General features: G+C 64.4%; 110 protein-coding genes, 2 tRNA genes, 1 pseudogene and 1 riboswitch (1 of these 114 only partly in view). Of the genes and pseudogenes, 64 read left to right on the top strand and 49 right to left on the bottom strand.

Going from position 1 to position 111,021, the window contains the following annotated elements:
* Together AAC014_RS03650 and AAC014_RS03645 are read left to right on the top strand one after the other, a co-directional pair.
* Positions 1-1,472: the 3' portion of an energy transducer TonB gene (locus AAC014_RS03650; protein WP_339704193.1), read on the top strand. Its footprint begins 427 nt before the window's first position; 1,472 of the gene's 1,899 nt are visible here — the last part of the coding sequence; its start codon lies beyond the left edge, outside the window; its stop codon occupies positions 1,470-1,472.
* A 194-nt stretch (positions 1,473-1,666) separates the two neighbouring features.
* A complete protein-coding gene (locus AAC014_RS03645) occupies positions 1,667-2,527 on the top strand; it encodes a LysR family transcriptional regulator (RefSeq protein WP_339704191.1) in 861 nt (286 codons plus the stop codon).
* 140 nt (positions 2,528-2,667) lie between these two features.
* On the opposite strand, the gene parE is transcribed toward AAC014_RS03645, so the two are convergent.
* Entirely contained in the window at positions 2,668-4,644 is a 1,977-nt protein-coding gene (gene parE / locus AAC014_RS03640; RefSeq protein WP_339704189.1) for a DNA topoisomerase IV subunit B, read from the bottom strand.
* 39 nt (positions 4,645-4,683) lie between these two features.
* Positions 4,684-5,238 carry a hypothetical protein gene (locus AAC014_RS03635; RefSeq protein ID WP_339704187.1) on the bottom strand — a complete coding sequence of 185 codons (555 nt, stop codon included), beginning with the start codon at positions 5,236-5,238 and terminating at the stop codon, positions 4,684-4,686.
* A 359-nt stretch (positions 5,239-5,597) separates the two neighbouring features.
* Here AAC014_RS03635 and AAC014_RS03630 point away from each other — a divergent pair, with 359 nt between their 5' ends.
* Positions 5,598-6,368: a TorF family putative porin gene (locus tag AAC014_RS03630; RefSeq protein ID WP_339704186.1), complete on the top strand. Its 771-nt coding sequence runs from the start codon at positions 5,598-5,600 to the stop codon at positions 6,366-6,368.
* A 650-nt stretch (positions 6,369-7,018) separates the two neighbouring features.
* On the opposite strand, the gene glnA is transcribed toward AAC014_RS03630, so the two are convergent.
* Together glnA and AAC014_RS03620 are read right to left on the bottom strand one after the other, a co-directional pair.
* Positions 7,019-8,431, bottom strand: a complete 1,413-nt coding sequence (gene glnA / locus AAC014_RS03625; protein WP_339704184.1) for a type I glutamate--ammonia ligase — start codon at positions 8,429-8,431, stop codon at positions 7,019-7,021.
* A gap of 52 nt (positions 8,432-8,483) precedes the next feature.
* Complete coding sequence (locus AAC014_RS03620) at positions 8,484-8,822, bottom strand: P-II family nitrogen regulator (RefSeq protein WP_339704182.1); 339 nt, start codon at positions 8,820-8,822, stop codon at positions 8,484-8,486.
* Between the two features lie 227 nt (positions 8,823-9,049).
* On the opposite strand from AAC014_RS03620, the gene AAC014_RS03615 reads away from it, so the two are divergent.
* Positions 9,050-9,126, top strand: a tRNA-His gene (locus AAC014_RS03615).
* 32 nt (positions 9,127-9,158) lie between these two features.
* Here the strand turns inward: AAC014_RS03615 and AAC014_RS03610 are convergent.
* From AAC014_RS03610 to AAC014_RS03600, 3 genes are all read right to left on the bottom strand, one after another.
* Positions 9,159-13,367: a translocation/assembly module TamB domain-containing protein gene (locus AAC014_RS03610; protein ID WP_339704180.1), complete on the bottom strand. Its 4,209-nt coding sequence runs from the start codon at positions 13,365-13,367 to the stop codon at positions 9,159-9,161.
* Complete coding sequence (locus AAC014_RS03605; RefSeq protein WP_339704178.1) at positions 13,367-15,358, bottom strand: BamA/TamA family outer membrane protein; 1,992 nt, start codon at positions 15,356-15,358, stop codon at positions 13,367-13,369. Before AAC014_RS03605 ends, AAC014_RS03610 begins: the two co-directional genes overlap by 1 nt.
* An 84-nt stretch (positions 15,359-15,442) precedes the next feature.
* Positions 15,443-15,652, bottom strand: a complete 210-nt coding sequence (locus AAC014_RS03600; protein ID WP_121048184.1) for a hypothetical protein — start codon at positions 15,650-15,652, stop codon at positions 15,443-15,445.
* A gap of 178 nt (positions 15,653-15,830) precedes the next feature.
* Between AAC014_RS03600 and AAC014_RS03595 the strand changes: the two genes are divergently transcribed.
* Positions 15,831-16,013 carry a hypothetical protein gene (locus tag AAC014_RS03595; protein WP_339704173.1) on the top strand — a complete coding sequence of 61 codons (183 nt, stop codon included), beginning with the start codon at positions 15,831-15,833 and terminating at the stop codon, positions 16,011-16,013.
* Between the two features lie 248 nt (positions 16,014-16,261).
* Positions 16,262-16,903, top strand: a complete 642-nt coding sequence (locus AAC014_RS03590; RefSeq protein WP_339704171.1) for a hypothetical protein — start codon at positions 16,262-16,264, stop codon at positions 16,901-16,903.
* 281 nt (positions 16,904-17,184) lie between these two features.
* On the opposite strand, the gene AAC014_RS03585 is transcribed toward AAC014_RS03590, so the two are convergent.
* The gene (locus tag AAC014_RS03585) at positions 17,185-17,769 is read right to left on the bottom strand and encodes a S24 family peptidase (RefSeq protein WP_339704169.1); all 585 of its coding nucleotides are present in this window, start codon (positions 17,767-17,769) and stop codon (positions 17,185-17,187) included.
* 168 nt (positions 17,770-17,937) lie between these two features.
* On the opposite strand from AAC014_RS03585, the gene AAC014_RS03580 reads away from it, so the two are divergent.
* Together AAC014_RS03580 and AAC014_RS03575 are read left to right on the top strand one after the other, a co-directional pair.
* Positions 17,938-18,114 (top strand): hypothetical protein, encoded by a 177-nt coding sequence (locus tag AAC014_RS03580; RefSeq protein WP_293778858.1) that lies wholly within the window; start codon positions 17,938-17,940, stop codon positions 18,112-18,114.
* 14 nt (positions 18,115-18,128) lie between these two features.
* A complete protein-coding gene (locus AAC014_RS03575; protein WP_339704166.1) occupies positions 18,129-18,440 on the top strand; it encodes a hypothetical protein in 312 nt (103 codons plus the stop codon).
* Here the strand turns inward: AAC014_RS03575 and AAC014_RS03570 are convergent.
* The gene (locus AAC014_RS03570) at positions 18,424-19,617 is read right to left on the bottom strand and encodes a TIGR04063 family PEP-CTERM/XrtA system glycosyltransferase (RefSeq protein ID WP_339704164.1); all 1,194 of its coding nucleotides are present in this window, start codon (positions 19,615-19,617) and stop codon (positions 18,424-18,426) included. The two genes, AAC014_RS03575 and AAC014_RS03570, sit on opposite strands and share 17 nt — an antisense overlap.
* Complete coding sequence (gene wecB, locus AAC014_RS03565; RefSeq protein ID WP_339704162.1) at positions 19,617-20,708, bottom strand: UDP-N-acetylglucosamine 2-epimerase (non-hydrolyzing); 1,092 nt, start codon at positions 20,706-20,708, stop codon at positions 19,617-19,619. The genes AAC014_RS03570 and wecB overlap by 1 nt, the downstream gene beginning before the upstream one ends.
* Positions 20,709-20,904: 196 nt before the next feature.
* On the opposite strand from wecB, the gene AAC014_RS03560 reads away from it, so the two are divergent.
* The 3 genes from AAC014_RS03560 (at position 20,905) to AAC014_RS03550 (ending at position 23,686) form a co-directional block, all read left to right on the top strand.
* A complete protein-coding gene (locus tag AAC014_RS03560) occupies positions 20,905-21,075 on the top strand; it encodes a hypothetical protein (RefSeq protein WP_339704160.1) in 171 nt (56 codons plus the stop codon).
* Positions 21,075-22,457 (top strand): putative O-glycosylation ligase, exosortase A system-associated, encoded by a 1,383-nt coding sequence (locus AAC014_RS03555; RefSeq protein ID WP_339704158.1) that lies wholly within the window; start codon positions 21,075-21,077, stop codon positions 22,455-22,457. Before AAC014_RS03560 ends, AAC014_RS03555 begins: the two co-directional genes overlap by 1 nt.
* An 86-nt stretch (positions 22,458-22,543) precedes the next feature.
* Positions 22,544-23,686, top strand: a complete 1,143-nt coding sequence (locus tag AAC014_RS03550) for a mechanosensitive ion channel domain-containing protein (protein ID WP_339704156.1) — start codon at positions 22,544-22,546, stop codon at positions 23,684-23,686.
* On the opposite strand, the gene AAC014_RS03545 is transcribed toward AAC014_RS03550, so the two are convergent.
* Positions 23,683-26,661, bottom strand: coding sequence for an L-glutamate gamma-semialdehyde dehydrogenase (locus AAC014_RS03545; protein WP_339704154.1), 2,979 nt, complete (start codon positions 26,659-26,661; stop codon positions 23,683-23,685). The two genes, AAC014_RS03550 and AAC014_RS03545, sit on opposite strands and share 4 nt — an antisense overlap.
* 127 nt (positions 26,662-26,788) lie before the next feature.
* On the opposite strand from AAC014_RS03545, the gene AAC014_RS03540 reads away from it, so the two are divergent.
* The 4 genes from AAC014_RS03540 to AAC014_RS03525 are packed head-to-tail and all read left to right on the top strand — an operon-like array spanning position 26,789 to position 29,288.
* Positions 26,789-27,244, top strand: a complete 456-nt coding sequence (locus AAC014_RS03540; protein WP_339704151.1) for an Lrp/AsnC ligand binding domain-containing protein — start codon at positions 26,789-26,791, stop codon at positions 27,242-27,244.
* 49 nt (positions 27,245-27,293) lie between these two features.
* A complete protein-coding gene (locus AAC014_RS03535; RefSeq protein WP_339704149.1) occupies positions 27,294-27,746 on the top strand; it encodes a MaoC family dehydratase in 453 nt (150 codons plus the stop codon).
* Positions 27,747-27,770: 24 nt separating this feature from the next.
* Positions 27,771-28,952: an acetyl-CoA C-acyltransferase gene (locus AAC014_RS03530; protein ID WP_339704147.1), complete on the top strand. Its 1,182-nt coding sequence runs from the start codon at positions 27,771-27,773 to the stop codon at positions 28,950-28,952.
* A gap of 42 nt (positions 28,953-28,994) precedes the next feature.
* Complete coding sequence (locus AAC014_RS03525; RefSeq protein ID WP_339704145.1) at positions 28,995-29,288, top strand: PilZ domain-containing protein; 294 nt, start codon at positions 28,995-28,997, stop codon at positions 29,286-29,288.
* Here the strand turns inward: AAC014_RS03525 and AAC014_RS03520 are convergent.
* From AAC014_RS03520 to AAC014_RS03500, 5 genes are all read right to left on the bottom strand, one after another.
* On the bottom strand, positions 29,285-30,232 hold the full coding sequence (locus tag AAC014_RS03520; protein WP_339704143.1) for a glucokinase: 948 nt from the start codon (positions 30,230-30,232) through the stop codon (positions 29,285-29,287). The genes AAC014_RS03525 and AAC014_RS03520 overlap by 4 nt on opposite strands.
* 7 nt (positions 30,233-30,239) lie before the next feature.
* Entirely contained in the window at positions 30,240-30,944 is a 705-nt protein-coding gene (locus tag AAC014_RS03515) for a 6-phosphogluconolactonase (protein ID WP_339704141.1), read from the bottom strand.
* 119 nt (positions 30,945-31,063) lie between these two features.
* Positions 31,064-32,983, bottom strand: coding sequence for an amidohydrolase family protein (locus AAC014_RS03510; protein ID WP_339704139.1), 1,920 nt, complete (start codon positions 32,981-32,983; stop codon positions 31,064-31,066).
* Positions 32,984-32,985: 2 nt separating this feature from the next.
* A complete protein-coding gene (locus AAC014_RS03505; RefSeq protein WP_339704137.1) occupies positions 32,986-34,161 on the bottom strand; it encodes a serine hydrolase domain-containing protein in 1,176 nt (391 codons plus the stop codon).
* 163 nt (positions 34,162-34,324) lie between these two features.
* A tRNA-Cys gene (locus AAC014_RS03500) sits at positions 34,325-34,398 on the bottom strand.
* 253 nt (positions 34,399-34,651) lie between these two features.
* On the opposite strand from AAC014_RS03500, the gene AAC014_RS03495 reads away from it, so the two are divergent.
* The 4 genes from AAC014_RS03495 to AAC014_RS03480 are packed head-to-tail and all read left to right on the top strand — an operon-like array spanning position 34,652 to position 39,971.
* Positions 34,652-35,314, top strand: coding sequence for a protein-L-isoaspartate O-methyltransferase (locus AAC014_RS03495; RefSeq protein WP_339704136.1), 663 nt, complete (start codon positions 34,652-34,654; stop codon positions 35,312-35,314).
* 10 nt (positions 35,315-35,324) lie between these two features.
* Positions 35,325-36,770 (top strand): TolC family outer membrane protein, encoded by a 1,446-nt coding sequence (locus tag AAC014_RS03490; RefSeq protein WP_339704134.1) that lies wholly within the window; start codon positions 35,325-35,327, stop codon positions 36,768-36,770.
* A gap of 40 nt (positions 36,771-36,810) precedes the next feature.
* On the top strand, positions 36,811-37,224 hold the full coding sequence (locus tag AAC014_RS03485) for a DUF2497 domain-containing protein (protein ID WP_339704132.1): 414 nt from the start codon (positions 36,811-36,813) through the stop codon (positions 37,222-37,224).
* Positions 37,225-37,271: 47 nt separating this feature from the next.
* Complete coding sequence (locus AAC014_RS03480) at positions 37,272-39,971, top strand: valine--tRNA ligase (protein ID WP_339704130.1); 2,700 nt, start codon at positions 37,272-37,274, stop codon at positions 39,969-39,971.
* 146 nt (positions 39,972-40,117) lie between these two features.
* Here the strand turns inward: AAC014_RS03480 and AAC014_RS03475 are convergent, their stop codons facing one another.
* Positions 40,118-40,924, bottom strand: coding sequence for a folate-binding protein (locus tag AAC014_RS03475; protein WP_339704128.1), 807 nt, complete (start codon positions 40,922-40,924; stop codon positions 40,118-40,120).
* Between the two features lie 54 nt (positions 40,925-40,978).
* On the opposite strand from AAC014_RS03475, the gene AAC014_RS03470 reads away from it, so the two are divergent.
* A complete protein-coding gene (locus AAC014_RS03470) occupies positions 40,979-42,307 on the top strand; it encodes a dihydroorotase (protein ID WP_339704126.1) in 1,329 nt (442 codons plus the stop codon).
* A gap of 19 nt (positions 42,308-42,326) precedes the next feature.
* Positions 42,327-43,919 (top strand): MFS transporter, encoded by a 1,593-nt coding sequence (locus AAC014_RS03465; protein WP_339704124.1) that lies wholly within the window; start codon positions 42,327-42,329, stop codon positions 43,917-43,919.
* Position 43,920: 1 nt separating this feature from the next.
* Here AAC014_RS03465 and AAC014_RS03460 read toward each other — a convergent pair whose 3' ends face one another.
* On the bottom strand, positions 43,921-44,796 hold the full coding sequence (locus AAC014_RS03460; protein WP_339704122.1) for a dienelactone hydrolase family protein: 876 nt from the start codon (positions 44,794-44,796) through the stop codon (positions 43,921-43,923).
* 457 nt (positions 44,797-45,253) lie between these two features.
* Here AAC014_RS03460 and AAC014_RS03455 point away from each other — a divergent pair, with 457 nt between their 5' ends.
* Entirely contained in the window at positions 45,254-45,421 is a 168-nt protein-coding gene (locus AAC014_RS03455) for a hypothetical protein (RefSeq protein WP_339704120.1), read from the top strand.
* A gap of 50 nt (positions 45,422-45,471) precedes the next feature.
* Complete coding sequence (locus AAC014_RS03450) at positions 45,472-45,846, top strand: hypothetical protein (RefSeq protein ID WP_339704118.1); 375 nt, start codon at positions 45,472-45,474, stop codon at positions 45,844-45,846.
* Here the strand turns inward: AAC014_RS03450 and AAC014_RS03445 are convergent, their stop codons facing one another.
* Together AAC014_RS03445 and AAC014_RS03440 are read right to left on the bottom strand one after the other, a co-directional pair.
* Positions 45,847-46,392: a hypothetical protein gene (locus AAC014_RS03445; RefSeq protein WP_339704117.1), complete on the bottom strand. Its 546-nt coding sequence runs from the start codon at positions 46,390-46,392 to the stop codon at positions 45,847-45,849.
* Positions 46,393-46,438: 46 nt separating this feature from the next.
* Positions 46,439-46,768 carry an antibiotic biosynthesis monooxygenase gene (locus AAC014_RS03440; protein ID WP_339704115.1) on the bottom strand — a complete coding sequence of 110 codons (330 nt, stop codon included), beginning with the start codon at positions 46,766-46,768 and terminating at the stop codon, positions 46,439-46,441.
* A 121-nt stretch (positions 46,769-46,889) separates the two neighbouring features.
* Here AAC014_RS03440 and AAC014_RS03435 point away from each other — a divergent pair, with 121 nt between their 5' ends.
* On the top strand, positions 46,890-47,456 hold the full coding sequence (locus tag AAC014_RS03435) for a peroxiredoxin (RefSeq protein WP_339704114.1): 567 nt from the start codon (positions 46,890-46,892) through the stop codon (positions 47,454-47,456).
* A gap of 3 nt (positions 47,457-47,459) precedes the next feature.
* Here AAC014_RS03435 and AAC014_RS03430 read toward each other — a convergent pair whose 3' ends face one another.
* Positions 47,460-47,813, bottom strand: coding sequence for a DUF1428 family protein (locus AAC014_RS03430; RefSeq protein ID WP_339705331.1), 354 nt, complete (start codon positions 47,811-47,813; stop codon positions 47,460-47,462).
* Between the two features lie 126 nt (positions 47,814-47,939).
* On the opposite strand from AAC014_RS03430, the gene AAC014_RS03425 reads away from it, so the two are divergent.
* Positions 47,940-48,230, top strand: coding sequence for an alkylphosphonate utilization protein (locus AAC014_RS03425; protein WP_339704112.1), 291 nt, complete (start codon positions 47,940-47,942; stop codon positions 48,228-48,230).
* Here the strand turns inward: AAC014_RS03425 and AAC014_RS03420 are convergent.
* Both AAC014_RS03420 and AAC014_RS03415 read right to left on the bottom strand, forming a co-directional pair.
* On the bottom strand, positions 48,227-48,967 hold the full coding sequence (locus tag AAC014_RS03420) for a DUF72 domain-containing protein (RefSeq protein ID WP_339704110.1): 741 nt from the start codon (positions 48,965-48,967) through the stop codon (positions 48,227-48,229). The two genes, AAC014_RS03425 and AAC014_RS03420, sit on opposite strands and share 4 nt — an antisense overlap.
* Before the next feature lie 4 nt (positions 48,968-48,971).
* Positions 48,972-49,544 carry a 2'-5' RNA ligase family protein gene (locus AAC014_RS03415; RefSeq protein ID WP_339704108.1) on the bottom strand — a complete coding sequence of 191 codons (573 nt, stop codon included), beginning with the start codon at positions 49,542-49,544 and terminating at the stop codon, positions 48,972-48,974.
* A gap of 190 nt (positions 49,545-49,734) precedes the next feature.
* On the opposite strand from AAC014_RS03415, the gene AAC014_RS03410 reads away from it, so the two are divergent.
* On the top strand, positions 49,735-49,857 hold the full coding sequence (locus AAC014_RS03410) for a hypothetical protein (RefSeq protein WP_293778774.1): 123 nt from the start codon (positions 49,735-49,737) through the stop codon (positions 49,855-49,857).
* Here the strand turns inward: AAC014_RS03410 and AAC014_RS03405 are convergent.
* From AAC014_RS03405 to AAC014_RS03370, 8 genes are all read right to left on the bottom strand, one after another.
* A complete protein-coding gene (locus tag AAC014_RS03405; RefSeq protein ID WP_339704105.1) occupies positions 49,847-50,329 on the bottom strand; it encodes a DNA-deoxyinosine glycosylase in 483 nt (160 codons plus the stop codon). The genes AAC014_RS03410 and AAC014_RS03405 overlap by 11 nt on opposite strands.
* Positions 50,330-50,606: 277 nt before the next feature.
* Positions 50,607-51,119: a 2'-5' RNA ligase family protein gene (locus AAC014_RS03400; RefSeq protein ID WP_339704103.1), complete on the bottom strand. Its 513-nt coding sequence runs from the start codon at positions 51,117-51,119 to the stop codon at positions 50,607-50,609.
* 292 nt (positions 51,120-51,411) lie between these two features.
* Positions 51,412-51,969: a hypothetical protein gene (locus tag AAC014_RS03395; RefSeq protein WP_339704101.1), complete on the bottom strand. Its 558-nt coding sequence runs from the start codon at positions 51,967-51,969 to the stop codon at positions 51,412-51,414.
* A 92-nt stretch (positions 51,970-52,061) separates the two neighbouring features.
* On the bottom strand, positions 52,062-52,478 hold the full coding sequence (locus AAC014_RS03390; RefSeq protein ID WP_339704099.1) for a DUF5343 domain-containing protein: 417 nt from the start codon (positions 52,476-52,478) through the stop codon (positions 52,062-52,064).
* Positions 52,479-52,598: 120 nt separating this feature from the next.
* The gene (thiC, locus tag AAC014_RS03385) at positions 52,599-54,458 is read right to left on the bottom strand and encodes a phosphomethylpyrimidine synthase ThiC (protein ID WP_339704097.1); all 1,860 of its coding nucleotides are present in this window, start codon (positions 54,456-54,458) and stop codon (positions 52,599-52,601) included.
* A 66-nt stretch (positions 54,459-54,524) separates the two neighbouring features.
* Positions 54,525-54,638: riboswitch (TPP riboswitch) on the bottom strand.
* Between the two features lie 35 nt (positions 54,639-54,673).
* Positions 54,674-56,191 (bottom strand): lipopolysaccharide biosynthesis protein, encoded by a 1,518-nt coding sequence (locus AAC014_RS03380; protein ID WP_339704095.1) that lies wholly within the window; start codon positions 56,189-56,191, stop codon positions 54,674-54,676.
* A 25-nt stretch (positions 56,192-56,216) separates the two neighbouring features.
* The gene (locus AAC014_RS03375) at positions 56,217-56,645 is read right to left on the bottom strand and encodes a DUF2141 domain-containing protein (RefSeq protein ID WP_339704093.1); all 429 of its coding nucleotides are present in this window, start codon (positions 56,643-56,645) and stop codon (positions 56,217-56,219) included.
* Positions 56,560-57,330, bottom strand: coding sequence for a sterol desaturase family protein (locus AAC014_RS03370; protein ID WP_339705328.1), 771 nt, complete (start codon positions 57,328-57,330; stop codon positions 56,560-56,562). The genes AAC014_RS03375 and AAC014_RS03370 overlap by 86 nt, the downstream gene beginning before the upstream one ends.
* Before the next feature lie 112 nt (positions 57,331-57,442).
* Here AAC014_RS03370 and crtY point away from each other — a divergent pair, with 112 nt between their 5' ends.
* The 3 genes from crtY to AAC014_RS03355 are packed head-to-tail and all read left to right on the top strand — an operon-like array spanning position 57,443 to position 61,036.
* Positions 57,443-58,591 carry a lycopene beta-cyclase CrtY gene (gene crtY / locus AAC014_RS03365; protein ID WP_339704091.1) on the top strand — a complete coding sequence of 383 codons (1,149 nt, stop codon included), beginning with the start codon at positions 57,443-57,445 and terminating at the stop codon, positions 58,589-58,591.
* Positions 58,592-58,599: 8 nt separating this feature from the next.
* Entirely contained in the window at positions 58,600-60,081 is a 1,482-nt protein-coding gene (locus AAC014_RS03360) for a phytoene desaturase (protein WP_339704089.1), read from the top strand.
* The gene (locus AAC014_RS03355; protein ID WP_339704087.1) at positions 60,074-61,036 is read left to right on the top strand and encodes a phytoene/squalene synthase family protein; all 963 of its coding nucleotides are present in this window, start codon (positions 60,074-60,076) and stop codon (positions 61,034-61,036) included. The genes AAC014_RS03360 and AAC014_RS03355 overlap by 8 nt, the downstream gene beginning before the upstream one ends.
* On the opposite strand, the gene AAC014_RS03350 is transcribed toward AAC014_RS03355, so the two are convergent.
* Positions 60,942-62,195, bottom strand: a complete 1,254-nt coding sequence (locus AAC014_RS03350; RefSeq protein ID WP_339704085.1) for a sulfotransferase — start codon at positions 62,193-62,195, stop codon at positions 60,942-60,944. The genes AAC014_RS03355 and AAC014_RS03350 overlap by 95 nt on opposite strands.
* Positions 62,192-62,689, bottom strand: a complete 498-nt coding sequence (locus AAC014_RS03345) for a sterol desaturase family protein (RefSeq protein WP_339704083.1) — start codon at positions 62,687-62,689, stop codon at positions 62,192-62,194. The genes AAC014_RS03350 and AAC014_RS03345 overlap by 4 nt, the downstream gene beginning before the upstream one ends.
* Positions 62,690-62,769: 80 nt before the next feature.
* Between AAC014_RS03345 and AAC014_RS03340 the strand changes: the two genes are divergently transcribed.
* The 3 genes from AAC014_RS03340 (at position 62,770) to AAC014_RS03330 (ending at position 64,368) form a co-directional block, all read left to right on the top strand.
* On the top strand, positions 62,770-63,090 hold the full coding sequence (locus tag AAC014_RS03340) for a hypothetical protein (RefSeq protein ID WP_339704081.1): 321 nt from the start codon (positions 62,770-62,772) through the stop codon (positions 63,088-63,090).
* Between the two features lie 2 nt (positions 63,091-63,092).
* The gene (locus AAC014_RS03335) at positions 63,093-63,440 is read left to right on the top strand and encodes a hypothetical protein (protein WP_339704080.1); all 348 of its coding nucleotides are present in this window, start codon (positions 63,093-63,095) and stop codon (positions 63,438-63,440) included.
* 301 nt (positions 63,441-63,741) lie between these two features.
* Positions 63,742-64,368: a hypothetical protein gene (locus tag AAC014_RS03330; RefSeq protein WP_339704078.1), complete on the top strand. Its 627-nt coding sequence runs from the start codon at positions 63,742-63,744 to the stop codon at positions 64,366-64,368.
* An 8-nt stretch (positions 64,369-64,376) separates the two neighbouring features.
* Here AAC014_RS03330 and AAC014_RS03325 read toward each other — a convergent pair whose 3' ends face one another.
* Positions 64,377-64,709 (bottom strand): nuclear transport factor 2 family protein, encoded by a 333-nt coding sequence (locus AAC014_RS03325; RefSeq protein ID WP_339704076.1) that lies wholly within the window; start codon positions 64,707-64,709, stop codon positions 64,377-64,379.
* A 106-nt stretch (positions 64,710-64,815) separates the two neighbouring features.
* On the opposite strand from AAC014_RS03325, the gene AAC014_RS03320 reads away from it, so the two are divergent.
* Positions 64,816-65,151 (top strand): helix-turn-helix domain-containing protein, encoded by a 336-nt coding sequence (locus tag AAC014_RS03320; protein WP_339704074.1) that lies wholly within the window; start codon positions 64,816-64,818, stop codon positions 65,149-65,151.
* 9 nt (positions 65,152-65,160) lie between these two features.
* On the opposite strand, the gene AAC014_RS03315 is transcribed toward AAC014_RS03320, so the two are convergent.
* The 3 genes from AAC014_RS03315 to AAC014_RS03305 form a co-directional block, all read right to left on the bottom strand.
* The gene (locus AAC014_RS03315) at positions 65,161-65,865 is read right to left on the bottom strand and encodes a class I SAM-dependent methyltransferase (protein WP_339704072.1); all 705 of its coding nucleotides are present in this window, start codon (positions 65,863-65,865) and stop codon (positions 65,161-65,163) included.
* Positions 65,855-66,319 carry an Rrf2 family transcriptional regulator gene (locus tag AAC014_RS03310; protein ID WP_339704070.1) on the bottom strand — a complete coding sequence of 155 codons (465 nt, stop codon included), beginning with the start codon at positions 66,317-66,319 and terminating at the stop codon, positions 65,855-65,857. The genes AAC014_RS03315 and AAC014_RS03310 overlap by 11 nt, the downstream gene beginning before the upstream one ends.
* A 72-nt stretch (positions 66,320-66,391) precedes the next feature.
* Positions 66,392-67,960 carry a lysine--tRNA ligase gene (locus tag AAC014_RS03305; protein WP_339704069.1) on the bottom strand — a complete coding sequence of 523 codons (1,569 nt, stop codon included), beginning with the start codon at positions 67,958-67,960 and terminating at the stop codon, positions 66,392-66,394.
* Positions 67,961-68,042: 82 nt separating this feature from the next.
* Between AAC014_RS03305 and AAC014_RS03300 the strand changes: the two genes are divergently transcribed.
* Entirely contained in the window at positions 68,043-70,796 is a 2,754-nt protein-coding gene (locus AAC014_RS03300; RefSeq protein WP_339704067.1) for an ATP-dependent DNA helicase, read from the top strand.
* Entirely contained in the window at positions 70,793-71,332 is a 540-nt protein-coding gene (locus tag AAC014_RS03295) for a histidine phosphatase family protein (RefSeq protein WP_339704065.1), read from the top strand. Before AAC014_RS03300 ends, AAC014_RS03295 begins: the two co-directional genes overlap by 4 nt.
* A gap of 1 nt (position 71,333) precedes the next feature.
* On the opposite strand, the gene AAC014_RS03290 is transcribed toward AAC014_RS03295, so the two are convergent.
* Entirely contained in the window at positions 71,334-72,407 is a 1,074-nt protein-coding gene (locus AAC014_RS03290) for a DUF2855 family protein (protein WP_339704063.1), read from the bottom strand.
* Between the two features lie 132 nt (positions 72,408-72,539).
* On the opposite strand from AAC014_RS03290, the gene AAC014_RS03285 reads away from it, so the two are divergent.
* Together AAC014_RS03285 and AAC014_RS03280 are read left to right on the top strand one after the other, a co-directional pair.
* The gene (locus tag AAC014_RS03285) at positions 72,540-72,983 is read left to right on the top strand and encodes an SRPBCC family protein (RefSeq protein WP_339704061.1); all 444 of its coding nucleotides are present in this window, start codon (positions 72,540-72,542) and stop codon (positions 72,981-72,983) included.
* Positions 72,967-73,287 (top strand): metalloregulator ArsR/SmtB family transcription factor, encoded by a 321-nt coding sequence (locus AAC014_RS03280; RefSeq protein WP_339704059.1) that lies wholly within the window; start codon positions 72,967-72,969, stop codon positions 73,285-73,287. The genes AAC014_RS03285 and AAC014_RS03280 overlap by 17 nt, the downstream gene beginning before the upstream one ends.
* A gap of 5 nt (positions 73,288-73,292) precedes the next feature.
* On the opposite strand, the gene AAC014_RS03275 is transcribed toward AAC014_RS03280, so the two are convergent.
* Both AAC014_RS03275 and uvrB read right to left on the bottom strand, forming a co-directional pair.
* On the bottom strand, positions 73,293-73,604 hold the full coding sequence (locus tag AAC014_RS03275) for a hypothetical protein (protein ID WP_339704057.1): 312 nt from the start codon (positions 73,602-73,604) through the stop codon (positions 73,293-73,295).
* 182 nt (positions 73,605-73,786) lie between these two features.
* Positions 73,787-75,976, bottom strand: a complete 2,190-nt coding sequence (uvrB, locus tag AAC014_RS03270; RefSeq protein WP_339704055.1) for an excinuclease ABC subunit UvrB — start codon at positions 75,974-75,976, stop codon at positions 73,787-73,789.
* 104 nt (positions 75,977-76,080) lie between these two features.
* On the opposite strand from uvrB, the gene AAC014_RS03265 reads away from it, so the two are divergent.
* The 7 genes from AAC014_RS03265 to AAC014_RS03235 all read left to right on the top strand — a co-directional run bounded on the left by AAC014_RS03265 (position 76,081) and on the right by AAC014_RS03235 (position 81,283).
* A complete protein-coding gene (locus tag AAC014_RS03265) occupies positions 76,081-76,557 on the top strand; it encodes a DUF3617 family protein (protein WP_339704053.1) in 477 nt (158 codons plus the stop codon).
* Positions 76,558-76,586: 29 nt separating this feature from the next.
* Positions 76,587-77,039, top strand: coding sequence for a DUF3617 family protein (locus AAC014_RS03260; protein WP_339704052.1), 453 nt, complete (start codon positions 76,587-76,589; stop codon positions 77,037-77,039).
* An 85-nt stretch (positions 77,040-77,124) separates the two neighbouring features.
* On the top strand, positions 77,125-77,517 hold the full coding sequence (locus AAC014_RS03255) for a VOC family protein (RefSeq protein ID WP_339704051.1): 393 nt from the start codon (positions 77,125-77,127) through the stop codon (positions 77,515-77,517).
* On the top strand, positions 77,514-78,833 hold the full coding sequence (locus AAC014_RS03250) for an amidohydrolase (protein ID WP_339704050.1): 1,320 nt from the start codon (positions 77,514-77,516) through the stop codon (positions 78,831-78,833). Before AAC014_RS03255 ends, AAC014_RS03250 begins: the two co-directional genes overlap by 4 nt.
* A 91-nt stretch (positions 78,834-78,924) precedes the next feature.
* Positions 78,925-79,377 (top strand): DUF3617 domain-containing protein, encoded by a 453-nt coding sequence (locus tag AAC014_RS03245; RefSeq protein WP_339704048.1) that lies wholly within the window; start codon positions 78,925-78,927, stop codon positions 79,375-79,377.
* Between the two features lie 76 nt (positions 79,378-79,453).
* Positions 79,454-80,758, top strand: coding sequence for a serine hydrolase (locus tag AAC014_RS03240; protein WP_339704046.1), 1,305 nt, complete (start codon positions 79,454-79,456; stop codon positions 80,756-80,758).
* Positions 80,759-80,785: 27 nt separating this feature from the next.
* On the top strand, positions 80,786-81,283 hold the full coding sequence (locus tag AAC014_RS03235) for a hypothetical protein (RefSeq protein ID WP_339704044.1): 498 nt from the start codon (positions 80,786-80,788) through the stop codon (positions 81,281-81,283).
* On the opposite strand, the gene AAC014_RS03230 is transcribed toward AAC014_RS03235, so the two are convergent.
* From AAC014_RS03230 to AAC014_RS03220, 3 genes are all read right to left on the bottom strand, one after another.
* Positions 81,280-82,479 (bottom strand): cation:proton antiporter, encoded by a 1,200-nt coding sequence (locus AAC014_RS03230; RefSeq protein ID WP_339704042.1) that lies wholly within the window; start codon positions 82,477-82,479, stop codon positions 81,280-81,282. The two genes, AAC014_RS03235 and AAC014_RS03230, sit on opposite strands and share 4 nt — an antisense overlap.
* Before the next feature lie 101 nt (positions 82,480-82,580).
* Positions 82,581-83,687, bottom strand: a complete 1,107-nt coding sequence (locus tag AAC014_RS03225) for an acyltransferase (protein WP_339704040.1) — start codon at positions 83,685-83,687, stop codon at positions 82,581-82,583.
* A gap of 126 nt (positions 83,688-83,813) precedes the next feature.
* Positions 83,814-85,334, bottom strand: a complete 1,521-nt coding sequence (locus AAC014_RS03220; protein ID WP_339704038.1) for a fumarate hydratase — start codon at positions 85,332-85,334, stop codon at positions 83,814-83,816.
* Positions 85,335-85,750: 416 nt separating this feature from the next.
* Here AAC014_RS03220 and AAC014_RS03215 point away from each other — a divergent pair, with 416 nt between their 5' ends.
* The 4 genes and pseudogenes from AAC014_RS03215 to AAC014_RS03200 form a co-directional block, all read left to right on the top strand.
* On the top strand, positions 85,751-87,622 hold the full coding sequence (locus tag AAC014_RS03215) for a ribonucleoside-diphosphate reductase subunit alpha (RefSeq protein WP_339704036.1): 1,872 nt from the start codon (positions 85,751-85,753) through the stop codon (positions 87,620-87,622).
* An 87-nt stretch (positions 87,623-87,709) separates the two neighbouring features.
* Positions 87,710-88,750 (top strand): ribonucleotide-diphosphate reductase subunit beta, encoded by a 1,041-nt coding sequence (locus AAC014_RS03210; protein ID WP_339704034.1) that lies wholly within the window; start codon positions 87,710-87,712, stop codon positions 88,748-88,750.
* A 244-nt stretch (positions 88,751-88,994) separates the two neighbouring features.
* The gene (locus AAC014_RS03205) at positions 88,995-89,171 is read left to right on the top strand and encodes a hypothetical protein (RefSeq protein WP_339704032.1); all 177 of its coding nucleotides are present in this window, start codon (positions 88,995-88,997) and stop codon (positions 89,169-89,171) included.
* A 59-nt stretch (positions 89,172-89,230) separates the two neighbouring features.
* A pseudogene (locus tag AAC014_RS03200) lies at positions 89,231-89,353 on the top strand (DUF2442 domain-containing protein); the annotation flags it as partial.
* Between the two features lie 140 nt (positions 89,354-89,493).
* On the opposite strand, the gene AAC014_RS03195 reads toward AAC014_RS03200, so the two are convergent.
* From AAC014_RS03195 to AAC014_RS03185, 3 genes are all read right to left on the bottom strand, one after another.
* Positions 89,494-89,832 (bottom strand): hypothetical protein, encoded by a 339-nt coding sequence (locus AAC014_RS03195; protein ID WP_339705366.1) that lies wholly within the window; start codon positions 89,830-89,832, stop codon positions 89,494-89,496.
* 300 nt (positions 89,833-90,132) lie between these two features.
* Entirely contained in the window at positions 90,133-90,402 is a 270-nt protein-coding gene (locus AAC014_RS03190; protein WP_339704030.1) for a DUF167 domain-containing protein, read from the bottom strand.
* A 2-nt stretch (positions 90,403-90,404) separates the two neighbouring features.
* Positions 90,405-90,746: a DMT family protein gene (locus AAC014_RS03185; RefSeq protein ID WP_339704028.1), complete on the bottom strand. Its 342-nt coding sequence runs from the start codon at positions 90,744-90,746 to the stop codon at positions 90,405-90,407.
* A 151-nt stretch (positions 90,747-90,897) separates the two neighbouring features.
* Here AAC014_RS03185 and AAC014_RS03180 point away from each other — a divergent pair, with 151 nt between their 5' ends.
* The 5 genes from AAC014_RS03180 to AAC014_RS03160 all read left to right on the top strand — a co-directional run bounded on the left by AAC014_RS03180 (position 90,898) and on the right by AAC014_RS03160 (position 97,379).
* Entirely contained in the window at positions 90,898-91,293 is a 396-nt protein-coding gene (locus tag AAC014_RS03180) for a glycine zipper 2TM domain-containing protein (RefSeq protein ID WP_339704026.1), read from the top strand.
* Between the two features lie 71 nt (positions 91,294-91,364).
* Positions 91,365-91,904: a hypothetical protein gene (locus tag AAC014_RS03175; RefSeq protein WP_339704024.1), complete on the top strand. Its 540-nt coding sequence runs from the start codon at positions 91,365-91,367 to the stop codon at positions 91,902-91,904.
* Positions 91,905-92,031: 127 nt separating this feature from the next.
* Complete coding sequence (locus AAC014_RS03170) at positions 92,032-92,277, top strand: hypothetical protein (protein WP_339704022.1); 246 nt, start codon at positions 92,032-92,034, stop codon at positions 92,275-92,277.
* A 163-nt stretch (positions 92,278-92,440) separates the two neighbouring features.
* Positions 92,441-95,350: a TonB-dependent receptor gene (locus tag AAC014_RS03165; RefSeq protein ID WP_339704020.1), complete on the top strand. Its 2,910-nt coding sequence runs from the start codon at positions 92,441-92,443 to the stop codon at positions 95,348-95,350.
* 28 nt (positions 95,351-95,378) lie between these two features.
* Positions 95,379-97,379, top strand: coding sequence for a S9 family peptidase (locus AAC014_RS03160; protein WP_339704018.1), 2,001 nt, complete (start codon positions 95,379-95,381; stop codon positions 97,377-97,379).
* Between the two features lies 1 nt (position 97,380).
* Here AAC014_RS03160 and AAC014_RS03155 read toward each other — a convergent pair whose 3' ends face one another.
* Positions 97,381-98,193, bottom strand: coding sequence for an alpha/beta hydrolase (locus AAC014_RS03155; RefSeq protein WP_339704016.1), 813 nt, complete (start codon positions 98,191-98,193; stop codon positions 97,381-97,383).
* A 125-nt stretch (positions 98,194-98,318) separates the two neighbouring features.
* Here AAC014_RS03155 and AAC014_RS03150 point away from each other — a divergent pair, with 125 nt between their 5' ends.
* From AAC014_RS03150 to AAC014_RS03100, 11 genes are read left to right on the top strand one after another with little or no spacing between them, the layout of a single operon-like run.
* Positions 98,319-100,610 (top strand): bifunctional salicylyl-CoA 5-hydroxylase/oxidoreductase, encoded by a 2,292-nt coding sequence (locus tag AAC014_RS03150; protein WP_339704014.1) that lies wholly within the window; start codon positions 98,319-98,321, stop codon positions 100,608-100,610.
* Entirely contained in the window at positions 100,607-101,353 is a 747-nt protein-coding gene (locus AAC014_RS03145) for an SDR family NAD(P)-dependent oxidoreductase (protein WP_339704012.1), read from the top strand. The genes AAC014_RS03150 and AAC014_RS03145 overlap by 4 nt, the downstream gene beginning before the upstream one ends.
* Positions 101,347-101,811 carry a MarR family transcriptional regulator gene (locus AAC014_RS03140; protein ID WP_339704010.1) on the top strand — a complete coding sequence of 155 codons (465 nt, stop codon included), beginning with the start codon at positions 101,347-101,349 and terminating at the stop codon, positions 101,809-101,811. Before AAC014_RS03145 ends, AAC014_RS03140 begins: the two co-directional genes overlap by 7 nt.
* A gap of 5 nt (positions 101,812-101,816) precedes the next feature.
* Entirely contained in the window at positions 101,817-102,620 is an 804-nt protein-coding gene (locus AAC014_RS03135) for an enoyl-CoA hydratase family protein (RefSeq protein ID WP_339705325.1), read from the top strand.
* Entirely contained in the window at positions 102,620-103,771 is a 1,152-nt protein-coding gene (locus AAC014_RS03130; RefSeq protein ID WP_339704008.1) for an acyl-CoA dehydrogenase family protein, read from the top strand. Before AAC014_RS03135 ends, AAC014_RS03130 begins: the two co-directional genes overlap by 1 nt.
* Complete coding sequence (locus AAC014_RS03125) at positions 103,768-105,384, top strand: AMP-binding protein (protein ID WP_339704006.1); 1,617 nt, start codon at positions 103,768-103,770, stop codon at positions 105,382-105,384. The genes AAC014_RS03130 and AAC014_RS03125 overlap by 4 nt, the downstream gene beginning before the upstream one ends.
* An 8-nt stretch (positions 105,385-105,392) precedes the next feature.
* Positions 105,393-106,586 carry a kynureninase gene (kynU, locus tag AAC014_RS03120; protein ID WP_339704004.1) on the top strand — a complete coding sequence of 398 codons (1,194 nt, stop codon included), beginning with the start codon at positions 105,393-105,395 and terminating at the stop codon, positions 106,584-106,586.
* Positions 106,583-107,428, top strand: coding sequence for a tryptophan 2,3-dioxygenase (kynA, locus tag AAC014_RS03115; RefSeq protein ID WP_339704002.1), 846 nt, complete (start codon positions 106,583-106,585; stop codon positions 107,426-107,428). Before kynU ends, kynA begins: the two co-directional genes overlap by 4 nt.
* A 12-nt stretch (positions 107,429-107,440) precedes the next feature.
* Positions 107,441-108,616 (top strand): acyl-CoA dehydrogenase, encoded by a 1,176-nt coding sequence (locus AAC014_RS03110; protein WP_339704000.1) that lies wholly within the window; start codon positions 107,441-107,443, stop codon positions 108,614-108,616.
* Positions 108,617-108,626: 10 nt separating this feature from the next.
* Positions 108,627-109,043 carry a thioesterase family protein gene (locus tag AAC014_RS03105; protein WP_339703998.1) on the top strand — a complete coding sequence of 139 codons (417 nt, stop codon included), beginning with the start codon at positions 108,627-108,629 and terminating at the stop codon, positions 109,041-109,043.
* Entirely contained in the window at positions 109,036-109,431 is a 396-nt protein-coding gene (locus tag AAC014_RS03100; RefSeq protein WP_339703996.1) for a RidA family protein, read from the top strand. The genes AAC014_RS03105 and AAC014_RS03100 overlap by 8 nt, the downstream gene beginning before the upstream one ends.
* A gap of 4 nt (positions 109,432-109,435) precedes the next feature.
* Here AAC014_RS03100 and AAC014_RS03095 read toward each other — a convergent pair whose 3' ends face one another.
* A complete protein-coding gene (locus tag AAC014_RS03095) occupies positions 109,436-110,302 on the bottom strand; it encodes a sigma-70 family RNA polymerase sigma factor (protein WP_339703994.1) in 867 nt (288 codons plus the stop codon).
* Positions 110,289-110,750: a carboxymuconolactone decarboxylase family protein gene (locus tag AAC014_RS03090; protein WP_339703992.1), complete on the bottom strand. Its 462-nt coding sequence runs from the start codon at positions 110,748-110,750 to the stop codon at positions 110,289-110,291. The genes AAC014_RS03095 and AAC014_RS03090 overlap by 14 nt, the downstream gene beginning before the upstream one ends.
* Between the last annotated feature and the right edge of the window lie 271 nt (positions 110,751-111,021).

The following is a 111,021-nucleotide window of genomic DNA, read 5'->3' as shown; positions in this document are numbered from 1 at the left end:
TGCTGTCAATTCCGCTCGCGCGACGCCTTGTCGATGCGATGATCGAAGATTTCAAACCGATGGAAGACAAAAAGCGCAGCGGCGAACTGCTCGGCGAACTCCAGTCCTTGCGCGGACGCATAGAGCTGAATGCCGGAAATCATGCCGAGGCGCTCGACTGGTTCAAGAAGGCGGCCAAAAGCGCGGGCGGCGTTGGCATGCGGGTTTCGCTCTCCGACGTCGCGATCAGGTCCGATCTCGCGGTGGCAAGTCATCTCACCGGCGATGACGACAAGGCTTTTTACTACATCGCGATGACAGGATTGGGGCGTATGGGCGGCAAAGGGCCGCAATTCCCGGACGGAAGAGCTTTGAAACTGCCGGATTGCTCTCCGGCGTTCGGTATCGGTCCCGAGGATCTCGTCGTGCTCGATATCGCGCTTGGTGAGGACGGCCGTGTCATCAGCGCCGCGCCCATCTATTCGACGAAGCCGGGCAAGATCGAGGCGGAGTTCGTGAAAGCGGCGCGGGCATGGCGTTGGTCTGCCGAGGAGATAGAGAAGACGGAACCGTTCTGGCGGTTTTCCATCCGCATCGCGACCCGCTGCACGTTCAATACCGACCGGCGCTGGATCGGTGCCGGCTTTCTGCGTGAGCTCATAAAGGAAGCGAACGCAAAGAAACCCTTGCAGGATATCTATAGCCGCGTGGGCACCGACGCACTTCGCGCCGAGCTTGCAAGGCGCGAGGCTGCCGATGGGCCGGATGCGATGAGTCTCGTCCCGGTTCTTGCAACGCTTGCCGAGGAGGACGAGGACGGCGTCTACATCGAGCGTGCGCGGCAGATCATGGAGGCGAACGGGATTTCTTCGCGAGCGCAGGCCATTCTGGGTGTGCTTGTAGCGCGTAGCCTGATGCAGCGCGGCGGCGAGGCGCTCCAGATGCAGCCCGACGCCGGGTGGCCCGCCGATATCGTCGACTGGTTCCGTGTCGAACAGGGCCTGCAGCTCGAAAAGCGCAAGCGCAGCGATCGGGCGATACCGCTTTACACGGCGGTGTTCGAACGCGGCAATGCGAAGACTGACACACTTGCCCAGTTTGCGGCGCTGCGGCTCGCCTCGATCGCCTTTGAACGAAAAGCGCAGGAGCGCGCGTCGGGCTACCTCGCGGCAACGGGGCTGCGACCCGATCAATGCGCCCTCGTGGATGCGAGCCCCATTCCGGCAAGCACCGGCGCCAGTTCGAGCGACTACCCGCACGAAGCGTTGAACTGGGGCTTCGAGGGCTACATGGTTTCGAACTATGACATAGGCACCGACGGGAAGACGAAATCGCCGCGTATCGTGTTCGCCTATCCGCCGTTCGTGTTCGAAGAGACGATGGATCGGATCATCAGCCGCTGGCGGTTCAAGCCGATCTACCGGGAGGGCGAACAGATCGGCTGCACCGGCGCGCGCCAGACGTTTCGATTCCGCATCCCCGGCAAGAGTTGATCGGCCCAAAAGAAAAAGGCCGCCGGATACGACCGGGCGGCCTTTCAAAAAAACAGTCGGCTGGACATCCAGCTAGGGGAGGTAAGGTGTGCCGCGAGGCACAGGCCCCGTTTAGCGTGCTTATGGTAAAATTCGGGTTAACCGTGATTTTTCGCGTTTGATCGCCCGGCGCGCGCCCTGTAATCGTCGCGGCCATGAAGCGGACCCTGCTCCCACTCAACGCGCTGCGTGTCTTCGATGCGGCGGCGCGGCATCTGTCGTTCACCAAGGCGGCGGATGAGCTTGCGGTGACGCCTGCCGCCGTCGGCCAGCAGATCCGCACGCTGGAAGACGTGCTCGGCACCGTGCTGTTCCGGCGCATGACGCGGAACCTCGAACTCACCGACGAGGCGGTGCGCAGCCTGCCCGCGCTGCGCGAAGGCTTCGCGAAGCTGGAAGAGGCCGTGGCGATCATGCAGGCGGGGCAGGGCGAGGAGCGGCTGACGATTGCGGCGCCGCGCGATTTCATCGGCAAATGGCTGGCGCCGCGGCTCGGCCTCATCAAGGCATCGACGACCGCGCGGCAGGTGACGATCCTGCCCACGGAAGGGCCAGTCGATTTCAACGCCGCCAATCTCGATGCCGCGATCTTCTTCGGCGCGATGCCCGCCGAGGAGGAACTGAGCGGCAAGCTGATCGCGCCGGGCACGGTCGTGCTGGTGGCGACGCCGGAGATCGCCGCGAACGTGAAGATCGTGTCGGAAGTCGCCGCGCAGCCGCTGATCGAGCACCCGTCCGCCGACTGGCGCGGCTGGTTCGAGGCGCACGGCGTTCACATGACGGACCGCAGCGCCAGCCTCGGAGTCGCCGACGCCGGGCTCGCCATCGACAGCGCCGTGGCGGGCTACGGGATTGCGCGCGTGCCGCGGGTGCTGGCCGAGGCGGACATCGCCGCCGGGAAGCTCGCTGTCGTCATGGAGCCGAAGGTCTCGGACGAGGCATACTGGCTGATCGCGCCGAGTGCGCAGTGGCGGCAGAAGAAGGTGCGCGATCTGGTGGCGGCGCTTTCCGACTAGGGTGTGCGGGGATTCAGTCCATGGCGGGCTGCAAACGGCGGCTTTCTGCGCTTCCGGTGCTCACGTACTGTAAGTACGCTGCGCGCCGGTTCTCGAAATCCACCATTTTCGCTCCGCCCTGAACTGAATTCCCACACACCCTAAACGTCGATGGCGTCTTCTGAAACGCCGGCGGCGCGTTCCTGGATGAAATTGAAGCGGTGCTCCGGGTTGCGGCCCATCAGGCGATCGACGAGATCGACGACGGGTGCGCGCTCCTCGTAAGTGTCAGGCAGCGTCACGCGAATGAGTGTGCGCTTTGCCGGGTCCATCGTGGTTTCACGAAGCTGCATGGGCGACATCTCGCCGAGGCCCTTGAAGCGGCCGATCTCCACCTTGCCACGCCCGGAGAAGTCGCCCGCGAGCAGCTCATCCTTGTGTGCGTCGTCGCGCGCGTAGGCGACCTTGCCGCCCTGCGCGAGGCGGTAGAGCGGCGGCTGTGCGAGGTAGAGGTGGCCGTTTTTCACGAGGCCCGACATCTCCTGGAAGAAGAAGGTCATCAGCAGCGTGGCGATGTGGGCGCCGTCCACGTCGGCGTCGGTCATGATGACGACGCGGTCGTAGCGGAGCGCATCGGGGTCGAAGCGGTCGCGCGTGCCGCAGCCGAGCGCCTGGATGAGATCGGCGATTTCCTGATTGGCGCCGATCTTGTCCCGGTTCGCCGAAGCGACGTTCAGGATCTTGCCGCGAATGGGCAGGATCGCCTGCGTCTTGCGGTCGCGCGCCTGCTTGGCCGAGCCGCCCGCCGAATCGCCTTCGACGATGAAAATCTCGGTGCCATCGGGTGCGTCCGCCGAACAATCGGTGAGCTTGCCGGGGAGGCGCAGGCGGCGGCCGCTCGTTGCGGTCTTGCGCTTGATCTCCTTTTCGGCGCGGCGCTTCAGCCGCTCGTCCATGCGTTCGAGCGCGAAGCCGAGAAGCGCGCGGCCGCGCTCCATGTTGTCGGAGAGGAAGTGGTCGAAATGGTCCTTGACCGCCGCTTCCACGAACCGTGCAGCTTCGGGGCTCGTCAGCCGGTCCTTGGTCTGGCTCTGGAACTGCGGCTCGCGGATGAACACGGAGAGCATGATCTCACCGCCCGAGAGAACATCCTCGGCGGTGAGGCCTTCGCCCTTCTTCTGGCCGATCAGCCCTGCGAAACCGCGTATGCCTTTTACGAGCGCCGTGCGCAGGCCGGCCTCGTGCGTGCCGCCCGCCGGGGTGGGAATCGTGTTGCAGTAGTAGCTCGCGGAGCCTTCGCCGTAGAGCGGCCAGGCGACCGCCCATTCCGCCGAACCCTGCGTGTCCGGGAATTCGGCGCGGCCTGCGAAGAACTCGTTCGTCGCGCAGGCGCGGTCGCCGAGCTGTTCGGCAAGGTGATCGGCAAGTCCGCCGGGGAACTGGAACACGGCGGTTGCGGGCGTGTCGTCGCTGATGAGTTCCGGGTCGCACGACCAGCGGATCTCGACGCCGCGGAAGAGATACGCCTTCGACCGCGCGAGGCGGTAAAGGCGGGCAGGGCGGAACGTCGCCTTGTCGCCGAAGATTTCGGGATCGGGGTGGAAGGCGATGGTGGTGCCCCGCCGGTTGGGGGCCGCGCCGACCTTTTCGAGTTTCGATGTGGTGTGACCACGCGAATAGCGCTGGCGGTAAAGCTCGCGGTTGCGCGCGACCTCGACAACGAGCTCGTCGGAGAGCGCGTTCACCACCGATATGCCGACGCCGTGGAGACCGCCCGAGGTGGCGTAGGCCTTGCTCGAGAACTTGCCGCCGGAGTGCAGCATCGTGAAGATCACCTCGAGCGCGGACTTGCCCGGATATTTGGGGTGCGCGTCGATCGGTATGCCGCGGCCGTTGTCGGAGACCGTCAGCGTGCCGTCCGACGCGAGCGAGACCTCGATGCGGTTCGCGTGGCCGGCGACCGCTTCGTCCATGCTGTTGTCGAGCACCTCGGCGGCGAGATGATGCAGCGCGCGCTCGTCCGTGCCGCCGATATACATGCCGGGGCGGCGGCGCACGGGCTCCAGCCCTTCGAGAACTTCGATCTGGTCGGCGGTATAGTCGGTCGGGTTGGCGGCGCCCGTGAAGAGATCACTCATAGCGGCCTTATAGGCAGCGCCGGGGCAGGGGTGAAGGGTTTAGCGCGGCCGCTTGAAAAGCGCTGAAATCGTGTCGTTGTCGAGACGCCGCTCGGCGGGGTGGATGATCGCGGACAGAGATTCGATACGCCTGCGCACCTGCTCCGCCAGCGCCGCGCGCGCGTGGTCTGCGGCCTCGCCCTCAAGCGGGCGCAGATCGGCAAGGCCGTTCAGGATGAACGCCGAAAGATCGCCGCTGAGACGGTCGAAGCGGCGGCGGACGGAGGCGGGGGAGAGCGCATAGGCTTCGATGACGAGTGCCGAGTCGCGCAGATGGCTTGCCTCGAAATGTTCAACGTAATCGCGCGGGAACCAGGCGTCGAGCTCGCGGCGGAGCGCGGCGTCGTGGCCGGCGACGTCGATGAGCATGAGCACTTCGTTGAATTGATTGAGAAAGTCGCTGGCAAGGCCGGTGTGCGGGTCTATGCCGGTAATGGCTTCGGCGGCGATGTCCGCGATGCGCGAGGCGAGGGCTTCGGTCATGTCGGGCGGAAGCGCGGCGACGTTCCGATAAGGCTCGCTCACTGTCCAACCGCCTGCGTCTGCGTCCATCATCCCTGTCTCTTAGGCGGCAGGCGTGAAAAACGCCTTAAACGTCAACACCGTCGCTTTTTTCACAGGAGATGAATTTTTGCGTTGCAACATGTCGTGCTGCGATGCAATATGATCATGCCTATATGGCAATCCTCCCCAAGGATTTGACTAGAGGGTCGGCGGTGACGCCGGCCCTTCTTTCTGTCTGGATTCAGACTGTTGCGTGAAAGCATCAGCTGCGTTGCAACTTTGTGACCACGGGGGCGAAACCGCTTGTGCGTCGCCGCAGCGTGGTCAACACTCTCCCTTGAAGCACGTGCTTCGGAACGACCCCTCCCAGGGCGAGCAGCGATCACAGCTGAAATGAAGGTGGAGGAATGATGAAAAAGGGAATTGGCAGCCGCGCGATCTCGACGACCGTGCTTGCGGCTGCAACGCTTGTCGGCAGCCTCGCAGTGGCGGCTCCGGCCTTCGCGCAGGACGCTGAAGCGACCAGCGATTGGGAAATCTCGGGCAACGCGGGCGTTTTCTCGCAGTACCGCTGGCGCGGTATTTCGCTTTCGGATGAAGAAGTGGCCTTCCAGGGCGGTATCGACGTCGCGCATTCGAGCGGCTTCTATGTCGGCACGTGGGGTTCGAGCCTCGCAGGCTATGGCACCTACGGCGGTGCGAACGCTGAAATCGACGTCTACGCGGGCTATGCCGGCGAAGCGGGCGGCTTCGGCTACGACATCGGCGCGATCTGGTATCTCTATCCGGGCACCAGCGGCACGGACGTGGTGGAAGTCACGGCCTCGCTGAGCAAGGAACTCGGTCCGGTCGGCGCCACGGTCGGCGTCGCCTACGCCCCGAAGCAGGATTCGCTCGGCAACGACGACAGCTTCTACCTGTATTCGGATTGGTCGGCCGCGATCCCGAACACGCCGGTCTCGCTGAATGCGCACGTCGGCTACACCGACGGTTCGCTTTCGATCGACCGCGGGTTCTCGACCGACGGCGACTATCTCGATTGGTCGCTCGGCGCGTCGGTCTCCTACGACAAGCTGACGCTCGGCGTCTCCTACGTCGATACGGACGTCAAGGGCGGTGACCCGTCGATCAACACGATCACGGACGCAGCCATCGTGGTCTCGCTAACCGCGGCGTTCTGATCCGATACTCTAATCGTCACGGGGAAAGCCCCGGAAGTCTCAGGACTTCCGGGGCTTTCTTTTTTGGGAAGACGCAGGTGCCGCTTTTTTTCGTCCCTCTATCGGCATAACGGCGAAGGCCGATATCCATGCAACCGTGGTTATGGGCCCCGGCCTTCGCCGGGTGACGGTGGGTTGCTGCCTCGCTTGCGGTTGATTGCTAGCGTATGCAAAATGCGGTCAGGGAGAGGCGTTTTGCGGTCCGGGCGAATAGCATTGGCATTGGGTGCGACAATAATTGTCGTTGCGGGCACGCTTTTGTTCACGGGCAGCGTTGTATTCTTCGATCCCAATCGCGAGGTCGTGTCCGCTCAGATCGTGGATGGTTTTGGAAGACGGCAAAATCTGATGAGTGTTGGTTTCGCCTATGTTGGATTGCCAAAATTCGAAGGCTCAGTGCAACTCAAATGCGCGCACGGTAAGACCGTTCGAATTGGCTACGTCACTCCGGGAGCGCCGACGTGGCAACGAATGGGGAAGAACGGCGAGTGTCTACCGCGACCAACCATATTTCCCGCTGAACGGCTCCCTGAGCCGCAAAACAACAGTACCCCAAAATGAAAAGGGGCCCGCGCTTTCGCGCGAGCCCCTGAACGGCCCAAATCCCCCGATCAGGCCGAATAGTACATGTCGAATTCGACGGGCGACGGCGCCATTTCCCAGCGCTGCACTTCGTGCATCTTCAGGTCGATGAAGCTGTCGATCATCTCGTCGGTGAATACACCGCCGCGCGTGAAGACCTTGCGGTTCTTGTCGAGGTTGACGAGCGCCTCGCGCAGCGAGCTGCACACGGTCGGAACCTTCTTCAGCTCCTTCGGCGGAAGGTCGTAGAGGTTCTTGTCCATCGGCTGGCCGGGGTGGATGCGGTTTTCGATACCGTCGAGGCCGGCCATCAGGATCGCGGCGTAGCAGAGGTACGGGTTCGCCGTGGCGTCCGGGAAGCGGAACTCGACGCGGCGGCTCTTCGGGCCCGTGCCGTAGGGAATACGGCAGGAGGCCGAACGGTTGCGGCTGGAATAGGCCAGCAGCACCGGCGCTTCGAAGCCCGGGACGAGGCGCTTGTAGCTGTTCGTCGAGGGGTTCGTGAACGCATTCAGCGCCTTGGCGTGCTTGATGACGCCGCCGATGAAGAACAGCGCGGTTTCCGAAAGACCGGCGTAACCGTCGCCCGAAAACAGCGGCTTGCCCTTCTTCCAGATCGAGATGTGCGTGTGCATTCCCGAGCCGTTGTCGTCCTTGATGGGCTTGGGCATAAATGTTGCCGTTTTGCCATAGGCGTGCGCGACGTTGTGCACGACATACTTGTAGATCTGCATCCGGTCGGCGGTCTGTACGAGCGTGCCGAAGGTGAGGCCAAGCTCGTGCTGCGCTGCAGCAACTTCGTGATGGTGCTTGTCCATGGGCAAGCCCATTTCGAGCATCACGGAGACCATTTCCGAACGCAGATCGTGGCACGGATCGACCGGCGCGACGGGGAAGTAGCCGCCCTTGGCGCGCGGACGGTGGCCCATGTTGCCTTCGTCGTACTCGCGACCGCTGTTGGTCGGCAGCTCGATGTCGTCGATCTTGTAGCCCGCGCCGGCGTAGCCGTTTTCGAAGCGCACGTCGTCGAAGACGAAGAATTCGGCTTCAGGACCGACATAGGCGGTGTCGCCGACGCCGCTGTTGCCGAGGAACGCTTCGGCGCGCTTGGCGACCGAGCGCGGATCGGAGCCGTAGAGCTCGCCCGTCGCCGGATCGACGACGTCGCAGAACACGATCAGCATCGGCGTCGCCGAGAACGGATCGACATAGACCGCGTCGAGGTCAGGCTTCAGGATCATGTCGGACTCGTTGATGGCCTTCCAGCCGTCGATCGACGAGCCGTCGAACATGATGCCGTCGGTCAGCATGTCTTCGTCGATCACGCCCGAGCACATCGCCATGTGGTGCCATTTGCCCCGGATGTCGGTGAAGCGGACATCGAGCCACTCGATCTCCTGGTCCTTGATCATCTTCAGAATGTCGGCTGGTTTGTTCGCCATTACTCGCCTTCCTTTTTTAACCCTGCTGCTGTGGTTGTGTTCGAATGATGCTTCAGATGGCTTCGCTGTCGCGCTCGCCGGTACGGATGCGGTAGGCCGACTCGATCGTCGACACGAAGATCTTGCCGTCGCCGATGCGGCCGGTTTTGGCGGCACCCGCAATGGCTTCCACGGTGCGCTCGACAATGCCGTCGTCGACGACGACCTCGAGCTTCACCTTGGGGAGAAAGTCCACGATATATTCGGCACCGCGATAAAGCTCGGTATGGCCCTTCTGGCGGCCAAAACCCTTGGCCTCGACAACGGTGATGCCCGACACGCCGACTTCGTGCAGCGCTTCCTTCACCTCATCAAGCTTGAAGGGCTTGATGATCGCCTCGATTTTTTTCACCTGGCTTTACCCCTTGAACGAATTCGATCTGCCCCGGATGGGGTATTGCCTTCGCGTAACGCATGATCCGTGCCAGATGCCGCAGCGCGGCAAAGCGCATTTTCAGGCCGTCTCCTGATCGAATGCTGCACGACTTCCGGGCATCTTGCCTAAAAATTCAGCAGGGGCATGTGCCTCGCTTGACGGCAGGCCGGGGCGCCCGTATGTGCGCATCCTCATCGCGCGTGGCGACCGTAGCTCAATTGGTTAGAGCGCCGGTTTGTGGTACCGGAGGTTGCGGGTTCAATCCCCGTCGGTCGCCCCAGTTTTCTTGCTTTTCGGCGCTTTTCAGAGATCTCAATAATCCTTCGACCAGCGCAGGTTGACGCTGGTGCCGCCGAGCGTCGCGACCGACGAGAGGATCGAGAGCGCGCGCGTCAGCTCCACTTCGAGCTGCGTCGCGGTGTAGCCCTGCGCGTCGGTGGCGACCTCCACGTAGACGCGGTCGGTGAGGTATTCGCCCGCCGCAACGGCGGTTTTCTGGCCGGTGAGCTGGTTCGCTTCCATGATACGCAGCCGATCGAGCCCGACAGCGCGGCGCACGGCGTTGATCGGGTTGATACCGCCGCCGCCGCCCTGCAGCGAGGCGACCGCGCCTGCAAGCTGGAGCGCTTCGGGTGCGGAGAGGTTCGAGATCGAGGTGCCGAAGAGCACGCGCGAGAGCACCTCGTCCTGCGGCAGCGCCGGGATCGACGAGAAGGCGATCTCGGGACGCTGACCGGTGCCGCGGATGGTGATCGTAGCGGTGAGGCCTTCGACGCGCGCCTCGGCGGCGATGTCCACCACCGGATCGGGCGGATAGGTGCCGGTGAAGCGCAGTTCGCCGCGTGTCAGCCGGAAGGTCTTGCCTGCGAACTCGTAGTCGCCGCGCACGAGTTCGGCGACACCGCCGATGCGCGGCGCGGTTGCCGACCCCTTGATATCGAGGTCCGCCGACCATTCCGAATCGAGGCCCATGCCGCGGACCATGATCTCGTTGTTGCCCTTTGCCTTCACGTCGAGCTGCCAGACGGTGGGCTCCGCCGCGCCTTCGGCGACGACGGGTTCCGCCCGCAGGAGCTCCGCGTTCTTTTCGCGCACGCGGAGCGTGGGAACCTCGACTTGCGCGGTCTGCCCGATATTGAAGCGGGCACGGTCGATATTCACGTTGCCCGAAATGATGGCGCCTTCGGGACTGTTGCTGATCCTCAAGGGTCCGCTTGCTGTCGCCCGTAAGTCGTCGCGATTGAGGATCAGTGCCGATTTCATCACCATCGCGATCTCGATGGGGAAACCACGCGCAAACGAAAGGTCGATGCCGCCGCTGCCGGAAATAGAGCCCGTACCCGCAGTTCCCGAAAACTCGGTGAGTTCGAGGCGCGAGCCCGTGAAACGGCCCGCGAGGCGAATATTGTCCACGACCGTGCCAGTGATCGCGCTTTCGATGCGTGATGCCCGCGACCGTACGATGCCGGTGAGCGAGGGGTCGCCAAGCTCGCCGTTGATCTCCAGCGCCACCGCGATGTTGCCGCGTACGCTGAGCGCGCCGACGCCGGTCAAGGGCCAGAGCATCTCGGCGGGGCCGCGCCAGCGGAGCTGGCCGGAGATCGGCGCCTTCATCAGGCGGTCGAGCCAGGGATCGTCGATACTGCCGGGGATTGAGAGCAGGCGCCCCTGCAGGATGCCGAGGCGCTGGCCGTTATCGAGGAAGGCGGCGCGCATCACCGCCTTGTTGGCCTCGAGCTGCGCGACGACGGCGAGATCGACGGGCTTCGAGAAAGCCTCGGTCGCGCGCGTGAAATCGGTGACGCGCAGCTTTGCCGTGCCGCGCGGGAGGCCGCCCGACGGGAAGATCATGTCGATGCGGCCGCTCGCAGTGCCTGTGAAGTTCATGCCCGGTAGCGCGAGCTGAAGCAGGCCGAGACCGGCGGCATTGAGATCGGTGGTGAGGCTGATCGTGTCGCCGAACGTTCCGCTGATCTTGGCCGAGCCCGACGGCAGGTTGAGTACGACGGACGCGAGGTGCCAGCCGTCTTCCGTGCGATCAAGACGCGCGGGGGCGGCGAGCGCGAACGCCTGGCGTGCGATCGTGCCCTGGCTGGTGATGATGATGCTTTCGGGATCGAAGCTCGCGGCAAGATCGAACGTGAAGGGGGCGCCGCGCTCGCCGGTGGCGATGAGCGCGGCGGTGCCTTCGCCCGCCTGCATTTCAAGCGTGCCCTTCAGCGTTTTCAGCAGCAGCGCCGACTGCTTCAGGCCTTCGATATCGAAGCGTCCCGAGATTTCGGCGCCGGCCTCCCGGAGCACGATGTTGCCGTCCACCCAGCCGCGCCGGATGGTGGTGCCGCCGCCGAAATCGAGCCGCGCAGCGCGCGCACCGAGATTGGCGTCGATGCGCTGTACGCCGTCTTCGGGCGACAGGCGGATCTTGCCCGAGATGCCGGCGCCGCGCACATCAAGCACGCCCGAGACCGCCGGGGCGCCATCGACGGCGCGGAGCGGGCCTGCCGCCGTGAGCCCGGCGATCTCGGCGGCTTCGATGTCGTAGACCGTCTGCGCGCCGGTAAGGATGCGGCCGTGCGCCCGCGCCGGGCCTGCGACCGTATCGGCAAGCGCCGTGAAGGCGTAATTCTCGCCCTGCGGCGTGAAGGTGGCGCGAATATCGCGAAGCTCGATGCCTGCTGCGTAGCTCTTGACGCGGATCCGCGCTTCGGGGCGCGTCACGAGGCCGCCGAGTTCCACGTCCATCGGGCCGTAGCGCTCCGAAACGGCGTTGCCGGTGAAGCGGATGCGTTGGTCCATCGCATAAGTGCCGCGCCCGGTGACGCGCATGTCGGGCGAGGTGAGCACGGCGTTCGTGAACGTGACGAGGCCGTCGGGCGTGCGGACGATATTGGCGACGACGCGCGGATTGCCCTGGAAGAGGAAGGCCAGCAGGCCGTTATCGAGCCGCGTCATCGCGGCGTCGGCCTTGCCGCTGATCCGCAGGCGATTGCCGGCGCGCGCATCGGGTTCGAACAGCAGCTTCGCCTTGATGTCCGCCATGCCGAGACCGGGGATGACATAGCGCGGCACCGAGCCGTCGGCGTTCACGCTGTAGCGGCCCGTGCGTGTTTCGATGTTGAGGTCGGCGGTCGCGGTCACGCGGTCACTCGAAATCTTGAGGCCCTTGCCGACGATGTTGGGGCCGTCGAGCGCAACGACGCCGGTGATGCGCGGGTTGGTGGCGAGCGCTTCGACGAGTTCGCCGAGCCCGGTGACGCGAAGCGCGCGCGCCTCTACCGGAACCGCGAGCTTGTCCTTCGGAAGCTCTCCCTTGCCCGTCACTTCGACACGGTCGAGACGCGTGGTGCCGATGGCGAGCCAGTTGGCGGACAGGCGATAATCGACGAGAGGGCGCGAGAGCGGGCCATCGAGCGTCATGGCAAGGCGCATGTCGTCCGCCGTCATCGTCGAGATCAGCGCCTTCGGCTGACGCACGGAAGCGCCGACGGAGACGGTGCGGAAACGGGATTCAGCGAGATCCACAGCGCCGTCCAGCTCAAGCCCTACCGACGGCGAGACGATCGAGGCGCGACCTTCGATGACGCGCTCGGCGATTGTCGCGGCGGCATCCACCTCGATCGAGGGCGAGCCGAATTTGCGGACGATGCCGCCGATGGCAAGGCCGGGGGAGGCGGTGCCCTTCAGCGCGAAACGGCCATCGTCGGCGCTGAGCGCGAGGTCCATGAGCGGGGCGTCGCCGAGCGTGCCGACGGCCGTGCCGCGCCACTTCTGCCAGCTGCCTTCGCCTTCGATCGTGGCGACGAGCGGCTGATCGAGGCCGAGGATGCCGCCGACGACGCCGCCTGCGGGCGCCACGAGGCGGCCTTCGATGTCGAACACCTTGTCGTCAGGACGGGCATCGACGCGGGCGACGAGCGCGTCGCCGCCGGTGCGTGAGGACGCGCGCAGTGCGGCGAGGAGGCGGCCGCTCGCGATGTCGGCGCCGCCGTTCGCGGAGATCTGGTGGCGCTTGCCGAGAACCGGGGGTTCGAGGGTCAGATTGCCGATCTCGAAGCGCCCGACATAGATGTCGTAGTTCGGGAGGATAGGCTTTTCCTCCCCGCTCGGGATCAGCTTGGGTATCTTGAGCAGCCGCGCCTCGGGCACGACAAGCTTCACGATATGGAGCCGGCGGCTGAACACTGCCTGCGGGCGCCAGTCGAGCTCGACGCGCGGGGCTTCGAGGAAGCGGCCTTGCGGATCCGACAGGGTGAGGCCGTGGACGACGGCGGCGCCGTAGAGCGAGCCGTCGATCCGGTCGATGCCGATGCGCAGCCCGGATTCGGGCGCAAGGCCCATGACGCGCGCGACGAGCCAGACGCGGCCCCTGTCCGTGTCGAGCACGGTCAGTGCGGCAGCGATGAGGAGCGCGAGGCCGACGGCAATGGCGGAGAGCCAGAGGAAACCGCGCATCGCATAGGTCCAGAACGGGCGGCTCAGCACCTCGTCCTCGATCTCTTCGATGATGCCGTCGCGTTCCATCAGAAGGCCTGCCCAATGGAGACGTAGACGGCGACGCGGGAGTCACCCTTCTGCCGATTGAGCGGGGTTGCGACGTCGATGCGGACGGGGCCGAAGTTCGTGTAGTAACGCGCCCCGATACCGGCGCCGAACTGCAGGTCGCGGAAGCGCGGGTAGGGGCGCGTATCGATCTGGCCCGCGTCGATGAAGGGCACGATACCGAAATTGCCGAAGCGGTAGCGCGCCTCGAGACTGAACTCCATCAGGCTGCGCCCGCCGAGCGGATCGCCGTCGGCATCCTGCGGCCCGACGTCCTGATAGCCATAACCGCGCACCGATCCGCCGCCGCCCGCATAGAAACGGCGCGATGGCGCAATGCGCGAGCGCGTGGCGCCGAAGATCGTGCCGACGCGCGCGCGTCCGGCGAAGACGAGCTTGTCCTCCATCATCGGCAGGTAGGCCGAACCATCCACCTGCGCGCGCGTGTAACCAAAGAACCCGTTCTGGAACGAGGCTTCCGGGCTGGCCCAGCCCGTGAGCCGGAACCCGCGTTTGGGATCGAGCAGGTCGTCGGTGCCATCATAACCGATCTGTATCGGCGCAGCGACGATGAGGAAGGTACGAAGCGGCGCGAATCCGGGTGCGATGCGCAGGCTGCGGTCGCGCTCTTCGGAGGCCTGCAGCTCGGCGCCAAACCGGTAGGTCCAGGCTTTCTGCCAGATGAGATTGGTTTCGCGCTCGATGAAGGCGCCGAGACCGAGCGTGCGCGCATAATAGGCCTCGCGGTCCTCGACGCTCGCCTCGACCCGCGCGGCGAGCGTGCGGTCGCGCTGCTTCCAGTTCGAACGGCGCAGATCGGCGGAAAGCCGCTGTTCCTGCGTGCCGAGCACGCCGCGGAACGTGACCTGCCCTTGCGGCCGAATGAGGTTCCGGTGCTGCCAGCTCGCCTCGACGCGGAAACCGTCGGTCGTGCTGTAACCGACCTGCCCGGCCAGCGTGCGCTGCGGGGCAGGGGTGAGCGCGACGACGAGATTCACGGGCGTCGTGCCGTCGGCCTGCGGCGGCTGGCGTTCCGGCGTGATGCTGACCGTGCTGACGAGACCCGTGGCGATGAGCGCACGGCGAAGGTCTTCGATCTCGCGCGTGTCGTAGGGGTCGCCCGGCTTGAAGCGGGCGAGGCGCCCGATGTGCTTGGCGCTGAACAGCGGGTCGCCATCGACGCGAATTTGGCCGAAGCGGGAATTGTCGCCGAGCTTCACATTCAGCGCGTAGGTCGCCGTGCGCGTATCGTGATCGACGACGATGTCCGGGTTTTCAACGTCCGCGAACGGAAAGCCGCTCTCGCCGAGGCCGAGGCGAAGCCGGTCCAGCGCCGCGTTGAAATCGTTGGCGACGAGCGGCTGCTTTTCCTGGAGCTTGAGTTTCTGCTCGATGAGTGCGCGCTCGGCCTCATCGTCCACGTTGATCTGGATTTCGCCGAGCGTATAGCGCGGCCCCGTATCGACCGCGGCGGTGACCTGAACGCGGCCGTCGCGCGCGGCGGGATCGACCTCGATCGCGATCTCCGGATCGTAATAGCCCTCTGCGCGGAGCAGGCGCATCAGCAGTTCGGTATCGGTGCGCGCGCGGCGCTGAAGCTCGGCGAGCGAAGGCACGGTTTTGCCGCGCCCCGCATAAAGCGCTGAAAGCGACTTGAAGGCGTCGGCGACCTTAAGCCGGCCGATCGGTCCCAATTCGAAATCATAGCGAATGTCGACGGGCGCTTCCTGCGCCTCCAGCGCGACGTCGGCGTCGGCGGCCTCTTCCGCGAAGAGGTCTTTCCATTCGCCTTCGATCTCGGGAAGCTCCGGGAGTGGAACGCGGGGGCTCGTTCTCTGCTCGTCAGCGTCAGCGCCAGTGTCGGGGGATGCTGTTTCGCCCGATGCGGGGGTGGCAGGCTGCTGCGCCGCCGCCGGCGACGACAGGAAGAGCGCAATAGCCGTGATACTGGTGCCGATCAGCGCTCGATACATTACACGGGTCTAGCCGAAGCCGGCCCCGCGCCGGTAGGGGAATCTTGCTGGCTTTCCGCCTCGGCCTATCGGCTCATCGACGGATCAGTGCACTTCGCCGACGACGTCCTCAAGCTGGAGCAGCATGATGGCACGCTCGACCTGCCGCCAGCGGCAGAAAAGGTTGAGATTGCCGGAATCGCGGTAGCGATCGGCGATGGTCGCGGCTTCGACGACAGCGTCGTCCCCGAACTTGGCGATCAGGCTCGAGGCATCCTCGAGCGAACCGCGATCATGTATGGCAAGCAATTGCATTGGAGATTACCCCCGCCTATCCTGTTCCTGCACCGTCTCCAGCAAGGCCGATGCCAGAAGCCAATCACCTGAATTCAAAAGGCTTTTATTGTTTCGCTGTCTGCATGGCATGTGCGGCCTGTTTCAGGACGGGACAGTTGGCGCAGAAATCGACCTGAAGGTATCGAAGGAATGAGAAATGCAGGCTGAACGGCCGGGGCAAAGCCAAAGCTCTCCCGCAGGGCTGTTCATCGCACTGGGGCTCTTTGCAGGCACGGGATTCGGCATCGCCTGGCATCAGGCCATGCTTGGGGCCGTCATCGGCATGGGTGCCGGAATTCTGCTTGCGGTTTTGTGGACGGTTTTCCGGCGAAAGCGCTGAGCTTTAGGGTGTGTGGGGATTGGCCCATACCGGGCCTGATTGTTCCACGGAGACAAGAGGCAGCTCACGGCGCGCCGAGCAGACGCGCACGCTCTGTTGGCAGGCGTCTCCGGGCATGGCGGTCTTTGCCGAGATCGAAACGGACACGCGCCGGATCATACAGTATTTTCTGTCGCCGATCGCAAAAGCGACCAGAGAGGCAGGGAGAGAACGGTGAGTTCAAATAATAACAAAATTTGGATCCGAAAATGCTATTAAAACTCTGGCCTATCGGTGGAATTTTTCTTTCCACATGCGGTGCTGAAAAGAAAAAAGAAATTCCTCAAATTCACGTTCTGCCAAGTGTGCCAAAACTGAAATCGTACCTTCCTGCCCATCCCGGGGATATGGATATTTTTCCAGAAAGTCATATATGTGAGCGTATTAGTATTGATCCTAGATTGGAATATTATTTAAAAACAAATAAAATAGAAAATGGCGCCGTTGTTGGCGCCGCTCTAAATAAGAAATTAAATCAATCTAGTATTGGTCATTTCATAGCAGGAACAAAAATAAGAAGATGGCATAGAGTGTCTAAACATTCCAAAGAATTTTATATAGATGAATTTAAAAAATATTGCTCAAAATACGAGGAAAAAACCTTGTATATTGATACCAATGTAAAATTGGATGAAAATAACACGCCATATAAAATTGAAGCATCTATACGTCAAAAAAATAAAGAATGGAAAAACGTGTATAGGCCAGGCACTGAAAGATTTATTGCTACAGAGGCGGATGAAACGGGTAAGTTAGTAGGAGAAAGGGGTGAAGTTACAGCAATAAAAAATGATGTATATAAAATTGGTTTAGATTTTTTATCATTCCTAAATCAAGATAAGGGACATTGAGAAATGTCGGGCCGCAATTCCATCGATATCTGATGGTTATCAATTGTCCGTAGGTGACGATTGGAATGGCGCCATATCATTTTCGTTTGTTTTTGGGAGCTTGTCGGCAAGATCGTGACCTTCCCTGGTAACAAGCGCGGCGAGGTCCATGCCACGCTCCACCGCGCTCACGGTCATTCTGGACTTCGTCGGACGCGTGCTCGCAATGTTACGGCAAAAGCGGTATCGTGTTTTCGAAATCCACCGTTTTCGTCTTGGCCTGAACCGAAACTCTATACATCCTACCGCAGTTCGCGGCCCACCCAGATCACGCGGCCCACGATATCGAGGCTTTTGGGCGGACAATCCTCCCAGTCGGGCCAGCCCGGGTTGTCGCTCTTGATGGCGATGCCCTGTGTCGCCGGGTTCCGCGTCAACCGCTTCACGACCATGTTGCCGCCGCTGCGCAGCGCATAGATGCCGTCGCGCAAGGTTGCAGCGCCATCGGCCGTGTCCACGAGCACGGGGTCGCCGTGTGAAAGCGTCGGATGCATCGCGTCGCCCGCGATGCGCAGCACCGAAAGTGCCTGCGGATTGCCGCTGCACAGCCCGGTGAGCCAGCGTGTCTGAAAGGCGAGCGCAGCCTCTGGCGCCTCTCCGGCAGAATCCAGACAGGGGATGAGCAGATAGTCTTCTGCCGCCGCGCCCTCGGCGGCGTGTGCGATGACGGCCCGACCGACGCGGGACTCAGGGCCGCCAAGCACGTGCTCCGGCACATCGAAATGGCGCGCGAGCGTGCGCCGATCATCCTCGTCGAGCTTGCGGGGCACGCCGCGCCGGATGAACTGCTGAATATAGGTGGGATTACGGCCAATGAGGCGCGACACCGACGCGTAGTCTTCTCCGCGGGTGTGAATCAGCGTGTCGAGTGTTCGGCGAACCGCGGCGGCGTTCAGGGCATGCCTCCCTCGGGAAAATAATGATCGTTTTTATCCTAGACTTGTAGGAAATCGCTTCATAGTTGTTTTTTTCCTACAGGAAATGGGAGAAAAGCAATGTCGCTGTTGTTTCAAATCGAACGTTGCCTGAAACGCACACGTCTGACGCCCACGCGCTTCGGGCGAAACGCTCTCGGCGATCCTCGGCTGGTGTTCGATCTCCGGCGCGGACGCGAGCCGCGACCCCGCACGATGGCGCGCATCGAGGCCTATATTCGTGGGCTCGGCGCCTGATGCCGTGCCCGCTCATGCGAACGGTGAGGGGCCGCCTGAAGGCCTGCACGGATGCGCTTCACGGCGCCGTTGAAACCTATGATGCGGTACCCTGGGCGAGCGCAACGTTCGAGGGGCAGCGCCATGCCTTCACGCTCCGCATCGACGGCGAGGCGGAGAGCGTGGACCGGGCGGCGTTGCGGGTGTGCGGCACGCTGCTGGGTGATGAGATCGACCTTCCCGGCGAACTCCTCGCCGATCTCGTGATCATCGGCGAGGACAGTCTGCGGCAGGGGACGACGCAGGCGCGGCGCCTGCATTTCGAAGCGCTTACCGTGCGCGACTGAGCAGGCGCTCGTAAACCGGCACGTAGGCCGCGACGCTGCGGTCCCAGTTGCGCTCGGCTGAAACCCAGGTTTTGGCGCGGGCGCGACGTTCGGGCCATGTGTCGCGGCTGGCAAGGACGCCGATCAGAGCATCCGCGGCGGCATCGGGATCGTCTGCCGCGAACAGCGTGCCGGTGACGCCGTCCTCGATCAGCTCGCGATGCCCGCCGACGTTTGAGGCGGCGACGAGCTTTTCCTGCGCCATCGCTTCGAGCGGCTTCAGCGGCGTCACCAGCTCGGTGAGCCGCATGGCCTTGCGCGGATAGGCGAGCACATCGACGAGGCTGTAATAGCGATCGACCTCGCTGTGCGGCACGCGGCCGACGAAGCGGATGCGGTCGCTTGCAGGCGATGCCGCCGCCGCAGCACGCAGCGAGGCTTCCATCGGGCCGCCGCCGACGAGCAGCAAATGCGCCTTCGGCCGCGCGGCAACCAGCCGGGGCATCGCCGCGATCAGGATGTCGAGGCCTTCGTAGTCGTAGAAGGAGCCGAGGAAGCCGATGACCTCCGCGTCTTCAAGGCCGAGTTCAGTCGCAAGTGCCGTGTCGCGGGGCAGCGGGTCGCCGAACTGGGCGAGATCGACCGCGTTCGGAATCTCGAACAGCTTCGCCTCGTCGATGCCGCGTGTGCGGAGGTCGCCAAGGAGGCCCTTGCAGATCGCGCCGACGGCATCGGCCTGGCGGCAGGCCCAGCTTTCGGCGGCGTGGGTCAGCCGGAATTTGAGGTCGCCCTCGCGCCCGGTGCCGTTGCCGACCGCGGCGTCTTCCCAGAAGGCGCGGATTTCGTAAACGAGCGGCAGGTTGTGGCGGCGGGAGGCGCCCCACGCCGCGGCGAAGGTGAGCACCGGCGAATGCGCGTGCAGCAGATCGGGCTTCTCGGCCTCGATCAGCGCATCGAGCCGCTTCGATGTCGCGGCGATCTCGCCGATGATCGGCAGACCCGAACGCCGGGAACGGTGAAAGGTAAGGCCATCAATGACCTCCGGGTCCGGCCCTTCGGCATAGTGGCGCGGCGTCGTCAGCATCAGCGGCTGCCAGCCGAGCCGACGCTGGCCTTCGATGAGCGCGCGCGAACGGAACGTGTAGCCGCTGTGCAGCGGCAGGGAATGATCGAGGATGTGAAGCGGCTTGATCGCCATCAGCGGCCGCGCCGCACCAGATCGGCGACGCAGCGCTCTGCCGTGCGGCCGTCCCAGAATTCCGGGCGCTTCGCTGTCCCCGGCGGGGCGGCAAGCGCGGCATCGAGCGCGCTGACAAGCGCGTCGGCCTTCACCAGACGGTTGGTGCCCTCGGCGACGGTGACCGGCCGTTCCGTATTGTCGCGGAGCGTGAGGCAGGGGATGCCGAGATAGGTGGTTTCCTCCTGAAGCCCGCCGCTGTCCGTGATTGCGATGCGCGCGTCTTTCAAGAGGCTCATGAACGGCTTGTAGGACTGCGGCTCGGCGAGGGTGATGTTGCCCTTGGCGAGCGTGTCCGACAGGCCGAACGCCTCCACCCGGCTCTTTGTGCGGGGGTGCATCGGGAACATCAGCGGGAGACGCTGCGAAGCCTCCACCAGCGCGTCGACGAGCGCCTTCAGCTGGGGCGCTTCATCGACGTTGGACGGGCGGTGCAGCGTGACGATGCCGTAGTTTCCGGGCGTGAGGCCGAAGCGGGCGGGGGCGTTCTCGGCGTCGAGCTTCGGCCGGATGCGTTCGAAGCTGTCCATCATGATGTTGCCGACGCGGGTGATGCGGCTTGCCGGTATGCCTTCGGCGCGCAGGTGTTCGTCGCCGTCGGGCGAGGGGGTCCACAACACGTCGGAGATCGCGTCCGTCACCAGCCGGTTGATCTCTTCGGGCATGGCGCGGTCGCCCGAACGCAGGCCCGCCTCGAGGTGGACGACCGGAATGTGGAGCTTGGCGCCGACCATCGCGCACGCCGCGGTCGAATTGACGTCGCCGACGACGACGAGCCAGTCCGGCTGTTCGTCCATCGCGATCTTCTCGTAGGCGATCATCACCTTGCCGGTCTGCTCGGCATGGCTGCCGGAGCCCACGCCGAGGTGATGATCGGGCGCCGGGAGATCGAGATCAGCGAAGATGTCGTCCGACATGTTCGCGTCGTAGTGCTGCCCGGTGTGGATCAGAACGGGTTCGAAATCATCGTGGGCGGCAAGCGCGTGCCAGAGCGGCGCCACCTTCATGAAGTTCGGGCGTGCCGCCGCGATCATGTGCACTCGCCTGGTCATGCGTCGTTCGTTTCCCTTTTCATGTCCGCGTCCTATTGCCAATGCGCCCGGCTTTCGCAAGGCCGGGTGCAAACATTCGGCAGGTATCATCCCAACGTGACGGCTTTGCCCTTGGGTGCACGAGATGTTAAGCGGAAGCCGTTAACAGCGCGATGACTGCGTGCGGCAAGGCACGCACGCTAGGGACAAGGCCCGGATGGTAGACAATTTCGCATTGCTGGTGTCGCAGCTGATGATGATCGTCGTGCTATGGCGTTGCTTCACGCTCCCGGCCGAAGACGGCAAGGAAGATGCGCAGAAGCCGACCTTCCGTGCCCACAATCGCAGCGCGGCCCGCGGGCGGAACGGGAACGCCCCGGTAGACTGATGCGCGACCTCGTTCTCATTTGCTTCATCGTCGGCTTCGTCGTCGCGTCGTTCCGGCGCCCCTATTTCATGGCGCTCGGCTACATCTGGGTCGACTTCCTGCAACCGCAGAAACTCACTTACTGGTTCCTCAGCGGCGCGCCGGTCGCACTCATCATGGCGATCGGGGCCGTCGCGTTCTACGTCTTCCTCGACGAGAAACAGCGCATCCGTCTCAGTCTTGTGCAGGTGCTGGTCATTCTTCTTGTTCTTTTGGCGACGGTTAACACCTTCGGTTGGGCCATCGTCACCGATCATGCCCGTGAAAAATGGGACTGGGTCTGGAAAGGGCTGCTGTTCTCGGTGTTCCTGCCCTGGGTGCTGACGACGCGGCGTCGCGTGGAAGCGGCGGCATTCATCATGATTCTCAGCACCGCCGCGATCACGATTTCGGGCGGCATCAAGACGCTCCTCGGCGGCGGCGGTTACGGGAATGTCTCGTTCCTCGTGCAGAGCAATACCGGGCTTTATGAAGGCAGCACGCTGGCAACGGTTGCGCTGTGTTTCATCCCGCTGACATTGTGGCTCTATCGCCGCAACACGATCATCAAGCGCAACCTGCTGACGCTGCTCGCGACGGCGGGCATCATCTTCTCGATGACGCTCGTCACGGTCGGCGCGGAGGCGCGCACCGGCCTTATCGCGGGTACGGCGCTGCTGCTCCTGCTATGGCTGACCAGCAGGAAGAAGCTCATTTTCGGGGCAGCGATTGCTGCGGCGGCAGCAATTGCCATTCCGCTCCTGCCGGCTTCGTTTACGGAGCGCATGTCGACCATCAAGACCTATGACGAGGACATGTCCGCCTCCACGCGTATCGCCGTATGGTTGTGGACAATCGATTTCGTGAAGGAGCATCCCTTCGGCGGCGGCTTCGGCGTCTATCGCATCAACCAGTTCGACGTGGACATGCAGCGCCGCGAGGGCGTGGCCGACAACATGGACACGCGCACCGTCACCATCAAGAAGGAGGCGCGCGCATTCCACAACAGCTTCTTCGAGGTGCTCGGCGAACTTGGTTATCTCGGTGCGGTGATCTATGTCTCGATCGTCGTCCTCGCGCTTCATGCCACGTGGAAGCTGAAGAATATCAGCACCGGCGACCCGGAGCGGGACATCTGGTTCCGCGACCTCGGCACGATGATGGCGATCTCGCTGATCGTCTACACCGTGGGTTCGATGTTCGTCAGTATCGCGTTCCAGCCCCCGTACTATGACCTTCTCGCGATCACGATCGCAGCGACGCACATCGCCCGCCGGGAGCGGCTTGGGAACAACGTCGATGAGAAGCTCGGCCCGCGGCGGCGCCCAGCCGGGATGGGGGCGACCGTGCCCGCAAAAGCCTGATCCGCGCCGGAAGGGCGGTTCCAAGGTGGCGCGCCTGCCTGTAGAAGCCGGTTGAACCACAAGCGGTCTCCGGCGTTGAAAAGCAGATGACAAAAAATCAGATACTCCCCGCGTCCGACTTCCAGAGCCTGAACGAGGCCTCCGCGTGGATCGCCGCAAACGGCACCGCACTCCTCATCTATGGCGCCGTGGCCGTCGGCATCTATCTTCTGCTCGTGGGTATCCGCGCCGTTGCGTGGCGCATCGTGGGCGCACCGGGTGCGCTGGAGCCGAACAGCTGGCGTGCGATCCTGGGCCAGGTGCTTCGGCGCACGCGCAGTTTCTTCCTCGCCGCCGTGGCCGTTCAGCTTGTGGTGGCAAGCGCCCCCGGACTCGCCGGCGCCCTGCCGGTCGTACAATTCCTCTTCACGGTGGCGGCGGTCTTGCAGGGTGCGATCTGGATACGCGAGTTCGCACTCGGTATTGTTGCGCGCCGCGCGGCGGGCGAAGACCCGCACAATTCGACGCTGGTCTCGGCGATGGGCGTCATCCGCGTTATCATCAATGTGGCGATCTTCGCGATCGCGGCGATCCTCATCCTGGACAATCTTGGCGTTAACGTCACAGCGCTTGTCGCGGGCCTCGGCATCGGCGGCATCGCCATCGGCCTTGCCGCGCAAGGCATCTTTTCAGACCTGTTCGCGGCGCTTTCGATCCTGTTCGACAAGCCGTTCGTGCGCGGCGACGTCATCACCGTGGACACGCTGACGGGTACGGTCGAGGCGATCGGGCTCAAGACCACGCGAATCCGTTCGCTTTCAGGTGAACTGGTTTCCGTGTCGAATGCCAAGCTGCTCGAAAACCGCATCCATAACTACGCGGTAATCCACCAACGCCGTGTCGTCATGCAGGTCGGCATTATTTACCAGACGCCTCCCGACATCATGGAAGCATTGCCCGATGAAGTGCGGAAGATTGCTGAAAGTGTTCCGCTGATCGCCTTCGACCGCGCGCATTTCTGGAATTTCGGGGCAAGCTCCATCGATATGGAGATCGTCTTCAATGTGACGGCTTCTGGAATGCAGGAGATGATGGCCGCACGCCAGGCGTTCATGCTCGGTGTCGTGCGCCGCTTCAGCGAGCTCGATGTGGACTTCGCCTATCCGACGCAGATGGGCTTCCTCGGCGGGCTGGACGGCAAGGTTGTCGATCCGCTCGCGATTCCGCGCGATCTGCAGCCCGCTCCCTAAAGCGTCACATCCTCGATGGAGAGCAGGCTGGCGTTGCCGCCTGCCGAGGTCGTGTCGATGCTGACCGTGCGCTCCACCGCGAAACGCGGCAGGTAGTGTGGCCCGCCCGCTTTCGGCCCGGTGCCCGACAGGCCTTCGCCGCCGAACGGCTGCGAGCCGACGATGGCGCCGATCATCGAGCGGTTGACGTAAAGATTGCCGACGCGCGCCGCCGCCACCGTGCGGTCGCAGCGACTGGCGATGCGGCTGTGGAGCCCCATGGTGAGGCCGTAGCCGCTGCGGTTGATGCGCGCGATCGTCTCGTCGAGCGTGCCGGTCTTCCACGTCGTGACGTGCAGGATCGGGCCGAACCATTCCTTCGTCAGATCCTCGATACGGTCGAGGCGGATCACGGTCGGCGCGATGAAGCGGCCTTCGGGCACTGCGACCGTATGCAGCCAGCGGTCTGTTGCCGACAGGCGGTAGTCTTCGAGCTTCCGGTATGCCGCATCATCGATCACCGGGCCGACATCGGTGCGCGGATCGGCGGGATCGCCGACGACGAGCGTGTCCATCGCGCCCTTCAGCATCTCAAGCGTGCGATCGAACACGTCTTCCTGCACGATAAGCAAACGCAGCGCCGAGCAGCGCTGGCCGGCGGAACGGAAGGCTGACGTCACGACGTCAGCGATCACCTGCTCGAGGAGCGCGGTCGAATCGACGATCATCGCGTTGAGGCCGCCGGTTTCGGCGATCAGTGGCACGATCGGGCGCGCGTCGTCTGCCACGAGGCTGCGCGCGATCGCCTTGGCCGTGCCGGTCGATCCGGTGAAGGCGACGCCCATCACGCGCGGATCGGCGGTGAGCGCGTTCCCTGGCTCGGCGCCGCCGATGACGAGCTTCAGCACATCCTTCGGTACGCCGGCCTCGTGGGCGAGCGCGACGGCGCGCAGCGCGATGCGCGGCGTCTGCGGCGCGGGCTTGGCGACGACGCTGTTTCCGGCGACGAGTGCCGCCGTGACCTGGCCGAGGAAGATCGCGAGCGGGAAGTTCCAAGGCGCTATACAGGCGAACACGCCGCGGCCTTCGAGGCGCAGCGTATTGCTCTCGCCCGTCGGCCCCGGCAGTTCGATCGGCGCGAACTCTGCGCGCGCCTGATTGGCGTAATAGCGGCAGAAGTCGGCGGCTTCGCGGACTTCGCCGATCGCGTCGCCTAGGGTCTTGCCTGCCTCATGGACGGCGAGTGCCATCAGATCGATGCGATGTTCTTCAAGCAGATCGGCGAGGCGATCGAGCGTGGCGGCGCGGGTTTCGACGGGGGTGCGCGACCAGCCTTCGAATGCAGCGTCGGCTGCGGCGATTGCGGCGTGCACTTCCGCGACGGTCGAATCGGCGGGAGGAGCGCCGATGTCGGCGCGGGCGGCGATGGCGGATGCGGTTTCTTCGAGGGTCATGGCGTCCTGCAAATCGATGCCTGCGCTGTTGCCGCGAACGGCACCGAACAGATCGGCGGGGAGGGGGATGGAGGGGTGGCGCGTGCCGCCGACGGCCGCGATCTTCTCGACCGGATCGGCGAGCAGCTCTTCCTCGGTGACGTTCGGGTCGGCGAGCTGATGCACGAAGCTGGAGTTGGCGCCGTTTTCAAGCAGGCGGCGCACGAGATAGGCGAGGAGGTCGCGGTGGCCGCCGACGGGCGCATAAATGCGGCAGTTGTAGCCGCCTTCGCGCACCAGCGTTTCATAAAGCCCTTCGCCCATGCCGTGGAGGCGCTGGAACTCGAAGTCGCGGCGCTCGCCGGCCCATTCAAGCAGCGTCGCGACGGTGAGCGCGTTGTGGCTGGCAAACGCCGCGTAGATGTTCTTCGCGGCAAGCATGTCGCGCGCGCAGGCGAGGTAGGAGACGTCGGTTGCGGCCTTGCGCGTGAACAGCGGATAGTCGGAAAGCCCGGCCTCCTGCGTGCGCTTGATCTCGCTGTCCCAGTAGGCGCCCTTCACGAGGCGCACCGCGATCCGGCGGTTGGTCTCTGCGCCGATCGCGTCCGCCCATGCGATGACCGCGCGGCAGCGTTTTGAGTAAGCCTGTACCGCCATGCCGAGCTTGTCCCAGCCGGAAAGCGACGGCGCGCGGGCGGCGGCGGCGATGATGTCGAGCGACATGACGAGCCGCTCCGATTCCTCCGCATCGACGGTGAGGCCGATGTCCGCCTTTGCGGCGCGCTCGGCGAGTTCGACGAGCATGGCGGAAAGTTCGGGCACGCAGGTATCGGCGTGCGCGGTTTCATAGCGCGGGTGGAGCGCCGAGAGTTTTACCGAGATGCTGTGGTCGCGGCCCTTGCTGCCCTTGCCGATGGCGTCGATGGCATCCGCATAGGAGCGGAAATAGCGCTCTGCGTCGTCCCGCGTGCGCGCCGCTTCGCCAAGCATGTCGAAGCTGGCGACGAAACCGGTGTGGTCTTTGTCGTTCGCGCGCTCCAGCGCCTCTTCGATCGTGCGGCCCATCACGAACACCTGCCCCATCAGGCGCATCGCCGTGCCGACGGCGGTGCGAACCACGGGCTCGCCAACCCGGCCGATCAGGCGCTTCAGCGCCGATCCACTCTCGCCGACGAGCGAGCGGGTGACGACAAGGCCCCATGTCGCGCCGTTGACGAGCGTGGAATCGGATTTGCCGGCGTGCGCCGACCAGTCGGCGGTGCCGAGCTTGTCGCGAATGAGGAGGTCGGCGGTCTCAGCATCCGGCACGCGCAGGAACGCTTCGGCGAGCGCGAGTAGGGCGATGCCTTCGTCGGTGTTGAGGCGGTATTCCTGAAGGAAGCGGTTGACCCAGCCGCTCGACTGCGCGGCGCGCAGCTCGTCGAGGAGGTCCCCGGCGCGGGCTGTGATCCTGCCTCTTGCCGCTGCATCGACGCGCGCGGCCTCGCACAGCGGCAGGATCACGTCCGGCTCGGGCGCACGGTGCAGGCGCTGCATATCGGCAAGGATGTCGGCGATGGGCATGACGGGTCTTTCGCTGATGATCCTTCGATAATGCCAGCGAATAGGACAAATGTGCTTTGTATTTTTGTTTCTTCTCCTGAATTATGTAAGGCGTATTCTGATTTTGCCGAAGAAGGTTCGGATTGTCATGCTCGATGCCATTGACCGCGCCATCCTGCGTACGCTGCAGGAAGACGGGCGCATCACCAACCAGGCGCTCGCCGAGCGCTGCAACCTGTCGCCAGCCGCCTGCCACGAACGTGTCCGGCGGCTGCGGGAGAAGGGCTATATCGCGGGCACCGTCGCCGTGCTTGATCCCGTGCTGCTCGATTGTGCGCTGCTCATTTTCGTCGAAGTGCTGCTCGACCGCACGACCTCAGACGTATTCGATGATTTCGCTGCCGCCGTCCGGCGGATGCCTGCCGTCCTCGAGTGCCACATGGTGGCGGGCGGGTTCGACTACCTCATCAAGGCGCGCGTCAAGGACATGGCGGCTTACCGGGCCTTCCTCGGCGATACGCTCGTCGATCTGCCTGGGGTGCGGGAAACGCGGACCTATGCGGTGCTCGAAGAGGTCAAGAATACTCACGTTTTACCTATCTAGGCATGGCGGCTGCGGCATCTTAAGCCGGGCGCGAAAAAGGGAGGTGTGGATGACGGTTTCGGTGCAGGCCTACAAGGCGATGGTGGGCAGCGAACTGGGTGTTTCGCGCTGGTTCGAAGTCGATCAGAAACGGATCGATACGTTTGCAGAATGCACTGAGGACTTTCAGTTCATCCATGTCGATCCCGAACGGGCGGCGGAAACGCCCTTCGGCGGCACGATCGCCCACGGATTCCTTACGCTGTCGTTGCTTTCGGCCATGGCCTACGAGCTGTTTCCGGACCTCGAAGGCAGGAAGATGGGCGTGAACTACGGCATGAACAAGCTGCGCTTCCTCGCCCCCGTGCGGTCGGGCAAGCGCGTTCGCGGGCGCATGACGCTGCTCGACGTGACGGAGCGAAATCCGGGCGTTTTGCAATCCACCTACGAGGTGGTCGTTGAGATCGAGGGCGAGGAAAAGCCCGCATTGCTGGCCGAATGGGTCGGCCTCACCTACGTATAAGATTCAGGAACAGGAGACTCTCCCATGCGCGAAGCCGTTATCGTTTCCACCGCCCGCACGCCGATCGGCAAGGCCTATCGCGGCGCTTTCAACGCCACACCGTCGCCGACGCTCGCGGGCCATGCCGTGAAACATGTGGTAGCGCGCGCAGGGATCGACCCGGCGGAGGTCGATGACTGCATCTTCGGTTCGGCCATGCTGCAGGGCGTGCAGTCGCCGTGCATCGGGCGGCTTGCGGCGCTGCGCGGCGGGCTTCCCGTGACCGTGGCGGGCATGGCGCTCGATCGCCAGTGCGCGAGCGGCCTGATGGCGATCGCGACGGCGGCGAAGCAGGTGATCGTCGACGGGATGCAGATCGTGGTGGGCGGCGGCGTCGAGTCGATCTCGATGGTACAGAACGAGAAGATGCGGATTGAGCCCGACATGAGCCTGATCGAGATGCATCCCGACGCCTACATGCCGATGATCGACACCGCGGAGATCGTGGCCAAGCGCTACAACATCAGCCGTGACGTGTGCGACGAATTCGCCTTCCAGTCGCAGCAGCGCACGGCGGCGGCGCAGCAGGCCGGGCGCTTCGACGACGAGATCGTGCCGCTGCCCTCCGTGATGGTGATGAAGAACAAGGAGACGGGCGAGGTCACCAAGCACGACGTGACGCTGACGAAGGACGAAGGCAACCGCCCCGAGACGACGCTCGAAGGCCTCAAGGGTCTGCAACCCGTGCGCGGCCCCGGCCACAACGTGACCGCCGGCAACGCCAGCCAGCTTTCGGACGGCGCCTCGGCTTCGCTCGTCATGGAGGCGAAAGAGGCCGAACGCCGCGGCCTGAAGCCGCTCGGCCGCTATGTCGGCATGGCGGTGGCGGGTGTCGCGCCCGACGAGATGGGCATCGGTCCGGTGTTCGCGATCCCGAAGCTTTTGAAGCAGAACGGCCTGAAGATCGACGACATCGGCCTTTGGGAACTGAACGAGGCGTTCGCGGTGCAGGCGCTCTATTGCCGCGACAAGCTCGGCATCGATCCCGAAAAGTTCAACGTCGACGGTGGCGCGATTTCCGTGGGCCATCCCTACGGCATGTCGGGTGCGCGCCTTACCGGCCATGCGCTGATCGAGGGGCGGCGTCGCGGCGCGAAATATGTCGTCGTCACGATGTGCATCGGCGGCGGGCAGGGCGCGGCGGGCCTGTTTGAGGTTTACGGCTGATCGGCAACGATCTGCTAACCATTTTCGTGCGAGATTCGGGGCATGTCGAACGCACCCGATAACCACCGGAATGCGGCACGTGCCGCAACGAACTATCTGGCCAGGATGGATTACCGTCGTGGCCAGGTGACGGCGCGCGTCATCGACATGTCGATGACGGGCGCCCGTCTCGCCACGCACGAGCAGATCGCGATCGGTGAGAAGGTGCTGCTGACGACGGTGCGGATGGGAATGCGGTCGGGCATCGTCGTGCGCTTTGCGGACGGTGAACTCGGTGTCTGCTTCACGGACGAAATCGCCGAGGCGCATAAAGCGCGGATGGCCGCAGCCGTCTAAGTGCCGGCGTAGTCCTGTGCGAATGCGGCTGCCGCGCCGAGCAGCCCGGTTTGCCTGTGCGTCACCAGCCTGACCGGAACCTGCTGCATCCGCGCGCTATAGCGGCCCTTGTCAATGAAACGGGCGTGAAAGCCCGAGGCGCGAAGCCGCGTTTTCGCGCGGTTCGAAAGCCCGCCCACGATGGCCACACCCATCGCGCCGTGCGCGAGGGCAATATCGCCCGCGACCGCGCCGTAGATCATCGCGAAGCGCGCCATGGCGTCGTCGTCCTCATCCGCGAGCGCGGCGGCCCAGAGATTGGCGTCCGTCATTGGCGCGGCGCCGGGATCAAGCGCGGTGCGGATCGCGCCGAGGCCTGGCCCTGAGACGAGCCGTTCGTTCGAGACGCGGCCGTACATCCGCCGCAGCGCGGGCATCATCGTCTCTTCGGTGGCATCGAGCGGCGCGAAGGCGATGTGCGCGGATTCGGTTTCCACGACCTCGACACGTCCCCCCCGCCTGAGCAGGATCGCGCTGCCAAGGCCGGTGCCGGGGCCGATTACGCTGACAGGGTGGTCGAGAGGAAGCGGCACGTCGGGGCCGCACAGATGCTCGGTCCATTCATCGCCCAGTGCTGCGACGCCGTGGGCCATCGCCCCGAAATCGTTAAGGAGCTTCACCGTTTCGAGACCCAGCCGCCCGGCGAGTCCGGCGCGCTGGATTTTCCAGTCATTGTTCACGAAGGCAAGCACATCGCCTGCGATGGGCGCGGCGACGCCGATCGCAGCGGCGTTCGGAAGCGCATGGCCGAAGAGGGCGGGGAGGGTTGCCCAAGCCGCTTCGAGACCGTCGTAGTCAGCGCTTTTCAGCGTTACCGGTTCGCCGAGTTCACACCGCCCGCCTGCGATCTCGGCGATCGCGAAGCGGGCGTGCGTGCCGCCGATATCGGCTGCGACGATCCTCATCGCGCCGTCAGGCGGGACACCAGTGAATGTCGACCGGGACGGTGACTTCGGCGAGCACGCGGCCGACCGGCGTGTCCGAAAGCGGCCCGTCTTCCAGCGCCTTTTCGAGCACAGCCTTTGCGTCGTCGCCTTCGAGCGCGACGATCAGCGTGCGCGCCGAGGTGATCGCGGCGCGCGTCAGCGTCACGCGTGCCACAGGCGCGTCCTTCGGCAGCGGATCGGGCATTACGCCGATCGCGCGGCGCGACTTCGGGCCGTTCAGCGCCTCGTCGAGATCGGGGCCGCGGAAGATGCCCGCCGTCTCGCCGTTCGCACCGACATCGAGCCACACGAGATCGGGCGGCCATTGCAGGTCTTCGAGCCGTGCGTCAGCGGCGCGTCCCGCAGCCTTGTAGTCGGCGTTGTCGCTGCCGATCGGCAGAACGCGCGCACCCTTGGGCAGGAAGATGCGGGCGAGTGCGGCGGCGGCGGACAGTGGGCTGTCGACCGCGACGAGGCAGTCGCCGGTCGGCACGATGGTGACGCGCTTCCAGTCGAATTTCGCTTTCGCGACCTCCTTCAGCACCGTGAGCGCGATCCCGGTGCCGGGCACGGCGATCAGCGCCTGCCCGCGCGCATCGATGGCGCTTTCGATGATGAACTGGATGTCGCCCGCCGCCGACGCGGCGAGTTCGGCGGAATCCTCTGCATCCCACCATTCGGCTTCAATCATGGCTGCTCCTGCCGGAATGTTCGCGCCGAGGCCGGGGCTCGAAGCGAACGATGAAGAATCGCGCCCTGTCTAACGACTGAGACGCGATTCTCCATCCGCAATTTGCCCTGCGCGGCGGGTTATTCGGCCTGAACGGAGCCCTTCGCGGGCAGGATCGCCGCGGATTCGCCGCCCAGCGCCACCGTGACCACAGGCGTTTCCGCGCTGCCATCCGCCCGGTCGAGGGTCAGCGTCGCAGCCTTCCGATTACCCGCCTTGTCCTTCAGCACCGCGGTAACGCTCGCCCAGCCTTTGGCGGTCTGGACCGTGCCGAGCCGGTCGGCGGACCACACCGTTCCCGACTTCACGTCCTTCAGCTTCACCGTGCCGGTGGCGAAGCGATCGCCTGCCCCCTGCTTTGCAGTGAGGGTGATGCTGTAGTCCGCCGACTGTCCGCTCGCCGTGAAGGCGCGTGCCTTTGAGGCGGTATTCATCGGGCGGCTCGGCATGTGCGCGTCGCGCAGCAGCACCGCGCCTGGTTTCGCGCCCGTCGCTGCGCCGCCCTCCAGCGCCGGAACGCCGTTGACGATCACGTGGCGGACACCGTCCGATGGCAGCGTGGGGGCGTCGAACGTCGCGTGGTCGCGCACGGTCTTGGGATCGAAGACCATCACGTCGGCGCGCATACCGGGCGCGATATGGCCGCGATCGACCATGCCGATGATCGCGGCGGGGAGAGCGCTCATCTTGCGAACAGCGTCTTCCATCGTGATCGTGCCGGTGTCGCGCACATAGTGGCCGAGGATTTTCGGAAAGCTGCCGAAGTAGCGCGGATGGCCACGGTTCTTGATCGAAGCACCGCAATCGCAGGCGACCGCCGTGTCGGGATATTGCAGGAAGGCGATCACGTCCTTCTCGTCGCCGAACGTCATGTTGGCGCGGGTGTAGGGATCGCGTTCCAGCGTGCGGAGCACCGCCTCGCCGGCACGGATGTTTTCAGCAGCCATGATGTCGGTAAGCCGCTTGCCGAGATCGGGGAGGGCGATGCCTTCGGCGCCGCCGAGGCGCGTTGCCATCGCATATTCCGCCGCCTCGACGAGCTGCGGGCGGAGCTTCGGATCCTTGAAGCGCGCGAGCATCGCGTCGCGCCCGCCATCCGCTGCCCAGCCTGGCACGAGGAAGGCCTGCAGCGCCGTCTGCCCGGCAAGGTAGGGATAGATGTCGATCGCCGTCCACGCCCCGCGCGCGGTGGCGGCGGAGACCATTTCGAGCACCTTCGGCGCGTTGCCGCGTTCCTTGCCCGCGCTCTTGATGTGCGTGATGACGGGGACGAGCCCCGCTTTCTCACCGATCAGAACGGTTTCTTCCATGCCCTTGAAAGAGCTGAGATTATCCTCCGGGCGCAGGCGGTCGTGGTTGGGGAAATTGGTGCGCCACGGCTTTGCGACCGAGACGATGTCGATCACCTCTTCCGTTTTCGCATAGTAGGACGGGCGGTAATCGAGACCCGAGGCGACGCCCCACGCGCCCGCCTTCAGGTTGTTTTCGATCGCGGCCTTCATCGATGCGATTTGCTCCGGCGTCGGGCGCAGGTCGCGGTCGCCCATCGCGTCCCGCCACACGGCGTTGAAGCCGACGTAGGCGCCGATGTTCTCGGCAAGCCCGTTCGCGGCCATCTCGGGAAGCTGCGCGGCAATGTCGTTGCCGCCACCGCCGTCGGCGTTGATGATTTCGGTGGTGACGCCCTGGGTCAGCATGTTGACCGCGGTGGAGACGCCCTCAGGCTCGGCATGGCTGTGGATGTTGATGAAGCCGGGCGCGACGACGAGCCCATTGGCATCGATGGTTTTGGCCGCCTTGGCCTTGGCGAGATCGCCCACCGCAACGATGTGCCCGCCCGCGATTCCGACATCGCCGCGATAGGCGGCGAGGCCGCTGCCGTCGACGATGGTGCCGCCCTTGATGACGATGTCGTAGGCGACTTCCTTTGCAAGCGCGGGTACGCTGGCTGCGGAGCAGAGAAGCAGGGCAACGCCCGCGGTACGCATAGTCTGGATCATTTTCACTTCTTCGCTCCGCCGTTGCCTTCGAACCATGCTTTCGCCACGTCATAATAGCGCTGGTTGGCGCCGCCCTGGGTGTTGACGAGAAGGACGATGGCCGTCTTCTCGTCCGGGTAGGTGTAGAGCGCCGCATTGAAGCCGTTGATGGCGCCGCCATGGCCTACGATACGGCGACCGTCACGCTCGCCCACGGCGAGGCCGAGGCCGTATTCCAGCGGCGGCGGGCCGCTCGGGAAGGACTTGCTCACCGCGCTCGTCAGGCGCCCGTCCTTCAGCTTCGAGGGTTCGATCATCAGTGCGAGGCTTTCGGGCTTCACGACCTTGCCGGAGAACAGTGCATCCTGCCAGCGCAGCATGTCCGCCGCGGTCGAGCGCATCGCGCCGGCGCCGTGCGCCACGCTCACCGAAAGCGGCAGGGGATTGGCGAGCTTGTCGTTCAGCAGGTCATAACCTTTGGCGCGGCGCGGAACGATCGCGCGCTCGTCGTCATAAGCCGTGTCGTTGAGGCCGAGCGGCTTGGTGATCATCTCTTCAAGCGCGACGCCATACGGCTTGCCCGTGAGCTTCTCGACGATCGCGGCTGCCAGCACATAGGCTGAATTGTTGTAGCGATAATCTTCGCCAACCGCGAAGTCGGTGAGATTGTCCTGCCCCGCGATGTAGGAGACCATCTCGTTCGTGTCGTGCGCACGCCATCCGCGCGATGCGAAGTTCTTGTCGGTATAGCTGTGGATGCCCGACGTGTGGTTGAGCAGGTGCCTAACGGTGATGCCGTCGGCCTTCGGGAAATCGGGGAAGTACTTGCTGATCGGGTCGCTGAGCGAAAGCTGCCCGCGCTCCACGAGCATCATCAGCATTGCGGATGTGAACTGCTTGGTGATCGAGCCGATGCGGAAGATCGTATCCGCCTTCACCGTCTGCCCGTCTTCAAGGTCGGAGTAGCCGTAGCCTTTCAGGAAGACGATCTTGCCGTCCTTCATCACGCCCACGGAGCCGCCGGCGATTTTTCCGCTGGCGATCCCGTCCGCCATCACCTTGTCGATCCCGGCGGTCGCCGCCTTGCTCGCGGTGATGCGCGTCGCGCTTTCGGCTGCGGCGGGAAGAGGGGCGGCGTGCGCGAGCAGCAGGACGACTGGCGCCACACCCAGCCAGCGAAAGACTTTCCGATTTATCATCCGTCGTGAACTCCCATCCCCTCGGCGATTCGCCATTCAGGATATTGCATGTCCTGAATGGAAAAATTCAACCTGAATGAGTTGGCTAATGGAAATTCATTTCCATGAACTGCAAGAGACGCGCGCGTTCCCGACGGACGAAATGCGGAGGCGTGGGGAAGTCTGGAGGCCCGAGCCGGAATCGAACCGGCGTGCAAGGATTTGCAGTCCTCTGCGTAACCACTCCGCCATCGGGCCTCGATGCGGGAGGCGCGCTCTCTAGACCATCGTCGGTGCTGGTGTAAATGCCTCTGTAAACGCCGCTTCGGTGTTGCCTTTCGACAGAAGGCGCACAGGAATGGACAGGCGCTGACTTTCCGCCTTGGCGTTGCCGCGCGAAACTCTTAAAGCCGGAAGCGGCCGCGCCGCGCCCCAGGCGGGCGGCGGCTTGCAAATTTGGTGTGTTATTTATATATAACACCAGGAACAGGTTCAGGAGGACGCGAAGCCCGTGAAATTGCCGGACTTCAGGAAGATGCGCAGCGCGATGATCGACAGCCAGCTGCGTCCGAACGGCATCGTCGAGCCCAATCTCATCGCCGCCATCAAATATGTGCCGCGCGAGATGTATGTTCCCGCCGAACTCTCCTCGCTTGCCTATCTGGACGAGGCGCTTGAGGTCGTCCCTGGCCGCGCGATCCCCGCGCCGCTCGTCGGCTGCCTGCTGATGTCCGCGCTTGAAGTGGCGCCGACGGAGCGCGCGCTCATCGTGGGCGGCAGCACGGGCTATTCGGCCTCGATCCTCGCGCGGCTGTGCGCGCACGTCACGCTTGTCGAGGACGATGCGACGCTGGTGCGCCGCGCGTCTTCCGCAATCTCCAAGACGGGCGTTTCCAACGTCAGCGTCGTCGAAGGGCCGCTTGCCGAGGGCTGCGCCGAGGGCGCGCCGTATGATGTGCTGCTGATCGAGGGCGAGGTCGAGGATGTACCTGACGCGCTCGTCGCGCAGGTCCGCGACGGTGGGTGCATCGCGGCTGTGCTCGCCGAGCGCGGCGCGGCACCGAGTGTTGCGGTGGGCCGTGTTTCGGGCGGGCATGTCGGCTGGACGCGTCTGCTCGAAGCGGGCGCACCACGGCTCAAGGGTTTCGAGCGGCCGCGGGTTTTCGAGTTCTAGGAGCGGGCGAATGGGTGGCAGGTTTTTCGTTCTGATGGGGGGCGCGGCGCTCGCTGCGCTTGTGGCAACACCGGCGGCGGCGGAAAGCCTCCGCGACGCGATGGCCGCCGCTTATGCCAACAACCCCGTGCTTGCGGGCGCCCGTGCGGGCCAGCAGGCGGTGTCCGAAGGTGTCGTGCAGCAGCTCGGCGAGTTCCGTCCCACCGTTGGGGCGCAGGCCGCGCTCAATCAGGAAACCACCGGGCCGGGCCGTTTCAACGACATGAGCCGTCTTGTCACGGTCGGCGTGCAGCTCTCGCAGCCCGTTTATCGCGGCGGCCGTCTGCAGGCCGGTCTCAAGGCCGCGAAGAACCGCGAGATTGCGGGCCGCGAACAGCTTCGCGGGACTGAGAACCAGACGATTTTCGATACCGTCGTCGCCTATATGGATGTGCTGCGCCTGCAGGCCGAAGTGGATCTCACTTCGAACCAGGTGCGCGTGCTGGAACGCCAGTTGCAGGCATCGAACGACCGTTTCGAAGTCGGCGACCTGACCCGTACGGACGTTGCACAGAGCGATGCACGCCTCGCGCTCGCGCGCAGCCAGAACATCGCCGCACTCGGCAACCTTGCGAATGCGCGCGCGACCTACGAACGCGTCGTGGGCCGCGCGCCTGAGAACCTTGAGCAGCCGCAGCTGCCGCCGATCATTCCCGGCACGCAGCAGCAGGCGATCGACCTCGCGCTTGCCGACAGCCCGTTCATGCTCGCCGCGAAGTCCGAGCAGGAAGCCGCGCGTCAGGACGTTCGCGTGCAGAAGGGCGCGCGCCTGCCGAGCGTCGATGCGACCTTCGGCGTCGGTTACACGAACTTCCGCGGCCTTTCCGCTGCGGGCGCGGGCGTACGCACCAGCGGTATCGATTATACGCAGAACATCGGCGCGACGCTGACGCTGCCGATCTTCCAGGCGGGCGTGCAGGGTTCGCGCATCCGGGAGGCGCAGGCGCGCTTTTCGCAGGCCGAGCAGAACGCGCTTTCCGCCGAACGTGACACGATCGAAAGCGCGCGTCAGGCCTGGGAAAACCTGCAAAGTGCCCGCTCGACGATCGAATCGGCCAAGATTCAGGTCAGCGCCAACGAACTCGCGCTTGAAGGCACGCGCGCCGAGAACGAGGTCGGCTCGCGCGATATCCTTGATGTGCTGAATGCCGAGCAGGAGTTGCTCGACGCGCGCGTCACCCTCGTGCGTGCCGAGCGCGATGCGTTCGTGGCCGCGTATGCGCTGCTCGCCACTGTGGGCCGCGCCGAGGCGGACGACCTTGACCTGCCGGTCGAGGTCTATCGCCCAGAGGCCTATACGGCGCAGGCGAAGCGGCACTGGGTGGACTGGGCACCTGGCGACAGGCAGCCCGTGACGACGCAGGTGAGGGCGCCGGACACGATGGGACCGCCGGTTCCGCCGAGTGTCCAGCAGTAGCCGCGTGACAACGCCCGGCGATTGGCGCTAAATCGCACATATGGCAGGCAAGCCCGAACCCACGATGGAGGAAATCCTCGCGTCGATCCGCCGCATTATCGCGGAGGATGACGGCGAGCGCGTGCGCGAGCCGGAGCCGGAACCCGACTTCGACGACGAGGATGAACCGCTGGACGACACCGGCGCGCGGTTCGAGGCCGAGCCGTCAGCGGTGCTGGAGCTTTCGGAAGCAGCGCAGTCCACGGTTTCCGAACAGGTTCTGGCGAAAGCGTCGGAAAGTTTCTCGGCGCTCTCGTCCATGCGTTTGCACGGCGACGGGACGGGGCCGGAAACGCTCGAAGGTCTCGTCCGCGAGATGCTGCAGCCGATGCTGAAGTCCTGGCTCGATGCCAACCTCCCCGAGATCGTCGAGCAGATGGTCGCGCGCGAGATCGCCCGCATCACACGCAAGTAGCGACCCTCCGCTTGCCGCATCGCAGCATCGCTGGCAAAGGGACGCACATGACGATCGAAAAAACCTTCGCGCCGGGCGAAATCGAGGCCCGCTGGTACAAATACTGGGAAGAGAACGGGAAATTCCGTCCCGAACGCCCGGATGCGGCGCCGTTCACGATCGTAAACCCGCCGCCCAACGTCACGGGCAGCCTCCATATCGGCCACGCGCTCGACAACACGCTGCAGGACATCGTCGTCCGCTACGAGCGGCTGCGCGGCAAGGATGCGCTCTGGGTGGTCGGCACCGATCATGCCGGCATCGCCACGCAGATGGTGGTGGAGCGCCAGCTTGAAGAAAAGCAGGACAAGCGCACCAACTACAGCCGCGAGGATTTCATCGCGAAGGTGTGGGACTGGAAGGCCGAAAGCGGCGGCCAGATCACGCGCCAGCTTCGCCGCCTCGGCTGCTCGATGGATTGGAGCCGCGAGCAGTTCACGATGGACCCGCACTTCACGCGCGCGGTCGTGAAGGTGTTCGTGGACCTCTACAATCAGGGCCTCATTTACCGCGACAAGCGGCTGGTGAACTGGGACCCGAAGCTGAAAACCGCGATTTCCGACCTCGAGGTCGAAACGCGCGAGGTGAAGGGTCACTTCTGGCGCTTCAAATACCCGCTCGCGGACGGCGCGACGCTCGTCGATGGTCGCGATTACATCGAGGTGGCCACGACGCGCCCGGAAACGATGCTCGCCGATATGGCGGTGGCCGTGCATCCCGACGATGAGCGCTACAAGGCTGTCATCGGCAAGCACGTGAAACTGCCGCTTTCGAACCGCCTCGTGCCCATCGTCGCCGACGAACACGCCGACCCCGAACTCGGCTCCGGCGCGGTGAAGATCACGCCCGGCCACGACTTCAACGACTTCGAGGTCGGCAAGCGCGCCGGCATCAAGCCCGCCGACATGCTCAACATGTTCGATGCCGAAGCGAAGGTTGTGCAGACGGCGGACGGCCGTATTCCGCCCGAATATCTCGGCCTCGACCGGTTCGATGCGCGGGGGCTGGTCGTCGAGCAGTTGAAGGGGCTGGGCTTCCTGATCCCGCATGTCTCGAAGGACAAAGACGGCGAGGAAACGCAGCACGACGCCGAACCGCGCACGATCCAGACGCCCTTCGGCGATCGCGGCGGCGTGGTTATCGAGCCGTGGCTCACCGACCAGTGGTACGTGAATGCCGAGGAACTGGCGAAAAAGCCCATTGAAGCGGTCCGCAGCGGCGCCATCGAGATCGTCCCGAAGACGTGGGAAAAGACCTTCTTCAATTGGATGGAAAACATCCAGCCGTGGTGTGTCTCCCGCCAGCTCTGGTGGGGGCACCGGATTCCGGCTTGGTTCGACGAGGACGGAAACGTCTTTGTCGCGGAAACTGAAGATGAAGCGCAGACGCTCGCGGGCAACAGGAAGCTCACTCGTGACGAAGACGTCCTCGACACGTGGTTCTCGTCCGCGCTCTGGCCGTTCGCGACGCTCGGCTGGCCCGATGCCGACGCGCCGCTCCTGAACAAGCATTACCCGAACGATCTCTGCATTTCGGGCTTCGACATCCTGTTCTTCTGGGATGCGCGCATGGCGATGCAGGGCTTGCACTTCATGGGCGATGTGCCGTGGAAGCGGCTCTATCTGCATGGCCTCGTCCGCGCGGCGGACGGACAGAAGATGTCGAAGTCGAAGGGCAATGTCGTCGATCCGCTCGGCCTCATCGACAAATATGGCGCCGATGCGCTGCGCTTCTTCATGGCGGCGATGGAGAGCCAGGGCCGCGACGTGAAGATGGACGAGCGCCGGGTCGAGGGCTACCGCAACTTCGCGACCAAGCTGTGGAACGCCGCGCGTTTCTGCCAGTCGAACGGCATCGAAGCCTCGCGAGCCATTGTGGCGCCCGCCGCCTCGCGCGCCGTCAACCGCTGGATCATCGCCGAGGTTGCCGCGACCGCGCAGGCGCTCGAAACCGCGATGGCCGAGCTGCGCTTCGATGCCTATGCGGACGCGATCTACCAGTTCACGTGGAGCCGTTTCTGCGACTGGTATCTCGAACTCATCAAGCCGGTGCTCGCCGAAGGCGGGGAAGGCGCGGACGAAACGCGTACCGTTGCGGGCTGGGCGCTCGATCAGATTCTGGTCATGCTCCACCCGGTGATGCCGTTTGTGACGGAAGAACTCTGGCACGCGCTCGGCGACCGGGGCGGGCACGATCTCATCACCGCGAAGTGGGTGGAGGTCGGCGCGGTCGATGCTACCGCCTCGGCGGAGATCGACTGGCTGATCCGGCTCGTTTCCGAAATCCGCTCCAGCCGCACCGAGCTTGGCGTACCCCCGGGCACGAAGCTGCCTCTGCACGTGCGCGATTGCTCGCCGGTCACTGTTGCGCGGCTTGAGACCAACCGCTCGATGGTCGAGCGGTTGGCCCGCATCGAGGGCATCTCGCACGAACCTGCCCCGGCGGGCGGCGCAGCGCAGATCGTCGTCGACGAGGCGACTTATGTGCTGCCGCTCGAAGGCGTCATCGACCTTGCCGCCGAGCGCGTGCGTCTCGAAAAGAACGCGGCGGCGGCGGAGAAGGAGCGCGACAGTCTCGCGGGGCGTCTCGGCAATCCGGCGTTTGTCGACAAGGCGAAGCCGGAAGCGGTCGAGAAGGCGCGCGCGGACCATGCGGAGAAGTCTGCCGAGGCGGAGCGGCTCAGGGCAGCGCTGGCGCGGCTGGGCTAACACCCGCTCCCTCTCCCCGCCGGGGAGAGGGTCAGCGCGCGCTTAGCTCGACATCAGCACGAACATCGCGGCCAGCAGCACCCCGCAGACGCCGAGGATGAACAGCAGCTTGCGATCGTCGCGCATCCGCTGCGGCTTCTTCTTCGTCATTCTCGGTCCTCCCCCTCAGCCGGGCGCGGCAGCCATTCCGGCCATTCCACGCTGACCGGATGCCCGTCGAGCGTGAGCAGCGCGTCGGCATACTCCACGCGCAGATAGGCGATACCGTGCGCGCCTGCGAAGCTGCGCAGCGTGCCCGCCTCGCGGTCTCCGGCCATGATCGTGCGATTCTCGCCCACCGGGTCGGCCAGCATAACCGGCAGGAAGCGCTTGTTCACCTTGGCGCGCCAGTTCATACGCGCGGTGTTTTCCTGTCCGACGTAGCAGCCCTTCGAAAAACTCACCCCGTTCAGCTCGGCGGCGTTCGTTTCCAGCCACATGGTCTTGTCGATCTCAAAGTCGGGCGTGTCGGGCACGCCGAGCCCGATGCGCCATGTGTGCCAGTCCGCCGCGCTTGCATCCACCGAACCGCCCGCCGCGAGCCAGCGGTGGCCGAGCGCGGGGAGGCGGGGATCGTGGGGACGGGAGAGCGCGCGTTCCTTCCAGCCCGCGAAGACGCGAAGCTGCGAGGGCGCGATGTCGATGGCGCGGCGCAGCCGGTACATCCTCAGCTTCTTTGCAAGATCGTCGGCGCGGCTTTTGTGGACATCGATGAAGATGCCCGCCTCGCCGCCGTCGTAGAGGATCATGTCCGCTATATACTTGCCCTGGGCGGTGAGCAGCCCCGCCCACACCGGTGTTTCCGGCGTCAGCGCCGTTTCAGACACGTCGCTCGTAACAAGCCCGTTCAGGAACCCCCGCACGTCCTCGCCAGAGACCAGGAGCACGCTGCGATCATCAAGATATGCAATCATGAGAAGAAGCTAGGGACTGGTGCGCCACGTGCAAGGGGGTATAGCATCGCGTTCATGAGCCAGAGCTTCGATCTCGTCCTGAAGGGCGGCCACGTCTTCACGCCTGCGGGCCTTGTCCAGACCGATGTGGGGGTGCGCGGGCGTAGCATCGCGGCGCTCGGGTCTTTCGCGGATGCGGGCGAGGTGATCGACTGCACGGGCCTCACCGTCCTGCCCGGCGTCATCGATACGCAGGTCCACTTCCGCGAGCCCGGCCTTGAGCACAAGGAAGACCTCGAATCGGGAAGCCGCGCCGCCGTGATGGGCGGAGTGACGGGCGTGTTCGAAATGCCGAACACCAATCCGAATACCGATACTGCCGAAGCGCTCGCCGACAAGCTGGCACGCGCCAAGGGCCGCATGTGGTGCGAACATGCCTTCTACGTGGGCGCGACCGATGCGAACGCGGAAAAGCTCCGCGAGCTTGAAATGCTCCCCGGCGCGTGCGGCGTGAAGGTGTTCATGGGCGCCTCTACCGGCAGTTTGCTGGTGGAGGACGATGCCACGCTGCTCAAGGTGTTGAAATCGGGCCGCCGCCGCGTCGCCATCCATGCCGAGGACGAACCCCGGATGCAGGCGCGCAAGGATCTGCGCGTGGAGGGTGACCCCTCCAGCCATCCGGTCTGGCGCGACGACGAGTCGGCCATCCTCGCCACGCGCCGCGTGCTCGGCCTCGCGCGCGAGGCGAAGCGGCGCATTCATGTGCTGCATGTCACCACGCCCGCCGAACTGGAACTGCTAGCGCAGCACAAGGACATCGCGAGCTGCGAGGTGACGCCGCAGCACCTGACGCTGGCGGGGGAGGAGGCCTATCCGCGCCTCGGCACCTATGCGCAGATGAACCCGCCGATCCGTTCGGGCGCGCACCGCGACGGGCTGTGGCACTGGCTCCGGCAGGGCGTGCCCGATGTTTGGGGCTCCGACCACGCGCCGCACACCAAGGAAGAGAAGGCGAAGCCCTATCCGGCGAGCCCGAGCGGGATGCCCGGCGTGCAGACGCTACTGCCGCTGCTGCTCGATCATCTGGCGGCGGGGCGCGTGACGCTGGAGCGCGTCGTCGATCTTACGTCGGCGGGTGCCGTGCGCCTGTTTGGCCTCACCGCCAAGGGCCGTATCGCGCCGGGCTTCGACGCCGATTTCAGCATCGTCGATCTCAAGTCGCGCTGGACGATCGAGAACGACTGGCTGCAATCCAAGTGCGGCTGGTCGCCGTTCGAGGGCGTTACGCTCACCGGGCGCCCCGTCGGCACGATCATCCGCGGCCGCCGCGTGATGTGGGATGCGGGTCTCATCGGTGCCGCCATCGGCGAACCCTTCCGCTTCGACGAGACGCTGCGCACCTGAGAAAAACATTGGGGGGGACATGGGGACGGACGACCGCGCCGAAGAGGAATTCGACGTCAAACGCGACCGGCTGGTGATCCTCGCCTCGTCGCTTGGTACCGTCTTCGAATGGTATGATTTCTTTATCTACGGCACGCTCGCCGCGCTGCTCGGGCGCATGTTCTTTCAGGTGGAAAGCGAAACGCTCGCCTTCCTGCTCAGCCTTGCAACCTTTGCCGTAGGTTTCCTCGTCCGCCCGCTCGGTGCCGTGCTGTTCGGCTATCTCGGCGACAAGGTGGGGCGGAAATACACGTTCCTCGTGACGATCACCGTCATGGGCCTTGCCACCGCCGCGATTGGCCTGCTGCCGACCTATGCGCAGATCGGCGTTGCCGCGCCGCTGATCCTCGTCGGGCTTCGCTTCGCGCAGGGCCTCGCGCTCGGCGGCGAATATGGCGGCGCGGCAGTCTACGTGGCAGAGCACGCGCCCGCGCACCGGCGCGGGTTCTATACGAGCTGGATTCAGATCGCCGTGGTCGGCGGTTTCCTGCTGTCGATCATCGTCGTCGTCTCCACGACAGCGATTATCGGCAAGGAAGCCTTCGAGGCGTGGGGCTGGCGCATTCCGTTCCTTGCCTCGCTTATCCTGCTCGCGATCTCGATCTGGATTCGCATGAAGCTGAACGAGAGCCCCGTGTTCCGCGCGATGAAGGCGGCGGGGAAGACCGCAGCGAACCCCTTTGTCGAGAGCATCCGCGAGAAGGGCAATCTCGGCCGCATCCTTGTCGCGCTCTGCATCGCCGCGGGCTTCACGGTGATCTGGTACAACGCGCAGTTCTACACGCTCTATTTCCTGCAGGGCGCGGCGAGAGTGGCGGAGGCCGACGCGCGCCTCCTCGTCGGCGCCGCCGTCGTCCTCGGCGCGCCGAGCTTCATCTTCTTTGGCTGGCTCTCCGATAAGATCGGGCGCAAGCCTGTGATCCTTACCGGCTTCGCGCTTACGCTCGTGCTGTTGTTCCCGCTTTACTGGCTGATCTCGGCGGCGGCGAACCCGGCGCTGGAGCGCGCGATCACCGCGCACCCGGTCACCATCGTCACGCCCGAAGGGTGCCGCTACGATCCCTTCGCTGACGGCCAGCAGGGCGCCTGCGCCGAAACGCTGGAATGGTTCGCGGCGAACGGCGTCAACTATACGCGCGCGCCCGAGGATGTGGCGGAGGTCGAGGTCCGTGTCGCCGATGCGCGCATTCAGGGGTTTCGGCCCGAAGCCTTCCGCACGGCGCTCGGCGCGGCGGGCTATCCTGAAAGCTCGGACAGCGGCGAGCGGCAGGGATGGCTTGTCGTCCTCGCCGCGGCGGTGCTCACGCTGCTTACCGGCATGACCTATGGCCCGGCCGCCGCCATGCTCGTCGAGCTGTTTCCCGCGCGCATCCGCTATACGTCCATGTCGGTGCCCTACCACATCGGCACGGGCGTCTTCGGCGGGCTGCTGCCGCTCGTCTCGCAATATATCGTCGTATCCTCGGGCGCTGTGTTCGGCGGTCTCTGGTACACCTTCATCATCGTCACCGTCGCAATGCTGGTGACGTATTTCTACCTTCCAGAAACGCGCGGGCGCGACATCTCCGGCTGAGCTATTTCAGCTTTGCCTTGAACCAGCCGAGCGCCTCCCCCCAAGCGGCCTTTGCCGCCGCAGGGTCGTAGCTGGGGCGATAGTCGGCGAGGAAGCCGTGGTCGGCTTCGGGGTAGAGGATGATCTTCGAGGGCGACTTCGCCTTTTCGAGCGCGGCCTTCATCGCATCCACGTCGGCAACAGGGATGCCCTTGTCCTTGCCGCCGTAAAGCCCGAGCACCGGCGCCTTCAGCCGCGCGGCGATCTCGATGGGCTGGCTGGTAATGATCGGCGGTTTGTTCTCGCCCGTCAGCCGCCCGTACCACGCGACGCCCGCGTCCACGCGTGGGCTGCGGGCGGCGTAGAGCCACGTGATGCGTCCGCCCCAGCAGAAGCCGGTGATGCCGAGCTTTGAAGAATCGCCGCCGTCCGCCGCCGCGAATGCCGCAGCCCGATCGAGATCGTCCATCACGATCGCGTCGGGCACCTTCGAAACGATGCCCGAGATCAGTGTCTGGATGTCCGACTCCTTCGTGGCGTCGCCCCAGCGCGCGTAAAGATCGGGGGCGATTGCGTAATAGCCTGCGTGCGCGAGACGGCGGCAGATGTCCTTGATCCATTCGTGGACGCCGAAAATCTCGTGCACCACCAGGATCACCGGCGCGCGGCCGCTGCCTGCGGGTTTCACGCGGTAGGCGGGCATCTGGCCCTGCTGCACGGAGATCGAGAGCATCCGCTCGTCGAGACCCTTGAGATCGGTCTTGAGCGTGCTGGCGGCGACAGGCTGCACGGCGGCGGCGAACCCGGCGGCAAACGTGCCGCCAATGAGCACGCCCCGGCGCGAAAGGCCCGTCGAGGCCACCCAGTTTTGATTTTCGGGTAAACGGTCGGTCGTCATGGCGATGGCTCCCTCTTTTCACGTGCGAACGAAGGCGAGGGCGCCCTCAGCATATGGGGGATGGGCGCCCGAGGGCGACAATGCACCACCGGCATCTTTGTTGCCAGTGCGCCGCGGCAATGTGGGGAGCTTATAGGGCGGCCCCGGTATGAAACCGAGGCCGCCCGTTTTGGCAGCGTGACCCGTTTTTCAAGCACCGTTCTGTTCGCGGTCGGCACATCGGCGGGTGATCGCCGGTCGGAGCGGGTGAGATGGTCGTTGTTCTCGTTGTCGTATGCCGCGGTTCCGAATGCCGCCGAGGGTGGCCCCAGGGTCGGGGGGAGACAAAGCATGGACCATGCCAGATGACGGAAACGGCGCATTCCGGCGGCGAGCCGGACGGCCTACTTTCAAGGGTGTAAAGAACATCGACAGCCGCTATTCCTCACCCCCGCAATACGGTCAGTGGAGACGAGCAATGGCGGACACGCTGTCGGTCACGATTTCAACCGCAAAGGCAGGTATCGGCTTTGGCACGGCGCTCGCGATCACGATCTCCTGGAGCCTCCACAAATCCATCCTCTGGGCGATCGTTCACGGCTTCTTCTCGTGGCTCTATGTCCTCTATTATGTGCTGAAGCGCTGACGCGCGCGCCGAATTGCGCTATTCTCCCCGCGCGGTGGGAGGGCAATCCGATGGCGCGCAGGATATTGGGCACGATCGCAGGCATTGTTGTCGCCATGCTGGTCGTCGGCGTGATGGATTACGTGAGCCGGATGCTGGTGCCTGATGCGGCGTCAATGCCTGCGCAAGGTTTCGCGGCGGTGCCCATGACAGCGAAAGTCGTCATGGCACTGGGCTGGCTCCTCGCCACGCTGATCGGCGGCTTCATCGCCGTGCGGATCGCGCGCTGGGTGCCCGCGGTCTGGGTCGTCGCCGGGTTGATCATCGCCGCGTGTCTCTACAACGGCTTCACGATTCCGGGCGTGCCGTTCTGGATGCAGGTCGCGGGAGTGATCGCGCCGCTCCTCGGCGGCCTGATTGTCAGGGGCGTTGCCAAACCCGTCTGATCAGAGCTGACAGGTGCCCTCGCGCGTCTCGGGCGCCGCCCCTGCGCGATACCAGCGTGTCTTGCCGGGAAGTGCGGCGGCATCCTGATAGCAGACCTCGGCATTCGTTCCGGTGGAGTCGATCAGCACGGTCCACTGGTGGTCGCCGCAATTGTGCTGCTCGCACGCCCATGACATGACCTTGCCGTTTTTCATCTCGATCGGGGCTGAAGGCCCACCTTTTTCGCCCATCACCCATGCCAGAACCGTCTTGTCTGGAATGGCCTCGGCAACGGCGGCCTTCACTGTGGGATGATCAAAGAAGGCAAGGTCGTTCACCTTGTCGAACGGGTACTTGCCGGCGTACGCGGCCAGATCGGCTCCGGGTGCGCCGCCCTCCGCCGGTGCCGGCGAAGCGGTTTCGATGTCGGCTTCCGGCGTCGTGCCGCCTGCCGCCGCATCCACGCTGTTCGGGTCCGTGACATCCACCTTGGGCTGATCCGCCGGGGCTGCATTGTCGCAGGCCACGGCCACAAACCCGGCGAGCAGGATCACCAGCGTCCGCATTTCTCTTTCCCTCCCGTTCAGAACTCTTGCGCCATTATGGCAGTGATCAACCGGGCTTGTCATCCGCGCGGTCGAGCAGATCGTCAGTCACCTCCATCAGCAGCAGCGGATCGTCTGCCGCATCCTCAATCGCATCCACGAAAGCCGCGCGCGTTTCAGGGTCGTCGTACGTCATCTTGGCGTCATAGGCCCGGCGCCAGGTTGCTTCGTCGGGCCACTCGGCCACGCCGATGAAGCGGCCTTCCGAATCCCGGAGCAGCCGCGAACCGAGGCTGCCGTAGTGTTCGCGGATGAGTTCGGTGCCGCGTCGCCACGCCGCACGGAACTGCGCTTCCTTGCCGGGTTTCACTTTCCACCAATAGGCCGCCACGAACATCCTGCGCCTCCATATTTCAGTCTCATGCCGAATGAACGCACGGCGCACCGAAAAGCGCCTTGGAGCCTGGGTGATTTGGGCCTAGCCTGCGCGTCAAAGTTCCCCCTAGGAGGATTGCCCGATGCGTCTGTTCAGCCTTGCCGCCGCCACCATGGCCGCCACCATCGCCCTCGCCAGTCCCGCGCTTGCCGCGCTCGCGGTGGGGGCAACGGCCCCCGTGTTCACGACCAAGGCGGCGCTCGCGGGGAAGCCGTTCGATTTCGCGCTCGCTTCGGCGCTGAAGAAAGGCCCGGTCGTGCTCTATTTCTTCCCTGCGGCCTTCACGCCGGGCTGCACGGTCGAGGCCAATGCCTTTGCCGAAGCGACTGATGACTTCGCGAAAATGGGCGCCACGGTGATCGGCATGTCCAACGATCCGATCGAAAAGCTCAACGAATTCTCGGTGAAGGAATGCCGCAACAAGTTCGCGGTCGGCGTCGCGGACAAGGCGCTCATCGACAAATACGACGTGCCGCTGGCGATGATGCCCAGCCGTTCGAACCGCACGTCCTATGTGATCGCGCCCGATGGCAAGATCATCTTCGTGCATTCGGAAATGGCGCCCAAGGGCCATATCACAGGCACGTTGGCCGCAGTGAAATCGTGGCACGCCGCGCACGCGGGCGCGAAGGCCAAGGGCACAAAGTAGGCTTCAGAAGCTCAGGAACGTCTTGAATCCACCGTAGATCAGGCGCTTTCCGTCGAACGGGGCGTTCTCGTGGTCATGCTTCATGCGTTCGTCGGCGATGACCCTGGCGTTGATCGCATCCCGTGCCTCGCGTGACGGGTAAGTGATCCACGAAAACACCACGACCTCGCCGTCCTTTGCCTGCACCGCGCGAGGAAACGACGTCAACTCGCCGTACGGCACATCGTCGGCGACGCACTCGACATAGGAAAGCGCGCCATGGTCCATCCACACCGTGCCCGCCAGTTCGGCGAGCTTGCGGTAATCTTCCAGCCGATCCTGCGGCACAGCGAGCACGAAACCATCCACGTAAGTCATCGCCACTCTCTCTCCCTCCCCATGGTATGATTTAGCGGTATTTTCTTCCGTGTGCATTGCTCCATGCGGTGAAGCGGGGCAGGGAGGAAGGCGAACCGCCCTGGTGTGCGACGACAAGGAAGATGAATGGCCGACGAAGAATACGTGTACGACGAGGAAACCGGCGAGTGGATCAGCGCCGCTGAAGCTGCCGCGCGGTCCGTGGTGGAAGTGCGCGACGCGGCGGGCAACCTGCTCGCGGACGGGGACAGCGTGACGCTCATCAAGGATCTGAAGGTGAAGGGCGCGGGGCAGACGCTGAAGGTCGGCACGGTGATCAAATCCATCCGCCTCACTGGCGACCCACAGGAAATTGACTGCCGGTTCGAGGGTATCAAAGGCCTCGTCCTGCGCGCAGAGTTCGTGAAAAAGCGCTAAAGCCGCGCGATCAGCGCTTGGGCCGCTGCGGGCGCGCGGAGCTTGGCGCCGTTGATCATGAACACGAACGTGTCGCCACGCTTCGCCCAGCCGCGCGCCTTGGCGGCCCAATCATCGAGCGCGGCGGGGGTGTAGCCGGTGGGCACGTCCTCCTCTGCGCGCTGCAGGCGGGCGTAGGCGAAATCGGCGGTGGCCTCGTCGATCGTCGGGTAGCCGGCCTTGTCGGCGTAGACGATCGCCGCGCCTGCATCCTTCGCGAGGCGCACGAACGCGGCATCCTCGAAGCTCGCATGGCGGACCTCCAGCGCATGGCGCAGGGGGCGCGACCCGATCTTCGCGGGCAGCAGCTTCAGGAAACCCGCGAAGTCTTCCGCGTCGAACGCCTTGGTGTGCGGGAACTGCCAGAGGATAGGGCCGAGCTTCTCTTCGAGCGCGTCAAGACCTTGCCCCAGAAACTTCGCGACCGACTCCGCGCCGTCGCCCAGCTTTTTGCGGACCGTGGTAAAGCGCGACGCCTTCACGCTGAACAGGAAGCCTTCGGGCGCGGCCTCTGCCCACTTCGCGAAACTCGCAGGCTTGAAGCTGCTGTAAAAGGTGCCGTTGATCTCGATCGCGCCGAGCCGTGCGGCGGCATATTCAAGCTCCCGCGCCTGCGCGAGGCCCTGCGGGTAGAACGTCCCGCGCCACGGCGCGTAGGTCCAGCCGCCAATGCCGACGCGTATCCGTCCCCCGCTCACAGGCTCACGCGGCCCAGGCGAATGGCAGCGGAAGTTGCACCTTCTCCGTAACCTCGCCGAGCGACCACGATCCGTGCGTAACGTGGCGCCCCGCGCCGACATGGCTTTCGATGAGCACAAGCTCGTCCGCGCGCCAGCTGATCGGATCGACCGCCTCCGTCCCTGTGCGCCACTGGTGGCCGTGCGCGAGGGTCATGTGCGGGGGCGACGCCGGTACGTCTGCCGCGACACCCGCCTCGGCAAGGCGCTGCACGAGATCGTGCCGGAAGCTCTCGATGAACGTCAGCGGCTCCGATGCGGTGAGCAGCGCGCGGTCGTTCGCGCGCACCAGCTGATCGAGTACGGGGCGTTGCGCGGGGAGAGCGACGTCGTGCAGCGCCTCGCCGATGCGTTCAACGAGCCGCGGCTGCGGCGTTTCATAGGTGCCGCCGATCATCGCGAGCGTGATGTGCAGCCGCTCGGCGGGGAGCCGGGTTCCGGCGAGCCGGTAGACCGGCCCCATCAGCCCGAGCGTGGTCGCGAGCAGCGACGGCGGCCGCAGCGCGAGGAAATAGCGATGGAAAACGACGTTTTGCATGACACGCCTCTCATCCGTTCCGTCGAACCTGCATTCTGTTCCTTAAATAGAACAAAAGAGGAACGACTACAACCCCGTCAATACAACGCACGAAGCGCCATCCGGTTCTGCCGATTTCCGGCGCATCCGTAGGTGAATACGGCTAAGGACGGCTGCGGAGCATCCGCTCCGGCGAAACAAGGATACGGCAATGGCCAAGGGTCAGATGAAGTCGAACAAGGAAGCCCGCAAACCCAAGGCGGAAAAGCCCAAGAAGACCAACGTCTCGCAGCCATCGAACAAGCCGGGCGGGCTCGTTACGCTCAAGAGCTGAGCGGCGGCGCGAGACACGCGCGCAGGCGCATCCAGTCCGCCTGTTTTACCGCCGCGCGCACGGCGCAGGCGCCGCTGCTCGATAGCAGCGTCAGCACGCGCCAGCGCGCCGCGTCCTCACCCAGCTGGCGCAGCCCGATCCGCTCGGCGGTGCGTCCGTTGAAGGCGATCGTCTCCAGCGCCGGCAGCGCGTCCGCCATCGCGGCGAGGTCGCGCGCGGCGGGATCGCGAATGGCGCTGTCGAGGCTTCCCGAACGCTGCGCGTGCGCGATCACGTCCCACAGCCCGATACCACGCGCCAGCAGCGCCTCCAGCCGCGCCGCATAGGACAGCGCGGGAAGGTCCACACCCGTCACCGCACCCATCAGCCGCCAGAAGCCGTTTCCCGGATTGGCGTAATATTCCTGCGCCGCGAGCGACGCTCGCCCCGGCAGGCTGCCGAGCACAAGCAGCCGCGTCCGTGCATCCGCCACGGGCGGGAAAGCGTGATCGCGGGCAGGGGAGGGTGTCAGGTGGTTGGCGGTTTTTCCCATGGCCTCAGAATAGATCGGGGCAGCGACACTGCCGTTCAAGCCTCTGAGGTGCGGCAGCAGCCCCGGCATTGTGCGATGGTAAGCTTCAGCGTGTTATAAGCGCGCGCCATTCCGCCCGGGATTCCTCTTTTAACGATAGGCCGTTCTGCTCATGCTCGTACCGGCGATGGGAGCGACCATCAGAGCTGGCGTGGGGGTGCAAACGGACCCGTAGCTTTCAGGGTGCGCCCCCGCGGAGCCACCACCGGCCGTGTTCGACATGGGTGGTCTTGCCGACGATGCTTTCCATCAGGATGATTTCGTCGACCGTCCAGCCGATCGGCGGCATCTTCTGGGCGTTCAGGCGGTCGCCGCGATAGTTGATCGTGATGTGTGGTTCGGGGGTGGTGCCGTCCATGATCGGCGCCTTTTCGCGCAGTAGATGGTCGACCAACGCCTTCTGGAACGTCCGCGCCTCGGCCAGCGGATCGCGCGTGCGCAGCGTCACCGCCTTGCGGTTCTCGATCCGGTCGAAGTAGAGCGGAAAGGGCGCCGCGGCGAAGCTGTCCAGCGCGGCGATGGTCGCGGGCAGCCACTCCGGCGGTGCATAATGCAGGTCGTAGAGCGAGATGAGCGTGACATGGAGCAGGTCGGGGCCGCGCCCGGGGTCGTTGCGCGGCAACGCGGCGATCGCCGCCTGCACCTCCGGCGGCGGCTTGGCCATGACGTAGAGCGGGTTCCGGGCGCGCATGGGTGGGAGCGTAGCATGGTGTGGGGGTTTGAGAGTTAGCCTATCCCATTCTCCAAGCGTAAGGCTCTTGCTGTTTGGCTATCAAATGCCGAATTCTCGTAAAGGGACGAGTGCGATTTATCGAGCAGCTTTATAACGGGCATGTTGTCCAATAGGGCCCATTCTTCTATTAACGGTTTGAATGCGGCCCCACTCGGGGAAAGGCCGTTATAAAATAATAACAAGAGCTCTTGATCAGATAGCTGAGCTCTCAATAGATTCATGTAGAGATCTGATCCCATCTCCGAGTTTTTTACGAATAGAACAAGCCTGAATAGATATCTGTAATAGTGTCCGAGCTCTGGCTGATGATCTCTCCAGAAATTCGTATAAGCTCTGGGAAGCATGTTGTTGACAGAAGTTGTTTTCTTTTTTCTTCATCGCGAAACAGTTTAGTTAGTCTAGTGTAGAACGTAGAAAAGCAATCTCTTCCATACTGATTAGGCTTTCCTGATGATGCAAGGTCAATAGAATTCACTATGTCATTGTGTATGGATAGCATCTGAAAAAACGTATTTTCAAAATTTTGCTTGTGCAAGGATTCTATTTGCCTTTCTAGGGCGTCGGCTGATCTAGAAAGTTCTTTTCTACTTAATCCTAGCTCTTCGTGCTGAAGCCACACGGTTACGAGAACGGCTATAAATGTTAGGAAGGTTAGAAGAGGGTTTGCGACGCCGCCAAAGAAGTCTCCCCAGGTTCCCAGCGATTTAAAGGTTTCCGGCAGGATTATGCCGGCAATCGCCAGCAACAGAATAAAGCCCAGTGAAATGCCGAAGAGCCATTTTACGCCCTTCTTTATTGCTTTGTCCATTATTCCCCCATCGACCTGAACCAATGTCGCAAACTCAAATGAAGTCGAAGTACTTCGTCCTCAGCCAATGGCTTGCAATGAGCGATCGGCCCTCAATCTGCAAGGGATTTGCATGACTTAAATGTGGCGGCGATCTTTTGAACGGTGGAAGATGCCTTGTCCTTTCCAGTCATTTCGACAAGCAAGTTCCGGAGCTTCTCGTCAGAGAGGTCTTGAGCGTATTCGTTTCGGTCAAAGATTTCTTTGAAACCGATCCTCATAGCCTTTGCCATAGCGGGCCCGGCAGTATCCGGGTTTCGAAATTGCTTGTAAATGGCGGTCGGGCGTCCGTCCGGCTCGAGGAAGCCCATCCGCTTTAGGAAAGGAATAAATGTCTTGGCTTGGCCGCTGCCATAGCCAAGAACTATTTCTTGGAAGTTTTGCGTATATCTGTCTTCAGGCTCTTTGGCTTCCTGAATTCTAGAAAATATCTTTGGGATAAGCCCAGTCGAAACCATGAAGGGTGGCATTGTGCTTCTGCTCCTCCGAAATGTAGCAGGAGCGTAGCGCCAAATTCTCGTTCATCAAGTCGAGACTGTTCCATTTGTAATCATCAACAACTTGGCCTTTTGTGAGGCGAGTTGGGGGTGTCAATCATGCTCCCGATCACCCGCGCCCATATAGAGCTCGCGGCCAGTATCCTCATAGACCTGGCTCATTTCCGCCATGCCCTTTTCGGCTTCTTCTGCTGCGATGAAGCCCGCGCTTTCCTGATTTTGAAGCTTCGCGAAGTCACGGACTTCCTGGCTGATCTTCATGGAGCAGAACTTCGGGCCGCACATGCTGCAGAAATGCGCCGACTTGGCGCCTTCCGCCGGGAGCGTCTGGTCGTGGTATTGCTCCGCCGTGTCGGGATCGAGCGACAGGTTGAACTGGTCGCGCCAGCGGAACTCGAAGCGGGCCTTTGACAGCGCATCGTCACGGACCTGTGCGGCGGGGTGGCCTTTGGCAAGGTCGGCGGCGTGGGCGGCGAGCTTGTAGGTGACGACGCCGACCTTCACGTCGTCCCGGTCGGGCAAGCCGAGGTGCTCCTTCGGCGTCACGTAGCAAAGCATCGCGGTGCCGTACCAGCCGATCTGCGCGGCGCCGATGGCGCTGGTGATATGGTCGTAGCCGGGCGCGATGTCTGTGGTGAGCGGCCCGAGCGTGTAGAAGGGGGCTTCGCCGCAGGCTTCGAGCTGCTTCTCCATATTCTCCTTGATCTTGTGCATCGGCACGTGGCCGGGGCCTTCGATCATCACCTGCACATCCTGCGCCCACGCGCGCTTGGTCAGTTCGCCGAGCGTGTAGAGCTCGGCGAACTGCGCCTCGTCGTTCGCGTCGTAGATGCTGCCGGGGCGCAGGCCGTCGCCGAGGGAGTAGGCGACGTCATACGCCTTCATGATCTCGGTAATCTCGTCGAAGCGTTCGTAGAGGAACGATTCCTTGTGATGCGCGAGGCACCATTTCGCCATGATGCTGCCGCCGCGCGACACGATGCCGGTCATACGCTTGGCGGCGAGGGGGACGTAGGGCAGGCGCACGCCCGCGTGGATGGTGAAATAGTCGACGCCCTGTTCGGCCTGCTCGATCAGCGTGTCGCGGAAGATCTCCCACGTCAGGTCTTCGGCGATGCCGCCGACCTTTTCGAGCGCCTGATAGATCGGCACGGTGCCGATGGGGACGGGGCTGTTGCGGATGATCCATTCGCGCGTGTCGTGGATGTTGCGGCCCGTCGAAAGGTCCATCACCGTGTCCGCGCCCCAGCGGATCGACCAGACCATCTTGTCCACCTCGTTCGCCACATTGCTGGCGACGGCGGAGTTGCCGATGTTGGCGTTGATCTTCACCAGGAAGTTGCGGCCGATGGCCATCGGCTCCGATTCCGGGTGGTTGATGTTGTTCGGGATGATGGCGCGGCCGCGCGCGATCTCGTCGCGCACGAACTCGGGGGTGACGTAATCGGGGATGGCGGCGCCGAAGTCCTGCCCGTCGCGGACGTAGTCCTTCAGGCGCGCGCGGCCGAGGTTTTCGCGCTCGGCGACATATTCCATCTCGGGCGTGATGATGCCGCGCCGGGCATAGTGCATCTGGCTGACGTTCATGCCCGCCTTGGCGCGAAGCGGCCGTTTGATGACGTTGGGGAAGGGCTGCACGCCGCCGGAGCGGTCCGGGCCGAGCTGGCCGTTGTCTTCGGGGCGGAGTTCGCGGGCGTCGTAGCTTTCCACGTCGCCGCGCCCGACGATCCAGTCGCGGCGGATCGCGGGGAGGCCGGCGTTGATCTCGATGCGGGCGCTGGGATCGGTGTAGGGGCCGGAGGTGTCGTAGACGCGCACGGACGGCTCGCCCGAGGTCGGCTCGAGGTCGATCTCACGCATCGCGACCTTGTGGGGGCCGACGTAGATCTTGCGGCTGCCCCGGATGGGTCCGGTGGTGACGCCGATTTCGGTGCGGGCGGGGATGTCGGCCATATGTCGTGCTCCGTCTCATGGGGCGGACTGGCGCGGGGATATGGCAGTGGCAGCGCGCCCAGCCTTGGGCGACTGCGGTTCCGATCCCTACGCCGGCACGACCCGGGTCAGGTTCGAAGGGTTCCCCCGCTCGCGCGGCGATCTCAGCCCGGCGACCACCGGGTACCCCTTGGAACGAATGCTGTGGCGGACTCTGAGGGCTTCGCGCGCGCCTGTCAATTCGCCGTGCGGCGAAAGCGGCGGAGCTTGCCGAGCGCGATGCCGGAAACCTCCAGCATCTTCGCCTCGAACCCGTCCGGGCGGCCCGCGAGCCGCCACAAAACAAAGTGCGCGAGGACGTACGTGACCGCGCCGAGGACAACGCGCGGCATCATTTCGAGCAGGACGAGATATTCCGCGTCCCCCGGTGCGAACGGCGCGGGCACGGCGAGCACCGCGCCGGCCATGGCGGCGGCGGCAAGGAGGCTGCGCCAGCTTGCGGTGAACGGCGAGAAGAACGAATCGCCGATCAGCGTCTTGGCGAAATACATGTTCACGGCGGTCTGCAGCAGAAGGCGGAACACGAGCGCATAGATCACGGTGATGAACGTGCCCTGCCAGACGGCAAGGCCGTAGACGGGAAGGGCGATCGCAGCGACGAGGACGGCGCGGTTGAACATCGCGCGCGTCGCCCGCTTCGCCATCGCAAGCCCGTCCGTGGCGGAGGTGATCATGGTAAAGGCGAGGGTGGGGGCGAGGAGGACCACGACCTCTGACGAGGGGAGCCATTTGGTGCCCACGAGGATCGCGATCATCTCGTTCGCCATCAGCGCGGTGCCGACGCCGATCGGGAGCGCAATGCCCAGAATCACGGACTGCGCCTTGCGGTATGCACCGCGCAGGCGCTCGTTGTTGTGCGCGATGGCGGAAAGGCCGGGGGTGATCGCCTGGCTGATCGGCGTCGCCAGCTCGCGCGTCGCCACCTGGGAGACGTCGCGGCCGATGGTGAAATAGCCGAGCTGGGCGGCGCCCATGTATTTGCCGATCAGGAACTGCGGCGCGATCTGGGTGAAGTGGGAGATGATGCCCGACATCGTCAGCCAGCCGCCGAAGCCCAGGAACGTGCGCCATTCGCGGAAGCTGACGCGCGGCTGATAGGGGATGCGCCAGTAGCTCAGCACCATTTCGGTGAAGCGGCCCGCAAGTGTGCCCGCCACGATCGCCCAGTAGCTTTCGGTGGCGACCGCGACCACGATGGCGGCGAGCGACCCGAAGATCGTGGAGGCGACGCGGCGGTTGAACTCCTTCGAAAAGTCGATGTTCCGCTGGTACATCATGAACGCCGGGTTGCGGGCGCCGTCGAAGATTAGCACCACGCAGATCACGCGCAGCACATCCTCCAGCTTCGGTTCGTTCATGTAGTTCGCGATCGGACCCGCGAAGATGAACAGGATGGCGGCGATCAGCGCACCGCGCAGGAAGTTCATGGTGAAGCCGGTATCGATATGGTGCGTATCGATATCGCGCAGTGCGATAAGTGCGCTGTTCACGCGCATGTCGGAAAGCACCTGCACGAAGCCGATCACGACGATGGCGAGGCTGGCGACGCCGTAGTCGGCGGGCGCGAGCAGGCGGCCGAGCACGACGAGGTTCACCATCGAAAACAGGCGGAGCACGAAGCGCGCGCCGGCAAGGAACAGCGCGCCCTTGAAGACGCGGTTGCCGACGTTCTCTTCGCTGCGTTCGAACTTCATGCGGGTCCGTTAAGGCGTAACGGTTTCAAAGGAAATAACGCATACGCAGCGTCTGCGTCGTCTCGCCTTCCACATGGAAGCGCACCTTCTCGAACTTCGGCGGGCCGAAGCTGACCTTCGCGTTGTTCGAGAACGCGACGCCCTCCGTCGGCATACCGATAAAGCTCTTGTCGAGCTTCTTGTTGTCGTTCTCATCGTGGATCGCCGAGATGGCGTAGTCGCCCGGCGGAAGCCCCGTGATGTCAAGTACGGGATTCGCGGCAGACACGCTTTCCTTCGTCGCACCGGTGCCGCGCGTGCAATCCGGGTAGCCTGTGGCATCGTGCCAAAGGCACAGACGGATGCTGCCCTTCTGCGAACGCAGCCCTTCAAACGTCAGGTGCAGCGAGGCCTGTGGCGCCGCCGCGCCGAGAAGCAGCAGGCACGTCGCCGTGATGAGCACGCGTTTCAACATCGAAATCTCCAAGGCCGCTGTCCGTCCGGCAAAACCTGTCCCAATGCCGGAAGTAGAGCCCGTAGTTGCAGCGATAATCCTGATGATGCCGGTGATGGTGCGACGCGGTTATCACCAGTTTCCCGAACAGCCCCTTAACCAGCCTGCGCGGAAACAGCTCCCATCCCATGTGATTGGTGACGCCGAAAAAGGTCATCACCGTCAGCACGAGGCCGAGCGCCGCGACATGAATGGGAATGATGAACGTAAACGCCGGGATCAGCGCCGCGCCGATCAGGGATTCCCACGGATGAAAGCTCATCGCGGCCCATGCGGTCGGCGGACGGCTGTCGTGGTGCACCTTGTGAATACGCGTGAACAGGCGCGGCGCGTGCATCCAGCGGTGCGTCCAGTAGAAATACGTGTCGTGAACGAGGAGATATGCAAGCACGCTGCCCGGAAGCCACCACCAGCCGAATGCGCCCGGATCGGTGTAAATCCGTGTCCAGCCGTGCGCCTGCCACGCATAGACCGCAAGCCCCGCCGGCACCGCATAGATCGCCGCGGCGGTCAGCGACCAGCCGATCTCGCTGCGGATCTGCCGCGCCATTCGCGCGCCCGCGTAGATGCCGGGCCGCACGCGCCCCGAAAGCCACGCAAACGCGCCTGAAACCGCCAGATAGCGGGCGGCGACGATCAGGATCATCGCGGCGACGGTGATGAGGGCTTCGACCACGCGCGCCTTCTATCAGCCGCGTGGCCCTCGGTCATGCAAATCCGGTGGCAATTGTGCGCCGACCCGCTACACCTGATGGGGCATGGATTTTGACGTGATCCTGGCGGGCGGGGGCCTGGCATCGGGGCTTGCGGGGCTAAGGCTTGCCACGCGGCGACCGGAGCTTCGCGTTGCGATCGTGGAGGCGGAAAGCCGGATCGGCGGCGATCACATCTGGTCTTCCTTCGACAGTGACATGACGCCCGCGCAGCGCGAATGGACAGCGCCGCTCTATGTCGCACGCTGGCCGCGCTACGACGTTCGCTTCCCGGCATTCAGCCGCACACTGCACCACGGCTATGCGAGCGCGCGCTCGGCGAACCTCGACGCCGCTGTTCGTGCCGCCATGCCTGCCGATTGCCTGCTCTTCGGCCGCAAGGTCCGTAGCCTGGATGCGACCAGCGTGACGCTTGAAACAGGCGAGCGGCTCGGCGCGCGCGTCGTCATCGACGGGCGCGGCCATGCGCCGACGACAGCGCTGGAGCTTGCGTGGCAGAAGTTCGTCGGCCTTGAGATCGAGACACTTCGCCCGCACGGCATTGAAGCGCCGCTCATCATGGACGCCACCGTTGATCAGGCGGAAGGCTACCGCTTCGTCTACGTGCTGCCGTGGGACGAGCGCCGCCTGCTCATCGAGGATACGTACTACAGCGACAGCCCCGATCTCGACGTGGAGACGGTGAAGGCGCGCATTGGGGACTGGGCACTTGGTGCCGGGCTCGGGCCGCACGGTGTCGTCAGGAGCGAACAGGGCGTGCTGCCGCTGGCGCTTGGCGGGAACATCGAGGCGCTTTGGGATGCAGGGACGCCGGACGTCGCGCGCCTCGGGATGCGGGCGGGGCTTTTCCATCCGCTCACCGGCTACAGCTTCCCCGATGCGGTGCGCACCGCCGATCTTCTCGCTGGTCTGCCGCGGTTCGATCCCGATCTCGTCTACAATGCCATGCGTTCGCACGCGACGCGCACGTGGCACGGCCGCCGTTATTACCGGATGCTCGCGCGCATGTTGTTCCGCGCGGCCGATCCGCCCGCGCGCTACCGCGTGCTTCAGCATTTCTACCGGCTGCCGGAAGCGCTCGTCGCGCGCCTCTATGCGGGCAGTTCGACGCGCGCCGACAAGCTGCGCATCCTTGCGGGTCGCCCGCCGGTCCCTGTAGGGCGGGCGCTTGCGGTAATGCTTGGAGTGGACTAGGCGCGGCCATGGCGAAAATTGCAGTCATCGGCAGCGGCTTCGGCGGGCTTGCGCTTGCGGTGCGCCTGCAATCCGCAGGGCATGACGTCACGCTGTTCGAAGCGCGCGAAAAGCCGGGCGGGCGGGCCTATGTTTACGAGGAGGGGGGCTACACGTTCGATGCCGGTCCTACCGTTGTCACCGATCCAACCTGCCTTGAGGAGCTGTTCGCACTCTCGGGGCGCCGCCTTGCTGACTACGTCGACCTGATGCCGGTCGAGCCGTTCTACCGCCTGCATTGGCCGGACGGCACGACCTTCAACTACACGGGAGACGACGCGCGGCTCTCCGCCGAAATCGCCGCGCTCTCGCCCGAGGATGTCGAGGGCTACCGTAGATTCTTCGCTTATTCTGAAGGCGTTTTCCACGAGGGCTACGAGAAGCTCGGCCATGAAGCGTTTCTGGATTTCCGGTCGATGCTCGCCGCTGCGCCGCAACTCATGCGCTACGGCGCATGGCGCTCGGTCTATTCGGTCGTCGCGAGCCACATCCGCCACCCGAAACTGCGCGAGGCGTTCAGCTTCCACACGCTTCTTGTGGGCGGAAATCCATTTAATACCAGCTCGATATACGCACTTATTCATGCGCTGGAGAAGAAGTGGGGCGTATGGTTTCCCCGCGGTGGCACGCACGCCCTGGTACGCGGTCTCGTTCGACTGTTCGAGGATCTGGGCGGCACGGTGAAGCTGGGGCTGCCCGTCACGGCGATCGAAACTGCAGGGGACCGGGTGACCGGCCTTGTCGCGGGCGGCGAGCGCCACGTGTTCGATGCGGTCGCCTCCAACGGCGACATCGTGCACACCTACGCCGATCTTCTGGGTGCAACCGCGCGCGGAAAATCGGCAGCGAAATCGCTGAAACGAAAGCGGTTTTCGCCGTCGCTGTTCGTTGTCTATTTTGGCGCGAAAGGCACATGGCCGGACGTGCCCCACCACAACATCCTGTTCGGTCCGCGTTACCGCGCGCTGCTTGATGAGATTTACGGCGGCGGTGGTCTCGCCGACGATTTCTCGCTCTACCTGCACCATCCGACCGCTTCCGATCCGGGTCTGTCGCCGCCGGGGTGCAGCAGCTTTTACGTGCTGTCGCCGGTGCCGCACCTCGGCAAGTATGACGGCGATTGGGACAGTCTCGCCCCGGAATATGCCGATCGCATTCTTCGCTCGCTCGACGCGTATGTGCTTCCCGGACTTCTCGAAAATATCGAGGTCAAAAGCTGGTTTACGCCGCAGGATTTCAGAACCGAACTGAAGGCGCACCTCGGTTCGGCGTTCAGTCTCGAACCGGTGCTCTGGCAGAGCGCATGGTTCCGCGTGCACAACCGGGATGATGTGATCCCGAACCTCTATTTCGTAGGCGCGGGCACGCATCCCGGCGCCGGGATTCCGGGCGTGGTCGGCTCGGCGAAGGCGACCGCCCGGCTGATGCTCGCCGACCTTTCCAATGGATGAACTGACCCGCTGGGCGAAACACAGCATCGCGCGCGGATCGCGCAGCTTTGCGCTTGCCTCGAGGCTGTTCGACCCGGAAACCCGGCGACGCGCCTGGCTGCTTTACGCGTGGTGCCGCCACTGTGACGACGTGATCGACGGGCAGGAAGGCGGGCAGGGCCGTGTGGCCACAGATGCGGACGTTACGGCGCGACTTGCCGAACTGAATCAGAAGACGCTCGCTGCGCTTGCAGAAAAGAAAAGCGATATCAGTGCATTCGGCGCAATCTCTGTGGTCGCTTACGAAACGCGAATGCCGGACGCCTATCCGCTCGCGCACCTGGCCGGCTACGCGATGGACGTGCACGAGCGCCGCTTCCACCACATCGAAGATACGCTCGATTATTGCCACCATGTCGCCGGCGTCGTCGGCGAAATGATGGCCGTCGTGATGGGCATCGCCCCCGAAAACCGCGATCTGCTGATCCGTGCAGCCGACCTTGGCATTGCCTTCCAGCTTACGAACATCGCGCGCGACGTGTTCGACGATGCCGCGCTTGGGCGCTGTTACCTGCCCGAAGACTGGCTTGCCGATGCGGGTATCCCGCCGGGCGATCATGTGCGTCCCGAACATCGCGGCGCGCTCTTCGGCATTGTCCGACGGCTGCTCGATCTTGCGGATGCCTATTATGTGTCGGCGCGCGAGGGCGCGCGTCGTCTGCCCCGGCGTTCAGGCCGGGCCGTGCTCTCCGCCGCCGATATCTATGCCGCGATCGGAGACAAGGTCCGTGCGGCGGGGCCTGCGGCGTGGGATCACCGGCAGGGTACGTCGATCGCCGAAAAGCTGCGCTTCGTGTTCGGCGCCTTCCTTTCGGCCCACCTCACGACGCCGTTGCCGCCGCGTCCGCCGCTGTGGAAGAAGGGCGATACGCCGGACTGGACGCCGCCAGCGCCGCCGTCACCGCCTCCGGCGTAAGGCCAAAGTCGGCGAGCCGGTAGCGATGCCCGATATGGCGGCGTTCGCGCGCCATATACGCCTCCATCCGCGCCATCAGTGCGTCTCCAAACGGCAGGCCGAGCCAGTCGTAAAGGCGGCGCACGCTGCCGCGCCAGTCCCGTTCCATGTCAGCGAAGTCGAGCGCGAAGGCGCGCGTATCGGCAAGCGTCGCGCGGAACGCATCAGCGCGGGTCTGCCGGAGCGCGGTCTTGTACAGCCATTCGCGGCCGATCCATGCCGGGTCGACCACGTCCGACTGCACCACCATCTGGTTCCACACGAGCGAACAGCCCGACGCCACAAGCGCGTTTGCCTCGCGCGTCATGAAGATGAAGCGCGCATCCGGAAAAACTTCCGAAAGTGCAGTCAAGTCTTGTAGATATTGTGGAGACTTCAGAAGCCATGGGAGCTTCGGGTCGCTGCCGCGAAACCACCCGGCCAGGCGCAGCAGGTCGGCGAAGCGGCGGTAGACGGGGAGGGCGTCCGCGCTCTCGCAGTGCCGGGCGAACGCCGGGATGCGGCGCTGCGCCTCAATCTGCGCGCCCCAGAAACTATGCTCCAGCAGCCCCGTCTCCTCGTCAGGCTCCATCGGCCCGGTGGGATGCGCGGCGGCATTGCCGGGGTTCACCCAGTTGAGGAAACGCAAGCCCAAACCTGCCCAGCGGACACGCGGATCGTGCCCGGCGTGCGGCCTTGGTACCGGGCTCAGCGTTTCATAAAGCCGGAGGTGCGCGAAGCGGTCGTCGCAGGCGAGCAGGCGCTGCAGCCGCGTGGTGCCGGAGCGCATGTGGCCGCAGATGACGAGCGGCGGCGCGAGCGGCCGCGCGCGGATTTCGGGATGCGCGGTAAGCAGCGCCTCGGCGCGGAGGCGGTCGACGAGCACTTTCAGGATGCTGCCGTGCGCGATGGTGCGCCCGACGGCGTTCATCGGCGCGTCTCGGAGCGCGCAGAGCAGCACCGAAAGATTGTCGCGCCAGCCGTCGTCCGGCCCAAAATCGTCCAGCTTCGCCGCACGCCTTGCCTGCCGAAACAGCCGGTCTTCGTCGAGATCGGGCGGTGGCAGCACGCCCGCCGACCACAGTTTCGGCAGCAAACGCTCGGCGAGCCGAAGCGCCGTTGGCCGCGGCGGTAGCCTCACGCGCCCGTCGGCACCCGGATGTCGCCGCCAGCGCGTTCAAGCTCCGCCTTTAGCACGCGGGCGGGCGGGGCCCACAGGAAGCCGAACGACACGGTGCCATGCTTGCTGTTCACCACATGGTGCAGCCGGTGCGCCTGCACGATGCGCTTCATGTAGGCGCTTTTCGGCACATATCCGTGCGCAATGCGACGGTGGACGATGACGTCATGAAAGCCGAAATAGATCGCGCCATAGCCCGCGATGCCGATCCCGACCCACATCCAAGCCGGATGCCATCCGGCCTCGACGCCAAGGTAGATGCAGGTGATAGACGGCAGGGCGAACATGAAGGCGAACCAGTCGTTCTTCTCGAAAAGGCCCGTTCGCGGTTCGTGGTGCGACTTGTGCAGCGACCAGAGGAAGCCGTGCATCACCCAGCGGTGCGCGACATAGGCGACGCCTTCCATGGCGAGCGTCGCGGCGAGTGCGACGAGGATGCCGGTCCAGATGCTCATGGCGCAGAGCTATAGCACCGGGGTCAGCTTGGGTTAAGGCGGATCGGGTGAAGAAAGCCGCGAACATCGGAGACCGATTCATGAAACCAGTGCTGTTTGTCCTCACCGCCGCGGCGCTCCTTGCGGGCTGTGCCGCGAGCTATGAAAACCGCATCGAGCGGAGCCTGACGAGCGCGGGCATCTCGCGGCCTGTCGCGGGCTGCATGGCGGACCAGATGGTCGATCGGCTCTCCACGACGCAGCTCAAGCGACTCGCGCGCTTCGCCAAGGGCGTCGACCGCCGCGAGGTCGAGCGGATGAGCCTGCGGGAAATTCAGAAGCGGTTTCAGGCGATCGGCGATCCGGAGATTGTCGAGGTGGTGACGCGCGCCGGGCTCGGCTGCGCGCTGATGGGCGCCTGACGATGCGGCGCGCCCTCGCCATGCTCCCGGCCTTGGGTCTGCTCGCGGCGTGCAACCCGTCGAATGCGCAGATCGAGAGCGCGCTGCTCTCGCGCGGCTTCGGCAAGCAGGAATCGGCGTGCATGGCGCGTGAACTCGCCGGCAGGCTTCAGGAGCGGGACTGGCTGCTGATCGCGGAGGTGGCCGGCGACACGATGCGCACGCAGGATGAATGGCGCGACATGACCGTCGGCGAGATCGGCGACAAATTGACCCGGCTCGGCGACACGCGCCTTATGTCTACGCTGATGCGCGCGGGAATGGGCTGCGCGCTCCTTGGCGGCGAGCGCGTTGCTGGTGCTACGCTCTAGCGAAGCGGAACGAAACCGCGTCCGAAAGCCGACGACGCCAGCTGGGGCGTGGCGGCTTTTGGGCGCGGCAGGCCCAGAACATCAGGATCTTGTAGGCGCAAGGTCCGCGTTCCATCGTCTTCAGTCCCCTGTTTCGATGCGCGAGGCTTAACCAGATCAAGGTTACGTGCGCGTGACGGGCATATGACGTGTCGCAGACTCGTTTCGTCGCGCGGGCGCTGGACAGCGGGAAATGCGCCGTGAGAAGACTCCGGCAGAGCAAAGGGGTGGGGGACATATGCGTCGCGGATGGATGGTGTTTATGCTGACGCTCGGCATTGCGGCCTGCGCCGCGCCGCCGGCACCGCCGCCACCCGTCAAGGCACCGCCGCCGCCGCCGCAGGTTTCGCGTCCGCCGCAGCCGCCCGCAGGCGTCGATCCCGCCTATGAGTTGCCCGCGAAGGATGGCGACGGCCGTTTCCTCACGCCGAACATCGGCCTTGGGCCGCTGGAGACGCTGTTCAACGTCCGGTCCGCGCTCAATGTCGCGGCGCTGAGCTGCGTGACGAGCGCGAACACCGCACCGCGCGACGGCTACAACCGCTTTCTGAAACTCCACAAGAGCGTGCTCGCGAAGGCAAACAAGGCGATCGACGCCAAATATCGACGCGAACACGGCAGCCAGGGCCTGCGCGTCCGCGACAGCCGCATGACGCGGCTCTACAATCATTACGCCTATCCGCCCGTGAAGGGCGCGTTCTGCGCGAAGACCGCGCGCTACCTCACCGCCGCGAACGCCATGGCTTCAAAGGATCTCGAAACCTGGTCACTCGGCGCGCTCGCGGACATCGAGCAGGATTTCCAGGATCACTTCCGCCGCATCGAAGCGTTCCAGACGGAACTCAGGGACTGGCACCAGAAGCAGCAGATGGCGGGACTTTCGCGGTAGGCCAAAGGTCATACTTTGATTTCGAGCGACGCAATCCGATCACCGTCGAACGCGAAGATGTAGCGGAGATCGATCGGACTGCCGGGAAAATCGCCGACGAGGTGACTGGTCACAATGGTCTTGTCACCGGCGTTTTCCAGCGCGATCGGCTCGCTCGTGTAATTGTATTTGGTCGAGGCTTCGGCTTTCCAGGCGGCGATTGCGGAACGTCCCACGTGGGTTCTGCCCTCGTCCTTCACCACGGCATCCTCGGTGAAACAGCGGACGATGGCGTCGCTGTCTCCCCTGTCCCTATCGGCTGTGAAATAGGCGGCAACGGGCTTCGGCAGGTCGAGAGGCATGGAGGGTCTCCGGCAGATTGATTGCCGCAGAGCGTGGGACTAGCCTTCTGAAATGACAAGAACGCACGAAAATGTAAGGACCTTACCCGAAGGTAAGAATAGCCATTTGACGCCGGGTTCGGCTGCGGACGGCGTCGAGCAGGTGCTCCGGATTCTGGAGGGGCGCTGGAAGCTCGTGATCCTGTTCCATCTGTTCGGCGGCAATGTGCTGCGCTTTTCCGATCTGGAACGGGTGATCCCGGCGATTTCCCAGAAAATGCTTATCCAGCAGCTTCGTCAGATGGAGAAGGACGGCGTCGTGCGCCGGATTGTACATCATCAGGTGCCGCCCAAGGTGGAATATTGCCTCACCGATTGGGGGCAGGCGCTCTGCCCCGCGCTGGACGCCCTCCTGACCTGGGCGGGGCAGCGTGAAGCAATGGCGCAACCGGCACCAGAATGAACGGTGCGCTCAGGCGTGGCCGATCCAGCCGCGCCAGGTGAACGCCGCGAAGAAAGGTTCAGCGTCGGCAAAGCCAGCGGCGCGCAGGATCGTGAGATCATCCTCCGGGCTCATCATGTTGACCGCCGTGGCGACCGCATTCCGCGCCATCTCGGCCTGTTCAGGGTCCGCGCCCGAGGCGACCGCGAAGCCGGCGTAGCGCGACAGCCAGAGGTCTCGCGATGCGTCCTGCGGGTAACTGCCGTGCGCCGCGACGAACGGCGCGCCCGGTTTCAGGCGCTGGTGGATCGCGCGAACGGTACGTTCACGTTCGGCGGCACTCAGGAAATGCAGTGTGAGGAGGCATGTGGCCGCATCGAACGGTCCGGCTGGCGCATCGTCGATATAGCCTTCGATAAGCTCGACACGCTCCATCAGCGGGCCGAGCGTCCGCTCCGCCTGCTGCAGCATCGCACCGGCAGGGTCGACGCCCACGAACGTCCAGCCGGGATGCGCTGTGGCGAGCGCTTTCAGTTCGAGGCCGCCGCCCGCGCCAAGGACGAGAACGCGCGCGTCCGAAGGGGCGTGCTCGGCGAGCAGCACGGAGGTCATCCGGTGCAGACCATCGAAGCCGGGCACGAAGCGCGGCGGTCCTTCGGCATAGCGTGCCACGGCGGCGGGGTCCGAAAAGGCCTTGATGAAATCCATTGCCCCGTCGTCGGCTTTAGTGGCCATGGTCATGATCCTTTGCAAATGAGAGGCCGCGCTGTTTCAGGCGGGCGTGGAAATCGGTGCTGAGCGCGGCAAGCGTGACGGTTTCGAAGCGTGCCAGCAGCAGCGCCTCGGCTTCACGAAAGGCATCGCTCAGCGCTGCATTCACGGCCTGCTCGACAAGGCAGCCAGGGGCTTCGGTGCGGTTGCCCATCGCCAGCAGGGCGGGGTGGCCAAGCGCATTGTAAATGTCGCGTAGGGTGACGGCGCCCAGATCGCACGCGAGCGTCCAGCCGCCGCCGTGCCCCTTTTCGGAGCGCACATAACCCGCATCGCGAAGCCCGGCCATCACGCGCCGGATCACCACCGGGTTCGTCTGCATCGCCTTCGCGAGCGTTTCGGATGTCATCGGGCCTTCGTGCTCGGCCATGTGCAGCAGCACATGGAGCACGCCCGACAGGCGGCTGTCGCGTTTCATGTAACTTCAGTTAGTGCGTGATAGGCCAAAGCACAAGGGCGCTCGCGAACGCCCTATGCGATCATCGTGTGTTTAGGCCAGCGCCTCGGCGATCAGGCGGCGCGTGTTGGCGATGCCGTAGAGCGCGATGAAGCTGCCCATGCGCGGCCCCTGGCTCGATCCGAGCAGCGTCTCGTAAAGCGCTGCGAACCAATCGCGCAGGTTTTCGAAGCCGCCTTCCTTGCCGACCGCGTAGACCTCGTTCTGGATCGCCTCGGCTTCCGCCTCTGACGGCAGTGCCGCGAGGCGCGCGTCGAGCTCGCGCAGCGCCGCCGTCTCGCGCGCATCGGGCTTGCGGCGCTTCAGCGTCGGCGCGACGAAATCGCGATTGTACGCCAGCGCATGGCCGATCAGCTTGTCGACCTCCGGATACGCCTCTGCGCTCGCACCCGGCACGTAGTTGCCGAGATAGGCCCACACCTGCGCGCGGTCCGCATCCGCGCCCATGACACCAACGAGGTTCAGGAGGAGCCCGAACGTCACCGGCATCGCCGCATCCGGCACCTTGCCGCCATGGACGTGATGCACGGGGTTGCCGAGCTTTTTGTCGAGCGGCTGATCGGCATAGTTCGCGCGGAACTGGAAATATTCGTCCACCGCGCGCGGGATGACGCCAATGTGAAGCTGCTTGGCGCTCTTCGGCTCGCGGTAGGCATAGAAGGCGACGCTTTCGCCGGGGCCGTAGGTCAGCCAGTCCTCAAGCGCGAGGCCGTTGCCCTTGGATTTGGAGATCTTCTCGCCCTTTTCGTCGAGGAACATCTCGTAGATCAGCCCCTCGGGCTTGCGTCCGCCGAGCACCTTCGCGATGCGGCCGGACTGCACGCCCGAATCCGTCAGATCCTTGCCGTACATCTCGTAATCGACATCAAGCGCGACCCAGCGCATCGCCCAGTCGACTTTCCACTGCAGCTTGGCACCGCCCGAAAGAATGCAGTGCTCGTGCGTCGTGCCGTCTTCCTCGAAGCGGATCAGGCCCGCCGCGGCGTCCACGACCTCGATCGGCACCTGCAGCACCTTGCCCGAAACCGGGCTGATGGGGAGCACGGGCGAATAGGTGCGGCGGCGTTCCTCGCGCAGCGTCGGCAACATGATGTCCATGATCGCCTGATAGTTGGCGAGGACGTTCTTCAGCTGATCGTCGAAGCGGCCCGATGTGTAGTAATCAGTCGAGCTGGCGAATTCGTACTCGAAGCCGAAGCGGTCGAGGAAGGCGCGCAGCATTGCGTTGTTGTGGTGCGCGAAGCTTTCGAACTTCCCGAACGGATCGGGAATGCGCGACAGCGGCTCGCCGAGGTGCTCGGTGAGCATCGCCTGATTGGGCACGTTGTCGGGCACCTTGCGGAGCCCGTCCATATCGTCCGAGAACGCCAGAAGCCGCGTCGGCACGTCCGACATTTCGGCAAAGGCGCGGCGGACCATGGTGGTGCGCAGCACCTCGTTGAACGTGCCGATGTGCGGCAGGCCCGAGGGGCCGTAGCCGGTTTCGAAAAGGACGTTGCCTTTCGCGGGCACGCCGCCTTTCAGACGCGCCAGCACCTTCCGGGCTTCCTCATAGGGCCAGGCTTTGGAAACGAGGGCGGCGGCGCGGAGGTCATCTGTCATGGCGGGACACGCGCTAGCGGCAGAGGGCCGCAAGGGCAAGGTTTCGCTTGCGCCGCCCATGCACGCTGGCCGAAAACGGGGTGTGACGACAGTTCCCCTCCCTTGGCCCGCGCTCCACATCGGGCTCGACGGTATCTGGCTTGCCGATGGCGTTGGCGTACGCCGGGTGGAACGGCAGGCCGCAATCCGGCAGCTCGCCGACACACCCACGCTGCTGATAAACGCACCGCTCGTCGCCTCGAAGCTGGGCTACCCGGAGGCTTCGGGGCTCGACGTTCTTGAACTCTTCGCCTTCGTGTACCCGGCGCGTTTCGCGGTCCCGACCGTGCATGGTCTCGCCGCCGTGCTCGGCCTCGATTCGGCGCATGAAGGCGCGGCGGAGGCGAAGCTGCTGCGCACCGTCACCGAAACGCTGCTCGCGCTGATCGAAGGCGGCAAGTGGGACCGTGCTGGCGGCGCATGGAACACCGCGCGCGCGCTTTCGCGCCTGAAATGGCCTTGGGCGCCTGCCGTTCTTTCGGCGCTCGGCGAGCCGCAAGGCCACGACCGCTCCGTCTTCACCAGCCTGCCGAAGTGGGAGGAGGGCGCGCCGCCGGTGCCGGTGCGCGAGGTGATTGTGACCCCCGATGAGGCCGCGGGCCGCCTCGCGCAGCTCACAGGAAGCGGCGCCGAGGAGCGCCCCGGACAGCGCGCCTACACGATCGCCGCTGCTGGCGCGTTCCGCCCGCGCGAGGTGCGCGATGCGCCGAACGTCGTGCTCGCCGAGGCGGGCACCGGCATCGGCAAGACGCTCGGCTACCTCTCGCCCGCGTCGCTCTGGGCTGAGCAGTCCGGCGGGACCGTGTGGCTTTCCACCTACACGAAGGCGCTGCAGCGCCAGCTCGATCAGGAAACCGCGCGTCTCTACCCGGACCCGCGCGTGAAGGCGGCGCGGGTGGTCGTGCGCAAGGGGCGCGAGAATTATCTCTGCCTGCTCAACCTCGAGGATGCCGTGCAGGGCGGTTTCGCGGGCCGGGCGGGCATCTTCGCGCAGCTCGTGCAGCGCTGGGCGATGTACAGCCGCGACGGTGACATGGTCGGCGGCGATCTGCCCGGCTGGCTATCGGGCCTGTTTGGCAAGGCGGCGCGCGCGAGCCTTACCGACCGGCGCGGCGAATGCGTTTACGCGGGCTGTCCGCATTATCGCCGCTGCTTCATCGAGCACGCGGTGCGCGGCACGGCGGACGCGGACCTCGTCATCGCCAACCATGCGCTCGTGATGGTCAATGCCGTGCGCGGCAAAAGCGAAGGGCGCGGCCTGAAGCGCATCGTGTTCGACGAAGGCCACCACCTGTTCGACGCCGCCGACAGCGCCTTCGCGCTTGCGCTCACCGGCGGCGAGGCGATTGAGCTGCGCCGCTGGATCATCGGCCCGGAAAAGCGCAGCAAGGGCCGCCGCCGGGGCCTCGCCGCGCGCCTCGGCGATCTCGTCGCGTTCGACGGCGAGGGGGCGATGCTGCTTGAAGACGCCGTGCACACCGCCGCCGCGCTCCCCGCCGACGGCTGGCTCGGGCGTGTCGTCGAAGGCGCGCCGGAAGGCCCAGTCGAACGCCTGCTCGCGGCCGTGCGCGCGCAGGTTTATGCGCGCGCCGATGCGTCGGAAACGGGCTACGGCCTTGAAACCGAGGTCGTCGCGCTCCAGCCCGCGCTCGTCGACGCGGCGGAGGTTGCCGCGCGCGCGCTCGAAGCCATCGCCGTGCCGCTCGCCAAGCTCTCGCAGCGGCTTGAAGCCCTCGTCGAAGAATCGCCGGACTGGCTCGACGGCGCCGGCCGCGCTCGTGTCGAGGGGGCGCTGTCCGGGCTCACGTGGCGGCGCGGGATACTCGGCGCCTGGGTGCAACTCCTCGCGCGCATGGGCGGCGCCGCCGACCCGGATTTCGTGGACTGGCTCGCGCTCGAACGCATCGACGGGCGCGAGATCGATGTCGGCATCCGCCGCCACTGGCTCGACCCGACGAAGCCCTTCGCCGAAGCGGTGCTGAAACAGGCGCACGGCGCGGTCATCACCTCGGCGACGCTGCGCTCGCGCATCACCGACGACGCCGCGCCGGACGCTGACTGGCGCGACAGTGAAGCGCGCACCGGCGCCTCGCACCTGCCTTTGCCGCCCGTGCGCTTTTCCGCCGACAGCCCCTTCGACTACGCCCGGCAGGCGCGCGTCCTCATCGTCACCGATGTGCAGCGCGGCAATGTCCCTGCGCTCGCGGGTGCGTACAAGGCGCTGATCTCGGCCTCGCGTGGTGGGGCGCTTGGCCTCTTCACCGCGATCTCGCGGCTGAAGGCGGTGCACGCGCGCATCGAGGAGAGCCTGGCGCGCGAAGGCTTGCCGCTCTTCGCGCAGCACATCGATCCCGTGGACGCGGGCACGCTCGTCGACATGTTCCGCGCCGATCCCGCTGCATCGCTGCTCGGCACCGATGCGCTGCGCGACGGTGTCGACGTCCCCGGCGATTCGCTGCGCCTCGTCGTCCTTGAAGGCGTGCCGTGGCCGCGTCCCACCGTGCTCCACGCCGCACGCCGCATCGCGTTCGGCGGCAAGACCTACGACGACCTTGTCGCCTCGGGCCGCATGGCACAGGCGTTCGGGCGGCTCATCCGCCGCGCGAGCGACAAGGGCACGTTCGTGCTGCTGGGCGCCGCCGTGCCGAGCCGACTCTGCCAAGCCTTCCCGGACGGCGTGACGGTCGAGCGCGTGCCGCTTGACGAGGCGGTTCGCATCGTGCGGGAAATGTCTGCGCCGACACGAAATCTTCCGATGACACCGGACGCGACATCGGGCATCAGCGCCGCGACATGAAGACGATCTTCCTGCTCCGCCACGCCAAATCCAGCTGGGACGACCCTGTCGAGCGCGATTTCGACCGGCCGCTCAACACGCGCGGCCGCCGCGCCGCCGAGACGATCGGACGCTATCTTCGCGAGCAAAGCCTCGCGTTCGATCGCGTCGTCGCCTCTCCGGCAGTGCGTGTCATCGAAACGCTGGACGGCGTCGAAGCGGGCGCCAGCCGCCGCCTCGGCGCGACCTTCGACAGGCGCGTCTACATGGCTTCCGCGCCGACGCTGCTCGATATCGTGCACGAAACCGATGCCGAGGCGGAAACGCTGCTCCTCGTCGGCCACAATCCCGGCCTCGAAGACCTGATCTTCCTGCTGACGCCCGCGGGCAGCGGCACGCTCCGCAAGGAGGTCGACATCAAATACCCGACCGCGACGCTCGCCGAGATGCGCTTCGACGTGGAGCGCTGGGAGGATATCGACGAAGCCACCGGCGATCTCGTCCGCTTCATCCGCCCTCGCGATCTCGATCCCGCGCTCGGCCCGGACGGCACCTGATTCAGTCGAACTCCACCACGATCGCCGAGGCGCCGCCGATCCTGCCGGCGGCGAGATCGCGGTAAGCGCCTTCTGCGGCATCGAGGCCGTGCAGCGTCTCGATCGCAAGCTTCTCCCGCACGGTCGGCACGAACTTCGTCCACGCGCGTCCCGTCACGTCTGCGAAACCGGCGGCCCCGAGCTTCGCGAGCGTTGTTTCGGCGACCGCGGGCGCGAAGAACAATGTCGGCGTGGGGCCGGGGAGGGGCGTATCGCCGCCCTGGCTCCAGTGCGTCATGCCCACGATGGCGCTGTGTTTGAGCGCGTCGCCGAGCCGCGCATGGACCGCCTCCGTGAGCGCCCGGTCGCCCGCGAAGTCCACGAACACCGAGGGTTTCTGTTCCAGCGTATCGACATCATCGTAAGTGAGCACGCGGTCGTAGGAGCCGAGACTTTCGGTAAAGGCGCGGTTTGCCGCGGAGGTCAGGCCGATCACCTGAAGCCCGCCGCGCCTTGAAAGGTTGAACGCCGCCGCCATGGCGGTTTTCGATGAAGCGCTCGACAGAATCACCTGCTCAGCCCCGAAATCGTCCGCGCCCTCAAGGAAGCTGTCGATCAGCCACCCGGTCATGAACAGCGGCCGGAACAGCGCATCGAGCGCTTCTTCGCTCGCAAGGCGCGACTCCACGCGGCTGTAGCGGTTGTAGATGTCGGCGAGGCCCTGCCGGTGCGGTGCGGCGTCCATGAAACCACCCGGAGCCGATACGGCCTCGCGGACGAGAAGATGCGTCGCGAGCGGCCAGTATCCATAAAAGCGGTCGCCTACGGAAAAGCCCGGCGCGCGGCTTTCCACGACCTCGCCGAAGCCCCACACGGGGAGGATGCCCTTACCTTCAGGGCCCGGAAAGAAGCGCCAGTAGCCGAGCATCTCGCCTGCCGCCGCATACGTCACATTGTTCGCCGTAAGCGCGATGCGGCGGACGGCGAACAGCACGTCGCCGTCTCCCATCTCCGGCAGCGGCGCGGTGTCGCGCGAGGTCACGGCTATGGCCCCGCGTGTGATGAGCATCCGCTCGCCGAAAACCGTCTCTGTCATGACCCGTCCTCCACGGGCGCAACTCTATCGGCACCCGCCGCGCAAGGGCAGCTGATGATTTCGCGCAACGAATCGGTTGCATGACGATATGCCGACGTGCAACAAAATGATTGCGTGATAACGGAGGCAGGCATGAGCAACACCGACAGAATCGAACAGCGCGTCTATTTGGCCGCGACGCCCGAGCGCGTATGGCGCGCGCTGACGGATACGGCGGAATTCGGCGCATGGTTCGCGAGCGAACTGGATCAGCCCTTCGCGGAAGGGCGCACCGTTTCGATGACATGCCTCGGCGAGCGCTTCGCGATCGACATCGTGGAGATGACAGCGCCGCGCCGCCTCGTGTGGCGCTGGCATCCTGGATGGGTCGATCACAGTCTCGATTATGCGAAGGAACCCAAGACCACGACCGCCTTTGATCTCGTGCCGCACGCCGAGGGTACGATGCTCACCGTCACCGAAACCGGCTTCGACGCGATCAATGCAGCGCGGCGGCCCTCGGTGTTCCGCGACAACGTCAACGGCTGGCTCGAACAGGCCGCATCGCTGAGGAAATATCTTGAAAGCGCAGGCTGAACGCGCAGCGCAATTTGCCGCGCTCGGCGATCCGCAGCGGCTGCGTCTTGTGGAAACGCTGGCGGAGCGCGGCGAAGCCTCGATCAGCGACCTCAGCAGCGGCGCAGGCGTCACGCGTCAGGCGGTAACGCGGCACCTCAAGGTGCTGGAAGGGGCCGGGCTGGTGCAAGGCACGATGCGCGGCCGCGAGCATGTGTGGGCCCTCGATGCCGACGGGCTTGCGACGGCGGAAGCGGAGTTCGAACGCCTGAAAGCGGCATGGCGCCAGCGTCTGGCTCGGCTCAAGCTGCTGGTGGAGGGGTAGAGGGCTTACTGCTCGGAGCAGTAGGTTTCGCCATCAAGGATTGTTTTGGCTCCAGTCACTACGCTGACGTAAATTGCATTGAGCGCACCATCCTCTCGAATAGCAGGCTCCCGTAGCACTCGTGTTTGCACTTCGGTTTCAGTTGCCGAACACGCTTCAATCACCAGCGTTTCGTCATTTATCCAGCGCACGTGCGCCTTTGAGCTTGTAATCTTGGCTGCAAGGACCGGCTCAGCAAGCGTCGAGCCCTCTGCGTTTTCTAGCCGAACGCGACTATGGTCGCTGCAACAAGCTGCACTCTTCTTATATTCGACCATTGCAACCAATTTTCCGTCTGGCGAACGAACGGAGTTTTCCTGCTCCCATTCACTACAACCGGTAAGGAGCATTGCGATTATAAGTGCGCATAAGCGAAGTGGGTACATATGCGGCCTATCGTTTTGCGAATTGTCGTCTGCAACCAGCTAGCCAGACTCTCCGAAACCCCTTCGGCGAAGAGTTAAATCCCCATTTTCCGCGGCCGCGTCTTCCCGAACCGCGTCTTGCGCGTCCCCGGCTTCCCCTCCATCGCCCGGCCCTTGGGTCGCAATACCTGCAAGTCCGCTGGCAGCCCAAGCTCCGAGGCCTCCAGCTTGCGAATTTCGTCGCGGATGCGGGCGGCGGTTTCGAATTCGAGGTCGGCGGCCGCCGCCTTCATCTTCTCTTCGAGTTCGGCGATGTGAGCCTTGAGGTTGTGGCCGACGAGGTGCGGGGTCTCGTCGTCGATGTCCACGGTCACGCGGTCGCCGCGGTCGGTGACGTGGGCGATGATGTCGCCGATGTTCTTCTTGATCGTCTGCGGCGTAATGCCGTGCGCCTCGTTGTAGGCGACCTGCTTGGCGCGGCGGCGGTCCGTCTCGGCGAGCGCGCGTTCGATCGAGCCGGTGATCGTGTCGGCGTAGAGGATGACGCGGCCGTCAACGTTGCGCGCGGCGCGGCCGATCGTTTGCACGAGGCTCGTTTCGGAGCGCAGGAAGCCTTCCTTGTCGGCGTCGAGGATCGCGACGAGCCCGCATTCGGGGATGTCGAGCCCCTCTCGCAGCAGGTTGATGCCGATCAGCACGTCATAGACGCCAAGCCGCAGGTCGCGGATCAGCTCGATCCGCTCCAGCGTCTCGACGTCGGAGTGCATGTAGCGCACCTTGATGCCCGCTTCGTGCAGGAACTCGGTCAAATCCTCGGCCATGCGCTTGGTGAGCGTGGTGACGAGCGTGCGATAGCCTCTCGCCGTCGTTTCGCGGATTTCGCCGATCAGGTCGTCGACCTGGCTTTCCACCGGGCGGATTTCCACGGGCGGGTCGATGAGGCCGGTGGGGCGGATGACCTGCTCGGTGAACACACCCGCCGTCCGCTCCATCTCCCAGCGTCCCGGCGTCGCCGATACGAAGGTCGATTGCGGCCGCATCGCGTCCCACTCGTCGAACTTCAGCGGGCGGTTGTCGATGCAGGAGGGCAGGCGGAAGCCGTATTCGGCGAGCGTCAGCTTGCGCCTGAAGTCGCCGCGAGACATCGCGCCGATCTGGGGCACGGTCTGGTGGCTTTCGTCGACGAAAAGCAGCGCGTTTTCGGGGAGATATTCGAAGAGCGTGGGCGGCGGTTCCCCCGGAATGCGCCCCGTGAGGAAGCGTGAATAATTCTCGATGCCCGCACAGCTTCCGGTGGCGGCGATCATTTCGAGGTCGAAATTGGTGCGCTGCTCCAGCCGCTGCGCTTCGAGCAGTTTGCCCTCCGCCTCGAACTCCTTCAGGCGCTCGGCAAGTTCGGCCTTGATCGCGATGGTCGCCTGTTTCAGCGTCGGGCCGGGCGTTACGTGGTGCGAATTGGCGTAGACCTTCACCGTATCGAGCCGTGCGCCTTTTTCGCCGGTCAGCGGGTCGAACTCGGCGATTTCCTCGATTTCGTCGCCGAAGAAGCTGATGCGCCAGGCCATGTCTTCGAGGTGGCTCGGGAAAATCTCCAGGCTGTCGCCGCGCACGCGGAAGGAGCCGCGCACGAAGTTCGCGTCGTTGCGCTTGTATTGCAGCGCGACGAGCTTGCGGATGAGCTCGCGGTTGTCGACGCTCTCGCCCTTGTTGAGCTTGAAGGTCATCGCCGAGTAGGTCTCAACCGAGCCGATGCCGTAGAGACACGAGACGGAGGCGACGATCAGCACGTCGTCGCGCTCCAGCAGCGCGCGGGTCGCCGAGTGGCGCATCCGGTCGATCGCTTCGTTCACCGAGCTTTCCTTCTCGATGTACGTGTCCGATCGGGGAACGTAGGCCTCGGGCTGGTAATAATCGTAATAACTGACGAAATATTCGACCGCGTTGTTCGGGAAGAACGACTTGAACTCCCCGTAGAGCTGTGCGGCGAGGATTTTGTTGTGCGCAAGGACGAGCGTCGGGCGTTGCAGCGCCTCCACGATCTTCGCCATCGTGAACGTTTTGCCCGATCCGGTGACGCCGAGCAGCACCTGGTCGCGCTCGCCTGCGTTCAGGCCCGAAACGAGCTCCGCGATCGCTTGCGGCTGGTCGCCGGAGGGCTGATAGTCGCTCGCCAGTTCGAACCGCCGCCCGCCTTCGGACTTCTCCGGACGCTCGGGACGATGGGGCTGGAACACGGGCTGCTCCGATGGGTCGGTCAGCGACGTGCGAATCCGGATGTTGGTCATTGCTTAACTATGGGGGGTGTAGGCCGCGAATGCCAGATGGGCGCCGTGTGCCTTGAGTCGGGGATGGGAAAGCCCGTCTGGTGAACGATAAGGGGTCTAGAGAGATGAAACGTGTGCTTGCCGGTGCCTGTATCGCGCTCGTTGCAGCGTCCGCCGCCGCGGCGCCGAAGTCGAAGTCGACCGCGACGAAGGCACCAACCTCCACAAATGCGCTTTGGGTGACGACCGGGTCGATCGTCAGCGTGTCCGGAGCGGGCCTTACCGCCGAACAGATTGAAACGATCAAACAGCAGAAGCTTTCCAACACGACCTGCATGGCACGCAGCCCAAAGCCCGCGGATATCCAGACCGCGATCGGCAACACGTTCGGATCGTGCACCTTCTCGAAGTTCGGTCTCGCCAAGACCACCATTCGCGCAACGATGAAGTGCGATGGCGCCTATGGCCCGATGGATGCGGACTTCGTCGGCTCGCGCGGCTCGACGAGCTATTCGGGCACCAACAACGCAGTTTTCCCGAACACGGGGGGCAATGTTTACGTGAAGTCGGTGATCAGCGGGAAGATCAGCGGCAACTGCTGAGAGTGTGTAAACGACAAGGGGTCTTTGAAATGATGCGTACTGTAAAATTCATACTGCCGATTCTTGCCGCAGCGGGATTGTCGGCGGGCGCCGAGGCCGCCAGCAACTCGCTTTGGACGACGACGGGAACGATCGTCTCCGTGACCGGGCCGGGCGCGGATGCGGAAACGCAGGAAACGCTGAAATCAATGCCGATAAATCACACCGTCTGCGCCGCGAAAAAGCCGGGCAACGGCGAGATCAAATCCGTGATCGGCTCGACGTTCGGCACCTGCAAGTACTCGACCTTCGCGGTTCGGGTCGGCCGTGTGGCCGCGAAGGCGCAGTGCACAGGCGGCCTCTACGGCGACGCCAGCATTGCGTTCAACGGCACCTTCAACGGCACGACCTATTACGGATCGAACACATCCGTGTTCAAGACCAACACGGGCGATCTGACGGTGCGTTCCAATATCAGCGGCAAGGTCGGCGGCAGCTGCTGATGCTTTTTCGGGGTGGACCGGCTGGCGGTCCGCTCCGCGCCTTGCTAGCCTTGCCTCTCGTATCCTTGGGAAACGGGAGGGAATCATGCTCGGCTACGCAACCGTCGGCACCAACGACATCGAAAAGGCGCGGGGCTTCTACGACACGCTGCTCGCGGAGTTCGGCGCGAAGCGCCTGATGGCGTTCGACAATGGCTTTACCATGTACGGCACGGGCTATGACGCGCCGATGCTCGCCGTGACACCGCCCTACGACGGCAAGGCCGCGACCGTCGGCAACGGCACGATGATCGCGCTCGTCGCGGGAAGCCGCCCGCAGGTGGACGCCGTCTATGCAAAAGCCCGCTCGCTCGGCGCCGCCGACGAAGGCGCGCCCGGCGTTCGCGGAGAGGAGGGGCCGCAGGCGTTCTACGGCGCCTATTTCCGCGATACCGACGGCAACAAACTCTGCGTATTCCGCATCGGAGGCGCCGCATGAAGCGCCTTCTGCTTGCCGCCGTGGCGGCTGCGGCCCTCGCTGCCCCCGTCGCTGCGGACCCGGCGCTGAAGTCGGCGATCAAGGCCGATTACGATGCCTATCTCGGTCCACTGTTCATGCATTTCCATCAGACTCCCGAGCTGTCCTACCTCGAGACCGAGACCGCGAAGCGCATGGCGGCGGAGCTGAAGAAGGCCGGCGCGACCGTCACGACGGGCGTTGGCGGCACCGGCGTCGTCGGCGTGATGACGAACGGGGAAGGTCCCGTGCTGCTGCTGCGCGCGGATATGGACGGGCTTCCTGTCGAGGAGAAATCGGGGCTGCCTTATGCCTCGAAGGTCACGCAGAAGGGGCTCGACGGGCAGGTTTACCCGGTGATGCACGCCTGCGGCCACGATACGCATATCACGGCGATGGTCGGCACCGCGCGCCGCCTCGCCACGATGAAGGACAGATGGAAAGGCACGATCCTGTTCGTCGTGCAGCCCGCCGAGGAACGCGTGGGCGGCGCGAAGGCGATGCTTGCCGACGGGCTCTACACGCGTTTCCCGAAGCCCGACTACGCGGTTGCATTCCACGTCGCCTCGAACCTGCCATCGGGCAAGATCAGCGCGTCTGAAGGGTTGCAGTATTCGTCGGCGGACAGCGTGGACATCAAGGTGAACGGCGTCGGCGCACACGGTGCCGCGCCGCACGCGGGCAAGGATCCTGTATACATCGCCTCCGCGATCGTGGTGGCGCTGCAGTCGATCGTCAGCCGCGAGGTCGGCCCGCTGTCGCCCGCGGTGATCACGGTCGGCGCGTTCCACGCGGGTCACAAGCACAACATCATCTCCGACCGCGCCGACCTCCAGCTCACCGTGCGTGCCAACGACGAGGTGACGCGCGCGCAGCTGATCGCCGCGATCGAGCGCGTGGCGAAGAACGTCGCGCGCGCGAACGGCGTCGCCGAGGACAAGCTGCCCGAGGTGAAGGTCAGCGAGGGCACGCCCACGACGATCAATGATGGGCCGCTCGCCCGGCGCATGAACGCGGCATTCGCGCGCGACCTTGGGCCGGACGTGATGATCCCGTTCGTGCAGGAATCGATGGGCGCGGAGGATTTTGCCTTCTTCGTTCAGCCCGAACTCAAGGTGCCGGGATATTATTTCGGCGTCGGCGGCACGCCGCAGGCGGCGTTCGACGCGGCGAAGGCGGGCGGACCGCCGGTGCCCTCGCACCACTCACCACTGTTCAAGGTCGCGCCGGAGCCTGCGGTAAAGCTCGGCACAGAGGCGATGGTGAGTGCGGCGCTCGAACTGCTGAAGCCGAAATGAGGATATTTCACAGTTAAGAACCTGTTATCTTTACCTTGATGACGCCCGCACTATAATCGCGGGCGTCATTTCTCACACAAAGGGCTTCATCATGCGCGCCGTGTTCAGGCTCCTGCTTGCAGCAAGCGCGGCGGTGCCGTTGGCAGCCTTCGCGGGCAACGCACTCTCGCCGGGCCAATGGGCCTCGGCCGGTGCGATCACTTCCATCGATATGCCGGGGATGCCGCCGGAGGCGCTGGCGATGATGAAAAAGCGCCCGATCAGCCACAGCTATTGTCTGACACCCGAACAGGCGGCGAAAGATCCGCGCCAGATGTTCAAAGGCGACAATGGGGAGTGCGAATATACGAAGTTCAGCATGGCCGGCGGCAGGCTGAACGCGGTCATGCAGTGCAAGGGGCCGCAGGGCAAGATGACCATGACGATGCAAGGCACCTACAGCGCCGCCAGCTATGAATCGACCAATGTCATGGTCGTGGAAGGCCCGCGCGGCAACATGAAGATGACCTCGAAGATCAGCGGCAAACGCACGGGCGCCTGCTAGGCCTACCTCTCAAACCTCTCCGCTTGTGGAAGTGCCAACGCTTTCATAGCCTTCCCGCACCTGGGGAGGACGCACAATGAAAGCCATGACCGGAATCGCCCTTGTTGCGGCGATCCTTGCCGTATCCGCGCGTGCGGAGCCTGCTTTTCCCGATGCTGCTGCCAGCGACCCCGTAAAGCGCGGCTGGATGCAGGGCTCGCCGCCACCGCCCGAAAAGCGGATCGCGTTCGACGACTACAGCTTCTTCACCTTCCCGCAATGGCGCTGGAGCTTTTCGCACTGGCGCGAGCTGATGCCCTCGGCGGGTGTTTCGCGCGGGGCAGGGCCGGTCAGCGCATTGCCCCGCGCTGAGCGCGGCGACATTGACGGCGTAACGTTCATGCCGATGGGCGGCACCACGCCGATGACATGGGCAGAGTCGCTCGCCGTCAACTACACCGACGGCATCGTCGTGCTTCACAAGGGGCGGATCGTGTACGAACGCTATTTCGGCGCGCTGAAGCCCGAAGGCGAGCACATCGCCTTTTCCGTCACCAAGTCGTTCGTCGGCACGCTCGCGTCCATGCTGGTCGTGGAAGGCAAGATCGATCCGGCGAAGACCGTAGCGTTCTATCTACCCGAACTGAAGAACAGCGGCTTCGGTGACGCGACCGTTCGGCAGGTGATGGACATGACGACCGGTCTCGATTTCAGCGAGAAATACGGCGACCCCAATTCCTCGTTCGCGGGCTATGTCGCGGCGATCGGGGCGGGGCCGCGTCCGGCGGACTATGCGGGGCCGAATGGTGACTATGCTTATCTTGCCACCGTGAAAAAGGCGGGCGCGCACGGCGAAGGCTTCACCTATCGCACGGTCAATACGGATGTGCTCGGCTGGATCGTTTCCCGGGTCGGCGGCAAGCCGTTCACCGAGCAGCTTTCTGAGCGGATCTGGGCGCCGATGGGCGCGGAAGCCGACGGCTATGTCCAGGTGGACCCGATCGGCACGCCGTTCGCGGGCGGCGGCTTCAACATGCGCCTGCGCGATCTCGCGCGCTTCGGCGAGTTGATGCGGCTTGGCGGACGCATGGGCGGCAAGCAGATCGTGCCTGAAGCGGCGATCGCCGACATCGTGCGCGGCGCCCGCAAGGAAGATTTCGCGAGCGCCGGCTACGCGACGCTGCCGGGCTGGAGCTACCGAAATCAGTGGTGGATCAGCCACAACGCGCACGGCGCCTACACCGCGCGCGGTATCCACGGGCAGACGATCTACATCGATCCCAAGGCCGAAATGGTCATTGCCCGCTTTGCCTCGCACCCGATGGCGGGCAACGTGAACTTTGATCCGACATCGCTTCCGGCATATCAGGCGCTGGCGGAGCATCTGATGGAGAGGCATTGAAGGCGTATGCTGCGACGGCTGCACACAATGGCGCTGCCGGGCGTCCTGTTGCTTGGGGGCTGCCTGGAAGCCGACCCGTCCTACAATATGATACGCGCATTAAGGGATATGCCCTTGCAGGCCGGATCATATCAGCTCTGTGAAACGCCAAAGAAGAGCTGTTCCGACGTGACGATCAGGCACGGCGATGCCGAGATGATCCTGAGGCACAAGGGCGATGACTATACGATTCAGATGGATGCCTGGGGCGGCGGTCGCAAGTGGATCACGCTGGTGAAGGCGGAGGGCATGGCTGTTTTCACATTTGTCGATCTGCATGATGATGGAGCCTTCCATATGCAGATTCCGAAATGTCATTCGGCACTGCTCGAGAAGGTTCGGGGAGAGCAGACTGAAGTGCACGGCGGGCGCTGCCGCGTGTCAGGCGCGTTTCAGGCCGAGCAATATATCGAGGGGCTTCTGGACTACCCGACGGATCAGCGGTTCGAGCCTGCAGACATGATCCTGCGCCCCCAGGCCTCCTAAGCGGCTTCGGCAGGGGGCGCATCCTCGCGCTTCCCCAGCCTGTCCGCCAGCTTGAACATGAACGGGTTGAGCGCGATCGAGAGCAGCGCGGCGGCGAGGATCAGGTTGTTCGTATCGTGCGAAATCAGTTCGAGCGTCACGCCGAGCCCGGCGAGGATGAACGAGAATTCGCCGATCTGCGCAAGGCTCGCCGCAATCGTAAGGCCTTCGCCACGTTCTCGTTTGAACAGACTCGTTACCGCCACGGCAGCAATGGACTTGCCGATCAGGATGATCGCCAGCGTCGCAACGACGCCGATCGGCTCCCGAATGAGCGTCGCCGGATCGAAAAGCATCCCCACGGATACGAAAAACAGCACGGCGAACGCATCGCGCAGCGGCAGCGACCGCTCTGCGGCGTTGTGACCGAGCGGCGTGCTGTTGAGGACGAGTCCTGCGACGAAGGCGCCGAGCGCGAACGAGGCGCCGAACACCGCATAAGCCAGCCAGGCAATGCCGAGCGCGATGGCAAGCACGCCGAGCGTGAACAGCTCGCGTGAGCGCGTATGGGCGATCCACGTCAGGATCACCGGCATGGCGCGCACGCCGACAACAAACATCAGGGCAAGGAATGCGGCGATCTTGAAGAAGGTCCAGGCAATTTCGCGCGCAATCGCCGCGCCGCCGCCCATGTCGCCCATGTTGGCCAGCAGCGGCAGCAGGACGAGCGCAATGATGATGACGAGATCCTCGACAAGCAGCCAGCCGACTGCAATCTGTCCGATGCTCGTTTTCAACTGTCCGCGGCTTTCGATCGCCCGCAGCAGCACCACGGTCGATGCGACGGAGAGCGAGAAGCCGAAGATCGCGGCTTCCGGCCCGGACATGCCCATCAGCAAGCCTGTGCCCCAGCCGAGCGCGGTGGCAACCGCTATCTGCACGAGGGCGCCGGGCAGCGCGATCGATTGAACGCGCATCAGTTCCTTCGGGGAAAAGTGCAGCCCGACGCCGAACATCAACAGGATGACGCCGATTTCGGCAAGCTGAGGCGCGAGCGATTGGTCGGCGACCCAGCCTGGCGTGAACGGTCCAACGACCACACCGGCAACAAGATATCCGACGATCGGCGAAAGTTTCAGCCGGTTCGCCAGCATTCCGAACAGAAAGGCAAGCACGAAGCCGCCGACGAGGATGAGGATCAGGTTGTCGTGGTGCACGCGCCTCGCATTTCGATTAGAATTGATTTCTCATCATCTTATACAGGCGGAGGTCACCCCGTCACCCGACAAGGCGAAAATTGTTCGTCGCCTCCGTATCTTCAAGATGCCGTGCGAATTGCGGCTGCGCTTTCGCTTTCTACTTTTAGTCGCCCACCGCTCAGGATTTCCGCTGCACGGGGAGCAAACATCATCAGCATCTGGCCAAGGCCGAGCGCAAAGCCGAGCGCGAGCAGCGGGTGGACGAGGAGGAGCAGCGGATAGGCCGGTGATCCGAGCGGGCCGGTCAGCGCTTCGAACAGTGGCGTCGAAAGCCAGATCAGGATCATGTGCGAACAGAACAGGAAGAAGGCGTAGGGTTCCAGCCAGCGGAACATCGTGGCGCGCGCCGCCAGACCCCACGCGATGCGCGCGAAGGCGAGCGCCGCGGCGAGGCGAAGGCTGAGGTCGAGGAGCGGTATCAGCGCTGGCGACATCACCGTTCCGCCGGGCACGGGAACGCTGACGATAAGTTTGATGACGGCAATCGCGGTGAACGGCGCAAGCGCTGCGGTGAAAGGCACCCCGGCGATGCGCGCGCCGAGATCGTGGCGGCGTGCCGCGATGCCGAGCAGGAAGAACAGCAAGATTTGCGGCCTCAGCATCAGCGGAAAGAACCAGCCTGAGACGCTCCACGCCGCAACGAGCAGGATCGCGCCCGTCATCCACGGGCCACGCAGTCGGAGCAGCAGCGGCGTCATCGCCATGCAAACGAAGAGGTCGCGCAGGAACGGCGTCTGCACGTTGATGTGATTGGGGGTGAGGATCGAGAATAGCTCGTCGATCAGCCACCAGACGCTTTCGGGTATCGGTGCCCGCAGGAAGCCGAGCCATGCCGTGCCTGAAACCAGCAGGATGGCGAGCGCGTTCCAAAGCGCCATCGGCAGCAGAATCGTGCGTGCCTTGCGCTCAATGAAGGTGCGCCAGGAGCGGATCGCGGCGCCCGCAACGAGATAGCCGGAGATCATGCCGAGCAGCGGCACGGCGCTGCGGCCGAATACCTCCATCAACACGAGGCGGAACATGCCCTGGCCGGTCCCGGCGGCGGCGGCGAGCTCATCGCCGCCGAGACCGGTCCACGCATGGACATAGACGATGCCGAGCACACACAGCACGCGGGTGACGGCAATCGTGTCGGAAAGGCGCGGGGAGAGCGGTTCGCTCCGCATCAATTCACGCGTCCCCTTTCATGTCCACGCCAACGTCAAGGCACGGATCACGAACGGTTCCACCAAACCAGGGGTTCCCATGTCGCGTTTGTGATCCGTCCCGAAATGCAGGCGGCTCGGCGCGCGCTACTCGGCAGGCTCCAGCAGGCGTTCCTTGGCGATCTTTTCGCGCCACACCAGCGGGGCGAGGTGGTGGACGTTCTTGCCTTCGCTGTCGACCGCGACGGTGACGGGAAAGTCCTTCACCTCGAATTCGTAGATCGCTTCCATGCCGAGGTCTTCGAAGCCGACGACCTTGCTGCCCTTGATGGCGCGCGCGACGAGATAGGCCGCGCCGCCCACCGCCATCAGGTAGGCGCTCTTGTGGTCGCGGATCGCGTCCACCGCCATCGGGCCGCGTTCGGCCTTGCCGACCATGGCGGTGAGGCCCTGTTCCAGCATCATGCGCGTGAACTTGTCCATGCGCGTCGCCGTGGTGGGACCTGCCGGGCCGACGACTTCCTCGCCCACGGGATCGACCGGGCCGACGTAATAGATCACGCGGCCCTTGAACTCGACCGGCAGCGGCTCGCCTTTCGCCAGCATGTCCTGGATACGCTTGTGCGCGGCGTCGCGTCCGGTGAGCATCTTGCCATTGAGCAGCAGGCGGTCGCCCTGCTTCCAGCCCTGCACGACCTCGGGCGTCAGCGTGTCGAGGTCGACGCGGATCGCTTCCTTCGAAGGCGTCCATTCCACCTTCGGCCAGTCGGCGAGGTCCGGCGCTTCGAGGTAGGCGGGGCCGGAGCCGTCGAGCACGAAGTGCGCGTGGCGCGTCGCCGCGCAGTTCGGGATCATCGCGACGGGCTTTGAGGCGGCGTGCGTCGGGCAGTCGTAAATCTTGACGTCAAGTACGGTCGCGAGGCCGCCGAGGCCCTGTGCGCCGATGCCGAGCGCGTTCACCTTGTCGTAGATCTCGATGCGCAGCGCCTCGATCTCGTTCTGCGGCCCGCGTGCCTTCAGTTCCGACATGTCGATCGCTTCCATCAGCGATTCCTTGGCAAGCAGCATCGCCTTTTCCGCCGTGCCGCCGATGCCGATGCCGAGCATGCCGGGCGGGCACCAGCCCGCGCCCATCTGCGGCACCATCTCCAGCACCCAGTCGACGATGGAATCGCTGGGGTTCAGCATCTTGAACTTCGACTTGTTTTCGCTGCCGCCGCCCTTGGCCGCGACGGTGATCTCCACCGTGTCGCCGGGCACCATTTCGACATGGACGACGGCGGGCGTGTTGTCCTTCGTGTTCTTGCGCGAAAATGCCGGGTCCGAAACGATCGAAGCGCGCAGGCGGTTCTCGGGGTGAAAGTAGGCGCGGCGTACGCCTTCGTCGACCATTTCCTGAACAGTTCTCGTGGCTTGCCACTGGACGTTCATACCGATCTTCACAAAGGCGGTGACGATCCCTGTGTCCTGGCAGATCGGGCGGTGGCCCTCGGCGCACATGCGGCTGTTCGTTAGAATCTGCGCAATCGCGTCCTTCGCGGCCGGACCCTGCTCCAGCTCATACGCGCGGCCGAGTGCGCGGATGTAGTCCATGGGGTGATAATAGCTGATGTATTGAAGTGCGTCGGCCACCGACTCAATGACGTCTTCTTCGCGGATCACCGCCATGCAAAAGCCCTCTCGAAAAGACCGGTTTGGGGCGGTGATTAGCCAGCCGAAGCGCCTGCGTCCACCAGTGTCTTGCACGGATTCTTCAAGCGATTCAGCTAAGTGCCTGATCTCGTCACAAAAACTTAAATTGTGTAAAAACCCCCTTGCGTTAGGCGGCGCTTCACCACAAAGTCTGGTTCTGGGACCGGGGGGTCACCACAACAGCTTGTGTCACACGGGAAACGATACGTTCCCGGGGCAGGGCCGGTTTTGTCCCCTCGGTTGGCGAGAGATCGCCTAGCCTGTGAATTACGAGGATATCGGGGACGGCGCGACATCGCCCGTATCCGTTGCGGGAAAGACCCGCTACCCCATATTCGCAGCACCCCTTGACGGATGTGGAACGAAGCAGGAACATAGGGGAGTCGGCTCAGATGGATTTCAGTGGCGTGGATACGGCGACTCTTGACGGCGATGACGTTGCAGCCACGGCGCGCCCGCGCGGTGCGGCGGCGCACGCGATCGAGATCGATCACAGCCGGGATGCGCTGCTCACGGATTTCGGCCGCCAGACGCTGGAGGACCGCTACCTGCTGCCTGGCGAAAGGCCGCAGGACCTGTTCGCGCGGGTTGCCGCAGCGTATGCGGACGACGGCGACGATGCCCACGCGCAACGGCTATACGATTATATCTCGCGCCTGTGGTTCATGCCCGCGACGCCTGTGCTGTCGAACGGCGGCACCGGGCGTGGCCTGCCCATCTCCTGCTACCTGAACAGCGTGTCGGACAGCCTCGAAGGCATCGTCGGCACGTGGAACGAGAACGTCTGGCTCGCCTCCAAGGGCGGCGGCATCGGCACCTATTGGGGTCATGTCCGCGGCATCGGGGAACCCGTGGGCCTGAACGGCAAGACGTCGGGCATCGTCCCGTTCGTGCGCGTGATGGATTCATTGACACTGGCGATAAGCCAGGGATCGCTGAGGCGGGGATCCGCAGCTTGCTACCTCGACATCTCGCACCCGGAAATCGAAGAGTTCCTCGAAATCCGCAAGCCTTCCGGTGATTTCAACCGCAAGGCCTTGAACCTCCATCACGGCGTCCTCGTTACCGACGCTTTCATGGAGGCCGTGCGAGATGGTCTTCCCTTCGATCTCGTCAGCCCCAAGGACGGTTCGAAGCGGGCCGAGGTGGATGCGCGCGCGCTGTTCCAGAAGCTGGTCGAGACCCGGCTGGCGACGGGCGAGCCGTACATCATCTTCATCGATCACGTGAACAACACGATGCCCAAGCACCAGCGCGACGTCGGCCTGAAGGTCACGACATCGAACCTGTGCTCGGAAATCACGCTGCCCACCGGCGTCGATCAGTACAACAAGGACCGCACGGCGGTCTGCTGCCTCTCCAGCCTCAACCTCGAAACCTGGGACGAGTGGTCGAAGGACAAGCTGTTCATCGAGGACGTGATGCGCTTCCTCGACAACGTGCTCTCCGACTATATCGCACGCGCGCCGGACGAGATGGAGCGCGCCAAATATGCCGCGATGCGCGAGCGTTCGGTGGGCCTTGGCGTCATGGGCTTCCACAGCTTCCTGCAGGCGCGTTCGATTCCGTTCGAAAGCGCGATGGCGAAGTCGTGGAACCTCAAGATCTTCCGCCACATCCGCACGCAGGCGGACGAAGCCTCGATGCTCCTCGCGAGCGAACGCGGCGCCTGCCCGGATGCCGAGGACATGGGCGTGATGGAGCGCTTCAGCTGCAAGATGGCGATCGCGCCGACCGCGTCGATCAGCATCATCTGCGGCGGCACCTCGGCGTGCATCGAGCCGATCCCGGCGAACATCTACACGCACAAGACGCTGTCGGGCAGCTTCACCGTGAAGAACCCGTACCTTGAAAAGCTGCTCGATGAGAAGGCGAAGAACAGCGACAAGGTGTGGAGCACGATCCTTGAGCGCGGCGGCTCCGTGCAGCACCTCGATTTCCTCACCCCCGACGAGAAGGCGACGTTCCGCACCGCATTCGAGATCGACCAGCGCTGGCTGCTCGAACTCGCCGGCGACCGCACGCCCTATATCGATCAGGCGCAGAGCCTTAATCTGTTCCTCCCGGCGGACATCGAGAAGTGGGATCTTCTGATGATGCACTACCGGGCGTGGGAGCTGGGCATCAAGTCGCTCTACTACTGCCGCTCCAAATCCATGCAGCGCGCGGGCTTCGCGGGCGGCGTGGAGGCGGACAACACCATCGATCTCAAGCAGATCGAGGTGGAGGTGAAGGATTACGACGAGTGCCTGGCCTGCCAGTAGGCGCGATCAAAGCGATACTTTGATCTTGGGAAACGGTGTAAATTCGGGTCGGTTTGAATTTCGGCCCGCAACGGGAAAGTAACGGCGATGCCTCTTCTGCAAGCCTCCAAGCAGTACAAGCCCTTCGAATATCCGTGGGCATACGACTACTGGAAGCTCCAGCAGCAGCTCCACTGGCTGCCGGAGGAAGTGCCGCTGGGCGAAGATTGCCGCGACTGGGCGCAGAAGCTCTCGGATCACGAGCGCAACCTGCTCACGCAGATTTTCCGCTTCTTCACGCAGGCGGACGTCGAGGTGCAGGATTGCTACCACGAGAAGTACGGCCGCGTCTTCAAACCCACCGAGATCAAGATGATGCTGACCGCGTTCAGCAACATGGAAACGGTGCACATCGCCGCCTACAGCCACCTGCTCGACACGATCGGTATGCCCGAAAGCGAGTACGGCATGTTCCTTCAGTACAAGGAAATGAAGGACAAGCACGATTACCTCGCCACCTTCGGCGTCGATACGGACGAGGATATCGCGAAGACGCTCGCCATGTTCGGCGGCTTCACGGAAGGGCTTCAGCTCTTCGCCAGCTTCGCCATGCTGATGAACTTCCCGCGCCACAACAAGATGAAGGGCATGGGCCAGATCGTCAGCTGGTCGGTGCGCGATGAGTCGCTGCACTGCGAGGGCATCATCAAGCTGTTCCACACCTTCTGCCAGGAGCGGGACTGCCTGACCCCGGCGATGCGCAAGGAAATCCGCGACACCTGCTATCACACGGTCGATCTGGAGGACGCGTTCGTCGATCTGGCGTTCGAAATGGGCCCGGTGCCCGGCATGACGCCCGACGACATCAAGAATTACATCCGCTTCATCGCTGACTGGCGCCTCGGCCAGCTTGGCCTGAAGCCGATCTACAAGATTGCCGAGCACCCGCTGCCGTGGCTCGCGCCGCTGCTGAACGGCGTCGAGCACGCCAACTTCTTCGAAACCCGCGCCACCGAATATTCCAAAGCCGCCACCAAGGGCAGCTGGAACGACGTGTGGGACGCCTTCGACAAACGCAAATCCGCCAAGATCACCACCGCCGCCAACGAAGCGGGGGATGAGCAGGGGATGCTGGGGGTGGCGGAGTAAATATTACTACAAATTCCAAGGCTATTGGGAGAGGAGGCGCCCGTCTGAAGTATTTGCCCCTGACGAGGGAGTGTAGCGCTAATAGCTGTTAACTTGCACGGGACTCCGCGGGTTTCTAGCATCCAATTTTTCTCATTTATGAGTTAAATCTGGGCTCATACGATGCGGTTTCAGGACAACTGGTTAGCACGTCGAAAAGCGCAAGGCGTATTGAGTAACCACATTCCAAGAAAGGATAGGCGTCATGTACGTCTACTACTATTTGGAGAGTGGTTGTGGATGGCGCTGGTATGCAACTACCGTTGATGGCGACCCGATCGCTGAATCGGTGCTTTCTTTTCCAACGCTTTTGGATGCTCAGGCGAATTTCTCGCTTGTATGGTCCGATGAAATCGGTCTGAATTATGCAGACTGTGCATAACCACTCGTTAGGGGGCGACGAAAGTCGTCCCCTAATTGGGTGTATCGAAGGGGCGTGGCATGAGCCATTCGCCTAGAGCAACTACGGTTCGCTTCGATGACGATCAGATGTGGGTCGAACTCGACGACGGACGCACGCTCGGCATCCCACTCGCATGGTTCACGCGTCTTCTCGGCGGCACGCCCGCCGAGCGTGTGCGCGGCGATCGCAGCCGACACCGCGAACGCAAGCGGCCTGAGGCGGCACACAGGCAGTCAACACGCTGTCAAGGCTGTGGGCCTCCAATTCCGCGACGGCGGCCGCCCGTTCCTGTTCCCGCCGTTCAGCCCGCACGCCGCATCAGCAGCCACAGACAGGCGAGCACGACCACGATGTCGATGGCGACGAACGCCGTGCCGATCGGCGTCCAGCCGCCTTTGCCGGGTGGGTTCGCGGCGAAGGAGAGCGCTGCGCCGATCGCCGGGAAGATAACCCCCGCCCAGAGCGCCTGTCGCCCGTCGCCGCGCCACAGGAACACGCCGATCAGGAAATAGCCCGCGCCGAACGCGACGGTGATGGCGAGTTCCGGGCTCATCGGCCGCATGGCGAGCAGCGCGACGTGTCCCGCGCCTGTCAGCAGCATCAGCGTCCCTGCGAGCCTGCGTATGAAATCAGCGGTCATGATTGGTTCCCCCCTGTCTGCACCCGTCCCGAACGGAAGCGGATCGTGATGCGCCGCGCGGCGCGGCGCAACGTCTTCAAAACGACAGGAAAGAAATGCGGGGGACAGCAGGAGCGCGCTATCCCCCAAGGAGGAGGTGTTTACTGCGGGGAGGGTCCGCCGGCCCCTTGCGGAGGGTGGTGGGACGGTAGTCGCCGGCGGAACCTCGCCTCTGGTGGTAAGCCATCGGCACCTTCCGACTTTGATCTGAGTCAAACTCGCATTGCGGTGCCGGTCTTTCTTTCGAAAGAAAACCGCCGGTCAGCGCGCGATGTGCAGCAGCTTCTCGCGCGAGGTGTCGCCGCGTGCGACGCTGACGGCGGATTTGGGAAGGCCGAGCGCTTTCGCGACGAGTCGGCAGACGGCGGCGTTCGCCTTGCCGTCCTCGGGCGGGGCGGAAACCCACACGCGGGCGCGCGGACCTTCGGGCGTGTCTTCAACGACGATGCGCTCGCCGCCGCGCGCCTTCGGCGTCACCCGCACGGCGAGCGTGTCGCCCGGCGAAACCAGTGCGGCGAGGGCGGTGTCCACGGTTACCGGCCGACGAACAGGAAGCCGACCGCCGCCATGATGCAGCCGAAGGCGGCGAAGTGGCGCCAGTGCAGCGGCTCGCCGAGGTACGTCACCATGAACACGCCGAAGATGGTGAGCGCGATCGCCTCCTGCGCGATCTTCAGCTGCCCCGGCGTCCATCCCGCGGCGGCGCCGATACGGTTCGCAGGGACCGCGAGCGCATATTCGAAGAAGGCGATGCCCCAGCTGATCAGGATGATCACGAACATCGGCTTCGCCCCCGCCGCGCCGGCTTTCAGGTGCCAGTACCACGCGAAGGTCATCAGGATGTTCGAAAGGGTGAGGAGGACGATCGTCTGCATGGATGCACGTCTTAGCGCGCGCGCGGGCGGCCCGCCACGGCTGTTCAGCTATCCGAAAGCGTTCCGTCGCATGGTGTGTGGGGAGCCGTTTGCCTGCTCCTGCGTTGAGCAGCCGAAGCGAACGCTTCATTGATAAGGTTTGGAGAGGTTTATGAAAAAGGTCGTATTCGCCGCAGTCGCGGCTTCGCTGATCCCGCTTGCTGGTGTGTGGTCGGCTCCGGCGCTTGCCGATCCGCCGCACTGGGCGCCCGCGCATGGAAAGCGCGCCAAGGATCGGGATCGCTGGTATCCGGATGATTACTACCGCAAGGGCAACTATCGCGAGCGTCGCCTCAGCCGTGACGAGGAGATCTATCGCGGTCGCGACGGGCGCTATTACTGCAAGCGCAAGGACGGCACGACCGGCCTCATCATCGGCGGCGTGGCGGGCGGCGTGCTCGGCCACGAGATCGCTCCGGGCGGCTCCAAGACCGTGGGCGCCGTGCTCGGCGCGGTCGCGGGCGGCCTCCTCGGCAAGAGCCTGGACGACGGCATCAAATGCCGCTGAGCTGATGGAATAACAAGGCTTCCGCTCCGGCAGGCATTTGATAATGTGCCTGCCGGACAGGAGGTATTCTCATGACGAAACAGGGATTTATCGCGGGCGCCGCGCTGCTCGCGCTCACGGCGTGCGGCGGCAACGACGCAAGCGAAGCCTCGAAGGGAGAGGGCAAGGAGATCGCCAGCGGCAGCGTTGCGACCGAAGACGGCGAGGCGCAATACAGCGTGCGTCAGGACGGCGATACGTCCACCGTCACCGTTACCGGACCCGATGGGCAAACCGGCAAGTTCATGAGCGGGGAGGGCGCCGCTGACTTCCTTCCCGATTTCGCGCCGCTCTATCCGGGGGCGAAGGTCGTCGGCGGTGCGGGCGGCGACTCGAACACGGGCAAGGGCGGCATGGTCAACTTCGAAACCGGTGATGCGCCCGAAAAGGTGGTCGCCTGGTACAAGGCGCAGGCCGAGAAGGCGGGGCTCAAGATCGCGGGCGAGATGACGACGCCCGAGATGCGCATGGTCGCTGCGGAGGACAAGGCGGGCGGGCGCAGCCTGCAGGTCCATGCCTCGGCGAAGGAAGGCGGCGGAAGCACAGCGAGCCTGATCGCAGGGACGCAGTAGAAATGATAACAGGCCCGTAAGGTTAACCATCAAAGTTTGGATGTTAACCGCGTTCGGCAAGACCTCGTTAGGTATTGAGGCCGCTAATGGGTGCCGGGTCAAGAAAATGCTCGGGAGTCTAGGGGCCATGGACAAGGTTGAACTCGCTGACGCGGTGTATGCCCGCGTCTTCCCTATGATCATCATTATCTGCGCCGTTGTCGGCACTGCCAGCTTCGCGCTGCAAAATTATTCACAGGCCGTGTGCGCCTTTCTCGCGATCGGTCTCGCGATGAAGCTGAACGGCATCATAGAGCGCCGCCGTTTCGAACGCTCGGAACGTCTCGCGGCCCTCGGTTGGAACCGCGCGCGGAACCCGCTCGGTTCATTCTGATACTCCGTCCGAAGTTCGGTCGCGCCACTCCCGATCCCGCTCGGGGGTGGCGCCTTCCGTTTACGAATTGGACAATTGACTAACTACAGAGGCTGCGACATCCTCCGCTCCGAGAAGTTCGGGAAGAACGCCGGAAACCGGCAAAAGGGTGGGAGCAGCAGCTATGAAGACGATCACCGGCTTTGCCGTCCTGATGGCGACAACCGCATGGAGCGCGCAGACTTTTGCGCAGCAGGCAGGCGAGCAGGCGGACACCGCCGAAGCGGAAGTCGCCGAAACCATCATCATCACGGGCACGCGCATCAGCCGCCCCGAGCTTGACTTCGCAAACCCCGTCACCACGCTCTCCGCCGAAGCCATCGCCCAGTCCGGCAAGACCAATATCGCGGATTTCCTGACGCAGAGTCCCGCCCTCGTGGGGTCGCAGACCGGAAGCCTCACTGGTGGCTCTGAGTCGGATTTCGGCGAGGCGGGCCTTAACCTCCTCGATCTCAGGAACCTCGGTACCGACCGCACGCTGGTGCTGGTGGACGGTCGCCGCCATGTGTCCGCGCTCGCGGGTTCGGCGGCGGTGGACATCAACGCGATCCCGACCGACCTCATCGAAGCGGTCGATGTACTGACCGGCGGCGCGTCGGCGATCTACGGCGCCGATGGCGTGTCGGGCGTCGTCAACTTCCGGTTGAAGCGCGATTTCGAAGGCATCACCGCGCGCGGCCAGATCGGCATTTCGCAGCGCGGCGACGGCGGCAACCGCTACGGAGCGATCACCGCCGGCACCAATTTCTCGGAAGGCCGAGGCAACATCGCTGCCGCCTATGAATACAACAAGCAGGACCGGCTGAACGAACTGCGCCGCGCGCGGCTGCGGAATCCGCGCGCCGCCGGCCTTTATCGCAACCAGGCTGACTTGCCTGACGATCCCAACGTGCCGGACTATATCCCCTATAACGACGTTCGTTACGCGGACACCGCGCGCATGGGCGCTGTCGATGTCGATTTCGACTATGCGTCTGACTTCGAGGGCGACGGTGATATCTATGACCGTGGCCTCGTGCTGGAGGAATCCGGCGGCTACGCGCAGGGTGGTTCGAGCACGCCGGTGGATGGCTACCAGGGCGACGTCCTGCCGGGCCTTGAACGCCACCTCGTCAACGTCCTTGGCCGCTATGAATTCAGCGACGCTTTCACGCTGTTTGCCGAGGGCAAGTACGTCCGCAGCAAGGCGTGGACGCAGCAGCAGCCCACTTACGATTTCTACCTGTTCCAGACGGCCGAAAACCCCTTCATGCCGGATTCGATCCGCAATGCGATCGTGCCCGGTGCGGCGGCGGCGGCATTTGAAGACCCCGATATGCCGGACGGTGTATGGGTCACGCGCGACAATTTCGATCTCGGCATCAATTTCGAGGAAAACGTTCGCCAGACACTGCGCGGCGTTATCGGTGCCAGCGGCAGTTTCAGCGAGCACCTGAAATACGAGGTGTCATACGTCTACGGCCAGACGAAGACGCGCACGTTCAGCCAGGGCAACCGGCTGGAGGCCGAATGGCAGGCAGCGATCGACGTTGTTTCCGATCCCGACACGGGCGCGCCGATCTGCCGGACGATGCTCGATCCCGATAATCCCTTCCCGAACTGCGTACCTTACAACATCTTCGGCGAGTACGTGCGCGATCCGGCAGCGATCGGCTTCGTGACGACCGATAGCCTCAGCCGTGCGAAGGTGACCCAGCACGTCGTCTCGGGCTCCATTTCGGGTGACACCGGCGCGTTCTTCAATCTCCCGGGCGGGGCAGTTGGCTTCGCTTTCGGCGCCGAATATCGCAAGGAGAAGAGCACGTTTGATCCTGACCCGGTAATCCGCGATGGCCTGACGTGGTACGGTGCGATTCAGCCGTCGAACGGCCGCTTCGACGTGAAAGAGGTGTTCGCTGAGATCAACCTGCCCCTGCTAAAGGATGTGCCGGGCGCGCATCTGCTGTCGGTCGGCGGCGCCATCCGGCTTTCCGACTACAGCACGGTCGGTTCCACGACGACGTGGAAGGTGGACGGCGTCTACGCACCGATTCCCGACGTCTCGTTCCGCGCGACCTATTCGCAGGCGGTGCGCGCGCCGAACATTGCCGAGCTGTTCGCGCCGGAAAGCTCCTCGTTCAATTTCATCGTCGATCCGTGCGACACGCAGGAGCTGAACAACGGCACCTCCACGCGCGAGGCGAACTGTGCGGCGCTGATCGGCGCGCTCGGCATCGATCCGACGACGTTCAGCCCGACGAGCGACCCCAGCTCGTCACTTTTTACCGAGGGTTTGAGCGGCGGCAACCCCGACCTTCAGGAGGAAACCGCGAAGACATGGACGGCGGGCGTGGTGCTTCGCCCGCGTTTCCTGCCTGGCTTCAGCGTTTCGGCGGATTGGTACGACATCAAGATCAAGAACGCGATCAACACGCCGCAGGCGGAAGAGCTTGCCGAGCTGTGCGTTGATCAACCTACGCTCGACAATCCGTTCTGCTCGGCGATCACGCGTGATCCCGACACGGGCTTCATCACCGGTTTCACCTCGCGGCCCGACAACGTTGCGCAGTTCCGCACTGCTGGTCTTGACGTCACACTCGCGTACCGAATCCGTACGGATACCGCAGGAACGTTCAACGTGGCGCTCACCGGTAATTATCTCGACCGTCTGGAGTACGTGGCGACGCCGGGGGCTGAGGTCGATTCCGACCGTGACGAGGCGCTCGCCTATGCACCGCGCTATTCGGCGACGCTCGACCTCACGTGGAACAAGGGGCCGATGACGATCGCGTACGGCATCTCCTGGTTCGACAAGACCCGTCGCTTCACGACCGAGGATCTCGCGGGAGACCCCGATTACACCGATCCCAAATATTTCTGGGCGAAGCAGAAGTGGGAGCACGAAGTGCAGCTCAGCTACGACATCGGCGAACGCTTCAGCATCTACGGCGGCGTCAACAACCTGTTCGACGAGAAGCCGGCGTTCAACTTCACATCTTACCCCGTCTCCGCGATGGGGCGCTATTTCTACATGGGTGCGACGGTTTCGTTCTGAGCGCAGCAGCATGAGAGGGGCAGGGGTTATGTACCGGATTCTGGGCGGTTTCTTGCTGCTGGCATCGTCCAGCCTTGCTTCAGCGGCCCCCTCCGCCGTGGTGCCGGAGGATTATTACCGGCTCACGGATGTCAGCGAGCCCACCTTCGCGCCCGATGGCGGCACGGTCGCCTACACGGTCTCGACCCCCGATCAGGCGCGCGATGAAAAGACGAGCGACCTGTGGACTGTGCCGTGGAAGGGCGGAGCCGCTAAACCGCTCACCAGCACCCCGGAGGTGAGCGAATACAGCCCGCGCTACACGCCCGATGGCAAGACGATCGTGTTCCTCAGCGATGCCGGCAAGAAGCCGGCGGGCGAGGAGGAAGAGGATGACAGCGACCAGCTCTGGACGATGCCGGCCGCAGGCGGCGCAGGGAAGCGCATTTCCAGCCTCCCCGGCGGGATCAGCGACTACGATCTGTCTCCCGACGGCAAATACGCCGTCGTCGTCGCGGAAGTCGGCAAGGCGGTTGGCAGCAAGGCGAAGAACCCGCCGCCCATCGAAACCGAGCGCTTCTTTTTCAAAGAGGACGGTCGCGGCTATCTCGATGACCGCACGCAGCAGCTTTTCATTGTGGACCTCGAAACGGGCGCGGCGCGGCAGCTGACGCGCGGTGCGCGCGATCATTGGCGCCCCGCATGGTCGCCCGATGGAAAACTTATCGCCTACACCGCGAAGGACCACGGCGAGACCGACAAGACGCTCAACACCGAAATCTACGTGCAGTCCCCCGAAGGCGGCGAGCCGCGCAAGCTCAGCCCCACCGAGAACGCGGATGACGATCCGGATTGGATCGCGGGCGTCTCCTGGTCGCCGGATTCGAAGCGGATCGTGTGGCTCGAAGGCATGGAGGACAAGTGGCTCTACTACGGCACGCCGCACCTTGCCGTTGCCGACGTGACGACAGGCGCGGTGACGCGTCCCGCGAAGCTCGACCTCTGGTTCTACTACCCGCGCTTCGCGCCGGATGGGTCGATCCTCACGCAGATCGAGGGTGACCGGGACACGTGGCTGGCGCGCGTGGACACGAAGAGCGGCAAGATCAGCTATCTCACCAAGGGCACCCGCTTCGCCTATGACTATGCCGTTGCGAATGACGGACGCATCGCCATCCTCGAAAGCACGAATGAAAAGCCTGCCGAGCTTTTCGCGCTGGAAAAGGCTGGAGCCCGACCGCTCACCGACCATAATCCGTGGCTGAAGGACCGCGCGCTCGGTGAGACGCGTGACGTCAGCTTCAAGAGCGGCGATGCTGAAATCCACGGATTTTACGTGCTGCCGCCGGATTATGACCCGGCGAAGCGCTATCCGCTGATCGCGGATCTCCATGGCGGTCCCGTGTACCAGCACAGCCACGAGTTCGATCTCGACGCGCGCGCGCTAGCCGCAGAGGGCTATGTCGTGCTCAAGATCAATCCGCGCGGCTCATCGGGGCGCGGCTTCGATTTCTCGCGCGCGATCTATGCCGATTGGGGCAATGTCGATGCGCAGGACATCAGCGCGGGCATCACCAATGCGATCGAAACCGGCATCGCAGACCCCAACCGCATCGGCGCGGGCGGCTGGAGCTACGGCGGCATCCTCACCGGCTACATGATCGCCTACGACAAGCGCATCAAGGCGGCCGTGGCGGGCGCCGGCGTCTCCAACATCTTCGCGACGTGGGGCGTCGACATGTACCAGCGCGAGTACATCCTCGAACTCGGCACGCCGTGGGAGAATTTCGACACATGGAAGAAGCTCGCCTACCCGTTCTTCGAGCCCGAACGCATCACAGCAGCGACCTTGTTCCAGTGCGCGGATGCCGATGACAACGTGCCGTGCCCGGGTGCCGAGCAGATGTATCTGACGCTGAAGACGCGGGGCATCCCGACCAAGCTCATCGTCTATCCGGGCGAGAACCACAGCCTCACCGTGCCGAGCTACCTTGCGCACCGCATCCGTGCCAACATCGACTGGTACGACCGCTGGATGAAGGCCGACTGAGCTATTCGCAGAGCAGCGTGCGTGTCAGCAGGTGATCGGGGTCTTCGAGACCGTCGATGATGTTGAAGTGGTGGCGACCCGCTTCCTCCACGAGCGCCGTGGCGGCGCCGAGCCCGGTCCAGATGTTGGCGAGAAGCGCCGACTGGCGCCGGAACTCGGGGCGTTCCTCCGCGCCGACCCAGCAGGTGACGCGCGCGCCGGGGAGCGGAGCGAGCAGGGCAGGGCTTTCGGCGGCAGCCTCCGCATCGTCGATGTGGAGCGTATCGTTCATTTCCGTTCGCATCAGCGGCCGCAGGTCGGCGAGCGCCGAGATCGGCACGGTATGGGCGACGCGTGCTGCAATCTCTGGCAGCAGCGGCGAGGAGGCTGAGGCCATGCGCGCGGCCAGATGTCCACCCGCCGAGTGGCCGGTGATGAAGATCGGGCCGCTTATGCGCGCCGCGGCTGCAGCGATCGCGGCGCCGACTTCGCGCGTGATGCCGCCGATGTGGTTGTCCGGACAGAGTGTGTAGGACGGCATCGCCACGGCGAAACCGCGCGCGAGCGGCCCCCGCGACAGGTGCGACCAGTAGCTCTTGTCGAGTGCGAGCCAATAGCCCCCGTGGATGAAGACAGCGAGGCCGCGCGGCGTGCCCTCGGGCAGGAACAGGTCGTAGCGATTGCGGGCCGCGTCGCCATAGGAAAGGTCCAGAATCGCGCGCGCGCCGCACGCGTCGCGCCAGCGCCGGGAGGGTTCGACCCATGCGTCCGGCCAGCGATCGCCGCCCACGATGTGCGCGGCGTTGGCGTAAGCGTCATCCCAGTCGGTGATCATGTCCACTCCTGTTCAGGTTTGCGCACAATGCGCGACCCAAAAAATATTTCAACCCTGAAACTTTAGGCTTGAAATAATGAAGTCGCCATGTCAGCCTCCGACTCATCGACAAGGGAGGTCATCCGATGGATGTGGCTATACTCGGCGGCGGACCCGCGGGGCTTTATTTCGCGATCAGCATGAAGCTGCGCGATCCGGCGCATCGCATCACGGTGATCGAACGCAATCGACCGGATGACACGTTCGGCTGGGGCGTCGTGCTTTCCGACGAGACGCTCGACAACCTCGCCGCGAACGATCCCGTCAGCGCTGCCGCAATCCGCGAGCATTTCGCCTATTGGGACGACATCGCCGTCGTCCACAAGGGCGTGCGCACGGTTTCGACCGGTCACGGCTTCTGCGGTATCGGACGCAAGCAACTCCTGCTGCTGCTCCAGGCGCGCGCTCTGGAGCTCGGCGTCGAAATCCGCTTCGAAACCGAGGCCGAGCCGACGCAGGCCTACATGGACAAGTACGACCTCGTCGTTGCCGCGGACGGGCTCAACTCCCGCACGCGCACCGAGTTCGCCGACCATTTCCAGCCGAACATCGACGTGCGCAAATGCAAGTTCGTCTGGCTCGGCACGCACCAGAAGTTCGACGACGCGTTCACCTTCATCTTTGAAAAGACCGAACACGGCTGGGTGTGGGCGCACGCCTACCAGTTCGATGCCGATACCGCGACGTTCATCGTCGAGTGCACCGAAGACACGTGGGCGGCCTTCGGCTTCGGCGAGATGACGAAGGAAGAGTCGATCGCGACGTGCGAGCGCATCTTTGCAAAGCACCTCGGCGGGCATTCGTTGATGTCGAACGCGGCGCATGTGCGCGGTTCGGCGTGGATCAACTTCCCGCGCGTGCTCTGCGAGCGCTGGTCCTACCAGAACGTCGCGCTGCTCGGCGACGCGGCGGCAACCGCGCACTTCTCGATCGGTTCGGGCAGCAAGCTCGCGATGGAAAGCGCCGTGGCGCTCGCGGACTATATCCACAGCGAACCGACGCTGGCGGCGGCCTTCCAGAAGTATGAGGACGCGCGCCGTGTCGAGGTGTTGCGCCTGCAATCGGCAGCGCGCAACTCGATGGAATGGTTCGAGGAGGTGGAGCGCTACCTCGATCTCGATCCCGTGCAGTTCAACTATTCGCTGCTCACACGCTCGCAGCGCATCTCCCACGAGAATCTGCGCCTGCGTGATCGCGCGTGGCTCGATAGTGCGGAGATCTGGTTCCAGCAGCAAGCGGGCGCTGGAAACGTGCGCCGAGCGCCGATGTTCGCGCCTTTGAGCCTGCGCGGCATGACGCTGCAGAACCGTATCGTCGTCTCGCCGATGGCGCAGTATAAGGCGGTCGATGGCTGCCCCACCGACTGGCACTTTGTGCACTATGCCGAGCGCGCCAAGGGCGGTGCCGGCCTTGTGTTCATCGAGATGACCTGCGTCAGCCCCGAGGGCCGCATCACGCCCGGCTGCCCAGGCTTTTACGCGCCCGAGCACGAGGCGGCGTGGAAGCGGCTCGTCGATTTCGTTCATGCCGAAACTCACGCGAAGATCTGCGCGCAGCTCGGCCACTCCGGCCCAAAGGGTTCAACGCGGGTCGGCTGGGAAGAGATGGATGCACCGCTCCCCGCGGACAACTGGCCGCTGCTTGCCGCTTCTGCCGTGCCGTGGTCGGAGCGCAACACGGTGCCGAAGGCCATGGACAGTGCCGATATGGATCGGGTCCGCGACGAGTTCGTTGCGGCGGCCGAAATGGCGGACCGCGCCGGCTTTGACATGGTCGAGATACACGCCGCGCACGGCTATCTGCTCTCGTCGTTCATCAGCCCGCTCACCAACCGGCGCGAGGACGAATACGGCGGCAGCCTTGAAAACCGAATGCGCTATCCGCTGGAGGTGTTCCGCGCCGTCCGTGCCGTGTGGCCGGAAGAAAAGCCGATCTCTGTGCGTATCTCCGCGAACGACTGGGTCGGCGACGAAGGTGTGACGCCGGAAGAAGCCGTGCAGATCGCCGAAATCCTGAAGGACGCGGGCGTCGATATCTGCGACGTCTCTGCCGGGCAGACGTCGGTGCGCGCGAAGCCTGTCTACGGCCGCATGTTCCAGACGCCGTTCTCTGACCGTATCCGCAACGAGACCGGCATGGCGACGATGACTGTGGGTAACATCTACGAGCCCGACCACGCCAACTCGATCCTCATGGCGGGCCGCGCCGATCTCGTCTGCCTCGCACGCCCGCATCTTTCCGATCCCTACTGGACGCTGCACGCGGCGGCGACGCTCGGCGACAAGCAGACGGAATGGCCGAAGCCCTATCTCCCCGGGCGCGATCAGGCGTTCCGTCTCGCCGAGCGCGGGCCTGAGCAGATGACGGGCAAGGTATGATCGCAGGGCAAAGCGCTCTCGTCACGGGTGGTGGCACCGGCGCGGGCCGGGCCATCGCACTTGCGCTTGCGCAGGCTGGTGTTGACGTCACGATCTGCGGCCGCCGCCTCGCGCCACTGGAAACGGTGGCGCAGGAGAACGAACGCATAAGCGCCGTGCAGGCCGATGTGACCGACGAAGACGCGATGCGCGCGCTCCACGCGGCGCACGGCCCGTTCGACATCGTCGTTGCGAACGCCGGCGCGGCTGAAAGCGCCCCCGCGCACAAGGTGACGCAGGCGGATTGGCAGGCAGCACTCGCCGTGAATCTCACGGGCGCGTTCCTCACCGTGCAGCCTGCCATCGCGCCGATGGTGAAACGCCGCGCCGGGCGGATCATCTTCATCGCCTCCACGGCGGGTCTCAAGGGCTATGCCTATGTCGCGCCCTATGTAGCGGCGAAGCATGGCGTCGTCGGGCTGATGCGCGCGCTCGCGGCGGAGACGGCGAAATCGGGTGTCACGGTCAACGCCGTATGTCCCGGCTTCACGGAGACCGATCTCCTCGAAGAGTCGATCGAGCGCATCATGTCGACCACGGGCCGCAGCCGCGAAGACGCGCGTGCCAGCCTTGCCGCCACGAACCCGCAAGGCCGTTTCATAACGCCGGACGAGATCGCGGCCACCGTGCTGTGGCTCGCGAGCGAAGGCGCGGCGTCCGTCACCGGCCAGGCCATTTCCGTTTCGGGCGGCGAGACATGGTAAGCGCGCCGCTCACGGCTGGAGACGGGAAGGAGCGCGTCCGCCTCTGGCTGCGCCTGCTCCGCGCGACACGCCTGATCGAGGCGGAAATGCGCGAACGGCTGAAGGCGGAGTTCGATACGACACTGCCGCGCTTTGACGTCATGGCGGCGCTTGACCGCCAGCCCGGTGGCATGATGATGAGCGAGCTGTCGCGTTTCCTGCTCGTCTCCAACGGCAACGTCACCGGCATCGTCGACCGCCTGGTATCGGATGGATTGGTCGCCCGCACCGCACGCGACGGCGACCGCCGCGCCTTCATCGTCAAGCTGACGGAGGCGGGTGCCACACAGTTCAAGGCGATGGCCGCCGCGCATGAACGCTGGATCGACGCGCTCCTCGCCGACATCGACCCCGAAGAGGCCGCGCACCTTGCGGGCACACTCAGAACATTCCAGAGCAAGTGGGAGGGCGGACATTGACGCAGATGGCAGGATTGAAGCCGGAGCATTTCCTCTGGGAGGTCGAGGACCGCATCGCGCGCGTCCGGCTCGACCGGCCTGAGCGCAAGAACCCGCTGACCTTCGAGTCCTATGCCGAGCTGCGCGATACGTTCCGCGCGCTCGTCTATGCCGATGACGTTGACGCGGTAGCCTTCCTCCCCAACGGCGGCAATTTCTGCTCGGGCGGCGACGTGCACGACATCATCGGGCCGCTGGTCGCGATGGACATGAAGCAGCTGCTCGCCTTCACGCGCATGACCGGCGATCTCGTGAAGGCGATGATCCACTGCGGCAAGCCGATCATCGCGGCGGTGGATGGTGTCGCGGTGGGCGCGGGCGCGATCATCACCATGGCGTCGGACATCCGCATCGCCACGCCGCAGGCGAAGACGGCGTTCCTGTTCACGCGTGTCGGCCTTGCTGGATGCGACATGGGCGCGTGTGCGATCCTGCCGCGCATCATCGGGCAGGGGCGTGCGGCGGAGCTGCTTTACACGGGGCGCACGATGAGCGCCGAGGAAGGCGAGCGCTGGGGCTATTACAACCGGCTGGTGGCGGCGGAGACGCTGGAGGCGGATGCGCTGGAGATCGCGCGGCGCATCGTTTCCGGGCCGACCTTTGCGCATGGGATTACCAAGACGCAGCTCAACCACGAATGGTCGATGAGCCTCGACCAGGCGATCGAGGCCGAGGCGCAGGCGCAGGCCATCTGTATGCAGACGCGAGACTTCGAACGGGCTTACAAGGCGTTCGTGGCGAAGCAGACTCCGGTATTCGAGGGCGACTGATGGCGGACCGCAGCTTTCTGGATTGGCCGTTCTTCGAGGACCGGCATCGCGACTACGCCGAGCAGCTGGAGGCTTGGTGCCGGGAGAATTTGCCGATCGACCACAGCGACACAGACGCGGCGTGCCGCCGTCTTGTGGACATGTTGGGCGCAGGCGGCTGGCTGCTGGCGACGGCGGTGGATAGCGATACGCCTGCGCCGCTCGACGTGCGCACGCTGTGCATCACGCGCGAGACGCTGGCGCGGCATGACGGGCTGGCCGACTTCGCCTTTGCGATGCAGGGCCTAGGCACCGGGACGATCAGCCTGTTCGGCGATGCCGGACACCGCGAATGGCTGCGGAAGACGCGGGCGGGCAAGGCGATTTCCGCGTTCGCGCTTTCAGAGCCGCGCTCGGGCTCGGACGTCGCCAACATGGACATGGCGGCGCTGCGTGACGGCGACGACTATGTGCTTTCAGGCGAAAAGACGTGGATTTCGAACGGCGGCATTGCCGACGTCTACACGGTGTTCGCGCGGACGGGCGAAGCGCCCGGTGCCAAGGGCATTTCGGCTTTCGTCGTCGCGGCGGATACGCCGGGGCTGGAAATCGCCGAGCGCATCGACGTGATCGCGCCGCACCCGCTCGCGCGGCTGCGCTTCAATGACGTGCGCGTGCCTGCGTCAGCGCTCATCGGGAAACCCGGCGAAGGCTTCCGTATCGCCATGTCGGTGCTCGACGTGTTCCGCTCGACCGTGGGCGCGGCCGCGCTCGGCTTCGCGCGGCGTGCGCTGGAAGAGAGCATCAAGCGGACGGGCGAGCGCACACTCTTCGGTGCGCCGCTGTTCGACCTTCAGATGGTGCAGGGCCACATTGCGGACATGGCGCTCGACGTGGATGCGGCCGCGCTCCTCGTCTACCGCGCCGCGTGGACCAAGGACATGGGCGCACCGCGCGTGACGCGCGAAGCGGCGATGGCGAAACTCTACGCCACCGACCGCGCGCAATCCGTGATCGACAAAGCGGTACAGCTTCATGGCGGGGACGGCGTGCGCCACGGCCACATCGTCGAAAGCCTGTACCGGGAGATCCGGGCGCTTCGCATCTACGAAGGCGCATCGGACGTACAGAAGGTGGTGATTGCGCGTCAGGTGATGGGAGCGGGAGCATGATTTTGGGGCCGTCTGCCCATGTCGATACGTTTACGCGGGATAATCTGCCACCGTTCGCGGAATGGCCGGACCTGCTGCTCGACGGCTTCGAATACCCCGATTACCTGAATGCCGGCGTCGAACTCACGGACGCGATGGTCGTCAAGGGTTTCGGCGATCACACCGCGCTGATCGGCAACGGGCGCCGCCGCACCTACAAGGAACTGACCGACTGGTCGAACCGCATCGCGCACGCGCTTGTCGAAGACTACGGCATCAAGCCAGGCCACCGCGTGCTCATCCGTTCGGCGAACAACCCCGCGATGGTCGCGTGCTGGCTCGCCGCGACGAAGGCGGGCGCAGTTGTCGTCAACACCATGCCGATGCTGCGCGCGGGCGAGCTTTCGAAGATCGTCGACAAGGCCGAGATCAGCCTCGCGCTCTGCGACACGCGCCTGATGGACGAGATGGTGCTGTGCGCGAAGGACAGCCGCTTCCTGAAAGCGGTCGTCGGTTTCGACGGCACCGCCAACCACGATGCGGAACTTGATCGCGTCGCGCTTGGCAAGTCCGTAACATTCGAGGCGGTGAACACGGGACGCGACGACGTTGCCCTGCTGGGCTTCACCTCGGGCACCACGGGCGAGCCCAAGGCGACGATGCACTTCCACCGCGATCTTCTGATCATCGCGGACGCCTATGCGAAGGAAGTGCTCGGCGTGCGACCGGACGACATTTTCGTGGGTTCGCCGCCGCTCGCGTTCACCTTCGGCCTTGGCGGGCTCGCGATCTTCCCGCTGCGTTTCGGCGCCGCGGCGACGCTGCTCGAACATGCCTCCCCGCAAAGCATGATCGAGATCATCGAGACCTATAAGGCGACGATCAGTTTCACCGCGCCGACGGCCTACCGGATGATGCTCGCAGCGTTCGACGAGGGCGCGGACCTCTCCTCGCTGCGCATTGCCGTGTCTGCGGGCGAAACGCTGCCCGCGCCGGTGTTCGAGGACTGGGTGCGCAAGACCGGCAAGCCCATCCTCGACGGCATCGGCGCGACCGAGCTGCTGCATATCTTCATCTCCAATCGCCTGGATGACATGCACCCCGCCTGCACAGGGCGGCCGCTCACCGGCTATGAAGCGAAGATCGTCGACGAGGACATGAACGAACTGCCACGCGGCGAAATCGGACGGCTTGCCGTGCGCGGCCCCGTAGGCTGCCGCTACCTCGCCGACACGCGGCAGAAGAAGTACGTCAAAGACGGCTGGAACCTCACCGGCGACTCCTTCACGCAGGATGCGGAAGGCCGCTTCCACTTCGCGGCGCGGTCGGACGACATGATCATCTCGGCGGGCTACAATATCGCCGGGCCGGAGGTGGAAGCCGCACTGCTCAAGCATCCGCACGTGCTCGAATGTGCGGTGATCGGCGTTGCCGATGAGGCGCGCGGGCAGATCGTCGAGGCGCATGTCGTGCTGGTGGAGGGCCTCGCGCCCGACGACGATGTTGTGAAGGCCTTGCAGGACCACGTGAAGGCGACGATCGCGCCTTACAAATACCCGCGCTCGGTGCGGTTCACGGACGCGCTTCCCAAAACCGAGAGCGGCAAGATCCAGCGCTTCCGATTGAAGGCATAGAGACAAAAATGACCGATTTCAGCGCAACGCGCGCGAAGTTCCATATCCCCGACGGCATCATCTATCTCGACGGCAATTCTCTGGGTCCGCTGCCGATCGCCGCGAAGGCGCGCGCGGCGAAGGTGATCGAAGAGGAATGGGGTGGCGAGCTTATCAAGGGCTGGAACACCGCCGGATGGATGGTGCAGCCGCGCAAAGTGGGCGACCGTATCGCGCGGCTGATCGGCGCGCCCGAAGGCAGCGTCGTGATGGGCGATACGCTTTCGATCAAGGTCTATCAGGCGCTCGCCTCCGCGCTCGAAATGCGCCCCGACCGGCGCGTGATCGTGTCGGATAACGGCAATTTCCCGACCGACCTTTACATGGCGCAGGGCCTTATCGCGTCGCTAGGGCGGGGGCATGAACTGAAGGTCGTGGACCCTGAAGCCGTGGAAGCCGCGATCGACGAAAGCGTCGCTGCGCTGATGATCACCGAGGTCGACTACCGCACGGGTCGGAAGCACGACATGGCGAAGCTGATCGCCAAGGCGCACGCCGTTGGCGCTCTGGTAATCTGGGACCTCGCGCACTCGGCGGGGGCGATTCCTGTCGATCTGAAACGTGCGGGCGCGGACTTCGCGGTCGGCTGCACTTACAAGTATCTGAACGGCGGACCCGGCGCGCCCGCCTTCATCTACGTGGCGGCGGAACATGCGGACGCGGCGCGCCCTGCGCTTTCCGGCTGGATGGGCCACGAGGCGCCGTTCGCATTCGACCAGGATTATCGCCCCGGCAGTGGCATCGAGCGGATGCGGGTCGGCACGCCGCCAATCATCGCGCTTGCGGTCCTCGACGCCGCGCTCGACGCTTGGGAAGGCGTCGACATGGCGGACGTGCGCCGCAAGTCGGTCGAACTCTCCGAGCTGTTCATTCGCGAGGTCGAGGCGCGCTGTCCTGACCTCGTGCTGGCCTCGCCGCGCGACGGCGCGGTGCGCGGTAGCCAGGTGTCGTTCCGTCACCCGCAGGGCTACGCGATCATGCAGGCGCTGATCGCGCGTGGGCTTATCGGCGATTTCCGCGCGCCCGATGCGCTGCGGTTCGGTTTCACGCCGCTCTATATCGGCGAGGAGGAGGTACTCGGCGCGGTCTCCATCATGGAGGACGTGCTGAGCAAAAGGAGCTGGGACAAACCCGAATATCACAGAAGAGGACTTGTCACTTGACCAGCCAGCAACCCTATGACCCGGCCAAAGACGGCGCGCAGATGTCGTTCCGGGAACGTATGTCCTACAGCGACTATCTGTCGCTCGATCCGATCCTGAACGCGCAGAAGCCGCTTTCGACCGCGCACGACGAGATGCTGTTCATCATCCAGCATCAGACGTCGGAGCTTTGGATGAAGCTTGCGATCCACGAGGTGCGCGCTGCGATGGAGGCGGTGCGCGAAGGCCGCGTTTCGAACGCCTTCAAGATGCTGACGCGCGTGGCGCGCATCTTTGAGCAGCTGAACAGCGCATGGGACGTGCTGCGGACGATGACACCGAGCGAATACACCGAGTTTCGGGATTCACTCGGCCAGTCTTCGGGTTTCCAGTCCTACCAGTACCGGGCGATCGAATTCCTCGCCGGCAACCGCAACGCCGCAATGCTGAAACCGCACGCGCACCGGCCCGAGATCCTGGCGCAGCTCGAGGACATCCTCGCAAAACCGAGTCTTTACGACGAGGCGCTGCTCCTCCTCCAGCGCAGCGGCATCCCGATCGGCAAGGCGGATGCAGAGCGCACCGACTGGGCGAGCCCGCGCGCCGAGAGCCAGGATGTCGTTGAAGCCTGGAAGATCGTCTACCGCGCGCCGGAGAAACACTGGGCGCTTTACGAACTCGCCGAGAAACTCGTCGATTTCGAAGATTATTTCCGCCGCTGGCGCTTCAACCACGTAACGACCGTGGAACGCGTCATCGGCCTCAAGCGCGGCACGGGGGGCACCTCGGGTGTGTCCTACCTCCGCAAGATGCTTGAGGTGGAATTGTTCCCGGAACTCTGGAAAGTACGCACCGAACTCTAGTGGAGCACGACCTTGGCAATCTTCGATCCCTTTGACCCCTTCGGCCTTGAGCAGCAGCTCACCGAAGAAGAGCAGATGATCTCCGCAACCGCGCGCCGCTATGCCGAGGACCGGCTGGCGCCGCGCGTCGTCGAAGCCTTCCGGCACGAGAAGACCGATCCGGCGATCTTCCGCGAGATGGGCGAGCTTGGTCTGCTCGGCGCGACGATCTCGCCCGAGTATGGCGGCGCGGGCTTCGGCTATGTCGCTTATGGCCTCATCGCGCGCGAGGTCGAGGCGATCGACAGCGGCTATCGTTCGATGATGAGCGTGCAGTCTTCGCTGGTGATGGTGCCGATCGAGACGTTCGGTTCGGACGCGCAGAAGCAGAAGTATCTGCCGAAGCTCGCGCGCGGCGAATGGATCGGCTGCTTCGGTCTCACCGAGCCGGACCACGGCTCCGACCCCGGGTCGATGGCGACGCGCGCGAAGAGCGTGCCCGGCGGATACCGCCTTTCGGGCGCCAAGACGTGGATCACCAACGCGCCGATCGCCGACGTGTTCGTCGTGTGGGCGAAGACGGACGACGGCGCGATCCGCGGCTTCGTGCTCGAAAAGGGCATGGAAGGGCTTTCGGCCCCTGCGATCCACGGCAAGGTGGGCCTGCGCGCCTCGATCACCGGCCAGATCCTGATGGACGAGGTGTTCGTGCCTGAAGAGGCGATGTTCCCCGAGGTGCGCGGCCTGAAGGGGCCATTCACCTGCCTTAACTCGGCGCGGTTCGGCATTGCGTGGGGTGCGCTGGGGGCAGCGGAATCGTGCTACAAGACGGCGCGGCAATATACGATGGACCGCAAGCAATTCGGGCGTCCGCTCGCGGCGAACCAGCTCATCCAGAAGAAGCTTGCCGACATGGTGACCGACATTTCGCTCGGCTTCCAGGGCTGCCTGCGGCTTGGCCGCATGAAGGACGAGGGGCACCCGCCTGTCGAGCTGACCTCGATCCTGAAGCGCAACAGCTGCGGCAAGGCGCTCGATATCGCCCGCACCGCGCGCGACATGCTGGGCGGCAACGGCATTTCCGACGAGTTCGGCGTCGCGCGGCATCTCGTGAACCTTGAGGTGGTGAACACCTACGAGGGCACGCACGACGTCCACGCGCTCATCATCGGCCGCGCGATCACCGGCATCGCGGCCTTCGCGAACTAGGCGGCCCGTCATGGCGTTCACGACGGTTCGGCCCTTGCGGTTCGGGGACTGCGACCCTTCGGGGATCGCTTACTTCCCGTCCTATCTCAACCTGCTTGTCGGGGTGATGGAGGAGTTCTTCACCTCCATCGGCTCGCCGTGGCCGGTGATGATGGGCGAGCGCCGCATCTCCGTGCCGACCGTGCGGCTGGACATCACGTTCAGCTATCCGGGCGTACATGGCGACGTGCTTGAATTCGAAGTGGGCGTGAAACGCGTGGGCGGAAGCTCGCTGGATTTCCTGCACCGCATCACGTGTCGCGGCACGCTGCTCTGGTCCGCCGAGCAGCGCGTCGTTGCCACCGACACCGATACCCACCGCGCACGTCCCTGGCCGGACGACCTGCGCGCGGCCCTCGAACAGCATCTGGAGAGCGAGAATGTTTGAAACCCTGCAGCCCGAAGGCTGGGTGAAGCCGGTCGGCTACGCGAACGGTGTCGCCGCCGAAGGTACTTTGATCTTCGTGGGCGGCCAGATCGGCTGGAACGCGAACGCAGAGTTCGAGACGGACGATTTCGCGGCGCAGACGCGGCAGACGCTGGAAAACATCGTGGCGGTTCTGAAGGCGGGCGGGGCAGGGCCGGAGCACGTGACCTCGATGACGTGGTACGTGACCGACAAGGCCGAGTATCTCGCCAATCTGAAGGGCGTGGGCGCCGCCTACCGCGACACCATGGGCAAGAACTTCCCGGCGATGGCGCTGGTGCAGGTCGCGGCGCTCGTCGAGGACCGCGCGAAGGTGGAGATCCAGGCGTTCGCGGTAAAGCCGCGCTGAGGCTTCAATTTACGGGCAGCGCCTGCACGACGTGGCCGAGCTTGTCGGGATTGCGCACGATATAGATCGCGCTGATGCGGCCGTCCTCGATCGCGAGCGCGGTCGTCTGTAGCACGTCGCCGCGATCGAGGCTGACGAAGCCCGGAAGGCCGTCGATGCGCAGCGTACGCAGCAAGGTTGCGGCGCCGCCGAACTTGCGGAACAGGCTCGCATAGAGCCGGAGCACACGCGCGATGCCGCGGATCGGGTTGCGGAAGGCAAGGACGCGCCCGCCGCCGTCCGCATGGATCACGACGTTCTCGGCGAGCATCGCCTGCAGCGCGGCCGTGTCGCCATCGCGCGCCGCAGTGAAGAAGGCTTGCGCGATGCGTTCGGCCTCGCCGTCCTCGACCGTATAGCGCGATTTCGACTCCTGCACGTGCCGCCGGGCGCGCACGGCAAGCTGGCGCACCGCAGCCGCATCGCGGCCGAGCGTCGCCGCGACGTCGCCGAGGCTGACCTCGAACACGTCGTGGAGCAGGAAGGCGGCCCGTTCCAATGGTGAGAGGCGCTCAAGCGCGAGCATCAGCGTGAGCGTGACATCATCGGCGATGGATTCGGATTCGACTTCTAGCAGGGGTTCGGGGAGCCATGTCCCGAAATAGGTTTCGCGCCGTGCCCGCGCCGACTTCATACGGTCGAGGCAGAGGCGCGTGACGACGCGTGTCAGCCACGCGGGCGGCGAGTCGATGCCCGACGCTTCGGACCAACGCAGCCAGGCGTCCTGCACCACATCTTCGGCCTCCGCGACCGAGCCGAGCATCCGGTAGGCGAGGCGCAGCAGCCGGGGGCGCTGCGCCTCGAACAGGGCCGTGTTTTCAGGCTGCGTCACGGCGGAGCGCCGGGTGCGGGGCGCGGAAGCCGACCTGCAGGCGGTTCCATGTGTTGATGGAGCCGATGAGCAGCGTGAGGTTTACCTGCTCGGCCTCGCTGAATTCCGCCTTCACCGGCGCGTAGTCGGCGTCGGGCGCGCCGGTTTCGGAAAGCCGGGTCAGCGCTTCCGTCCAGCCGAGCGCAGCGCGCTCGCGGGGGGTGTAGAGCGTCGATTCGCGCCACGCATTCAGCATGTAGAGCCGCATCTCGTCCTCGCCCGCGCGGCGCAGGTCGGTGGAATGCATGTGGATGCAGAAGGCGCAGCCGTTGATCTGCGAAGCGCGCAGGCGCACCAGTTCCATAAGGCTCTGCTCAAGGCCGCTGGCCTTGAAGCTCTCTTCGAGCGCCATCATGGCCTTCACGGCTTCGGGGGCATAGCTGTGTGCGTTGTTCAGTCGGGCAGTCATGTCCGTTCTCCTTGGCGGCGCGCTCCATGCGCGCTTGCAGACATGACGAGACAGGCTCGGCGTGTGTGACATGCGGGGCAAAATTTATGCGTTTTCACCGCTTTTTTCAAAGTGCTTCGCAGTTCCGCGTCACTTGCGGTAAAATCCGGCAGATGCTTCTTGACAGCGCCCGGCCCCGCCAATAGGTACGCCCGGCTTTCGAAATACGAAGCAACGCGCGGGTGTAGCTCAGTTGGTTAGAGTGCCGGCCTGTCACGCCGGAGGTCGCGGG

Origin of the sequence: uncultured Sphingosinicella sp. (assembly GCF_963974575.1) — a bacterium.
GTDB lineage: Bacteria > Pseudomonadota > Alphaproteobacteria > Sphingomonadales > Sphingomonadaceae > Sphingosinicella.
The sequence above is the reverse complement of the archived record's forward strand: the minus strand, read 5'-3'. Positions and strand labels throughout refer to the sequence as shown.

Excerpts from the sequence above, each read along its gene's own strand:
- AAC014_RS03510 (WP_339704139.1), bottom strand. The coding sequence starts at position 32,983 with ATGATCCAGACTATGCGTACCGCGGGCGTTGCCCTGCTTCTCTGCTCC.
- AAC014_RS03225 (WP_339704040.1), bottom strand. The coding sequence starts at position 83,687 with ATGCGGAGCGAACCGCTCTCCCCGCGCCTTTCCGACACGATTGCCGTC.
- AAC014_RS03265 (WP_339704053.1), top strand. The coding sequence starts at position 76,081 with ATGAAACGTGTGCTTGCCGGTGCCTGTATCGCGCTCGTTGCAGCGTCC.
- AAC014_RS03315 (WP_339704072.1), bottom strand. The coding sequence starts at position 65,865 with ATGGCCACTAAAGCCGACGACGGGGCAATGGATTTCATCAAGGCCTTT.
- AAC014_RS03250 (WP_339704050.1), top strand. The coding sequence starts at position 77,514 with ATGAAGCGCCTTCTGCTTGCCGCCGTGGCGGCTGCGGCCCTCGCTGCC.
- AAC014_RS03160 (WP_339704018.1), top strand. The coding sequence starts at position 95,379 with ATGTACCGGATTCTGGGCGGTTTCTTGCTGCTGGCATCGTCCAGCCTT.
- AAC014_RS03590 (WP_339704171.1), top strand. The coding sequence starts at position 16,262 with ATGCTATTAAAACTCTGGCCTATCGGTGGAATTTTTCTTTCCACATGC.
- AAC014_RS03205 (WP_339704032.1), top strand. The coding sequence starts at position 88,995 with ATGTACGTCTACTACTATTTGGAGAGTGGTTGTGGATGGCGCTGGTAT.
- AAC014_RS03580 (WP_293778858.1), top strand. The coding sequence starts at position 17,938 with ATGTCGCTGTTGTTTCAAATCGAACGTTGCCTGAAACGCACACGTCTG.
- AAC014_RS03165 (WP_339704020.1), top strand. The coding sequence starts at position 92,441 with ATGAAGACGATCACCGGCTTTGCCGTCCTGATGGCGACAACCGCATGG.
- AAC014_RS03645 (WP_339704191.1), top strand. The coding sequence starts at position 1,667 with ATGAAGCGGACCCTGCTCCCACTCAACGCGCTGCGTGTCTTCGATGCG.
- AAC014_RS03375 (WP_339704093.1), bottom strand. The coding sequence starts at position 56,645 with ATGTTGAAACGCGTGCTCATCACGGCGACGTGCCTGCTGCTTCTCGGC.
- AAC014_RS03235 (WP_339704044.1), top strand. The coding sequence starts at position 80,786 with ATGGCGCTGCCGGGCGTCCTGTTGCTTGGGGGCTGCCTGGAAGCCGAC.
- AAC014_RS03360 (WP_339704089.1), top strand. The coding sequence starts at position 58,600 with ATGGCGAAAATTGCAGTCATCGGCAGCGGCTTCGGCGGGCTTGCGCTT.
- AAC014_RS03435 (WP_339704114.1), top strand. The coding sequence starts at position 46,890 with ATGCGTCTGTTCAGCCTTGCCGCCGCCACCATGGCCGCCACCATCGCC.
- AAC014_RS03195 (WP_339705366.1), bottom strand. The coding sequence starts at position 89,832 with ATGACCGCTGATTTCATACGCAGGCTCGCAGGGACGCTGATGCTGCTG.
- AAC014_RS03425 (WP_339704112.1), top strand. The coding sequence starts at position 47,940 with ATGGCCGACGAAGAATACGTGTACGACGAGGAAACCGGCGAGTGGATC.
- AAC014_RS03145 (WP_339704012.1), top strand. The coding sequence starts at position 100,607 with ATGATCGCAGGGCAAAGCGCTCTCGTCACGGGTGGTGGCACCGGCGCG.
- crtY (WP_339704091.1), top strand. The coding sequence starts at position 57,443 with ATGGATTTTGACGTGATCCTGGCGGGCGGGGGCCTGGCATCGGGGCTT.
- AAC014_RS03310 (WP_339704070.1), bottom strand. The coding sequence starts at position 66,319 with ATGAAACGCGACAGCCGCCTGTCGGGCGTGCTCCATGTGCTGCTGCAC.
- AAC014_RS03380 (WP_339704095.1), bottom strand. The coding sequence starts at position 56,191 with ATGAAGTTCGAACGCAGCGAAGAGAACGTCGGCAACCGCGTCTTCAAG.
- AAC014_RS03465 (WP_339704124.1), top strand. The coding sequence starts at position 42,327 with ATGGGGACGGACGACCGCGCCGAAGAGGAATTCGACGTCAAACGCGAC.
- AAC014_RS03540 (WP_339704151.1), top strand. The coding sequence starts at position 26,789 with ATGCTCGATGCCATTGACCGCGCCATCCTGCGTACGCTGCAGGAAGAC.
- AAC014_RS03210 (WP_339704034.1), top strand. The coding sequence starts at position 87,710 with ATGCCTCTTCTGCAAGCCTCCAAGCAGTACAAGCCCTTCGAATATCCG.
- AAC014_RS03325 (WP_339704076.1), bottom strand. The coding sequence starts at position 64,709 with ATGCCTCTCGACCTGCCGAAGCCCGTTGCCGCCTATTTCACAGCCGAT.
- AAC014_RS03260 (WP_339704052.1), top strand. The coding sequence starts at position 76,587 with ATGATGCGTACTGTAAAATTCATACTGCCGATTCTTGCCGCAGCGGGA.
- AAC014_RS03445 (WP_339704117.1), bottom strand. The coding sequence starts at position 46,392 with ATGCGGACGCTGGTGATCCTGCTCGCCGGGTTTGTGGCCGTGGCCTGC.
- AAC014_RS03530 (WP_339704147.1), top strand. The coding sequence starts at position 27,771 with ATGCGCGAAGCCGTTATCGTTTCCACCGCCCGCACGCCGATCGGCAAG.
- AAC014_RS03415 (WP_339704108.1), bottom strand. The coding sequence starts at position 49,544 with ATGCAAAACGTCGTTTTCCATCGCTATTTCCTCGCGCTGCGGCCGCCG.
- AAC014_RS03480 (WP_339704130.1), top strand. The coding sequence starts at position 37,272 with ATGACGATCGAAAAAACCTTCGCGCCGGGCGAAATCGAGGCCCGCTGG.
- AAC014_RS03150 (WP_339704014.1), top strand. The coding sequence starts at position 98,319 with ATGGATGTGGCTATACTCGGCGGCGGACCCGCGGGGCTTTATTTCGCG.
- AAC014_RS03240 (WP_339704046.1), top strand. The coding sequence starts at position 79,454 with ATGAAAGCCATGACCGGAATCGCCCTTGTTGCGGCGATCCTTGCCGTA.
- wecB (WP_339704162.1), bottom strand. The coding sequence starts at position 20,708 with ATGACCAGGCGAGTGCACATGATCGCGGCGGCACGCCCGAACTTCATG.
- AAC014_RS03090 (WP_339703992.1), bottom strand. The coding sequence starts at position 110,750 with ATGACTGCCCGACTGAACAACGCACACAGCTATGCCCCCGAAGCCGTG.
- thiC (WP_339704097.1), bottom strand. The coding sequence starts at position 54,458 with ATGGCCGACATCCCCGCCCGCACCGAAATCGGCGTCACCACCGGACCC.
- AAC014_RS03575 (WP_339704166.1), top strand. The coding sequence starts at position 18,129 with ATGCGAACGGTGAGGGGCCGCCTGAAGGCCTGCACGGATGCGCTTCAC.
- AAC014_RS03170 (WP_339704022.1), top strand. The coding sequence starts at position 92,032 with ATGGACAAGGTTGAACTCGCTGACGCGGTGTATGCCCGCGTCTTCCCT.
- AAC014_RS03220 (WP_339704038.1), bottom strand. The coding sequence starts at position 85,334 with ATGGCGGTGATCCGCGAAGAAGACGTCATTGAGTCGGTGGCCGACGCA.
- AAC014_RS03330 (WP_339704078.1), top strand. The coding sequence starts at position 63,742 with ATGCTGACGCTCGGCATTGCGGCCTGCGCCGCGCCGCCGGCACCGCCG.
- AAC014_RS03140 (WP_339704010.1), top strand. The coding sequence starts at position 101,347 with ATGGTAAGCGCGCCGCTCACGGCTGGAGACGGGAAGGAGCGCGTCCGC.
- AAC014_RS03600 (WP_121048184.1), bottom strand. The coding sequence starts at position 15,652 with ATGCAATTGCTTGCCATACATGATCGCGGTTCGCTCGAGGATGCCTCG.
- AAC014_RS03370 (WP_339705328.1), bottom strand. The coding sequence starts at position 57,330 with ATGATCCTGATCGTCGCCGCCCGCTATCTGGCGGTTTCAGGCGCGTTT.
- parE (WP_339704189.1), bottom strand. The coding sequence starts at position 4,644 with ATGAGTGATCTCTTCACGGGCGCCGCCAACCCGACCGACTATACCGCC.
- AAC014_RS03155 (WP_339704016.1), bottom strand. The coding sequence starts at position 98,193 with ATGATCACCGACTGGGATGACGCTTACGCCAACGCCGCGCACATCGTG.
- AAC014_RS03520 (WP_339704143.1), bottom strand. The coding sequence starts at position 30,232 with ATGAGGATCGTCGCAGCCGATATCGGCGGCACGCACGCCCGCTTCGCG.
- AAC014_RS03635 (WP_339704187.1), bottom strand. The coding sequence starts at position 5,238 with ATGATGGACGCAGACGCAGGCGGTTGGACAGTGAGCGAGCCTTATCGG.
- AAC014_RS03485 (WP_339704132.1), top strand. The coding sequence starts at position 36,811 with ATGGCAGGCAAGCCCGAACCCACGATGGAGGAAATCCTCGCGTCGATC.
- AAC014_RS03470 (WP_339704126.1), top strand. The coding sequence starts at position 40,979 with ATGAGCCAGAGCTTCGATCTCGTCCTGAAGGGCGGCCACGTCTTCACG.
- AAC014_RS03595 (WP_339704173.1), top strand. The coding sequence starts at position 15,831 with ATGCAGGCTGAACGGCCGGGGCAAAGCCAAAGCTCTCCCGCAGGGCTG.
- AAC014_RS03455 (WP_339704120.1), top strand. The coding sequence starts at position 45,254 with ATGGCGGACACGCTGTCGGTCACGATTTCAACCGCAAAGGCAGGTATC.
- AAC014_RS03570 (WP_339704164.1), bottom strand. The coding sequence starts at position 19,617 with ATGGCGATCAAGCCGCTTCACATCCTCGATCATTCCCTGCCGCTGCAC.
- AAC014_RS03390 (WP_339704099.1), bottom strand. The coding sequence starts at position 52,478 with ATGCCACCCTTCATGGTTTCGACTGGGCTTATCCCAAAGATATTTTCT.
- AAC014_RS03535 (WP_339704149.1), top strand. The coding sequence starts at position 27,294 with ATGACGGTTTCGGTGCAGGCCTACAAGGCGATGGTGGGCAGCGAACTG.
- uvrB (WP_339704055.1), bottom strand. The coding sequence starts at position 75,976 with ATGACCAACATCCGGATTCGCACGTCGCTGACCGACCCATCGGAGCAG.
- AAC014_RS03440 (WP_339704115.1), bottom strand. The coding sequence starts at position 46,768 with ATGTTCGTGGCGGCCTATTGGTGGAAAGTGAAACCCGGCAAGGAAGCG.
- AAC014_RS03630 (WP_339704186.1), top strand. The coding sequence starts at position 5,598 with ATGAAAAAGGGAATTGGCAGCCGCGCGATCTCGACGACCGTGCTTGCG.
- AAC014_RS03245 (WP_339704048.1), top strand. The coding sequence starts at position 78,925 with ATGCGCGCCGTGTTCAGGCTCCTGCTTGCAGCAAGCGCGGCGGTGCCG.
- AAC014_RS03490 (WP_339704134.1), top strand. The coding sequence starts at position 35,325 with ATGGGTGGCAGGTTTTTCGTTCTGATGGGGGGCGCGGCGCTCGCTGCG.
- AAC014_RS03305 (WP_339704069.1), bottom strand. The coding sequence starts at position 67,960 with ATGACAGATGACCTCCGCGCCGCCGCCCTCGTTTCCAAAGCCTGGCCC.
- AAC014_RS03605 (WP_339704178.1), bottom strand. The coding sequence starts at position 15,358 with ATGTATCGAGCGCTGATCGGCACCAGTATCACGGCTATTGCGCTCTTC.
- AAC014_RS03130 (WP_339704008.1), top strand. The coding sequence starts at position 102,620 with ATGGCGGACCGCAGCTTTCTGGATTGGCCGTTCTTCGAGGACCGGCAT.
- AAC014_RS03285 (WP_339704061.1), top strand. The coding sequence starts at position 72,540 with ATGAGCAACACCGACAGAATCGAACAGCGCGTCTATTTGGCCGCGACG.
- AAC014_RS03410 (WP_293778774.1), top strand. The coding sequence starts at position 49,735 with ATGGCCAAGGGTCAGATGAAGTCGAACAAGGAAGCCCGCAAACCCAAG.
- AAC014_RS03395 (WP_339704101.1), bottom strand. The coding sequence starts at position 51,969 with ATGGACAAAGCAATAAAGAAGGGCGTAAAATGGCTCTTCGGCATTTCA.
- AAC014_RS03345 (WP_339704083.1), bottom strand. The coding sequence starts at position 62,689 with ATGAGCATCTGGACCGGCATCCTCGTCGCACTCGCCGCGACGCTCGCC.
- AAC014_RS03355 (WP_339704087.1), top strand. The coding sequence starts at position 60,074 with ATGGATGAACTGACCCGCTGGGCGAAACACAGCATCGCGCGCGGATCG.
- AAC014_RS03610 (WP_339704180.1), bottom strand. The coding sequence starts at position 13,367 with ATGGAACGCGACGGCATCATCGAAGAGATCGAGGACGAGGTGCTGAGC.
- AAC014_RS03525 (WP_339704145.1), top strand. The coding sequence starts at position 28,995 with ATGTCGAACGCACCCGATAACCACCGGAATGCGGCACGTGCCGCAACG.
- AAC014_RS03125 (WP_339704006.1), top strand. The coding sequence starts at position 103,768 with ATGATTTTGGGGCCGTCTGCCCATGTCGATACGTTTACGCGGGATAAT.
- AAC014_RS03135 (WP_339705325.1), top strand. The coding sequence starts at position 101,817 with ATGGCAGGATTGAAGCCGGAGCATTTCCTCTGGGAGGTCGAGGACCGC.
- AAC014_RS03555 (WP_339704158.1), top strand. The coding sequence starts at position 21,075 with ATGCGCGACCTCGTTCTCATTTGCTTCATCGTCGGCTTCGTCGTCGCG.
- AAC014_RS03450 (WP_339704118.1), top strand. The coding sequence starts at position 45,472 with ATGGCGCGCAGGATATTGGGCACGATCGCAGGCATTGTTGTCGCCATG.
- AAC014_RS03290 (WP_339704063.1), bottom strand. The coding sequence starts at position 72,407 with ATGACAGAGACGGTTTTCGGCGAGCGGATGCTCATCACACGCGGGGCC.
- AAC014_RS03400 (WP_339704103.1), bottom strand. The coding sequence starts at position 51,119 with ATGCGCGCCCGGAACCCGCTCTACGTCATGGCCAAGCCGCCGCCGGAG.
- AAC014_RS03545 (WP_339704154.1), bottom strand. The coding sequence starts at position 26,661 with ATGCCCATCGCCGACATCCTTGCCGATATGCAGCGCCTGCACCGTGCG.
- AAC014_RS03430 (WP_339705331.1), bottom strand. The coding sequence starts at position 47,813 with ATGACTTACGTGGATGGTTTCGTGCTCGCTGTGCCGCAGGATCGGCTG.
- kynU (WP_339704004.1), top strand. The coding sequence starts at position 105,393 with ATGACCGATTTCAGCGCAACGCGCGCGAAGTTCCATATCCCCGACGGC.
- AAC014_RS03175 (WP_339704024.1), top strand. The coding sequence starts at position 91,365 with ATGACGAAACAGGGATTTATCGCGGGCGCCGCGCTGCTCGCGCTCACG.
- AAC014_RS03475 (WP_339704128.1), bottom strand. The coding sequence starts at position 40,924 with ATGATTGCATATCTTGATGATCGCAGCGTGCTCCTGGTCTCTGGCGAG.
- AAC014_RS03505 (WP_339704137.1), bottom strand. The coding sequence starts at position 34,161 with ATGATAAATCGGAAAGTCTTTCGCTGGCTGGGTGTGGCGCCAGTCGTC.
- AAC014_RS03275 (WP_339704057.1), bottom strand. The coding sequence starts at position 73,604 with ATGGTCGAATATAAGAAGAGTGCAGCTTGTTGCAGCGACCATAGTCGC.
- AAC014_RS03295 (WP_339704065.1), top strand. The coding sequence starts at position 70,793 with ATGAAGACGATCTTCCTGCTCCGCCACGCCAAATCCAGCTGGGACGAC.
- AAC014_RS03185 (WP_339704028.1), bottom strand. The coding sequence starts at position 90,746 with ATGCAGACGATCGTCCTCCTCACCCTTTCGAACATCCTGATGACCTTC.
- AAC014_RS03100 (WP_339703996.1), top strand. The coding sequence starts at position 109,036 with ATGTTTGAAACCCTGCAGCCCGAAGGCTGGGTGAAGCCGGTCGGCTAC.
- AAC014_RS03335 (WP_339704080.1), top strand. The coding sequence starts at position 63,093 with ATGCGGCGCGCCCTCGCCATGCTCCCGGCCTTGGGTCTGCTCGCGGCG.
- AAC014_RS03460 (WP_339704122.1), bottom strand. The coding sequence starts at position 44,796 with ATGACGACCGACCGTTTACCCGAAAATCAAAACTGGGTGGCCTCGACG.
- AAC014_RS03215 (WP_339704036.1), top strand. The coding sequence starts at position 85,751 with ATGGATTTCAGTGGCGTGGATACGGCGACTCTTGACGGCGATGACGTT.
- AAC014_RS03255 (WP_339704051.1), top strand. The coding sequence starts at position 77,125 with ATGCTCGGCTACGCAACCGTCGGCACCAACGACATCGAAAAGGCGCGG.
- AAC014_RS03550 (WP_339704156.1), top strand. The coding sequence starts at position 22,544 with ATGACAAAAAATCAGATACTCCCCGCGTCCGACTTCCAGAGCCTGAAC.
- AAC014_RS03105 (WP_339703998.1), top strand. The coding sequence starts at position 108,627 with ATGGCGTTCACGACGGTTCGGCCCTTGCGGTTCGGGGACTGCGACCCT.
- AAC014_RS03515 (WP_339704141.1), bottom strand. The coding sequence starts at position 30,944 with ATGATTGAAGCCGAATGGTGGGATGCAGAGGATTCCGCCGAACTCGCC.
- glnA (WP_339704184.1), bottom strand. The coding sequence starts at position 8,431 with ATGGCGAACAAACCAGCCGACATTCTGAAGATGATCAAGGACCAGGAG.
- AAC014_RS03180 (WP_339704026.1), top strand. The coding sequence starts at position 90,898 with ATGAAAAAGGTCGTATTCGCCGCAGTCGCGGCTTCGCTGATCCCGCTT.
- AAC014_RS03560 (WP_339704160.1), top strand. The coding sequence starts at position 20,905 with ATGGTAGACAATTTCGCATTGCTGGTGTCGCAGCTGATGATGATCGTC.
- AAC014_RS03340 (WP_339704081.1), top strand. The coding sequence starts at position 62,770 with ATGAAACCAGTGCTGTTTGTCCTCACCGCCGCGGCGCTCCTTGCGGGC.